Source organism: Streptomyces sp. NPDC046870, from assembly GCF_040704595.1.
Taxonomy (GTDB): Bacteria; Actinomycetota; Actinomycetes; order Streptomycetales; family Streptomycetaceae; genus Streptomyces; species Streptomyces argyrophylli.
This window is the reverse complement of record NZ_JBEYXM010000002.1, coordinates 584,970-700,312: the sequence shown is the minus strand read 5'-3', so window position 1 is coordinate 700,312 and position 115,343 is coordinate 584,970. Positions and strand designations below refer to the sequence as shown.

At 72.6% G+C, this 115,343-nt stretch carries 88 protein-coding genes and 3 pseudogenes (1 of these 91 only partly in view); 66 read left to right on the top strand and 25 right to left on the bottom strand.

From position 1 onward, the window contains the following. From AB0946_RS07580 to AB0946_RS07570, 3 genes are all read left to right on the top strand, one after another. Positions 1–427, top strand: partial view of an alpha/beta hydrolase gene (locus AB0946_RS07580; protein WP_366759656.1) — the 3' portion only. Its footprint begins 833 nt before the window's first position; the window shows 427 of its 1,260 coding nt (coding positions 834–1,260); its start codon lies off the left edge, out of view; its stop codon occupies positions 425–427. After that, positions 393–905 carry a tRNA (adenosine(37)-N6)-threonylcarbamoyltransferase complex ATPase subunit type 1 TsaE gene (gene tsaE / locus AB0946_RS07575; RefSeq protein WP_366759655.1) on the top strand — a complete coding sequence of 171 codons (513 nt, stop codon included), beginning with the start codon at positions 393–395 and terminating at the stop codon, positions 903–905. Before AB0946_RS07580 ends, tsaE begins: the two co-directional genes overlap by 35 nt. 129 nt (positions 906–1,034) lie before the next feature. Then, on the top strand, positions 1,035–1,226 hold the full coding sequence (locus AB0946_RS07570; RefSeq protein WP_366759654.1) for a hypothetical protein: 192 nt from the start codon (positions 1,035–1,037) through the stop codon (positions 1,224–1,226). A gap of 54 nt (positions 1,227–1,280) precedes the next feature. Here the strand turns inward: AB0946_RS07570 and AB0946_RS07565 are convergent, their stop codons facing one another. Further along, entirely contained in the window at positions 1,281–1,835 is a 555-nt protein-coding gene (locus AB0946_RS07565; protein WP_366759653.1) for a hypothetical protein, read from the bottom strand. Between the two features lie 124 nt (positions 1,836–1,959). On the opposite strand from AB0946_RS07565, the gene tsaB reads away from it, so the two are divergent. The 9 genes from tsaB to AB0946_RS07520 all read left to right on the top strand — a co-directional run bounded on the left by tsaB (position 1,960) and on the right by AB0946_RS07520 (position 9,056). After that, complete coding sequence (tsaB, locus tag AB0946_RS07560; protein ID WP_366759652.1) at positions 1,960–2,616, top strand: tRNA (adenosine(37)-N6)-threonylcarbamoyltransferase complex dimerization subunit type 1 TsaB; 657 nt, start codon at positions 1,960–1,962, stop codon at positions 2,614–2,616. Between the two features lie 29 nt (positions 2,617–2,645). Further along, on the top strand, positions 2,646–3,146 hold the full coding sequence (gene rimI, locus AB0946_RS07555) for a ribosomal protein S18-alanine N-acetyltransferase (protein WP_366759827.1): 501 nt from the start codon (positions 2,646–2,648) through the stop codon (positions 3,144–3,146). After that, entirely contained in the window at positions 3,139–4,233 is a 1,095-nt protein-coding gene (gene tsaD, locus AB0946_RS07550; protein ID WP_366759651.1) for a tRNA (adenosine(37)-N6)-threonylcarbamoyltransferase complex transferase subunit TsaD, read from the top strand. Before rimI ends, tsaD begins: the two co-directional genes overlap by 8 nt. Further along, positions 4,230–4,487 (top strand): hypothetical protein, encoded by a 258-nt coding sequence (locus tag AB0946_RS07545; RefSeq protein ID WP_366759650.1) that lies wholly within the window; start codon positions 4,230–4,232, stop codon positions 4,485–4,487. The genes tsaD and AB0946_RS07545 overlap by 4 nt, the downstream gene beginning before the upstream one ends. 297 nt (positions 4,488–4,784) lie before the next feature. Continuing rightward, positions 4,785–5,816, top strand: coding sequence for a LacI family DNA-binding transcriptional regulator (locus tag AB0946_RS07540; protein WP_366759649.1), 1,032 nt, complete (start codon positions 4,785–4,787; stop codon positions 5,814–5,816). A 142-nt stretch (positions 5,817–5,958) separates the two neighbouring features. Beyond that, positions 5,959–7,014: an LCP family protein gene (locus AB0946_RS07535; protein ID WP_366759648.1), complete on the top strand. Its 1,056-nt coding sequence runs from the start codon at positions 5,959–5,961 to the stop codon at positions 7,012–7,014. A gap of 137 nt (positions 7,015–7,151) precedes the next feature. Next, positions 7,152–7,508, top strand: coding sequence for a YciI family protein (locus tag AB0946_RS07530; RefSeq protein ID WP_366759647.1), 357 nt, complete (start codon positions 7,152–7,154; stop codon positions 7,506–7,508). A gap of 43 nt (positions 7,509–7,551) precedes the next feature. Then, a complete protein-coding gene (locus tag AB0946_RS07525) occupies positions 7,552–8,808 on the top strand; it encodes an RNA polymerase sigma factor (protein WP_366759646.1) in 1,257 nt (418 codons plus the stop codon). A 71-nt stretch (positions 8,809–8,879) separates the two neighbouring features. Continuing rightward, positions 8,880–9,056, top strand: coding sequence for a hypothetical protein (locus AB0946_RS07520; RefSeq protein WP_366759645.1), 177 nt, complete (start codon positions 8,880–8,882; stop codon positions 9,054–9,056). A gap of 154 nt (positions 9,057–9,210) precedes the next feature. Here AB0946_RS07520 and AB0946_RS07515 read toward each other — a convergent pair whose 3' ends face one another. Then, positions 9,211–10,377 (bottom strand): class I SAM-dependent methyltransferase, encoded by a 1,167-nt coding sequence (locus AB0946_RS07515; protein ID WP_366759644.1) that lies wholly within the window; start codon positions 10,375–10,377, stop codon positions 9,211–9,213. A 90-nt stretch (positions 10,378–10,467) separates the two neighbouring features. On the opposite strand from AB0946_RS07515, the gene AB0946_RS07510 reads away from it, so the two are divergent. The 4 genes from AB0946_RS07510 to groL all read left to right on the top strand — a co-directional run bounded on the left by AB0946_RS07510 (position 10,468) and on the right by groL (position 14,515). Beyond that, positions 10,468–11,379, top strand: a complete 912-nt coding sequence (locus tag AB0946_RS07510; protein WP_366759643.1) for a polysaccharide deacetylase family protein — start codon at positions 10,468–10,470, stop codon at positions 11,377–11,379. Beyond that, complete coding sequence (locus tag AB0946_RS07505) at positions 11,376–12,188, top strand: polysaccharide deacetylase family protein (protein WP_366759641.1); 813 nt, start codon at positions 11,376–11,378, stop codon at positions 12,186–12,188. Before AB0946_RS07510 ends, AB0946_RS07505 begins: the two co-directional genes overlap by 4 nt. A gap of 274 nt (positions 12,189–12,462) precedes the next feature. Continuing rightward, on the top strand, positions 12,463–12,771 hold the full coding sequence (groES, locus tag AB0946_RS07500) for a co-chaperone GroES (RefSeq protein WP_004955293.1): 309 nt from the start codon (positions 12,463–12,465) through the stop codon (positions 12,769–12,771). A 118-nt stretch (positions 12,772–12,889) separates the two neighbouring features. Continuing rightward, the gene (groL, locus tag AB0946_RS07495) at positions 12,890–14,515 is read left to right on the top strand and encodes a chaperonin GroEL (RefSeq protein WP_366759640.1); all 1,626 of its coding nucleotides are present in this window, start codon (positions 12,890–12,892) and stop codon (positions 14,513–14,515) included. Between the two features lie 118 nt (positions 14,516–14,633). Here groL and AB0946_RS07490 read toward each other — a convergent pair whose 3' ends face one another. The 5 genes from AB0946_RS07490 to AB0946_RS07470 form a co-directional block, all read right to left on the bottom strand. Then, entirely contained in the window at positions 14,634–15,854 is a 1,221-nt protein-coding gene (locus tag AB0946_RS07490; protein WP_366759639.1) for a hypothetical protein, read from the bottom strand. A 42-nt stretch (positions 15,855–15,896) separates the two neighbouring features. Then, positions 15,897–16,424: a DUF3293 domain-containing protein gene (locus AB0946_RS07485; RefSeq protein WP_366759638.1), complete on the bottom strand. Its 528-nt coding sequence runs from the start codon at positions 16,422–16,424 to the stop codon at positions 15,897–15,899. A gap of 142 nt (positions 16,425–16,566) precedes the next feature. Beyond that, positions 16,567–17,274 (bottom strand): ester cyclase, encoded by a 708-nt coding sequence (locus AB0946_RS07480; protein WP_366759637.1) that lies wholly within the window; start codon positions 17,272–17,274, stop codon positions 16,567–16,569. A 72-nt stretch (positions 17,275–17,346) separates the two neighbouring features. Then, positions 17,347–18,120 (bottom strand): SDR family oxidoreductase, encoded by a 774-nt coding sequence (locus AB0946_RS07475; protein WP_366759636.1) that lies wholly within the window; start codon positions 18,118–18,120, stop codon positions 17,347–17,349. A 71-nt stretch (positions 18,121–18,191) separates the two neighbouring features. Next, on the bottom strand, positions 18,192–18,863 hold the full coding sequence (locus AB0946_RS07470) for an MOSC domain-containing protein (RefSeq protein WP_366759634.1): 672 nt from the start codon (positions 18,861–18,863) through the stop codon (positions 18,192–18,194). An 80-nt stretch (positions 18,864–18,943) separates the two neighbouring features. Between AB0946_RS07470 and AB0946_RS07465 the strand changes: the two genes are divergently transcribed. Next, complete coding sequence (locus AB0946_RS07465; protein ID WP_366759633.1) at positions 18,944–19,858, top strand: LysR family transcriptional regulator; 915 nt, start codon at positions 18,944–18,946, stop codon at positions 19,856–19,858. Positions 19,859–20,234: 376 nt separating this feature from the next. Here AB0946_RS07465 and AB0946_RS07460 read toward each other — a convergent pair whose 3' ends face one another. After that, entirely contained in the window at positions 20,235–20,564 is a 330-nt protein-coding gene (locus AB0946_RS07460; protein ID WP_030641276.1) for a WhiB family transcriptional regulator, read from the bottom strand. Positions 20,565–20,945: 381 nt separating this feature from the next. Here AB0946_RS07460 and AB0946_RS07455 point away from each other — a divergent pair, with 381 nt between their 5' ends. The 4 genes from AB0946_RS07455 (at position 20,946) to AB0946_RS07440 (ending at position 25,559) form a co-directional block, all read left to right on the top strand. Beyond that, complete coding sequence (locus tag AB0946_RS07455) at positions 20,946–21,557, top strand: response regulator transcription factor (RefSeq protein ID WP_003948568.1); 612 nt, start codon at positions 20,946–20,948, stop codon at positions 21,555–21,557. 474 nt (positions 21,558–22,031) lie between these two features. After that, positions 22,032–22,619, top strand: a complete 588-nt coding sequence (locus AB0946_RS07450; RefSeq protein WP_030641278.1) for a sigma-70 family RNA polymerase sigma factor — start codon at positions 22,032–22,034, stop codon at positions 22,617–22,619. 165 nt (positions 22,620–22,784) lie between these two features. Further along, positions 22,785–24,293 (top strand): IMP dehydrogenase, encoded by a 1,509-nt coding sequence (guaB, locus tag AB0946_RS07445; protein ID WP_366759632.1) that lies wholly within the window; start codon positions 22,785–22,787, stop codon positions 24,291–24,293. Positions 24,294–24,434: 141 nt separating this feature from the next. Further along, positions 24,435–25,559, top strand: a complete 1,125-nt coding sequence (locus AB0946_RS07440; protein WP_014674429.1) for a GuaB3 family IMP dehydrogenase-related protein — start codon at positions 24,435–24,437, stop codon at positions 25,557–25,559. Positions 25,560–25,667: 108 nt separating this feature from the next. On the opposite strand, the gene AB0946_RS07435 is transcribed toward AB0946_RS07440, so the two are convergent. Continuing rightward, positions 25,668–26,876: a nucleotide sugar dehydrogenase gene (locus AB0946_RS07435; protein ID WP_103812832.1), complete on the bottom strand. Its 1,209-nt coding sequence runs from the start codon at positions 26,874–26,876 to the stop codon at positions 25,668–25,670. A gap of 280 nt (positions 26,877–27,156) precedes the next feature. Between AB0946_RS07435 and AB0946_RS07430 the strand changes: the two genes are divergently transcribed. From AB0946_RS07430 to AB0946_RS07360, 15 genes and pseudogenes are all read left to right on the top strand, one after another. Beyond that, positions 27,157–28,863: a glycerol-3-phosphate dehydrogenase/oxidase gene (locus tag AB0946_RS07430; RefSeq protein ID WP_366759631.1), complete on the top strand. Its 1,707-nt coding sequence runs from the start codon at positions 27,157–27,159 to the stop codon at positions 28,861–28,863. Positions 28,864–29,220: 357 nt separating this feature from the next. Next, positions 29,221–31,266, top strand: coding sequence for a serine/threonine-protein kinase (locus tag AB0946_RS07425; protein WP_366759630.1), 2,046 nt, complete (start codon positions 29,221–29,223; stop codon positions 31,264–31,266). Positions 31,267–31,429: 163 nt separating this feature from the next. Next, complete coding sequence (locus AB0946_RS07420; RefSeq protein ID WP_366759629.1) at positions 31,430–34,528, top strand: protein kinase; 3,099 nt, start codon at positions 31,430–31,432, stop codon at positions 34,526–34,528. A 162-nt stretch (positions 34,529–34,690) separates the two neighbouring features. Then, complete coding sequence (locus tag AB0946_RS07415) at positions 34,691–36,538, top strand: serine/threonine-protein kinase (RefSeq protein WP_366759628.1); 1,848 nt, start codon at positions 34,691–34,693, stop codon at positions 36,536–36,538. A 106-nt stretch (positions 36,539–36,644) separates the two neighbouring features. Then, positions 36,645–38,468, top strand: a complete 1,824-nt coding sequence (locus AB0946_RS07410; RefSeq protein WP_366759627.1) for a protein kinase — start codon at positions 36,645–36,647, stop codon at positions 38,466–38,468. After that, positions 38,465–38,680, top strand: a complete 216-nt coding sequence (locus AB0946_RS07405; protein ID WP_366759626.1) for a hypothetical protein — start codon at positions 38,465–38,467, stop codon at positions 38,678–38,680. The genes AB0946_RS07410 and AB0946_RS07405 overlap by 4 nt, the downstream gene beginning before the upstream one ends. Before the next feature lie 290 nt (positions 38,681–38,970). Beyond that, the gene (locus AB0946_RS07400) at positions 38,971–40,527 is read left to right on the top strand and encodes a hypothetical protein (protein WP_366759625.1); all 1,557 of its coding nucleotides are present in this window, start codon (positions 38,971–38,973) and stop codon (positions 40,525–40,527) included. A 41-nt stretch (positions 40,528–40,568) separates the two neighbouring features. Continuing rightward, positions 40,569–44,168 carry a LamG-like jellyroll fold domain-containing protein gene (locus AB0946_RS07395; RefSeq protein ID WP_366759624.1) on the top strand — a complete coding sequence of 1,200 codons (3,600 nt, stop codon included), beginning with the start codon at positions 40,569–40,571 and terminating at the stop codon, positions 44,166–44,168. Between the two features lie 88 nt (positions 44,169–44,256). Then, positions 44,257–51,198, top strand: a complete 6,942-nt coding sequence (locus AB0946_RS07390) for an RHS repeat-associated core domain-containing protein (RefSeq protein ID WP_366759623.1) — start codon at positions 44,257–44,259, stop codon at positions 51,196–51,198. Positions 51,199–51,238: 40 nt separating this feature from the next. Further along, positions 51,239–51,466 (top strand): hypothetical protein, encoded by a 228-nt coding sequence (locus AB0946_RS07385; RefSeq protein WP_366759622.1) that lies wholly within the window; start codon positions 51,239–51,241, stop codon positions 51,464–51,466. Between the two features lie 580 nt (positions 51,467–52,046). Next, a pseudogene (locus AB0946_RS07380) lies at positions 52,047–52,505 on the top strand (glycosyltransferase); the annotation flags it as partial. Continuing rightward, positions 52,502–53,415 (top strand): annotated as a pseudogene (locus AB0946_RS07375) (MBL fold metallo-hydrolase). The pseudogenes AB0946_RS07380 and AB0946_RS07375, both read left to right, overlap by 4 nt. A gap of 78 nt (positions 53,416–53,493) precedes the next feature. Further along, on the top strand, positions 53,494–54,420 hold the full coding sequence (locus AB0946_RS07370) for a serine/threonine-protein kinase (protein ID WP_366759621.1): 927 nt from the start codon (positions 53,494–53,496) through the stop codon (positions 54,418–54,420). 133 nt (positions 54,421–54,553) lie between these two features. Then, positions 54,554–56,167, top strand: coding sequence for a succinic semialdehyde dehydrogenase (locus AB0946_RS07365; RefSeq protein ID WP_366759620.1), 1,614 nt, complete (start codon positions 54,554–54,556; stop codon positions 56,165–56,167). Positions 56,168–56,238: 71 nt separating this feature from the next. Then, entirely contained in the window at positions 56,239–58,017 is a 1,779-nt protein-coding gene (locus tag AB0946_RS07360) for a GMC family oxidoreductase (protein ID WP_366759619.1), read from the top strand. 580 nt (positions 58,018–58,597) lie between these two features. On the opposite strand, the gene AB0946_RS07355 is transcribed toward AB0946_RS07360, so the two are convergent. Continuing rightward, positions 58,598–58,879, bottom strand: coding sequence for a chorismate mutase (locus AB0946_RS07355; protein ID WP_366759618.1), 282 nt, complete (start codon positions 58,877–58,879; stop codon positions 58,598–58,600). Positions 58,880–59,157: 278 nt separating this feature from the next. On the opposite strand from AB0946_RS07355, the gene guaA reads away from it, so the two are divergent. Continuing rightward, positions 59,158–60,738, top strand: a complete 1,581-nt coding sequence (gene guaA, locus AB0946_RS07350; protein WP_366759617.1) for a glutamine-hydrolyzing GMP synthase — start codon at positions 59,158–59,160, stop codon at positions 60,736–60,738. A 3-nt stretch (positions 60,739–60,741) separates the two neighbouring features. On the opposite strand, the gene AB0946_RS07345 is transcribed toward guaA, so the two are convergent. Continuing rightward, positions 60,742–61,209 carry a pyridoxamine 5'-phosphate oxidase family protein gene (locus tag AB0946_RS07345; RefSeq protein ID WP_366759616.1) on the bottom strand — a complete coding sequence of 156 codons (468 nt, stop codon included), beginning with the start codon at positions 61,207–61,209 and terminating at the stop codon, positions 60,742–60,744. 133 nt (positions 61,210–61,342) lie between these two features. Here AB0946_RS07345 and AB0946_RS07340 point away from each other — a divergent pair, with 133 nt between their 5' ends. The 3 genes from AB0946_RS07340 to AB0946_RS07330 all read left to right on the top strand — a co-directional run bounded on the left by AB0946_RS07340 (position 61,343) and on the right by AB0946_RS07330 (position 64,328). After that, the gene (locus AB0946_RS07340; RefSeq protein ID WP_366759615.1) at positions 61,343–62,137 is read left to right on the top strand and encodes a class II aldolase/adducin family protein; all 795 of its coding nucleotides are present in this window, start codon (positions 61,343–61,345) and stop codon (positions 62,135–62,137) included. Between the two features lie 228 nt (positions 62,138–62,365). Next, positions 62,366–63,646, top strand: coding sequence for a hypothetical protein (locus AB0946_RS07335; protein ID WP_366759614.1), 1,281 nt, complete (start codon positions 62,366–62,368; stop codon positions 63,644–63,646). Between the two features lie 178 nt (positions 63,647–63,824). Then, on the top strand, positions 63,825–64,328 hold the full coding sequence (locus AB0946_RS07330; RefSeq protein ID WP_366759613.1) for a DoxX family protein: 504 nt from the start codon (positions 63,825–63,827) through the stop codon (positions 64,326–64,328). On the opposite strand, the gene AB0946_RS07325 is transcribed toward AB0946_RS07330, so the two are convergent. Beyond that, positions 64,319–64,534, bottom strand: coding sequence for a hypothetical protein (locus AB0946_RS07325; protein WP_366759612.1), 216 nt, complete (start codon positions 64,532–64,534; stop codon positions 64,319–64,321). The two genes, AB0946_RS07330 and AB0946_RS07325, sit on opposite strands and share 10 nt — an antisense overlap. Beyond that, on the bottom strand, positions 64,521–65,963 hold the full coding sequence (locus tag AB0946_RS07320) for a PspC domain-containing protein (protein ID WP_366759611.1): 1,443 nt from the start codon (positions 65,961–65,963) through the stop codon (positions 64,521–64,523). The genes AB0946_RS07325 and AB0946_RS07320 overlap by 14 nt, the downstream gene beginning before the upstream one ends. A gap of 220 nt (positions 65,964–66,183) precedes the next feature. Here AB0946_RS07320 and AB0946_RS07315 point away from each other — a divergent pair, with 220 nt between their 5' ends. Beyond that, a complete protein-coding gene (locus AB0946_RS07315; protein WP_366759610.1) occupies positions 66,184–67,473 on the top strand; it encodes a PspC domain-containing protein in 1,290 nt (429 codons plus the stop codon). Next, positions 67,470–68,213 (top strand): response regulator transcription factor, encoded by a 744-nt coding sequence (locus AB0946_RS07310; RefSeq protein ID WP_366759609.1) that lies wholly within the window; start codon positions 67,470–67,472, stop codon positions 68,211–68,213. The genes AB0946_RS07315 and AB0946_RS07310 overlap by 4 nt, the downstream gene beginning before the upstream one ends. A gap of 38 nt (positions 68,214–68,251) precedes the next feature. Here AB0946_RS07310 and AB0946_RS07305 read toward each other — a convergent pair whose 3' ends face one another. After that, complete coding sequence (locus AB0946_RS07305; protein WP_366759826.1) at positions 68,252–69,313, bottom strand: NlpC/P60 family protein; 1,062 nt, start codon at positions 69,311–69,313, stop codon at positions 68,252–68,254. 522 nt (positions 69,314–69,835) lie between these two features. On the opposite strand from AB0946_RS07305, the gene AB0946_RS07300 reads away from it, so the two are divergent. Continuing rightward, positions 69,836–70,189: a hypothetical protein gene (locus AB0946_RS07300; protein WP_014674457.1), complete on the top strand. Its 354-nt coding sequence runs from the start codon at positions 69,836–69,838 to the stop codon at positions 70,187–70,189. A gap of 79 nt (positions 70,190–70,268) precedes the next feature. Here AB0946_RS07300 and AB0946_RS07295 read toward each other — a convergent pair whose 3' ends face one another. Next, complete coding sequence (locus AB0946_RS07295) at positions 70,269–71,756, bottom strand: C40 family peptidase (protein ID WP_366759608.1); 1,488 nt, start codon at positions 71,754–71,756, stop codon at positions 70,269–70,271. 480 nt (positions 71,757–72,236) lie between these two features. Between AB0946_RS07295 and pcrA the strand changes: the two genes are divergently transcribed. Next, positions 72,237–74,753 (top strand): DNA helicase PcrA, encoded by a 2,517-nt coding sequence (gene pcrA, locus AB0946_RS07290; RefSeq protein ID WP_366759607.1) that lies wholly within the window; start codon positions 72,237–72,239, stop codon positions 74,751–74,753. 49 nt (positions 74,754–74,802) lie between these two features. Here the strand turns inward: pcrA and AB0946_RS07285 are convergent, their stop codons facing one another. Together AB0946_RS07285 and AB0946_RS07280 are read right to left on the bottom strand one after the other, a co-directional pair. After that, complete coding sequence (locus AB0946_RS07285; RefSeq protein WP_366759606.1) at positions 74,803–76,305, bottom strand: M23 family metallopeptidase; 1,503 nt, start codon at positions 76,303–76,305, stop codon at positions 74,803–74,805. Between the two features lie 270 nt (positions 76,306–76,575). Beyond that, entirely contained in the window at positions 76,576–77,427 is an 852-nt protein-coding gene (locus AB0946_RS07280; protein WP_366759605.1) for an alpha/beta fold hydrolase, read from the bottom strand. 221 nt (positions 77,428–77,648) lie between these two features. On the opposite strand from AB0946_RS07280, the gene AB0946_RS07275 reads away from it, so the two are divergent. Then, on the top strand, positions 77,649–78,071 hold the full coding sequence (locus AB0946_RS07275) for a cobalamin B12-binding domain-containing protein (protein WP_171153566.1): 423 nt from the start codon (positions 77,649–77,651) through the stop codon (positions 78,069–78,071). A 620-nt stretch (positions 78,072–78,691) separates the two neighbouring features. Here the strand turns inward: AB0946_RS07275 and AB0946_RS07270 are convergent. Next, on the bottom strand, positions 78,692–80,488 hold the full coding sequence (locus AB0946_RS07270) for a DUF5691 domain-containing protein (RefSeq protein WP_366759604.1): 1,797 nt from the start codon (positions 80,486–80,488) through the stop codon (positions 78,692–78,694). A 59-nt stretch (positions 80,489–80,547) separates the two neighbouring features. Further along, positions 80,548–81,903, bottom strand: coding sequence for an SWIM zinc finger family protein (locus tag AB0946_RS07265; RefSeq protein ID WP_366759603.1), 1,356 nt, complete (start codon positions 81,901–81,903; stop codon positions 80,548–80,550). Between the two features lie 132 nt (positions 81,904–82,035). On the opposite strand from AB0946_RS07265, the gene AB0946_RS07260 reads away from it, so the two are divergent. From AB0946_RS07260 to sucD, 5 genes are all read left to right on the top strand, one after another. Continuing rightward, on the top strand, positions 82,036–83,166 hold the full coding sequence (locus AB0946_RS07260) for an AAA family ATPase (protein ID WP_366759602.1): 1,131 nt from the start codon (positions 82,036–82,038) through the stop codon (positions 83,164–83,166). Next, on the top strand, positions 83,163–85,835 hold the full coding sequence (locus AB0946_RS07255) for a DUF5682 family protein (protein WP_366759601.1): 2,673 nt from the start codon (positions 83,163–83,165) through the stop codon (positions 85,833–85,835). The genes AB0946_RS07260 and AB0946_RS07255 overlap by 4 nt, the downstream gene beginning before the upstream one ends. Positions 85,836–85,840: 5 nt before the next feature. Further along, the gene (locus tag AB0946_RS07250) at positions 85,841–87,028 is read left to right on the top strand and encodes a VWA domain-containing protein (RefSeq protein WP_366759825.1); all 1,188 of its coding nucleotides are present in this window, start codon (positions 85,841–85,843) and stop codon (positions 87,026–87,028) included. Between the two features lie 486 nt (positions 87,029–87,514). After that, complete coding sequence (gene sucC / locus AB0946_RS07245; RefSeq protein ID WP_171153557.1) at positions 87,515–88,693, top strand: ADP-forming succinate--CoA ligase subunit beta; 1,179 nt, start codon at positions 87,515–87,517, stop codon at positions 88,691–88,693. Between the two features lie 26 nt (positions 88,694–88,719). Then, entirely contained in the window at positions 88,720–89,604 is an 885-nt protein-coding gene (gene sucD, locus AB0946_RS07240; RefSeq protein WP_171153555.1) for a succinate--CoA ligase subunit alpha, read from the top strand. Between the two features lie 76 nt (positions 89,605–89,680). Here sucD and AB0946_RS07235 read toward each other — a convergent pair whose 3' ends face one another. Beyond that, a complete protein-coding gene (locus AB0946_RS07235) occupies positions 89,681–90,556 on the bottom strand; it encodes a sigma factor-like helix-turn-helix DNA-binding protein (RefSeq protein WP_366759600.1) in 876 nt (291 codons plus the stop codon). Between the two features lie 96 nt (positions 90,557–90,652). On the opposite strand from AB0946_RS07235, the gene AB0946_RS07230 reads away from it, so the two are divergent. Further along, positions 90,653–92,812: a DUF6350 family protein gene (locus AB0946_RS07230; protein ID WP_366759599.1), complete on the top strand. Its 2,160-nt coding sequence runs from the start codon at positions 90,653–90,655 to the stop codon at positions 92,810–92,812. A gap of 5 nt (positions 92,813–92,817) precedes the next feature. Here the strand turns inward: AB0946_RS07230 and AB0946_RS07225 are convergent, their stop codons facing one another. After that, a complete protein-coding gene (locus AB0946_RS07225; RefSeq protein WP_366759598.1) occupies positions 92,818–93,762 on the bottom strand; it encodes a hypothetical protein in 945 nt (314 codons plus the stop codon). Between the two features lie 295 nt (positions 93,763–94,057). Between AB0946_RS07225 and purN the strand changes: the two genes are divergently transcribed. The 3 genes and pseudogenes from purN to AB0946_RS07210 form a co-directional block, all read left to right on the top strand. Further along, on the top strand, positions 94,058–94,696 hold the full coding sequence (gene purN, locus AB0946_RS07220; RefSeq protein WP_366759597.1) for a phosphoribosylglycinamide formyltransferase: 639 nt from the start codon (positions 94,058–94,060) through the stop codon (positions 94,694–94,696). Beyond that, positions 94,693–96,255, top strand: coding sequence for a bifunctional phosphoribosylaminoimidazolecarboxamide formyltransferase/IMP cyclohydrolase (purH, locus tag AB0946_RS07215; RefSeq protein ID WP_366759595.1), 1,563 nt, complete (start codon positions 94,693–94,695; stop codon positions 96,253–96,255). Before purN ends, purH begins: the two co-directional genes overlap by 4 nt. Positions 96,256–96,372: 117 nt before the next feature. Beyond that, positions 96,373–96,590, top strand: a pseudogene (locus AB0946_RS07210) (hypothetical protein); the annotation flags it as partial. Between the two features lie 99 nt (positions 96,591–96,689). On the opposite strand, the gene AB0946_RS07205 reads toward AB0946_RS07210, so the two are convergent. Then, the gene (locus AB0946_RS07205; RefSeq protein WP_366759594.1) at positions 96,690–97,286 is read right to left on the bottom strand and encodes a hypothetical protein; all 597 of its coding nucleotides are present in this window, start codon (positions 97,284–97,286) and stop codon (positions 96,690–96,692) included. Between the two features lie 236 nt (positions 97,287–97,522). On the opposite strand from AB0946_RS07205, the gene AB0946_RS07200 reads away from it, so the two are divergent. The 6 genes from AB0946_RS07200 (at position 97,523) to AB0946_RS07175 (ending at position 104,063) form a co-directional block, all read left to right on the top strand. Continuing rightward, positions 97,523–98,377 carry a bifunctional methylenetetrahydrofolate dehydrogenase/methenyltetrahydrofolate cyclohydrolase gene (locus AB0946_RS07200; protein WP_171153499.1) on the top strand — a complete coding sequence of 285 codons (855 nt, stop codon included), beginning with the start codon at positions 97,523–97,525 and terminating at the stop codon, positions 98,375–98,377. Continuing rightward, the gene (locus AB0946_RS07195) at positions 98,367–98,840 is read left to right on the top strand and encodes a DUF3017 domain-containing protein (RefSeq protein ID WP_366759592.1); all 474 of its coding nucleotides are present in this window, start codon (positions 98,367–98,369) and stop codon (positions 98,838–98,840) included. The genes AB0946_RS07200 and AB0946_RS07195 overlap by 11 nt, the downstream gene beginning before the upstream one ends. Before the next feature lie 216 nt (positions 98,841–99,056). Next, positions 99,057–100,226, top strand: a complete 1,170-nt coding sequence (locus tag AB0946_RS07190) for a sensor histidine kinase (RefSeq protein WP_366759591.1) — start codon at positions 99,057–99,059, stop codon at positions 100,224–100,226. Positions 100,227–100,260: 34 nt separating this feature from the next. Beyond that, positions 100,261–100,926 carry a response regulator transcription factor gene (locus AB0946_RS07185; protein ID WP_366759589.1) on the top strand — a complete coding sequence of 222 codons (666 nt, stop codon included), beginning with the start codon at positions 100,261–100,263 and terminating at the stop codon, positions 100,924–100,926. Between the two features lie 83 nt (positions 100,927–101,009). After that, positions 101,010–102,704, top strand: a complete 1,695-nt coding sequence (locus tag AB0946_RS07180) for a DUF2690 domain-containing protein (RefSeq protein ID WP_366759588.1) — start codon at positions 101,010–101,012, stop codon at positions 102,702–102,704. Positions 102,705–103,073: 369 nt separating this feature from the next. Then, entirely contained in the window at positions 103,074–104,063 is a 990-nt protein-coding gene (locus AB0946_RS07175) for a malate dehydrogenase (RefSeq protein ID WP_366759587.1), read from the top strand. A 251-nt stretch (positions 104,064–104,314) separates the two neighbouring features. Here the strand turns inward: AB0946_RS07175 and AB0946_RS07170 are convergent, their stop codons facing one another. After that, positions 104,315–105,151 (bottom strand): hypothetical protein, encoded by an 837-nt coding sequence (locus AB0946_RS07170; protein WP_366759586.1) that lies wholly within the window; start codon positions 105,149–105,151, stop codon positions 104,315–104,317. A gap of 190 nt (positions 105,152–105,341) precedes the next feature. Between AB0946_RS07170 and AB0946_RS07165 the strand changes: the two genes are divergently transcribed. The 5 genes from AB0946_RS07165 to AB0946_RS07145 are packed head-to-tail and all read left to right on the top strand — an operon-like array spanning position 105,342 to position 112,513. Continuing rightward, complete coding sequence (locus AB0946_RS07165) at positions 105,342–106,862, top strand: aldehyde dehydrogenase family protein (RefSeq protein ID WP_366759585.1); 1,521 nt, start codon at positions 105,342–105,344, stop codon at positions 106,860–106,862. Between the two features lie 45 nt (positions 106,863–106,907). Continuing rightward, positions 106,908–108,437 carry a GMC oxidoreductase gene (locus AB0946_RS07160; RefSeq protein WP_366759584.1) on the top strand — a complete coding sequence of 510 codons (1,530 nt, stop codon included), beginning with the start codon at positions 106,908–106,910 and terminating at the stop codon, positions 108,435–108,437. Further along, positions 108,434–109,624 carry a glycine betaine/L-proline ABC transporter ATP-binding protein gene (locus AB0946_RS07155; RefSeq protein ID WP_366759582.1) on the top strand — a complete coding sequence of 397 codons (1,191 nt, stop codon included), beginning with the start codon at positions 108,434–108,436 and terminating at the stop codon, positions 109,622–109,624. Before AB0946_RS07160 ends, AB0946_RS07155 begins: the two co-directional genes overlap by 4 nt. Further along, positions 109,624–111,558 (top strand): ABC transporter permease subunit, encoded by a 1,935-nt coding sequence (locus tag AB0946_RS07150; RefSeq protein ID WP_366759581.1) that lies wholly within the window; start codon positions 109,624–109,626, stop codon positions 111,556–111,558. Before AB0946_RS07155 ends, AB0946_RS07150 begins: the two co-directional genes overlap by 1 nt. A 1-nt stretch (position 111,559) precedes the next feature. Beyond that, positions 111,560–112,513, top strand: coding sequence for an ABC transporter substrate-binding protein (locus AB0946_RS07145; RefSeq protein ID WP_366759580.1), 954 nt, complete (start codon positions 111,560–111,562; stop codon positions 112,511–112,513). A gap of 6 nt (positions 112,514–112,519) precedes the next feature. On the opposite strand, the gene AB0946_RS07140 is transcribed toward AB0946_RS07145, so the two are convergent. After that, the gene (locus AB0946_RS07140) at positions 112,520–113,260 is read right to left on the bottom strand and encodes an isocitrate lyase/phosphoenolpyruvate mutase family protein (RefSeq protein WP_366759579.1); all 741 of its coding nucleotides are present in this window, start codon (positions 113,258–113,260) and stop codon (positions 112,520–112,522) included. Beyond that, positions 113,257–113,757 (bottom strand): carboxymuconolactone decarboxylase family protein, encoded by a 501-nt coding sequence (locus AB0946_RS07135; protein ID WP_171153475.1) that lies wholly within the window; start codon positions 113,755–113,757, stop codon positions 113,257–113,259. Before AB0946_RS07135 ends, AB0946_RS07140 begins: the two co-directional genes overlap by 4 nt. Before the next feature lie 46 nt (positions 113,758–113,803). On the opposite strand from AB0946_RS07135, the gene AB0946_RS07130 reads away from it, so the two are divergent. Then, on the top strand, positions 113,804–115,213 hold the full coding sequence (locus tag AB0946_RS07130; RefSeq protein WP_366759578.1) for a PLP-dependent aminotransferase family protein: 1,410 nt from the start codon (positions 113,804–113,806) through the stop codon (positions 115,211–115,213). Positions 115,214–115,343: the final 130 nt, after the last annotated feature.

Here is a 115,343-nt window from a genome sequence, read left to right as displayed (position 1 = left end):
CGCCGACCTGTTCGCCGGGATCATCAAGCGGTACTCGTTCGCGGGCCGGGACGTCGACCCGGCCGTGGAGCGCTTCGCCGAGCGGATGATCGAGTCCACCCCGATCGACGTGGTCGCCGAGTTCTACCCGGCCTTCACCGACCACGACAAGACCGGGGCGCTCGTCTGCTTCCGCGACATGCCGGTGCTCGTGCTGGCCGGCGTCCAGGACCTGGTCACGCCCAGCGAGCACAGCGAGGCCATCGCCGACCTGCTGCCCGACGCCGAGCTGGTGCTCGTGCCGGACGCGGGGCACCTGGTGATGCTGGAGCACCCGGAAGTGGTCACCGACCGCCTCGCCGACCTGCTCACCCGTGCGGGTGCGGTGCCCGCAGGGGCTACCGTAAGTGGCTATGGAAGCACCAGCAGCACCGCACAACCCCGCTGAGACCCAGCTGACCGTCACCTCCCCGGAGCAGATGCGGGAGCTGGGCCGCCGACTGGCCAAGCTGCTGCGCGCGGGCGACCTGGTGATGCTCTCCGGCGAGCTGGGCGCGGGCAAGACCACGCTGACCCGCGGGCTCGGCGAGGGCCTGGGCGTGCGCGGCGCGGTCACCTCGCCGACCTTCGTGATCGCCCGGGTGCACCCGTCCCTCGGCGACGGGCCGCCCCTGGTGCACGTCGACGCCTACCGGCTCTCCGGCGGCCTGGACGAGATGGAGGACCTGGACCTCGACGTCTCGCTGCCCGACTCGGTGATCGTCGTGGAATGGGGCGAGGGCAAGGTCGAGGAGCTGACCGAGGACCGCCTCCAGGTGGTCATCCACCGCGCGGTCGGCGACACCACCGACGAGGTGCGGCACGTGACCGTCACCGGCCTGGGCGAACGCTGGTCCGAGACGGACCTGGACACGCTCTCCGGCTGAGACCGCCGACACGTTCCGACAAGCCGTCGGCAAGATATTGCGCAGGACATCCCGGGCGTGGTCACATGGTACCCAGCCCGTACTTAGGTGTACCTAAGTACGTCCGCCCCCGCAGCTCAGGAGGCGTCCATGCCCACGGTGCAACCGGTGTCCATGCGTGATCTGCTGGCGGCCTGCGCTGCGGCGGACGCGATCTCCAGGCCGCCGCGGCCCGAGCCCCTGGAAGCGGCGCGGGACGAGCAGACGGCCGCCGTCGCCTGGGCGCCCTCCGCCACGCCGTCCCCGCGGCAGCCCGGCGGCGGGTCCGGGCACCGCTGCTAGGGCCCCTCGTCCGGATCATGCCGGGCTCGCGGGGCCTGATCCGAACGAAAGGCCCTAGCGGATCACCACGACCTTCACGCCGATCGTCGCGAAGTTCCACATGGCGTTCCCGTCCACCCGCGTCTCCCGGATGCCGCCCGTCTTCACGCCGGGGTCGGCCGCCGTCCCCTCCGTGCCGCCGTCCACGGGCGCGCTGAACCCGACGGTCACCCCGTCCACGCTGGTGAACCGCACCACGTGCTCGATGGGGACGCTGTCCGTGCCGGTGGCCGTGCTGGAGCGGGACGTGACCCAGTACGTGCCGGCCGGCGGGTCGACGGTGCCCGGCCGCACCGGGAAGGTCCGCTGCACCCGGTTGCCGGGGGTGACCAGCCAGACCCGGTCGTCGTCCACCGAGTACACGACCCGTTCACCCGTTCCGGAGCCGCTCGGCAGGGCGGTCGGGTGGTGCCGGTCCCGGGGCGCCTTGGAGGTGGGCGTCGCGTGCGCCGCCGGCCCCGGGCTCAGGCTCGCCGGGACGGTCGCCTGGGCCCGGTAGGCGAGGAATCCGACCGTTCCCAGCGCCGCCGCGGTGAGGGCGGCCACGATCCCCGAGCTGGTCCCTGCCACCTGCGCCACCTCTGCCTAGTGCCGTCATCCGGTGTAAATGTCGTACTTGGTACAGACCGTAGCAGTCGGTGACCGTCCGTCCCGGACGACCCTGCGGGCGGCGCGGGCGCCGTAGGCTGTTCGCGTGCTCTTGCTCGCTCTGGATACCGCAACACCCGCCGTCACCGTCGCCCTGCACGACGGCACCGACGTCATCGCCTCGTCGAGCCAGGTGGACGCGCGCCGGCACGGAGAGCTGCTGCTGCCGGCCGTCGACCGGGTCCTCACCCGGGCCGGACTGAAGCTGGAGGCCGTCACCGGGATCGTCGTCGGCACCGGGCCCGGCCCCTACACCGGCCTGCGCGTCGGCCTGATGACCGCCGACACCTTCGGTCTCGCGCTCGGCGTCCCCGTGCACGGCCTGTGCACGCTGGACGGCCTCGCCTACGCCGCCGACATCGAGGAGGGCCCCTTCGTGGTGGCGACCGACGCCCGGCGCAAGGAGGTCTACTGGGCCACGTACGCCGACTCCCGGACCCGGCTGACCGGCCCGGCCGTCGACCGCCCGGCCGACATCGCCGAGCGGGTCGCGGGCCTGCCCGCGGTCGGCGCCGGCGCGCTGCTCTACCCGGACACGTTCCCGCGCGCCCACGAGCCCGAGCACGTGTCCGCCGCCGCCCTCGCCTCGCTCGCCGCGGAGAAGCTGGCCGCGGGCGAGGAGCTCACCGCCCCCCGGCCGCTGTACCTGCGCCGGCCGGACGCCCAGGTCCCCAAGAACTACAAGGTGGTCACCCCCAAGTGACACAGCCGGCACCCCCCCGACTGCGCGAGATGCGCTGGTGGGACCTCGACCCGGTCCTGGGGCTCGAACGGGACCTGTTCCCCGAGGACGCCTGGTCCCGGGGCATGTTCTGGTCCGAGCTGGCCCACTCCCGGGGCCCCGAGGCCACCCGCTGCTATCTCGTCGCCGAGTCCGCCGACGGCCGGATCGTCGGGTACGCGGGCCTGGCCGCCGCCGGTGACCTGGCCGACGTGCAGACCATCGCCGTCGCCCGCGACCACCAGGGCACCGGCCTCGGTGCCCGCCTGCTGACCGAGCTGCTGCGCGCGGCGACCGCGTTCGAGTGCCACGAGGTGATGCTCGAATGCCGGGTGGACAACCTCCCCGCGCAGAAGCTCTACGAGCGCTTCGGCTTCACCCCCATCGGCTTCCGGCGCGGCTACTACCAGCCGGGCAACGTCGACGCCCTGGTGATGCGCCTGACCACGGAACCCGGCGGCGGCGCGGCCGCGGGCTCCGCCTCAGTACAAGGAACCGATATCAATGACTGACTCACGCGACGAGCCTCTCGTACTCGGCATCGAGACCTCCTGCGACGAGACCGGCGTCGGCATCGTCCGCGGCACCACCCTGCTGGCGGACGCCGTCGCCTCCAGCGTCGACGAGCACGCCCGCTTCGGCGGTGTCGTGCCGGAGGTGGCGTCCCGGGCGCACCTGGAGGCGATGGTCCCCACCATCGACCGCGCGCTGAAGGAGGCGGGGGTCGGCGCCAAGGACCTGGACGGCATCGCGGTCACCGCGGGCCCCGGTCTCGCGGGCGCCCTGCTCGTCGGCGTCTCGGCGGCCAAGGCGTACGCCTACGCGCTCGGCAAGCCCCTGTACGGCGTCAACCACCTCGCCTCCCACATCTGCGTGGACCAGCTGGAGCACGGCCCGCTGCCCGAGCCGACGATGGCCCTGCTGGTGTCCGGCGGACACTCCTCGCTGCTGCTCTCGACGGACATCACCTCGGACGTCCGGCCGATGGGCTCGACCATCGACGACGCGGCCGGCGAGGCCTTCGACAAGATCGCGCGCGTGCTCGACCTGGGCTTCCCCGGCGGCCCGGTCATCGACCGGTACGCCAAGGAGGGCGACCCGCAGGCCATCGCCTTCCCGCGCGGCCTGACCGGCCCCCGCGACCCGGCGTACGACTTCTCCTTCTCGGGCCTGAAGACCGCCGTGGCCCGCTGGATCGAGGCCAGGCGCGCGGCCGGCGAGGAGGTCCCGGTCCGCGACGTGGCCGCCTCCTTCCAGGAGGCCGTGGTCGACGTGCTGACCCGCAAGGCCGTCCGCGCCTGCAAGGACGAGGGCGTGGACCACCTGATGATCGGCGGCGGTGTGGCGGCCAACTCCCGGCTGCGCGCGCTCGCCCAGGAGCGCTGCGAGGCGGCCGGCATCCGGCTGCGCGTACCGCGCCCCAAGCTGTGCACGGACAACGGCGCGATGGTGGCGGCGCTCGGCGCCGAGATGGTCGCCCGGAACCGGGCCGCGTCCAGCTGGGACCTGTCGGCCGACTCCTCCCTGCCGGTGACCGACCCGCACGTGCCCGGCCACGACCACGTGCACGAGATCAGCAAGGAGAACCTCTACTCGTGACCGTGGCCCTGATGTGGGAGGCCCGGGCCGTCGCGGGCCGGGGCGCGGACCTGCTGGCCTGGGTGCGCGAACAGCCCCTCGCCGGCGAGCCGTTGCGCCGCGAGACCTTCCGCGCGCCGCAGGACCGGGTGCTGGTCGTCACGTGGTGGGACGCGCCGTACGACGCCCCGCTGCCCGAACTGCCGGAGCCGGACCCGGAGTTGGTGACCCGGTCGGTGCACCGGTGGCGGTTCGAGGCAGTGGCCGAGGACTGAGTTGGGGAAACCGCTCCGACTGCGCTATGATCATCACACAGCGAACGGCCGGAACACCGGTACGGACGCAGTGCGTTGGTGGTCCAAGGAAAGACGCCCCGCTTCCTGCGGGGAGATGCAGGTGCAAGGCCTGCCCGGCGCTCCACTCGACACCCCGCCCCCGGGTTCCCGGCGGCGGGGTGTTCGCGTTGTGCGGGGCATGCGCTCGAATGTTTCGCCCGATCATTCGAATGTTCCGGTGGTCCTCGGTGTACCGAGGGCTTCGTCAAGCGGTCCGTCGGGGATACGATCGCGGGCATGAAGCCCTCGAAGCCCGCAGGAACGCAGACGGCGACCCTCGCCGAGATCGCCCGTGAGGCGGGGGTCTCCGCTCCGACTGTTTCGAAGGTCCTCAACGGCCGGGCCGATGTCTCTCCTGCCACCCGCACCCGCGTCGAGGAGCTGCTGCGCGCCTACGGCTACCGGCGCCGCCGTGCCGAGGCCTCCCGCTCTCCGCTGATCGACGTGGTCTTCCACGAGCTGGAGAGCGCCTGGGCGATGGAGGTCATCCGGGGCGTGGAGAACGTCGCCCGGGACGCCGGGCTGAGCGTGGTCCTGTCCGAGTCGGCCGGCCGGCTCACCCCCGGCCGCACCTGGGCCGACCAGGTCGCCGCCCGCCGCCCGCACGGCGTGGTGCTGGTGCTCTCCGAACTCGACGAGTCCCAGCGGGCGCTGCTGACCAGCCGCTCCATCCCGTTCGTGGTGATGGACCCGGCCGGGGACCCGGGGCCCGACGTCCCCTCGATCGGCGCCACCAACTGGCAGGGCGGTCTCGCCGCCACCCGCCACCTGGTGGAACTCGGCCACACCCGGATCGGCGCGATCAGCGGCCCGTCCCGGATGATGTGCAGCCGGGCCCGGGTCGACGGCTACCGGGCCGCCCTGGAGACGGCCGGACTGCCCGTCGACCCCTCCCTCGTCGTGGCCGGCGACTTCCACCACGACGCGGGCTACCGCCTGGGCCTGGAGCTGCTGCGCCGCCCGGACCGGCCCACCGCCGTCTTCGCGGGCAACGACCTCCAGGCGCTCGGCCTGTACGAGGCCGCCCGCGAGCTGGGTCTGCGCGTCCCGGAGGACCTCAGCGTGGTCGGTTTCGACGACCTGCCGGTGGCCCGCTGGGTGGGCCCGCCGCTGACGACCGTCCGGCAGCCGCTCACCGAGATGGCCGAGGCCGCGGCCCGGCTGGTGCTGGAGCTGGGGAGCGAGCGGGAGGAGCGGGCGGCGACCCGGGTGGAGCTGGCGACGAGCCTGGTGGTGCGGTCGAGCACGGACGCGCCTCCGGCCGCGTAGCGGTCCGCGCGGAGGGCCTTGGGTCTTCCGCCGGGCCGTGCCAGGGGGCGTCCGGTGTCGCGTGGATGAGAATTTCACAAGAAAGCCGACTCTGACGGCTTCCGCTAACAGTCCCCTAATAATTCGGACTTATGTTCCTGTCGTGACGCGACACGAGGAGCACGGCGACGCGGGCAGACGGGTGGGCCGGCGGTCGGGAGCGGTGAAGATCGTCGGCCTCGCCGTGGCGGGCACCCTGGTCCTGGGCCTGGCGGCGGCCGGCTGGGCCTACTGGCACCTCGACCGCAACATCACAAGCGTCGACATCGACGGCGCACTCGGCGACGACCGTCCGGCCAGGGCCGTGGTCACCCCGTCCGCGACCGGCCCGGCAGACGCCTCCCCGCTGCCCACCGGCTCCCTCAACATCCTGGTGCTCGGCTCGGACTCGCGCAGCGGCAAGGCCAACCAGGAGCTGGGCGGCGGCGACAGCGGCGGAGCCCGGTCCGACACCGCGATGGTCGTGCACATCGACGCGGGCCGGACGAAGGCCACCGTCGTCAGCGTCCCGCGCGACACCCTCGTCACCCGCCCGTCCTGCCCGCTCACCTCCGGCGGCAGCACGGCACCGGCGTACGGCGCCATGTTCAACAGCGCCTACGCGGTGGGCGGTCCGGTGTGCGCGGTGAAGACCGTCGAGACCCTCACCGGCGTCCGCATGGACCACTACCTGGAGATCGACTTCTCCGGCTTCGCCCAGCTGGTCGACGCGCTCGGCGGGGTCGACGTCACCACCGGCCAGGACATCGACGACGACAAGAGCCACCTGCACCTGAAGGCCGGCACCCACCACCTCGACGGCAAGCAGGCCCTCGCCCTCGCCCGCACCCGGCACGGCATAGGCGACGGCAGCGACCTGGGCCGGATAGGACTCCAGCAGACGCTGGTCAAGGCCCTGCTGGAGCGGATCTCCGGCGCCGGCCTGCTCTCCGACCCCGCCCGGCTGTACCGGGTCGCCGACGCCGTCACCGCCAGCATCACCACCGACACCGGCCTGAACTCCCTGAACGAACTGGTGAGCCTCGGCCGGAGCCTGAAGGGACTGACCGCCGACCGGGTGCGGACGCTCACCATGCCGGTCGTGACGGCGCCCTCCGACCCCAACCGGGTCGTCGCCCGGGAGCCGGCGGCGAAGGACCTCTGGGCCTCCCTGCGCTGAGCCGGTGCCGCCCGGCCGTCGGGGCGGTCGAGAAGATCCCTGAGATTTTTCCGCGAGCGTGTCGATCCGGGTGTCCGCCGTTCGACGCAAGGGTGAGCGGCGGGAACGGACCCGCCGCCGGTACCCGAGGAGTCACCATGCCCCGCTACCTGTCGCTCGTGCGCGTCGACGAGTCCGCCGCCCCCGCCGGGGGCCCCAGCGCGGAGCTGATGCAGCGGATGGGTGAGCTGATCGAGGAGATGACCAAGGCCGGTGTGCTGCTCGACACCGCCGGGCTCACCCCCTCCGCCGAGGCGGCCCGGATCGACTGGAACGGCGAGAAGGCGTCCGTGACCGACGGCCCGTTCACCGAGTCCAAGGAGGTCGTCGGCGGCTACGCGCTCATGCAGTGCAAGGACCGGGCCGAGGCCGTGGAGTGGACGCAGCGCTTCCTGAAGATCCACGGCCCGGAGTGGCGGCTGGCCTGCGAGCTGCGGGAGATCGCCGAGGGCTGAGGCCGTTTGGCCCGCCGCCGTCCAGGGTGTTGCATGGTGGGCTGTGGAGACACAGCCCGCCACGGCGCACGCCATCGAGACCGTCTTCCGCCTGGAGTCGCCCCGGGTGATCGCCGGCGTCGCCCGGATCGTCCGGGACGTCGGCATCGCCGAGGAACTGGCTCAGGACGCACTGGTCGCCGCCCTGGAGCGGTGGCCACGGGACGGGGTGCCGGACAACCCCGGCGCCTGGCTCATGGCCACCGCCCGGCACCGGGCCGTCGACCTGGTCCGGCGCCGCGAGACCTACGCCCGCAAGCTCGCCGAGCTCGGCCGCGACCTGGCCACGGCCGCGCCGTCGTACGACGCACCGGCCGACCCGGACGACATCGACGACGACCTGCTCCGGCTGGTCTTCACCGCCTGCCACCCGGCACTGTCGCCGGAGGCCCGCACCGCGCTCACCCTGCGCCTGCTCGGCGGCCTGACCACGGCCGAGATCGCCCGTGCCTACCTGGTGCCGGAGCCGACGGTCGCCCAGCGGATCGTCCGCGCCAAGCGCACCCTGGCGAAGCGGAACGTCGCCTTCGAGGTGCCGTACGGTCCCGACCGCGAGGCCCGCCTCGGCTCCGTGCTGGACGTCATCTACCTGATCTTCAACGAGGGGTACGCGGCCACCGCCGGCGACGACTGGCTGCGCCCCGGCCTGTGCGAGGACGCGCTGCGGCTGGCCCGGGTGCTGTCCGCGCTGATGCCCGAGGAGCCCGAGGTGCACGGCCTGACCGCGCTGCTGGAGTTCCAGGCGTCGCGCGCCGCCGCCCGCACCGGCCCCGACGGCACACCGGTGCTGCTGGAGGACCAGGACCGCCGCCGCTGGAACCGCATGCTCATCGCGCGTGGCGTCCGCGCCCTCGACCGCGCCGGGGCCACCGCGAGCGGCCCCCCGGGCCCGTACACCCTTCAGGCGGCCATCGCCGCGTGCCACGCGCGCACCTACACCTACGAGGAGACGGACTGGCAGGCCATCGCCACCCTGTACGGCCTGCTGGCCGTCCGCGCGCCGTCCCCGGTGGTCGAGCTGAACCGCGCGGTCGCCGTGTCGATGGCCGACGGCCCGGCGGCGGCCCTGGAGCTGGTGGACGCCGTGTCCGCCGCGCCCTCGCTGCGCGGCTACCACCTGCTGCCCAGTGTCCGCGGTGATCTGCTGGCCCGTCTGGGCCGTGTCGCCGAGGCGCGTGAGGAGTTCCTGCGGGCGGCGGCCCTGACCCACAACGAGCGGGAGCGGCGGTTGCTGCGGGACAGGGCGCACGCGTGCGGCTGAGCGTCAGGCGGGCGGGCGGCCGACCAGCGTCGTCGGCGCCCGGGTGACGCGCGTGAGACAGGCGGTGGCCGGTGGTCTCGGCTTCCGGCGCGGCTCGTCCTCCTGCGCTGCCCAGTGTCCGTGGTGATCTGCTGGCCCGTCTGGGCCGTGTCGCCGAGGCGCGTGAGGAGTTCCTGCGGGCGGCGGCCCTGACCCACAACGAGCGGGAGCGGCGGCTGTTGCGGGACAGGGCGCACGCGTGCGGCTGAGCGTCAGGCGGGCGGGCGGCCGACCAGCGTCGTCGGCGCCCGGGTGACGCGCGTGAGACAGGCGGTGGCCGGTGGTCTCGGCTTCCGGCGCGGCTCGTCCTCTGGCCGGCGGTGGCCCTGACCCGCGACGAGCGGGAGCGGCGGCGGCTGGGCGTCAGCCGAGCGGGTGGCCGATCAGCATCGTCGGCGCCCCGGCGACCCGCGTGAGGAAGACGGTGGCCGCGTTCGGCCCCTGCGGTCGCACCTTCCGGCGCAGCTCCTCCGGTTCGACCGCCGAGCCGCGCTTCTTCACGGTCAGCGTGCCGACCTCGCGCTCCCGCAGCAGGGCCTTGAGCTTCTTGACGTTGAACGGGAGCCGGTCGGTGATCTCGTAACCGGTGGCGTACGGCGTGGGCCGGGCCCGGTCGGCGGTGACGTACGCGATGGTCGGGTCCAGGAGCCCCCCGCCGACCTCCTCGGCCACCTCCGCGACCAGGTGCGCGCGGATCACGGCGCCGTCCGGCTCGTACAGGTACCGCCCCACCGGACGGACCGCGGGATCGGGCAGCCCGCGGCCGAGCAGCGTGCGCGGACCCGGCAGCAGCGTGGCCCGCACCGCGCCCGGCGCCCCGGTCCCGAACCACAGCACCGCCTCCTTCACGTCGCCGCCGTCGGAGACCCACTCGGCCTCGGCCTCGGCCGGGACCACCTCGTGCGGGATCCCCGGGGCGATCTTCAGTGCGGCGCGGGGCGCCCGGAGGGCCGCCTCGATCGCCCAGGACAGCGGCGGCGAGTACGCCTCCGGATCGAAGAGCCGGCCGCGCCCGCCCCGGCGGGCCGGGTCCACGAACACCGCGTCGTACCCGGCGGTGTCCACCTCCGTCACGTCGGCCTCGCGCACCTCGATCAGCCCGGCCAGCCCCAGCGCCTCGGCGTTCGCCCGCGCCACGGCGGCCGTCAGCGGGTCCCGGTCCACGGCCAGCACCCGGATCCCGGCCCGCGCCAGCGCGATGGCGTCCCCGCCGATCCCGCAGCACAGGTCGGCGACGCAGGCCACGCCCAGCTCCTTCAGCCGCCCGGCCCGGTACGCCGCCACGGAGGCCCGCGTCGACTGTTCGACCCCGTTGGGCGTGAAGAACATGCGCCCGGCGTCCTCGGGCCCGAACTTCACCACGGCCCGCTGCCGCAGCCGGGCCTGGCCGAGCGCCGCGGACACCAGCTCGGCCGGGTGGTCGCGGCGCAGCCGGGTGGCCACGGCCAGCTCCCGGGCGGGCTCGGTGTCGCGCACCTCGTCGAGGAGGGCGCGGCCTTCGGGGGTGAGGAGCAGAGCGAGGTCGTTCACCGGGTCATTGTGGGCCAGTCGGTGGATGGTGCGCCTCCGGCGGCGGTGTCGCCCGGGGTCGAGGGCCGGGGCCTGGGAGGATCCGGCACCATGCGAGCAGTAGTACAAAATGACAAAAGTCGGACTCGTTTCCGGCGGCTGGCCCTCGGCGGCGGAGCCGCCACGCTGGCCGCCGCCACCCTGCTCTCCGGCTGCGCCGGACCCGAGTCCGTGCGCACCGCGTCCGGCCACGGCGGCCCCGCCCAGCCCCAGGACCCGGCGGCGCGCCGGGCCGCCGAACACGCCCGGCTGGTCGCCGCCGCCCGGCGCTGGGGGCTGGACCAGGTCCCGCTCACGCCCCCGCCGCCCCCCGCGGCCAAGCCGAGGATCACCGCCCGTGACGGGTTCGAGGTGGACCACCAGGAGGACTGGAACCTGCCCCCCGTCTTCACCACCGTCCCCACCCGGGACAAGGTCGTGTTCCTGACGATCGACGACGGCGCCGAGAAGGACCCGCGCTTCCTCGCCATGATGCGCGAGCTCAAGGTCCCCTACACCGCGTTCCTCAGCGACTACCTGGTCAAGGACGACTACGCCTACTTCCGGAAGATGCGGTCCTACGGCAACACCCTCAACAACCACACCCTGCACCACCCCTACCTGCCGGGCCTGTCCTACGAGGAGCAGAAGGACGAGATCTGCGGCATGCAGGCCGTCATGAAGAAGCAGTTCGGCAAGGCCCCCACCGTCTTCCGTCCCCCCTACGGCAACTACAACCAGGACACCCTGGTCGCCGCCAAGGAATGCGGCATCAGGTACGCGCCGATCTGGAACGAGGAGGTCTTCGTCGACCACTGGGAGTACCGCGAGGACGACAAGCGGCTGCGCCGCGGCGACATCGTCCTCACCCACTTCCGCGGCCGGGACGACTGGGACGGCACGATGGTGGACGACATGCGCCGCTTCCTGGACAAGGTCACGCGCGAGGGCTACGCGGTGGCCCGCCTGGAGGACTACCTGTGAGGCGGGCTCGGGGCCCGGCCGCGGTCCTCGCCGCGGCCCTGCTCCTGACGGGCTGCGCCCAGTCCGTCGACCCCATCGAACGGCTCGGCAAGAAGGCCGCCGAAGGGGTACGCCCGCACGCCGCCGACCCCGACCACCGTTACCGCGCCTGGGGCCTGCCCCGGCCCCTCGCCCGCTCCCCGGTGCACCCGGCCCGCCCGCTCGCCGAGCGCTCCCGGGCCGGTGCCCCGCTCCCCGTGGTCGACCGCGTCCCCACCCGCGACCCGGTCGTCTTCCTCACCTACGACGACGGCGCCGAGCGGGACCCCCGCTTCGTCGACATGGTCCGCGAACTGAGACTCCCGGTGACCCTGTTCCTCACCGACAGCGTCGCCGCCCCCGGCTACCCCCACTTCGCCCGCCTGCGCGCCCTCGGCGCCGGCATCGGGAACCACACCGTCGACCACCGGGCCCCGGCCGGACTGCCGTACGCCGGCCAGCGCGCCGAGATCTGCGGCCAGCAGGACCGCCTCCGTGCCGCCCTCGGCGTCCGCCCCCGGCTCTTCCGCCCGCCCTACGGCTCCTACGACCGCACCACCCTGCGCGCGGCGGCCGACTGCGGCGTCTCCACGCTCGTCCTGTGGCGCGCCGCCCTGACCCCGGCCGGCCTCACCTACACCCACGGCGCCCACCACCTGCGCCCCGGCGACATCGTCCTGGTGGGCCCCGACGAGTCGAGGGGGCCGGCGCTGTGGGAACGGACGGTACGGGTGCTGACGGAGGCCCAGGGGAGAGGGCTGACGGCGGGCTGCCTGGAGGACTACGTGTGAGGTCCGGCCGGTGCGGCGCCGGCGGCGGGTCCGGGGGCGGCGGTGACCCCCGGGACGACGGCCCTCGCGTGGCGAATCCGGCCGACGCGCCGCGGGCAATTGGCACTCCGCTTGACCGAGTGCTAATCGCGGTCATAGTCTCGGCTCTGGCACTCCCCCCTGGAGAGTGCCAGACAAACGCGACGGGCAGGTCCGGCACCCGCGACGACGGATCGACCTGGTCGCCACCTCAGACAGTTAACCCCGTGAGATCTCCGAAGGGGGAGGTCGGATCGTGACGACCGCCAGCTCCAAGGTTGCCATCAAGCCGCTCGAGGACCGCATCGTGGTCCAGCCGCTGGACGCCGAGCAGACCACGGCCTCTGGCCTGGTCATCCCGGACACCGCGAAGGAGAAGCCCCAGGAGGGCGCCGTCCTCGCCGTGGGCCCGGGCCGGTTCGAGAACGGCGAGCGTCTGCCGCTCGACGTCAAGGTCGGCGACGTCGTCCTCTACAGCAAGTACGGCGGCACCGAGGTGAAGTACAACGGCGACGAGTACCTCGTCCTCTCGGCTCGCGACGTCCTCGCGATCATCGAGAAGTAATCACCTCAAGCGACTCTCTGCTTGAAGCTGCGCCCCTGGCCCCCCGCGATCGATATGAAGCCGGGCGCCCGGGGCGCGGCGTTTTCACCCACAGATTTCCGAGAGGGCTCCCGCTGCCATGGCGAAGATCCTGAAGTTCGACGAGGACGCCCGTCGCGCCCTTGAGCGCGGCGTCAACAAGCTTGCCGACACCGTCAAGGTGACGATCGGCCCCAAGGGCCGCAACGTCGTCATCGACAAGAAGTTCGGCGCCCCCACCATCACCAACGACGGTGTCACGATCGCCCGCGAGGTCGAGATCGAGGACCCGTACGAGAACCTCGGCGCGCAGCTGGTGAAGGAGGTGGCGACCAAGACCAACGACATCGCTGGTGACGGCACCACCACCGCCACCGTCCTCGCCCAGGCGCTGGTGCGCGAGGGCCTGAAGAACGTCGCCGCCGGTGCCTCCCCGGCCGCCCTGAAGAAGGGCATCGACGCCGCCGTCAAGGCCGTCTCGGAGGACCTGCTCGCCTCGGCCCGTCCGATCGACGAGAAGTCCGACATCGCCGCCGTCGCCGCGCTGTCCGCCCAGGACCAGCAGGTCGGCGAGCTGATCGCCGAGGCCATGGACAAGGTCGGCAAGGACGGTGTCATCACCGTCGAGGAGTCCAACACCTTCGGCCTGGAGCTGGACTTCACCGAGGGCATGGCCTTCGACAAGGGCTACCTGTCGCCGTACTTCGTGACGGACCAGGAGCGCATGGAGGCCGTCCTGGAGGACCCGTACATCCTCATCAACCAGGGCAAGATCTCCGCCATCGCCGACCTGCTGCCGCTGCTGGAGAAGGTCATCCAGGCCGGCTCCTCCAAGCCGCTGCTGATCATCGCCGAGGACGTCGAGGGCGAGGCCCTGTCGACCCTGGTCGTCAACAAGATCCGCGGCACCTTCAACGCCGTCGCGGTGAAGGCCCCCGGCTTCGGCGACCGCCGCAAGGCGATGCTCCAGGACATGGCCGTCCTCACCGGCGCCACCGTCATCTCCGAGGAGGTCGGCCTCAAGCTCGACCAGGTCGGCACCGACGTGCTCGGCTCCGCCCGCCGCGTCACCGTCACCAAGGACGACACCACGATCGTCGACGGCGCCGGCAAGTCCGAGGACGTGCAGGGCCGCGTCGCCCAGATCAAGGCCGAGATCGAGACCACCGACTCCGACTGGGACCGCGAGAAGCTCCAGGAGCGCCTCGCGAAGCTGGCCGGCGGCGTGTGCGTGATCAAGGTCGGCGCCGCCACCGAGGTGGAGCTGAAGGAGAAGAAGCACCGTCTGGAGGACGCCATCTCCGCGACCCGCGCCGCGGTCGAGGAGGGCATCGTCTCCGGTGGTGGCTCCGCCCTGGTCCACGCCTCCAAGGTGCTCGACGGCAACCTCGACAAGTCCGGCGACGAGGCCACCGGTGTCGCCGTGGTCCGCAACGCCGTGGTCGAGCCGCTGCGCTGGATCGGCGAGAACGCCGGCCAGGAGGGCTACGTCATCGTGTCCAAGGTCAAGGACCTGGACAAGGGGCAGGGCTACAACGCCGCCACCGGCGAGTACGGCGACCTGATCAAGGCCGGCGTCATCGACCCGGTCAAGGTCACCCGCTCCGCCCTGGAGAACGCCGCCTCCATCGCCTCCCTGCTGCTCACGACCGAGACCCTGGTCGTCGAGAAGAAGGAAGAGGAAGAGCCGGCCGCCGCGGGCCACAGCCACGGCCACGCCCACTGAGCGCTGAGCCGAGCCAGGTGCCCGGTGCCCCCTCGGGGGCGCCGGGCACCGTGCGTGTGCGGCGACCGGACGGGCCGGCCGGGATCGGCGCCGCCCCCGTCGTCCCACGCACCCACGGCTACCTGCCCCGCTCGTGCTCACGCACGTAGGTGAAGCCTCGGGGCAGCTCGTGCGGACCGGCCAGACCGGCCCTCGCGTGATCCTCCCGGTAGGCGGCCTTCGCCTCGGGGCCGGCCTCCTTGCCTAGGTGGCCGATGCGCATCAGGTGCCCGGCCACGCGGTGGGCGCTCACGGTGCAGGCCGCGCTCGCGTCGTCGCGAAGGTCCTCACGTTCCGCCACCCGCAGCGTCGGGGCGTAGCACAGCAGCGGAACCGGTGTCTCTCCGCGTCGTGCGGGATGGTGCAGCACGGCCGCCCGGTCGACGCTGCCCTGCTCCCACGTGAGGATCCCGCGGGTGAGGAGTCGCTCGATCGCTCCGCGGATCTTGCTCGCGGCCGGTCGCTCCACCTGGGCGCGTTCGACGGTGTTCCGGATCAGTGCCTCCTGCGGAAGCAGTGCCCGGCCCTTCTCGTCCAGGTATCCGAGTTCGCGCAGCGCGATCAGGACCAGTTCCTCCACCCGGTCCACGCGGGCGTCGAACGCCGCGAGTTCACGGGTCATGATCCTCGGGTCGAAGGCGTAGCGGACCACGGTCCCGCCGAAGACGACGGGCTCGTCCAGCGGGGTGTAGGCCAGGCGCAGCTTCCTCCACGTGTCCCACCGCACCGACACGCGGGTTCCGGGGAGGACGAAGGGCTGCCACGCCAGACCGGTCAGGATCGGCTCGTCACCCGTCAGGTCGAGCCGGACGCCCTTCTGCTCGTCCAGGACCCTGATGCGGTGGCGCCCGCGCAGGAACGTGAGGTCGAGCGGTTCCTGCGGAGCGGCTCGGCCGGCCATCTCGGCCGGTACGGGGCACGTGCCGTGCAGGAGGTGCTCGGCACGCACGTGGAACTTCCAGTCGACCGTGAGACCGGCGTTGACCACCGAGTGGGGCAGCCCACCGTCGAGTTCCTCGACGACGACCTCGGCGAGGTCCTCCGCCTGCGGGGCCGGCGGCCGGCCGGTGCTTCCCCGCGACGGCTGGTCGCTCGCGGCGGCCGGCGCCTCCATACGTCCGTAGCAGCCGTTGCAGTACCGCTCGTCACCGCGTACGGCGACGAGTTTCGCCGTCTTCGTCTGACCGCAGCGCGCGCAGGTGAACGACACGACCGCCGCCAACCGCACGAGCTGTACGTCGCCGCGCTGCGGATAGGTCTTCACGATCTTCTTGCCGAGGAGCCCCCCGCCGACCTTCATCACAGCCAATCCCCCCGGACCTCCCGTCCTGCCGGTCCTGCCTCAGCCGCGGCGGAGCCGGAAGGGATCAGGGTAGATATCCCGACTTGGCCGAGCAAGGCTCTCCCCGAAGACCGCCCATCCGCCGGCCGCCACGGCACCGGTGGCGCAGGCCAGGACACGCCAGTCGCGGGGCGTCCAGGCGAAGACCGCGTCCTGGCCGAAGCGGCGGCCGAGGTCACGCGCCGCGGTGTCGCTCAGGCCGACGACGGCCACGCTCTCCTCGCGGTGCGAGCCGCGTACGTCACCCCCCTGCGCGGGCCACCAGGTCAGCCTCCGTCGCCGGACGTCGTCGAGCAGCAGGCGCTGGGCGCGGGCGTTGGCGTCGGCCGGCGCGGTACGGCCGAGAGGATTCCAGGCGGTGATCACATGAACGGTGGCGCCGCGGGCCGGTGCCGGGAAGCGACCCTCGACCGTGCCCGCAGGACGCGGTTCGACGCGAAGGGCGCGGTCCCCGAAACGGACGTCGACCACTGCCGTGCGATAGAGATCCCAGTTGAGGGGCGTACCGGCTGCGTCACTGGCGTGCACAAGGGCCTCCTGTGGAACGAAGACCCCCTTACCCGCCGTGCAGGGAGATCGGTGCTCGCCCCCACAAGGAAGCGGGGGCCGGACCCGCAAGATCCCATGCAACGCGCTCCGGGGCAAGGGGCTGGTCGCTTCCTACCTGCGTCTACTGCTCCAACGCGTCGAGCGCCCCCAGCTGCTGCATCAGTCCCAGCTGGTCGTGCTGCCACCACAGCTCGGCGATCTTGCCGTCGTCACCGAACCGGAACAGCGTCATCCCGGTCATGGTGACCTGGGTGCCGGTGGGCGCGATGCCCAGGAAATCGCCCTGGTGCGCGGCGTACCAGGTCCACCGCGCGCAGGACCGGTCGCCCTGGCTGAGCACGTCCTCCACCGTGAACGCGAAGTCGAAGGCGCCGCGCCACATCCGGAACTCGGCGCGGACGTTGTCCAGCCCGATGGTGTCCTGCGGGTTCATCGGGTCATGGCTGTGGACGTCCTCGTCCAGCAGGTCGTTGAGCGGCGGCAGTTCACCCTCGGCGCACAGCGCCTCGAAGAACCCGCGCACCATGCCCTCGGGCAGACTCTCGTCCCGTACGACGTCCAGGTCGACGAACGTCGGCATCTCGTCGCACAGCGCCACCAGGCCCCGGAAGATCCGGTCCGTCTCCGGGAGGTTCGAGTTCCGCATCGCGTCCTCGTACGACGGGAACTCCACCACCTCGACGACGTGCGACGCGTCCGACCGGTCCGTGCCGAGCACCGCGTGCGTCGCCGTCCGCTTCCCCTTGGTCTGCTGGACCCAGTCGTCCATGAGCCGGTTCATCTCGTCCAGCCGGCTCGTCCTGCACTCGATGAGCTGTACGAAGGTCATGCGCCGCCTCCGGCCCCCCTGGTCCGGTACCGTCCCGCCCATTTTCCCACCGGGACGGCGGCGCCACCCGCGCTACCGCGGCCCGTACCTGCGCCCCGTCCGGGAGCTGATCCCGCCCATCAGCCCGCGCGGCGCCACCTTCACCAGGCCCATCAGCGCCTTGTACCGGGGGTCGGGAATGGACACCGTCTTGCCGCGCGCGAGGTCGGACAGCGCCGCCGCGACCAGCTTGTCGGCGTCCAGCCACAGCCAGCCCGGGATGTTGTCCGTGCCCATCCCGGCCCGCTGGTGGAACTCGGTGCGCACGAATCCCGGGCACAGCGCCATCAGCCGGACCCCGCTGCCGGCCAGGTCCTTGGCCGCGCCCTGGGTGAACTGCACGACCCACGCCTTGGACGCGCCGTACGTACCGCGCGGGACGAACGCGGCCACCGAGGCGACGTTCACCACCCCGCCCCGGCCGCGCTCGCGCATCGCCCCGGCCGCCGCCGACGTCAGCCGGAGCACCGCCTCGCAGTGCACCTTGAGCATCCGCAGCTCGTCCGCCATCGGTACGTCCAGATAGCGGCCCTTGTTGCCGAAGCCGGCGTTGTTGACCAGCAGGTCGACCGGGTTCTTCCGGTCGCCGAGCCGGTCGGCCACCGCCTCGATGCCCTTGTCCTGCGCCAGGTCGGCGGTCAGCACCTCCACCTCGATGCCGTGCCGGTCGTGCAGTTCGGTCGCCTGCTCGCGCAGCCGCTTGGTGTCCCGCGCGACCAGGACGAGGTCGTGGCCGTCAGCCGCCAGCCGCCGCGCGAACGCGGCACCGATCCCCGCGGTCGATCCCGTAATCAGAGCCGTTGTCATGGCCCAAGCGTAGTGACCCGGACCGACAGCCTCCGCGGTCCGCACGCCGTGCCCGCCGCGCCGCCGGCGGCTTACCGGTCCCCGTGCTCGGCCACGTACTTCCGGGCCTTGGCCAGCGTCTCGGTGTGCAGCGCCGTGCCGGCCGCGAGCAGCCGGGGCAGCAGCTCCCGCTCGGTGGTGACCGCGCGGAACTGCATCGCCGCCGTCACGCCGTGGTCCGGCCGGTGCACGATCTCGACCGGATCGCCCGCCCGGATCTCGCCCGGCTCGATCACCCGGAGGTAGGCGCCCGTTGCGCCCGTCCGCGTGAATCTCCTGGCCCAGCCGCGCTCGCCCAGATGGCCCTGGAACGTGGCGCACGGAATGCGGCCGGAGGTCACCTCCAGCACGACGGTGGGACCGATCCGCCAGCGCTCCCCGATCAGCGCGCCGGAGACGTCCAGACCGTCCGTCGTCAGGTTCTCGCCGAAGCACCCGTGGGCCAGCGGCCTGCCGAGTTCGCGCTCCCAGGCGTCGAGGTCCTCCCGGGCGTACGCGTACACCGCCTGGTCGTCCCCGCCGTGGTAGCGGGTGTCGCACACCGCGTCCCCGGCGAGCCCGCTCGCGCCGACGCCCCTGGGGCCGGGCGCCGCGACGCGCACCGGGCCGTCGGCCGGCTGCTTGTCTATGCCGGTCAGGCCGTCCGGCTGGCTCGTGTAGGGCACCTGCCGGGGCCGGCCCAGATTGACCGAGAGAAGCTTCATCCCGGCACGGTAAGCGATCCGGTCCCAAAGCGTCGACGCATTATCCGGAGTCCCGCCCAAGGCTGCCTTATGCTCGACGGGTGATCGAGGCCCGTCATCTCCGCGTCCTGCGCGCCGTCGCGACCACCGGTTCCTTCTCGGCGGCCGGACGCCGGCTGGGCTGCACCCAGCCCGCCGTCAGCCAGCAGATGAAGGCGCTGGAAGCCTCGGTCGGCACCCCGCTCCTGGTCCGCGCCGGGCGCGAGATGCGCCTCACCCAGGCCGGCGAGGCCCTGGTCAGGCACGCCTCCGGCATCCTCGCCGGGCTCACCGCGGCCGAGGAGGAGGTCGCCGCCATCGCCGGCCTGCGCGCGGGCCGCGTCCGGCTGGTCTCCTTCCCCAGCGGCAGCTCCACCCTGGTCCCCACCGCCCTGGCCGCCCTGCGCGCGGCCCACCCCGGCACCCGCGTCTCGCTGGAGGAGGCCGAACCGCCGAGGTCCGTGGAACTGCTCCGCGAAGGCGACTGCGACCTGGCCCTGGCCTTCCGCTACGAGGGGGCGGCGGTCGCCGAGGACTGGGACGACCTCGTCCTGCGGCCCCTGCTGACGGACCGCCTGGTCGCCCTGGTGCCCGAACGGCACCGGCTCGCGCGCGCGGACACCGTCGCCATCGGCGAGCTGGCCCACGAGCCCTGGATCGCGGGCTGCCCGCGCTGCCGCGGCCAGCTGGTCGAGGTGTGCGAGGGGGCCGGATTCACCCCGCGCATCGACTTCGCCACCGACGACTACCCGGCCGTGGTGGGCCTGGTCGGCGCCGGTCTCGGCGTCGCCGTCCTGCCCCAGCTGGCCGTGGAGTCGGTACGGCCGCGGGGGGTGCGCACGGTACGGCTGGAACCGGCGGTACGGCGGGAGATCGTCGCCCTCACCCTGCCCGACCTGGCCCAGGTGCCGGCCGTGTCGGCCACGCTGGAGCAGCTGGCCCGGGCGGCGCGGGCGGCGGGACGCGGCCACGCCTAGGGCCTCTCGTTTGGCTCATGCCGGGCTCGCGGGGTCTGGCACCGCGCCTCGCCGCGTTGTCGTCGGTTGCCATGGCTCCGCCATGGCGCCCTCCTCCGCCTTGCGATGCACGGCACCAGACCCCGCTCCCTGATCCGGCCTGATCCAAACGAAAGACCCTAGCCGGCGGCGCGGAGGTCACCGGAGAAACAGGGGTCGCGCAGACGCGGGGGTCATGGAGCCGGGGGCACGGAAGACGCGGGGTCGCGGAGCCGGGTGGCACGGAGCCGCGGGGGTCACGGAGAGTGCGGGGGCCGCCCGGACGAGGCACGGGCACGCGCGCGCGTGCCCGGTAAGGAAACGGATGCTTTGCCGATGGTGATGCAGAAACGTTCCTTCAGTGATCCGAAGCGGTGTCGCCGCTGGTGGTAGAGGCTGCCACCAGGCGGTTGCGCGCCCGCCCCATCAACTCCTCACGCTCGTCCTCGGTCAGGCCGCCCCAGACGCCGTACGGCTCGCGCACCGCCAGTGCGTGTGCCGCGCACTCCGCACGGACCGGGCACCTCATGCAGACCTCTTTGGCCGAGTTCTCGCGAGCGCTCCGAGCCGCCCCGCGCTCGCCCTCCGGGTGGAAGAAGAGCGAGCTGTCCACGCCGCGGCAGGCAGCCAGCAGCTGCCAGTCCCACAGGTCCGCGTTCGGTCCGGGAAGGCGGGAGAAATCTGCCATTACGTGACCCCTTGTCGCCGTTCTGGGCGGATACGGTGCCAACGACCGTACATCTCCGGTCTAAGGAGATGAAAATATGACTCATTGCGAATCTAGCCCCGGACACTGCGAAACGGGAAGAAAAAGGGCCGAATGGGGCATAGGTTGTGATGAAAAGTTGTGGGTCCGTCGAGCATGTCTGCACCGTGTCGAAGCCCTCACGTAGAGTGCCGAAGACGGCACGCGGGCCCGTAACTCTTTCGAGTGACCGTCGTTGAGAGTGCGGATGCGGTTGAGAAAACAAGCGCTCGGGCAGGCGTCCGAGACGGTCGACCGCACAGGTGACGATTCCGTACCAGCCTGGAGGCTCAAGGTGACGCGCATCAGCTGCGGAGGGCGGTCATGACATCCGTCCTCGTCTGCGACGACTCCCCGCTTGCCCGAGAAGCGCTCCGCCGCGCGGTCGCGACCGTGCCCGGTGTCGAGCGCGTGACGACGGCGGCCAACGGCGAGGAAGTCCTCCGCCGCTGGGGCGCCGACCGCTCCGACCTCATCCTGATGGACGTGCGCATGCCCGGTCTGGGCGGCGTCGAGACCGTGCGCCGGCTGCTGTCCGCCGACCCGGGCGCGCGCATCATCATGCTCACCGTCGCCGAGGACCTCGACGGAGTGGCCCTCGCGGTCGCCGCCGGTGCCCGGGGATACCTGCACAAGGACGCCTCGCGCGCGGAGCTGCGCGCCACGGTGACCCAGGCGCTGGCCGACCCCACGTGGCGACTCGCCCCGCGCCGGCTGCGCTCGGCGGAGATGGGTGCCGCGCCCACGCTCACCGCGCGTGAGATCCAGGTCCTGGAGGGCATGAGCCACGGCCGCTCCAACGCCGAGATCGGCCGCGAGCTGTTCCTCTCCGAGGACACCGTCAAGACGCACGCCCGGCGCCTGTTCAAGAAGCTCGGCGCCTCGGACCGGGCGCACGCGGTGGCCCTCGGCTTCCGCTGGGGACTGGTCCGCTAGCGAGCGTGGAGCCGGGCGGGCCGCTCGGCGCCGGGGCACGTCCCGGTGCCGTCCGTGCCCGCGGCCCCCGCGCGGGCGGCCCGGCTTGAGCTCCGGTACCCGGGCACTGCCGGTGCGCGGGTTCCGCGGTGGCGTTGCGGGCCGTCATGCCGTGCCGCTGTGCCGTTCGGTGGACGGGGCCGTCCGGGTGATTCCGGCCGTCCCGGTCCACCCTGGTCACCCCCGCTGTCACGGCCGTCCGGGCCCCGCTCCGACGGGCGAACCGTCGTGGCGGCCGGCGGCCCGCCGGACGCGCGCTGCTCGTTTCGGCGCGGATGCCGCATCCTTGGAGGTGTGGAGTCTCTCGGGGACGAGTCGGTCGAGCGGAAGGGGAGGGCGCAGGGAATGAGTGCCGGCGCACCTGCTCATAACGCTTCGGTGCACAACCACGAGCACGATGCGACGGACCGGACGGCCGCAGGGCACCATGGACCGATGCGCGACGACGAGGCGGGCACGGCCCACGGGGCGATCGGTGCGCTCGTGCATCGTGCCGTCGACGGGGACGAGCAGGCCACGCACGATCTGCTCGCCCATGTCCACCCCCTGGCGCTGCGCTACTGCCGCACCCGCCTGTCCCGGCTGCCCGGCGACGCGCGCCACTTCGTGGAGGACCTCGCCCAGGAGGTCTGCGTGGCGGTCCTGCTCGCCCTGCCCCGCTATCGCGACACCGGCCGCCCCTTCGAGGCGTTCGTCTTCGCCATCGCCTCCCACAAGGTCGCCGACCTCCAGCGGGCCGCGATGCGCCACCCGGGATCGACCGCGGTGCCCTCCGACGAGATGCCCGAGCGGCCCGACGACTCCCTCGGCCCCGAGGAGCGCGCGCTGCTCAGCAGCGACGCCGAGTGGGCCAAGAAACTGCTGGCCAACCTCCCCGAGAACCAGCGCGAACTGCTGCTGCTGCGCATCGCCGTGGGCTTGACCGCGGAGGAGACGGGGCAGATGTTGGGAATGTCACCCGGCGCGGTCCGCGTGGCCCAGCACCGGGCCCTGAGCCGCCTGAGGGCGCTCGCCGAACAGTGAACCCCCCTGCGCGCAGCCCCAGGTGGCTCCCGCGCTGAACGGGTACGCCGCCGTTTCCGTACGAACATACGAAGCCCGGAGCGATCCCGTACCGTGGAATTTGCTAGCGACGCTTCCCGTTAGCATGGACATCCGCACCGATCAAGGCCATTTGGGGAAGGTGTCATGACTGCCAACGTCGACGGAGTGCCCGGTAAATTCGCGACACTCGGGCTGACCTACGACGACGTGCTGCTGCTGCCGGGCCCGTCGGACATGGCACCCGACGAGATCGACACCGCCTCGTACGTCTCCAAGAACGTGCGGGTCAACATCCCGCTGCTGTCCGCCGCCATGGACAAGGTGACCGAGTCCCGCATGGCGATCGCGATGGCCCGCCAGGGCGGCGTCGGCGTCCTGCACCGCAACCTCTCCATCGAGGACCAGGCCAACCAGGTCGACCTGGTGAAGCGCTCCGAGTCCGGCATGGTCACCGACCCCATCACCATCCACCCGGACGCCACGCTCGCCGAGGCCGACGCGCTGTGCGCCAAGTTCCGCATCAGCGGCGTGCCGGTCACCGACGGCGACAAGAAGCTCCTCGGCATCGTCACCAACCGTGACATGGCCTTCGAGAGCGACCGCAGCCGCCGCGTGCACGAGGTCATGACCCCGATGCCGCTGGTCACCGGCAAGGTCGGCATCTCCGGCCCCGAGGCCATGGAGCTGCTGCGCAAGCACAAGATCGAGAAGCTGCCGCTGGTCGACGACGAGGGCGTCCTCAAGGGCCTGATCACCGTCAAGGACTTCGTCAAGGCGGAGCAGTACCCGAACGCGGCCAAGGACGCCGAGGGCCGCCTGCTGGTCGGCGCCGCGGTCGGCGTGGCCGGCGACGCCTTCGAGCGCGCCCAGGCCCTGATCGAGGCCGGTGTCGACTTCATCGTCGTGGACACCGCGCACGGCCACTCCCGCCTGGTCGGCGACATGATCGCCAAGATCAAGTCGAACTCCTCCGGCGTCGACGTCATCGGCGGCAACGTCGCCACCCGCGACGGCGCCCAGGCCCTGGTGGACGCGGGCGCCGACGGCATCAAGGTCGGTGTCGGCCCCGGCTCCATCTGCACCACCCGCGTGGTCGCCGGCGTCGGTGTCCCGCAGGTCACCGCGATCTACGAGGCCGCGCTCGCCGCGAAGGAGGCCGGTGTCCCGGTCATCGGCGACGGTGGCCTGCAGTACTCCGGCGACATCGCCAAGGCCCTGGTCGCGGGCGCCGACACGGTGATGCTCGGCTCGCTGCTCGCGGGCTGCGAGGAGTCCCCGGGCGAGCTGCTGTTCATCAACGGCAAGCAGTTCAAGTCGTACCGCGGCATGGGCTCCCTCGGTGCCATGCAGACCCGTGGCGACCGCAAGTCCTTCTCCAAGGACCGTTACTTCCAGGAGGGCGTCGCCTCCGACGAGCAGCTGATCCCCGAGGGCATCGAGGGCCAGGTGCCCTACCGCGGCCCGCTCTCCTCGGTCGTCCACCAGCTGGTCGGCGGTCTGCGCCAGTCGATGTTCTACGTGGGCGGCAAGACCGTGCCCGAGCTCCAGACCAACGGCCGGTTCGTGCGGATCACCTCCGCGGGCCTGAAGGAGAGCCACCCGCACGACATCCAGATGACGGTCGAGGCGCCGAACTACAGCGGCAGGAAGTAGCGGCGGCAGCGGCCGCGGGAAGTGACGTCCACGCGCGCGTGAGGCTCGTGCCACGGCGGTCCCGGAGCATCCGGGGCCGCCGTCGCCGTACCCGTCGGCGATACTGGAAGGCGCTGCAACGCATAGGGAAAGGCCACCAACGTGACTGAGATCGAGATCGGGCGCGGCAAGCGCGGCCGCCGGGCGTACGCCTTCGACGACATCGCCGTCGTCCCCAGCCGCCGTACGCGGGACCCGAAGGAGGTCTCGATCGCCTGGCAGATCGACGCCTACCGTTTCGAGCTGCCGTTCCTGGCCGCCCCCATGGACTCCGTGGTCTCCCCGGCCACCGCGATCCGCATCGGCGAGCTGGGCGGCCTCGGCGTGCTCAACCTGGAAGGGCTGTGGACGCGGTACGAGGACCCGCAGCCGCTGCTGGACGAGATCGCCGAGCTGCCCGCCGAGCAGGCGACCCGCCGGCTCCAGGAGATCTACGCGGCGCCGATCAAGGAGGAGCTGATCGGCGCCCGCATCAAGGAGGTGCGCGACTCCGGCGTGGTCACCGCCGCCGCGCTCTCCCCGCAGCGCACCGCGCAGTTCTCCAAGGCGGTCGTGGACGCGGGCGTGGACATCTTCGTCATCCGGGGTACGACGGTCTCGGCGGAGCACGTGTCGTCCTCGCACGAGCCGCTGAACCTGAAGCAGTTCATCTACGAGCTGGACGTCCCGGTGATCGTCGGCGGCTGCGCCACGTACACGGCGGCCCTGCACCTGATGCGCACCGGTGCCGCGGGCGTCCTCGTCGGCTTCGGCGGCGGCGCCGCGCACACCACGCGCAACGTGCTCGGCATCCAGGTCCCGATGGCCACGGCCGTCGCCGACGTGGCCGCGGCCCGCCGGGACTACATGGACGAGTCCGGCGGCCGGTACGTGCACGTGATCGCGGACGGCGGTGTCGGCTGGTCCGGCGACCTGCCCAAGGCGATCGCCTGCGGCGCCGACGCGGTGATGATGGGCTCCCCGCTGGCCCGGGGCACCGACGCGCCCGGCAAGGGCCACCACTGGGGCATGGAGGCGGTCAACGAGGAGCTGCCCCGCGGCAAGAAGGTCGACCTCGGCACGGTCGGCACGGTCGAGGAGATCCTCACCGGCCCGTCCCACACCCCGGACGGCTCGATGAACTTCTTCGGCGCCCTGCGCCGCGCCATGGCCACCACCGGCTACAGCGAGCTGAAGGAGTTCCAGCGGGTCGAGGTGACGGTGGCGGACAGCCAGCACCGTCGCTAGTCGCCGAAGCGGTCACCACGACGCCGGAAGGGCCGGTCGTCCCCAGCGGACGACCGGCCCTTCCGCATGCCGCCGACCCCCGGCCCCGGCACCCCCGCGCGCCCCCCTTCACAACCGGTGCGCCGCCCCCGTGGGCGTGGCCCCCCGTGTGTCCAGCAGCAGCTGGGCCTTCACCGAGAGGCCCTGCAGGTCGTACGTCCGGTGCTGCTGGAGCAGGATCGTGAGGTCGGCGTCGGCCGCCGCCTCGTACAGGGAGTCGGCGCGCGGCACGGGCCGGTCCAGGACGCTCCACTCGGGCACGTACGGGTCGTGGTAGCTGACGGCCGCGCCCAGCCCCATGAGCCGTACGGCGATCTCCTGGGCCGGGGTGCCCTGCTGGTCGGCGAGGTCGGGCTTGTAGGTGACGCCGAGGAGCAGCACACGGGCCCCGCGCGCGGACTTGCCGTGTTCGTTCAGGAGCGTGGCCGCGCGCTGGACGACGTAGCGGGGCATGCGGCTGTTGACCTGCTGGGCCAGCTCGACCATGCGCAGGGTGCGGGTCGCGTGCCCGGTCAGGTCCAGCGGGACCCCGTGCCCGCCGACGCCCGGACCCGGCCGGAACGCCTGGAAGCCGAAGGGCTTGGTCTCCGCGCACCGGATGACGTCCCACAGGTCGACGCCCAGCTCGTGGCAGAGGACGGCCATCTCGTTGACGAGCGCGATGTTGACGTGCCGGTAGTTGGTCTCCAGCAGCTGCACGGTCTCCGCCTCGCGCAGGCCACGCGCGCGTACCACCTTGTCGGTGAGCCGGCCGTAGAACGCGGCGGCCGACTCGGTGCAGGCGGGGGTGAGACCGCCGATGACCTTGGGGGTGCTCGCGGGGGTGTGGTCGCGGCTGCCGGGGTCGACCCGGCTGGGGGAGTAGGCGAGGTGGAAGTCGCGGCCGGCGCGCAGTCCCGAGCCCTCCTCCAGCAGCGGGCGCAGGAACTCCTCCGTGGTGCCGGGGAGGACGGGCGACTCCAGGATGACCGTGGTGTGCGGGCGCAGCCGCGCGGCCAGGGTGCGGGCGGCCGCCTCGACCTGACCGAGGTCGAGTCCGCCGTCGGCACCGCGCGGGGTGGGCGCGCAGATCACCGCGGTGCGCACCCGGCCGAGCTGGGCGGGGTCGGTGACGGGGCGGAACCCGGCGGAGTGCATCCGGCGCAGCTCCGCCGGGCTGAGTGAGCCGGCCTCGGGGCCGGTGGCATAGCCGACGGTGGGGATACCGGAGGCGACGGCGGCCTGGGCGAGCGGCAGGCCGTAGGGACCGAGTCCGATGACGGCGAGGTCTGCGGGCATGGCGTGGGCCGTCCTTCCAGTAGCCGAAGCGGGACAGGAGCGCAACCGCTGTGGAGAAGACGAGCGAGTGCACTGTCAGACTAGGTACATATATGACCGTTATGCGTGATTGTGTTTGTGTGTCTTCCAAGGGTTGTGCGCAAGTTGTCCACAGGTCGGGATCCCGTGGTGGCTGAAGTCGGCCAGCCCGGTCAGAATTTGGGCAGGAGGAGGGGATGAACCGGGCTTCGCCCACCGGGTGCGGCCGACGCGAGCGAGTCTGCGACAGCGGGAGGCAGCGGTGAGGACAGCGACTCTGGGGCCGGCACAGCGGGCCGGGGCACTGGCGGCGATGGCGGAGCGCGAGCTGGACGTGCTGGTGGTCGGCGGCGGAGTGGTGGGCGCGGGCACCGCGCTGGACGCCGTCACGCGCGGTCTGTCCACCGGCCTGGTCGAGGCCCGCGACTGGGCGTCCGGCACCTCCAGCCGGTCCAGCAAGCTGATACACGGCGGCCTGCGCTATCTGGAGATGCTCGACTTCGCCCTGGTCCGCGAGGCCCTCAAGGAGCGCGGTCTGCTGTTGGAGCGCCTCGCCCCGCACCTGGTCAAGCCGGTCCCGTTCCTCTACCCGCTCCAGCACAAGGGCTGGGAGCGGCTGTACGCGGGCTCGGGCGTCGCCCTGTACGACGCGATGTCGATGGCCCGCGGCCACGGCCGCGGCCTGCCCGTGCACCGCCACCTCACCCGCCGCCACGCCCTGCGCGTGGCCCCCTGCCTGAAGAAGGACGCCCTGGTCGGCGCCCTGCAGTACTACGACGCCCAGATGGACGACGCCCGTTTCGTCGCAAACCTGGTCCGCACGGCCGCGTCCTACGGCGCGAAGGTGGCCAACCGCGCGCGCGTGACCGGGTTCCTGCGCGAGGGGGAGCGGGTCGTCGGCGCCCGGGTGCAGGACGTGGAGGGCGGCGGGGAGTACGAGATCCACGCCCAGCAGGTCGTCAACGCCACCGGTGTGTGGACCGACGACACGCAGGCCATGGTCGGCGAGCGCGGCCGGTTCCACGTCCGCGCCTCCAAGGGCATCCACCTGGTCGTGCCCAAGGACCGCGTCCACTCCACCACCGGACTGATCCTGCGCACCGAGAAGTCCGTCCTGTTCGTCATCCCCTGGGGCCGGCACTGGATCATCGGCACCACCGACACCGACTGGGACCTGGACAAGGCGCACCCGGCCGCGTCCAGCGCCGACATCGACTACCTGCTGGAGCACGTCAACTCGGTGCTGGCCGTGCCGCTCAGCCGAGACGACGTGCAGGGGGTGTACGCGGGGCTGCGCCCGCTGCTGGCCGGCGAGTCCGACGCCACCAGCAAGCTCTCCCGCGAGCACACGGTCGCCCACCCGGTGCCGGGACTGGTGGTCGTGGCGGGCGGGAAGTACACGACGTACCGGGTGATGGCCAAGGACGCCGTCGACGAGGCCGTGCACGGGCTCGACATGCGCGTGGCCGACTGCGTCACGGAGGAGACCCCGCTGCTCGGCGCGGAGGGCTACCAGGCGCTGTGGAACGCGCGAGCGCGGATCGCCGCGCGCACCGGACTGCACGTGGTCCGCGTGGAGCACCTGCTGAACCGGTACGGCTCGCTCGCCGAGGAGGTCCTGGACCTCATCGCCGCCGACCCCACGCTCGGCGAGCCGCTGCACGCCGCCGACGACTACCTGCGCGCCGAGGTGGTGTACGCCGCCTCGCACGAGGGCGCCCGGCACCTGGACGACGTCCTCACCCGCCGCACCCGCATCTCCATCGAGACCTTCGACCGCGGCACCCGCAGTGCCCGCGAGGCGGCCGAGCTGATGGCGCCCGTGCTCGGCTGGGACGAGGACCAGATCGCCCGCGAGGTCGAGCACTACGAGAAGCGCGTGGAGGCGGAGCGGGAGTCCCAGATCCAGCCGGACGACCAGACCGCGGACGCGGCGAGGCTCGGCGCGCCGGACATCGTGCCGCTGTAGCGGCGGCCGACGTTCACTCGAACGAGTGGCCGTTTCCGGGATCTCCGCTCGAATTCCGGCCGTTGTTCCGGGTGAGGGGGGACAACTCGGCCGAAAGTGGGGCGGGTTCGAGGCGGGGGTCGCCGTCGCCGGTGAACAGCGGCATCGGGGGCACCGGTATGGACGGGACTGTCCGAAGCGTCGGCAGTCCGGTTCCTCCCTTCTCACGACCCGTCATCCCGGTAAGCGGAAGACCTGCTTCAGGCGGGCCTCCGGGGTGGCGGGGGCGGGCTCGGGCCAGGAGCACCCTGGGCGTCGGGCACTTGTCGGGTGAGAGACAATGGAGGCTCTGTCAGGGCGGGTTGTATGAGGGGACGCATGTCGGAGGCGGAGCGGGCGGGTACATCTCGTCAGGAGACTCGTCAGGACAAGAACGAGCGGCGTCTCCTCGCGGGGCGGTACCGGCTGGGAGACGTGCTGGGCCGTGGCGGTATGGGCACGGTCTGGCGCGCCGAGGACGAGACCCTGGGCCGGACGGTCGCCGTCAAGGAACTGCGGTTCCCGTCGAACATCGACGAGGAGGAGAAGCGGCGCCTGATCACGCGCACCCTGCGCGAGGCCAAGGCGATCGCCCGGATCCGCAACAACAGCGCGGTGACGGTCTTCGACGTCGTCGACGAGGACGACCGGCCCTGGATCGTCATGGAGCTGGTCGAGGGCAAGTCCCTCGCCGAGGTCATCCGCGAGGACGGCGTGCTGGAGCCGAAGCGCGCCGCCGAGGTGGGCCTCGCCGTCCTCGACGTGCTGCGTTCCGCGCACCGGGAGGGCATCCTGCACCGGGACGTGAAACCGTCCAACGTGCTCATCGCCGAGGACGGCCGGGTCGTGCTCACCGACTTCGGCATCGCGCAGGTCGAGGGCGACCCGTCCATCACCTCCACCGGCATGCTCGTCGGCGCCCCCTCCTACATCTCCCCGGAGCGGGCCCGTGGCCACAAGCCGGGACCGGCGGCCGACCTCTGGTCCCTCGGCGGCCTGCTGTACGCGGCGGTCGAAGGCACCCCGCCCTACGACAAGGGTTCGGCGATCGCCACGCTCACCGCGGTGATGACCGAGCCCCTGGAGGAGCCGAAGAACGCCGGACCGCTGCGGGACGTCATCTACGGCCTGCTGACCAAGGACCCGGCCCAGCGGCTGGACGACGCCGGGGCGCGGGCCATGCTCAACGCCGTGATCCGGGCGCCCGAGCCCAAGCCGCTGGACGCCACGCAGGTGGTCCCGCTGCCCGCCCAGCCCGGTGGGCCCGCGGGCAGACGGGGCGAGGAGGGCGGCGAGAAGCTGCGCGGCGCCCTGCGGTCGGTCCGCAAGGCGGCCGGGGCGGCCACGGCGGCGGCGACCGCGCGGACCAAGAGCGCGAACGAACCGTCCGCGCCGGGGACGGGCGGCGCGGTGGGCGCCGGTGGCGCGGTCGCCGGGGAGACGCGGCCCGGGTTCTCCGCCGGGCCGGGGGGCGTACCCGCCGCGAGGCCGGGCGGCGCGGCGTCCGGTGCCGCCGGCGTGCCGAACTCCAGCACGAACAAGCAGGGTTCCGGCTGGCCCGTGGTGCCGCCGCCGGACCTGGACCTGCCGACCCGGCCGGTGCCGAGGGCCCCGCTGACCGACGTGGTGCCGAAGCGGACGCTGCTGATCATCGCCGTGGTGGTCGTGCTCGCCGTGCTCGGGATCGTGCTGGCCCTCACCCTGGGCGGCGACGACGGCAAGGGTGACAAGAGCGGCGGGGCCGGGGCCGCGGCCAGTCCCGGCGCCTCCGCCAAGCGGGACAAGGGCACGGGCGGCGGCACGGCCACCGGGCCCCGCACGGACGGGGCGACCTCGGCCTCCGCGACCACCGGGCCGACGACGGGCACCGGGGCGAGCCCGTCCGCCGGCTCCGACAGCGGTTCCGGCTCCTCCGCCGACGACTCCTCCGGGTCGAAGGGCGGCGGCAGCGCTCCGGTGGTCTCCACCCGCAAGGGCGGCCAGGGGTACTCGATCGGGCTGCCCAAGGGGTGGAAGTACCAGTCCAGCGGGGCCGCCGGTGACCGCTACACCGGGCCCGGCGGGCAGAAGCTGCTCATCGCCTGGACCGGCACGCCCAAGGACGACCCGGTCGCCGACTGGAAGAGCCAGGAGCGCTACATGGTGCGCTCCCAGTACCACAAGATCCGCATCGAGAAGGTCGACTACCGCAACTGGAACACCGCCGACTGGGAGTTCACCTACGTCGAGGGCGGCACCGGGTACCGCACGATCGACCGGGGGTTCGTGGTGAACGACCACCTCGGTTACGCGCTGATGTACACCGCGAAGGGCGCCGACTGGCACGGCGAACTGCGCAAGGACACCTGGAAGACGTTGACGAAGTCCTTCGAACCCAAGTCATAGGCGCCGTGTGCCGGTTTGGTACGTGAGAATCCGTCATCCTCTCAATGCGGGTTGCCTCCGGCACGTATCGTGAAGGGTCGCGGACCGTACGCGGCCGGACGCGTGTACGAAACGGGTCGCGGGGCGAACGGATGTGACCAACCGGGCGGCCGGGGGAGGCAAAGTGGACGACTACGCGGGTCGGGTGCTCGCCGACCGCTACCGCCTGCCACTGCCGCCGTCCGACGAGTACGAACTCACCGAGACCCGCGCCTTCGACACCTACAGCGGTCAGGAAGTCCTCGTCCGCCAGGTGCCGTTGCCGGAGGTCGTCGAGGCCGAGGTGCTCGACGCGGAGGGGCTGCCCGCCGGGTTCACCGCACGGGAGCGCGCGTCCCGCCGGGCGCCGGAGGCGAGGACCGCCACCCGGCGGCCCGCCGATCCGGCGGTGCGGCGCGCCGTCGAGGCCGCGCAGGCGGCGGCCGGCATCCCCGACCACCCCCGGCTGGACCAGGTCTTCGACGTGTTCGCCGAGGGCGGGTCCCTGTGGATCGTCAGCGAACTGGTGAACGCGCGCCCGCTGGCCGCCCTGCTCGCCGAGAGGCCGCTGACGCCGTACCGGGCGGCCGAGGTCGCCTCCGACGTGCTCATGGCGCTCCGGGTGCTGCACGCCCACGGCTGGGTGCACCGCAACATCACCGTCCGCACGGTCCTCGTCTGCGACGACGGCCGCGTGATGCTGACCGGTCTCGCGGCCGGCGCGGCGGAGGAGGCGCTGAGCGGATACGACCCGGTGCCGGCTCCCGAGGACCAGGACGGCGACACGGGCGAGGGGTTCGGCGCCGAGCCGGGTTCCGTCGGCGGCGCAACCCTGGGCGCCGGCCCCGGCACGGCAGGCGGCGAGGTCGCCGCCGGTGCCGGTGGCCGTAGCGGCGGCGTGGACGCGGGGTCCGCCGGGGACGTCGATCCCGAGGCCGCGCGGCGGGCCGCCATCCAGGCGCGGGCGGCCGGAGGGCTGCCCGCCCCGGGGGCGAACGGCGGCGCCGGCGCGGTGGGCCGGCCGGCTCTGGAGAGCGGTGCCGACATCCGGGCCGCCCGGGCCGGGGCCATCGCCGCGTATCGGGCGGGCGCCCGGGCCGCCGCCCGGGTGCACGAGGCCCAGCAGGGCGAACGCGCGGCCCTGCCGGGCGCGCGGCCACCCGCCGACGACACCGACACCGGCGCGGCACGGCCGTACCCCGGTGAATCCGGCGAGGGCACCGGTACCGGCACCACGGCACCGCCCGGCCGGATAGCGGACCCCTACGGGGTGCGCGGCGCCCCCTGGCACGGCGCCGCACCGCGCCCCGGAACCGGCGGCACACCCCCGGCCCCGGACGGCGGGGCCCACCGACCGGGCCTGCCACCGGCGAACCCCGCCACCGGGCGGGCGTCCGTGCCGGGTCAGGGATACGGGCCGGGGCGGGCCCCGGTGCCGGGCGGGGAGTGGGGCCGGCAGGCGCGGGGGGTGTCCGAGCCCGGCTACGCGGGTGCCACCCCGCCGTACTCCGCACTCGAACCCGCACCCGCCGACGACACCGACACCGGCGCGGCACGGCCGTACCCCGGTGAATCCGGCGAGGGCACCGGTACCGGCACCACGGCACCGCCCGGCCGGATAGCCGACCCCTACGGGGTGCGCGGCGCCCCCTGGCACGGCGCCGCACCGCGCCCCGGAACCGCCGGCACACCCCCGGCCCCGGACGGCGGGGCCCACCGACCGGGCCTGCCACCGGCGAACCCCGCCACCGGGCGGGCGTCCGTGCCGGGTCAGGGATACGGGCCGGGGCGGGCCCCGGTGCCGGGCGGGGAGCGGAGCCGGCAGGCGCGGGGGGTGTCCGAGCCCGGCTACGCGGGTGCCACCCCGCCGTACTCCGCACTCGAACCCGCACCCGCGTCCGGCACCGCCTCCGCGTACGGCGGTGTCCCCACGGCCGGCGCCGGTCACTCCGGGGCGCCGGGCGGTGGCTGGGACCAGCCCGGCGGCGTGCGCCGTGGGCCCGGGACCGCGCTCGCCGCCGAGCGGGCGCGGCAGGTGCGGATGACCGTGGTGGGGCCGGTGACCGAGCGCTGGGCACCGGAGCAGGCCGGGCCCGTGCACGAGAACTGGCAGCTGGCGGCGCCCATCGGCCCGGCCACCGACCTGTGGGCGCTGGGCGCGCTGCTGTTCCGAGCCGTGCAGGGGCACGCGCCGTACCCGGAGGAGTCCACGGCCGAGCTGGTCCAGCTGGTGTGCGCCGAGCCGCCCGCCTTCGCCGAGGAGTGCGGGCCGCTGCGGCCGGTCGTGGAGTCGTTGCTGCGCCAGGATCCCACCGAGCGGCCGGACGTCGAGGAGCTGAGCGGCTGGCTGCGGTCGCTGGTGCGGTCCGCGCCCGAACCGGACGCCGGCACCCATGTCGTCCCCACGCCGCCCGCCGACCCGAGCCGGCTGCCGATCGTCCGGCGCCGTGGCGAGCTGGTGCGCCGGCGGCGCGCCGGGCTGCCCGCGGCCCATCCGCACGGCCGGCACAAGCGGGCCCGGGACGGCGCGGGTTCGCCGCGCAGCCTCGGCCGGACCCTGCTCCTGCTGATCCTGCTCCTGCTGGCCGGTGCGATCGCCTACGCGATGCTCTTCATGCCGAAACAGGGTGAGAGCGGCGCGGCGGGCGGCGACCGTACCGGCGGCGCCGGGCAGACCGGTCCCGCGCCCTCGCACACCCCGCGCCCCTCCGCCGGGCAGAGCGCACCGGGCGGCGACGCCTCCGCCTCCGCGCCCGCGACCGAGACGCAGACGGGCGGGGACCCGGCCGTCCCCGACGGGTTCACCCTGCGCAAGGACCCGGACGGCTTCAAGGTCGCCGTCGCCGAGGGCTGGGCCCGCACCCCGAAGAACGGCAGCGGCCAGGTGGTCTACGCGCACGGGAACTTCGAGCTGATCGTCGTACCGGGACGGGACGGGACGGCCGCGTACGGCAGCGATCCGATGGTCTATCAGCGGGACAAGGAGCGCGAACTCCAGCCGTACCGCGACTCCAGCTGGGCCACGGCCGGCGGGCTGCGGACCATCGAGGTGGGTGGACGGACCATGGCCGAGGGGCAGTTCACCTGGACCGACGGGCAGGGCCGGGACCTGTTCGTGCGGAACATGGCGCTGTTGCTGAACGGCCGCTACCACATCGTCCAGGTGCGCGGTCCGGAGGCGGAGCGGGACGAGGTGACGCGGCTGTACGAGCAGGCTACCGCGACGTATCGCTACACCGGTTGAGCAGCGTGTGTCCGGGGCCGTGCGGTGCCCGTGCGGTTCCCTCTCTCGCGCGGAAATGACCATCGTCACAGTGCGGTTTCCGTGGCACCCCGCTGGTTCCCTGGGGGCAGGCCGGTCCTTAGTCTGACCCTGTCAAGAGCATTGCGGGGCAACGTGAATCAGATGCAGGGCCTGCTCATAGCGGGCCGCTACCGGCTCGCCGACTCCATCGGCAGCGGCGGCATGGGCCGGGTGTGGCGCGCCCACGACGAGGTGCTGCACCGGCAGGTCGCCGTCAAGGAGTTGACCGCCGCGCTCTACGTCTCCGACAGCGACCGGGGCGTGCTGCTCGCCCGGACCAGGGCCGAGGCCCGGGCCGCCGCGCGGATCAACCACTCGGCCGTCGTCACCGTGCACGACGTCCTGGAACACGACGGCCGCCCGTGGATCGTGATGGAGCTGGTCGAGGGCGCCTCGCTGGCCGACACGGTCAAGGAGCGGGGGCGCGTGGAGCCGGCGGAGGCCGCGCGGATCGGGCTGTGGGTGCTGCGGGCGCTGCGCGCCGCGCACTCCGCCGGGGTGCTGCACCGGGACGTCAAGCCCGGCAACGTCCTCCTCGGCGCGGACGGCCGGGTCCTGCTCACCGACTTCGGCATCGCCCAGATCGAGGGCGACACCACCATCACCCGCACCGGGGAGGTCGTCGGCTCGGTCGACTACCTGGCCCCCGAGCGGGTGCGCGGCCACGACCCCGGCCCGGCCTCCGACCTGTGGGCGCTCGGCGCCACGCTGTACACGGCGGTCGAGGGGCGTTCGCCGTTCCGGCGGACCTCACCGCTGAGCACCATGCAGGCGGTCGTCGAGGAGGAGGCGGCCGAGCCGCGCCACGCCGGTGTGCTCACCCCGGTCATCGCCGCGCTGCTGCGCAAGGACCCGGCCCGGCGGCCGGGCGCGGAGGAGGCCGAGCAGATGCTCGCCGAGGCGGCGGAGAACCGCCGGCCGCGCGCCGCGCAGGCGTTCGTCCCGACCCAGGGCTCGGGCTTCCCCACCGCCACCGGACGTCACCAGGGCCCGGGCACGCCCCCGCCCGGCCACGGCGCCGACACGACGGGCGGCGGCTACGGCCCGGGCACGGCGGCCGAGGCCTACGGCTCCGGGACCCCGGCTTCCGGCTACCGTCCGGGCGCCCCGGGCGAGGGCTACGGCGCGAACTCCTCCCAGGGGCACCGCACCGGTGGCCCGACGGCCGCGTACGGATCCGGCCCGGCCGCTACCCCGTACGGTTCCGGCTCCGCCACCTCCCCCTACGGCCCCGCGTCCACCGGGCCCGGACACGACCCGGGTTCCGTCGGCGGGTTCACGGTCCGCGGGCCGGCGTCCGTCCGGCCCCGCCGGCGGCTGCGCACCCTCGCGGTGGTCGTCGCGCTGGCCGCGGTGCTCGGCGGTGCCGGGGCGGTGGCGATCCAGCACTGGGGCGGGCGGGACACCGGCTCCGGCGGCGAGGTGAGCCCGGCGCCCGCCGACAGCGAGACGGCCGGGGCCGACGGCGCGCTTCCCGCCGGCTGGACGACGTACCACGACCCGCTGGGCTTCAGCCTCTCCCTGCCCAAGGGCTGGAAGCGCAAGGTGTACGGCATCCAGGGCGACCTCAAGCAGATCGACTACACGCCCGACGACGGCAAGCACTTCGTCCGCATCGCCATCGACGGCTCACCGGACTTCGCCGACCCCCTCTCCCACCAGCAGGACCTGGAGCAGCAGCTCCAGCGGCTGGTCGACTACCGGCGCGTCACGATGAAGGAGAACGTCTACCGCGACCGCAAGGGCGCCCGGTGGGAGTACACCTGGACCGCGCTGAAGAAGGACCCGCCCTACGTCCCCGGGCCGCGGCACGCGGTCGAGGAGACCTACTTCTCCCGCCAGGGCACCGAGTACGCCCTCTACATGTCCTCGCCGGCCGAGGACTGGGCCACGACCAGCGAGCAGTTCACCTGGGTGCTGCGCGGCTGGCGGCAGCCGGACGAGGGCTGAACCGGCCTCGGCGGTCGCCGAGTCGGCCGAAAATGGCAGGCTGACCGGTGTGTCTTGGCCGGTCGGTGTCCCGGGGGGCACGGGTACCGTGCGGCATGATGGGCCCATGGGGACCGAGGGAGCCGGCTTCCGGCTGATCGCGGGCCGTTACCGCCTGGAGGAACGCGTCGGGCGCGGCGGCATGGGCGTCGTGTGGCGGGCGAGCGACCAGGTGCTGGGCCGTCAGGTGGCGGTCAAGGAACTCCTGCCCGACGACGCGCTCCCGGACGACGACGCGCGCCGCCGCCGGGACCGTACGCTCCGCGAGGCGCGCGCGGTCTGCCAGTTACGCCACCCGCACATCATCGTCGTGCACGACGTGGTGGAGCAGGACGAACGGCCGTACCTCATCATGGAGTTGATCGACGGCGGTTCGCTCGCCGACCGGATCGACCGGCACGGTCCGGTCGACGCCTCCGAGGCCGCGCGGATCGGCATCGCCCTGCTGAGCGCGGTGCGCACCGCGCACGAGGCGGGCGTGCTGCACCGGGACATCAAACCCGCGAACGTGCTGATCGAGTCGGGCACCGACCGGGTCGTCCTCACCGACTTCGGCATCGCGCAGGTCCTGGGCGCCACCACGCTCACCGAGACCGGCTCGTTCGTCGGCTCGCCCGAGTACACCGCGCCGGAGCGGATGTCCGGGCTGCGCACCGGGCCGGAGTCCGATCTGTGGTCGCTGGGCGCGCTGCTGTGCACGGTGCTCAGCGGCGAGTCGCCGTTCCGGCGCGACTCGCTCGGCGGCATCCTGCACGCCGTCGTCTCCGACGACATCCGCCCGCCGGCCGAGGCCGAGCCGCTGCTGCCGGTCGTGCTGGGGCTGCTGGAACGCGACCCGGACCGGCGACTGGGCGCGGCGGACGCCGAGCGGATGCTGTGGACATATCTGGAGACCGGCCGGACGCCGCCCGCGCCGGGCGACCCGGGCCCGGCGGGAGCGCACGGCGGCGGGCTCATCCACCGGATCGGCGGCAGCCTCACGCCCAGGGTCTTCCGCTCGGATCAGGCCGGACCAGGGAGCGGTGCCAGACCCCGCGAGCCCGGCATGACCCAAACGAGAGGCCCTCAGTCCCCGGCACCGTACACGCCGGCGCAGCGGGACCTGCCCCACGGCGGACCGCCGCCGGCCGGCCCGGCCAGGACGCCGCTCGAACCGCCCCCGGCGCGTTCCTCACCGCGCGGCACGCTGGTCGCGGCACTGCTCGTCGCCGCGCTGGCCGGGGCCGGCGTGTCGGCCGCGGCGCTGCTGCTGCACGGGAGCGGGGACGGGGGCGGCGGCTCGCCGGGCGGTACCGCGACGAGCCCGGCGACCCGGACCGGCACGGGAGGCACGACGGTGTCCCCGTCACCGACCCGAAGGGGCACGGGCGGTACGGCCGTCTCCCCGTCGCCGACCGGGACCGCACCGGCACCGCCGCTCAACCCCGGCGCCGGCTCGCGCACCGCGCCCTCCGGTTACCGCACGGCCCGTGACCCGGCCGGCTTCTCCCTCGCGGTACCGGAGGACTTCACCCGCAGCCCCGAGGGCCCACGCGTCTTCTACCTCTCGCCGGGCGGGACCTTCCGGCTGGGCATCCGGGTCGGCGGGCCCCAGCCGGGCGGCCCCGAGGCGGCGATGAACCGCTCCGCCGCCGACGGCCCCTCCACCAACCCCGGGTACCACGACGGACGCGTCATCCGGACCACGCAGCACGGACACCCGGCCGCGCTCTGGGAGTTCACCTGGGACGGCTTCAGCGCGGCGGAGGGCCCGCGCCACACCTACGACCTGTGCTGGGAGGAGAACGGCCGGCTGTACGACGTGTGGGTGTCGGCACCGGTCGGGCAGGTGCGGGAGGCGCGGGAGTACTTCGACGTGGCGGTGGACACGTTCTCGGCCACCGGTGTGTGACCGGCGGCCTCACCGTCCAGGGGGCGAAGCTGACGATCGCCGACCTGGCTCGGAGAGGGAATCCATTGTGCGTCGGCGCGATTACCGAACCCGTGGGCCGCGCCGTTGTGACGCTCGACGCGCAAAAGCAGGAAGTCGAACTGATTAATGCCTGGATGATGCGGCTGTTATGCCATTTGAATTTAAGCAAAAATAGACTTCGTGCGCCATGAACCTACCATGACGCTCCTGTATTCGTCAGGTAAAGATTTGGCGAAACGCCCTGACCAGGCCCGATGGGAGGGCGACTGGTGCCCGTTTTATTCTTGTTGGCTGGGTAATGCTCTCGTCGGCTGGGTTGGGGCACATACAGCAAAGATGACCGCATTATGAGCATCGGCTTGTGTGTGTTCAGGCTTGACGGCGGTCTTGACGATCTTTCCATTGCTCGTATTTAGTTTCCCCTTACGTGATTCATGGGTCTGCCTTACCTGGCGCGCCCTAAAACAACTAGGGGTGGGGTGTGCGTACGCGTGCACGTCTGACGGGAGTACTGGCCGGAGTCGCCGGTATCTTCCTCGCCGCGACAGGTGTCGTGACGTTGGGGTCGCCGGAAGCGGCGGCGGCCACGTGCGTGGGGGGAACGTCCAGTGACTTCAACGGCGACGGAGTGACCGACACGGTCATCGCCGACCCGGACGCGACGGTGAACGGAGTCAGGAACGCCGGACTCGTCCGGGTCGTCCTCGGCGGCGGCAAGGGGGTATCGGAGATCTCCCAGGCGACCAGCGGCATGAACGCGACGCCTGAGCCCAGCGATCACTTCGGCTTCTCGCGCACGTCGTACGACGCCGATGGTGACGGGTGCACAGACCTGGTGGTCGGCACCCCTTACGAGGACGTCCTCCAGAACGGCAAGCAGCTCGTCGACGCCGGGGCGATCTATGTGATCCATGGCACGACGACCGGCATCGGCGCCGGCTCGAAGATCGAGTCGTACACCCAGACACAGCTCGACCCGGCCACCTCCACCGAGGCGTACGACTGGTTCGGCTACACGGTGCGGGCGGGTACGACGGCGAGCAACGCCCCATTCCTGGTGGTCGGCGTGCCCGGTGAGGACGTCGCTGTGGACGGCAAGACATACGTGGATGCCGGCTGCATCGAGTATGTCCAGGGCACGACTGTCGCGACGGTGAACCAGAACCACCCGGGTGTGCCCGGCGTCGTCGAGGCGAACGACCGGTTCGGTTACTCAGTCGCTGGGACCAACCGCTACTTCGCCGTGGGCGTGCCGGGTGAGGCGATCGGCGACCAAGAGTTCGCGGGCGGCGTCACGATCTTCAGCCACACCATCTCCGGCGGTCTGCCCACCCCTCTGGTCGGCATCGACCAGAGCAGCACCGGCATCGTCGGCGACCCCGAGGCAGGCGACGGCTTCGGCACGTCGATCTCCGCGACGAACTACCGGCCGAGCGACCAGACGTACAACTCGGACGTCCTCGTCGCCATCGGGATTCCGGGGGAGGACATCGGGACCACGGCGGACGCGGGCAGCGTCGAGGTGGTGAGGGTCCAGCCATCCGGCGCTGTCACCCCGGTCACGTCCTTCAACGCCGGCACGACGGACGTCGAGGGCGATCCCGCGGCCGGTGACTTCCTGGGACAGCGGTTGACGATCAACAACACCGACACCAGCGTCGTCACGACGAGCGCCAACATCCGGCTCGCGGTCGGTATCCCGGGCAAGGACACCGCCAGCGCGAAGGACGCGGGGGCGATCCAGGTCTTCCGCCCGCTGGACACCGCGGTCGGAGCCAAAGACAGGCTGCTGACCCGGGGCTCGGGTCTGCCGGGTACCGCCACGACACGCGATTACCTCGGTATGGCCCTGACCTCCGGAAGCACGAACCTCTACGTCGGCGTGCCCTACAGCAAGGCCGCCGACTCCCTGAAGGGCGTGCTGTACGTCCTGCCGTGGACGAACGCCGACGGGACCACCAACAGCGGCACTACCACATACCTGCCCGGCTCAGGCGGCCTGCCCGACGCAGGCGAGGCGTTCGGAATGGTCGGATGAGCGACGGTCACGAGATCCCGGGGAGAAGGAACCACCGCACGATGACACTCCGTAGAAGCGGCAGGGGTGTCGCCTCCATAGCACTCGCGGCGCTGTTGGCGACCGGCCTCAGCGCCGTACCGGCCGAGGGCCAGGCCTCTGCGACGGCCGCCGAAGGCACGCATGCGGCGAAAGACACCCCGGCGCTGACCGCGTCCGGCGCGCAGGCCGTGGCCGAGAAGTCCGGCGATCAGGTGGAAATCCTCAGCCTGCGGGACGAGCGCAGCACCACGTACGCCAACCCCGACGGCACGTTCACGACCACCGAGTACGTCCAGCCCGTCCGCACCCGCGTCGACGGGAAGTGGACGGACATCGACACCACGCTGGTCAGGCAGAAGAACGGGTCGTACGCGCCGAGGGCCGCACTGTCCGCGATGGCGTTCTCCGGTGGCGGCGACACGACGTTCGCCGAGATACAGCAGGACGGGCGCTCGCTCTCCTTCGACTGGCCGCACAAGCTGCCCAAGCCGAAGGTCGGCGGTTCGACGGCCACCTATGTCGACGTCCTGCCCGGCGTCGACCTCAAGGTCACCGCGAGCGCCGAAGGCTTCTCTCATGTGCTGGTCGTCAAGAACGCGAAGGCGGCCGCGAATCCCGAACTGGCCGAAGTGCGGCTCCCGGTCGGCACGTCCTCGGTGAAGCTGAAGGAGAGCGGCGACGGCGGTCTCAGAGCCACTGACGCCGGCTCCGGGGGGACCGTCTTCGAGGCTCCGCAGCCGGTGATGTGGGACTCCAGCCACGCGGCCGTGGACGCACCCGCCACCGAGGACGAGAGCACCCAGACCCCCCCGGAGGGCGCCCAAGTCGCCGACGTCGACGTGGACGTCACCGGGGACGGGATGACACTCACCCCCGACAGCGGTCTGCTCACCGACGACGACACGGTCTACCCCGTCTACATCGATCCCGTCGTCAAGACCGCCAACCGCAGCTCTTGGACCATGGTGTCCTCGCACTACTCCAGCACCTCCTTCTGGAAGTTTGACGACGACGAGGGCGTGGGCCTGTGCCCGTCCGACGTGTCCTACCGCTGTTCCAGCTCGTCCGATGTCAAACGGCAGTTCTTCGCCCTCCCGACCGCCACCTTCGAGGGCAAGGGCATCGTCAACGCCGAGTTCGCGGTCACCCAGGTCTTCACCTACAGCTCCAGCGCCCGAGAGGTACAACTGGCACGGGTCAACAGCACCGGTGCAAGCGCGATCAACTCGTCCACCAACTGGTCGAACCAGCCCTCGTCCAAGGAGACGATCGCCACCAAGTCGCCCACGGAGACGGCCGGCTCGTGCACGTCGACCAACCAGAACGTGCGCTTCGGCGTGACCGGCACCATCCAGAAGGCGGCGGACAACGGCTGGGGCACCACCACCTTCCGCCTCAAGGCGGGCAGTGAGTCCGACACGTCGTACTGGAAGAGGTTCTGCGGCAACGCGCACCTCGAGGTGACGTACAACCGCCCGCCGTTGGAGCCGGACCAGAGCGATCTGAGCATGATCCCCGGCGACACGTGCGAGTACGGCCACGCTACGGATCACTACGTGACCGAGCCGCCCACTCTCTACGCCGTCATCAAGGACTACGACCACAACGACACCGGCTCCAACAGCGAGAGCCTGCAGGCTCATTTCAAGGTCTGGTGGACCAGCGGGACCACCGAGGTCGTCCACTACGCGACGACACCGAAGAAGACCACCACGGGTACCGGTCAGACCGGTCAGGCCACGTTCAGGTACACCGTGGGCGACGACATCTCCGGCGACGGCGAGCCTGGCTTCACCATCCCGCAGAACACCACCATCGCCTGGGCGGTCCAGGGCTACGACCAGAGCGACTACGGTGCCTGGTCCACCGACGGCGACCAGACCCGTTGCGAGTTCATCTACGACAACTCCAAGCCCAAGTCCGCCGTCATCACATCGACGGACTACCCGGCCGACGACACTTGGCACGCGGGCGTCGGGGACTACGGCTCCTTCACCATGGACTCTCCGTCCCCCGACGTGACGGCGTATTCGTACTACTTCACCGGCCCGCGGGCCGACAACACGAAGAAGAAGCTGACTCCCGCCACGGTCGGCGGACCGGTGACCCTTCGCTGGATGCCACCGAGCGAGGGCTCCTACACCCTGCACGTGACCGCGATCGACGGCGCGGGCAACCCGCAGAAGACCCCTACTGCGTACGTCTTCCTGGTCAGCGACGGCCGAGCACCCGTGGCCGGCTGGACGCTCGGCGACGCCAAGGGCGCCACGAAGGCGGCCGGCAGCAGCGGCGCGCCCGACGCCACCGCCGGTACCGGGGTGACGTTCGGCGCCGGGGGCCCGCTCGGCTCGACCGACACCGCAGCCTCCTTTGACGGCAGCGAGAACGCCTACCTCGACGCGGGCGCGCCCGCTGTCGACACCGGCAAGACCTTCTCGGTGAGCGCCTGGGTGATGCTGCCCACGCTGCCCACGCAGAACATGACCGTGGTCAGCCAGGACGGCACGGCCCAGCCAGGCTTCGAACTCGGCTACGACGTCGACTCCGCCTCCTGGACCTTCCGCATTCCCCTCAGCGACATGGAGTCACTGGGCAGCTGGAAGGTCTCGGGTGCGGCAGCCGTCCCCGGCAGCTGGACTCACCTCATCGGTGTGTACGACGCCGAGCTCGGCAAGATGATGCTGTACGTCAACGGAATACTCGTCGCCGATGACGTCCAGGCCCGCCATACCGTCTGGAGCGCGACCGGTGCTCTGCAGATCGGTCGCAAGCTCTCCCCCGGTGGCTACGTCAACCCCCTCAAGGGCAGCGTCGCCGACGTCAAGCTTCATGACCGGGTCATCCCGCCCACCGAGGGACAGGAGCTCGGCGGCATCAGACCCCACCAGCTCGCCTACTGGCAGCTGGATCAGGCGGCGGCCGGAATCTCACCGGAGACGAACGGCGGTGCTGGGCTCACCCTTGGCGGCGGCGCCTCCATCTACGTACCGGACGACTCCTGCGACCCCGCATCGGACCCGGACTGTGTCCCGCCCGCGGCACCCCTGTGGGGCGACGGGAACTTGGTCCTCAACGGCAGCAACGCGTACGCCGCCAGGGCCGGTGCCGGACCGCTCTCCGCGCAGGACAGCTTCACTCTGACCGCCCGAGCCCGGCTCATCTCGGCGAACCCGACCGCGGACGAGACGGTGCTGTCGCTGGCCGGTGCCAACGGCAGCGCGATCAAAGTCAGGTACCAGGTCTCAAGCGCCCGCTGGCAGTTGGTGGTGACCAGCGCGGACTCCGCGTCCCCGGTGACTACGACGTTGCTGGACAACGCCGATCCGCCCAGCTCGGAGGGCGACGGCGACCACTTGGCGCTGGTCTACAACGCGGTTTTCGGTGACGTCCTGCTGTACGTCAACGGCACCGCGGTGGCCGACGCTTCCTGGGACAACACCTGGGACTTCAGTACGACGAGCCTCCAGGTCGGCCGTGCGCTGACCGGGACGACGGCACGTGAGTACTTCTCCGGCGCCGTCGACGAGGTGCGCATGTACCAGGGTCCGTTGGACGCCTCAATGGTGACGACCGTCGCGGTCCTCCCGGGCGGCGCGAGCATCGACGAGACCTCGGCGTAACCGTCCCGATGCACGGGCGGGTGGCAACGGTGCCGCCCGCCCGTCTCATCATGCGCACCTTTTTCCCTCCTCATCCAAAGGAGAATTCATGTCCTCGCCTGCCTGGTTCCGGTCGATCAGACCGGCCTGGCGAAGCGGCCGAAAGCGGACTGCGCTTGTCCTCGGACTGGCCCTGTCCATAGGGCTGCTTCCGAGTTACGCGCCCGAGGCCTTGGCCCACGACGGCCTGACCAAGCCGAAGACCCAGACAAGTCTCGACAAGCCGGTTCGCGGTAGGAACGCCACCGCCGAGACCTTCAAGAAGACGGACCAGGCCCGGAAGGCCGCGGTCCGAAAGACTCACCCGGCGCACTGGCCCAAGGCTGGCAGCGCCCGGCTCGACCTCTCCGGCAAGGCGGCCCAGGCCAAGGGGCTGCCGCTGACGGCGAAGGCGGCCGGCGGCAAGAAGGGCGCCGGTTCCGTTCGCGTCGAGGTCCTCGGTCGCAAGGCCACCCAGGCCGCGGGCGTGGACGGGGTCCTGTTCACCGTCGCCCGCGCCGACGGGACCATCGCCAAGGGCCCCGCCCAGGTCACACTGGACTACTCGGGCTTCGCCGACGCGTTCGGTGGTGGCTACGCCTCTCGGCTCCGGCTCGCCCAGTACCCGGCGTGCGTCCTGACCACCCCGCAGAAGAAGTCCTGCTCCACGCCGACGTACCTGAAGAGCAGCAACGACCAGGCGAAGCAGACGGTCACGGCGACCGTTCAGGCGGCAGGCGACACCACCGGGCCGTCCACCCAGCTGATCGAAGCGGGCTCCACCGGCTCAACAGCCGCGGCCACAGTCGTGGCAGCCACCGCGGGCAGCAGTGGTGACGGCGGCGACTACAAGGCGACCAGCCTCTCTCCGTCCTCGCAGTGGGGCGTCGACACCAGCTCGGGCGCGTTCACCTGGTCGTACCCGATGAACGCCCCGCCGGTCCCCGGCGGCCTGCAGCCGACGATCGGGCTCAGCTACAACTCACAGTCCATCGACGGACAGACGGCAACCACAAACAACCAGGGCTCGTGGATCGGCCAGGGCTTCTCATACGACCCCGGCTACATCGAGCGCAGCTACAAGCCCTGCGCCGACGACGGCCACGCCGACACCAACGGCGACGAGTGCTGGGCGTTCGACAACGCCACGCTCTCCCTCACCGGCGGCAGCTCCGGTCAGCTCGTCAAGGACGACACCACCGGCCAGTGGCGGATCAGCGCCGACGACAACTCCAAGGTCGAGCATCTGACCGGTACCACCAACGGTGACGACAACGGCGAGTACTGGCGGATAACCACCTCCGACGGCACGCAGTACTACTTCGGCCGCAACCGGCTGCCGGGCTACGCGAGCGGCAACGAGGAGACCAACTCCACGTGGACCGTTCCGGTCTACGGCGACGACTCGGGTGAGCCCTGCTACAACGCCACCTTCGCCAGCGCCTACTGCACGCAGGCCTGGCGGTGGAACCTCGACTACGTCGTCGACCCGCACGGCAACGCCATGTCGTACTTCTACGGCACCGAGACGAACTACTACACCCAGGGCCTGAAAACCACGGAGAACGGAAAACCGTACATCCGCGGGGGCTACCTCAAGCGCGTCGACTACGGTCAGCGCGACGGCAACGTGTACTCCACCAAGCCGGCCGCCCAGGTCGTCTTCAGCACCGCCGAACGCTGCGTCGGCTCCCTGACGGACTGCTCTACCGGCGCGCTCACCGACACCACGGCAGCCGACTGGCCGGACGTCCCCTGGGACCAGAACTGCAAGTCCGGCACCAAGTGCCCTGGCCAGAACTCGCCGACCTTCTGGACCCGCAAGAAGCTCACGAAGGTCACCACCCAGATCCGCACCGGTGACGCTACCTACTCACCGGTCGACGAGTGGAGCCTCACCCACGTCTTCACCGACAACGGCGACGGCTCCAAGTCGCTGTGGCTGAGCAAGATCGACCACACCGGCAAGACCGGCACCGACACCTCGGTGCCGTCCATCGAGCTGTACGGCACCCAGCTGCCCAACCGCGTGGACGAGACGGGCGACAACCTCCAGCCGTTCTACCGCTTCCGCCTGTCGGGCGTGAAGAACGAGTCGGGCGGCGCGCTCAGCGTCAACTACGCCGACAAGGAGTGCACGACCAGCAACGTCCCGGCTGAGGACTCCTCCACCAAGCGCTGCTTCCCGGTCAAGTGGAACCCGCCGGGTGTCGCAGACCCGATCACGGACTGGTTCCACAAGTACGTGGTCGGCTCGGTCATCCAGACCGACCTGACCGGCCAGAACCCCGACCAGGTCACCTCTTACACATACCTCGGCGACGCCGGCTGGCGGAAGGCACCGGCCGACGGCATCACCAAGACCGAGGACCGCACCTGGAGCGACTGGCGCGGCTACGGCAGGGTGCAGGTCGTCACCTCCGCCGGCACCAACGACCCCTCCAACACCAAGACCGAGCACGTCTTCTTCCGGGGTCTCGATGGGGATGTCGACAAGGACGGTCGGACCCGCTCGGCGACGGTCACCGATTCCAACGGCGTCTCCTACGAGGACACCGAATGGAAGGCCGGCCAGGAACTGGAGACGATCACCTACAACGGTTCCGCCGTCACGGTGAAGTCGGTGACCGTGCCGTGGACCGCGGTGACCGCGACCGAGACCCACGACTGGGGCACACGCAAGGCCCGTTACGTCGCCACCGGTTCGACGGACACGTACACCGCGCTGACGGTCGGCGGCTGGCGCCACACCGCGTCCGCGACGACGTACGACAGCGCGACCGGCCGCGAGGTCAAAGTCGCCGACTACGGCGAGACCGGCGTCGCTGACAACCAGTGCACCCGCACCGAGTACGCGGACAGCGCGAGCGCGCACATCTACTCGCTCGTCTCACGCGTGGAGACGCTGGGCGTCGACTGCGCCACCACCCCCGACCGCTCCAAGGACGTCATCTCCGACGACCTGACCTACTACGACGGTTCGACGACACTGGGCGCCGCCCCGACCAAGGGCGACATCACCATGACCAAGCGGCTGTCGGCGCACGACGGCACCACGGCCACGTACCAGACGACCGCTTCGACCACGTACGACGGCTACGGACGTCCGCTGGTGGTGAAGGACGCGGACACCGTCTCGTCCTCGACGAAGTACACCTCCTCGACGGCGTACACGGACACCTACGGCCTGGCGACCAAGTCGACTGTCACCAACGTCCTCGGCTGGACCACCTCGACGGAGTACGCGCCCCAGTGGGGTCTGCCGACGTCGAAGACCGACGAGAACGGCAAGCGGGCCGACCTCGCCTACGACGGCCTTGGCCGTCTGGTCTCGGTCTGGCTACCGGACCGCCCCAAGGCGAACGGCTTTACCCCCTCTCTCAAGTACGAGTACCTGCTCCGCGGGGACGCCGGCCCGACCGCCGTCCACACGCAGAAGATCCAGGCGGACGGTTCGACGTACGGCAGTGAGTGGGCCCTGTACGACGGCTGGCTCAGGCCACGCCAGGAACAGACCGAGGGCCCCGGCGGCGGTCGTATGGTCGCCGACACCCTGTACGACGGCTCCGGTCGGGTGGTGAAGGTCAACGACACCTACTACACCTCCGGTGCCCCGTCCGCCACGCTCTTCCAGCCGGTCAACGCCGACCTCGATGGGCAGACGGTCACGGAGTACGACGGCGCGGGCCGCACCACGGCGACCATCGTGAACGTCCAGGGCAGCGAGAAGTACCGCACGACGTACGCGTACGGCGGCGACCGCGTCACCACGACCCCGCCCAAGGGTGGCATCAAGACGACGGCCGTGTCTGACGCCCGTGACCGTACGACGACCCAGATCCAGTCCCCGGCCGACAGCGCCGCGGTCACCACGTCCTACGGCTACAACGCGGCCGGTCAGCTGACGAAGGTCACGGACACCAAGGGGAACATCTGGTCATACACCTACGACCAGATGGGCCGCAAGAAGACCGCAACCGACCCCGACACCGGCTCGGCCTCCTACACCTACGACGCCATGGACCGGCAGACCTCGGTCACGCTCAACGGCGACAAGACGTCCACGGTCTACGACGACCTGGGCCGCGCGGTCTCGACCTGGCAGGGCGACGCGACCACCGGCACCAAGCTCTCGGTGACCAAGTACGACACGGCCGCCAAGGGCGAGCTGTACGGCGTCTACACGTACAAGGACGGCGCGGTCTACTCGTCGGTGACCTATCCGGTCCTCGACTCGGACAACGACTACAAGCCGACCTCGACCATGTACTACCTGTCCAAGACGGCCGAGCCGCAGCTGGGCGGCACCTACGAGTACACGAACCAGTACAACCGGGACGGCACGCTCCAGGGCCAGGGCCTGCCGGCGGCAGGTGACCTGACCGCCGAGGCGCTGTCATACGTCTATGACGGTCTGCAGCGTCCAACCGGCCTGAACACGTCGCTCGCGGGCGGCAGTTACGTCACCGACGCGTCGTACTCGCCCACCTCGAACCTGGAGCAGCTGGAGCTGTCGACGGGTGTGTCGGGTGCGCCGAAGACGTGGATCACGAACTCCTTCGAGGCGGGCACCGACCGGCTGACCAACTCGCGGGTGGACGTGGAAGGCGCGGCGAAGGTCGCGTACGACGCGAACTACACCTACGACGACGCCGGCGACATCCTCTCCATCGCGGACACGCCGACCGGCGGCACGAGCGACGTGCAGTGCTTCGCGTACGACGGTCTCGGACGCCTGTCGTCGTCCTGGACGTCCTCGGTAGCGTCCAATGACGCCAAGGGCACGGGCAGCACGGACACCTCCTGCACGTCGGGCGCCTCGTCCTCGACGGTGGGCGGAGTCTCCCCCTACTGGACCGACTACGGCTACGACTCGATCGGCAACCGCACGAGCGAGGTCCGGCACGGCCTGAACGGTGCGGCGACCTCCAGCCGGACGTACACGTACGGCAAGGGGTCGGGCCCGAACGGCACGGACTCCGGCCCGCACACGGTGTCGTCGATCGTCCAGAAGACGGACGCGACAGCCACCACGCCGGAGGTCACCTCCCAGAACAGCTACCAGTACGACATCTCGGGCAACACCACCAAGCGCGTCCTGGACGGCGACACCCAGTCGCTGGGCTGGGACAAGCAGGGTGAGTTGACCACGGTCACGAACGCCGACAACTCGGTGACGACGTACAAGTACGACGCCGCGGGCTCGCGTATCCTCCGGGACACCCCGACCGAGAAGACGTTCTACCTGCCGGGCATGGAACTGCACCTGGACAAGTCCACGTCCAAGGTGACGGCCACGCGCTACTACAGCTTCGGTGACACCACGGTCGCGATGCGGGAGGCGGACGGCGTCCACTTCCTGGCCTCGGACCACCAGGGCACGGCGGAACTGGCGGTCGACGCGAAGACCGGTGCGACGACCCGCCGCCGCTCGGACCCGTTCGGCAACACGCGGGACGAGTCCTCGTCCTCCGGGTCGGCCTGGGTCAACGACAAGGGCTTCGTCGGCGGCACCGTCCAGGCATCCACGGGTCTGATCACCCTCGGTGCCCGTGAGTACGACGCCGACACGGGCCGCTTCATCTCGGCCGACCCGATCGTCGACTACACCGACCCGCAGCAGATCAACGGCTACGCGTACGCCAACAACAGCCCCGTGTCGAACAACGACGCGTCGGGCCTGCGGCTGGCGAACTGCGTGGGCGGCTGGAACGAGTGCGGGCCCGGGCCGTCCAAGCACCGGGGCGCGTACACGGACGACCCCGACGGCCACCCGATGAGCCGTTCGGGCGGCCACACGACGTACACGCCGGCCCAGGCCGAGGCGGACGTCGCCAAGATCGATGAGGACCTGGCCAAGCAGAAGGCGATCGCGATCGCCAAGGAACTCGGCAAGATCGCCGCCGACGAACTGGGCATCACGGACGCGCTCGACTGCTTCACGACGGGCGCCCTCGGCGCCTGCGGCAACACCGCGCTCAACGTCGTCTCCTCCTTCATGGGAGGCGGCCCGCTCGCCAAGCTCGCCAAGAAGTACCTCCTCCGCTGGGACAAGGCGGCGGCCCTGGCAGACCGCATCTGGGGCCTCGGCAAGAAGCTGATGTCCTCGTTCAACGACTGGCGCAAGAGCCGCAAGGAGGCCAACCGGCTGGCTGACATAGCGGCCTCGTGCACCAAGAAATCGAACAGCTTCACACCGGGGACTCTGGTGCTGATGGCCGACGGCTCGACGAAGAAGATCGAGGACGTCAAGATCGGCGACAAGGTCCGGGCCACCGACCCGAAGACGGGGAAGACCAAGACCGAGACCGTCACCGCCGAGATCAAGGGCACCGGACTCAAGCACCTGGTCAAGGTCACCGTCGACATCGACGGTGAAAAGGGCTCCAGGACGGCGTCGGTGACCGCGACCGACGGACACCCGTTCTGGGTCCCCGAACTGCACGCCTGGCTGCGCGCGACCGACCTGAAGGCCGGCGAGTGGCTGCGCACTAGCGCGGGAACGCGGGTGCAGATCACCGCGGTCGACCGCTGGACAGTACTGACGACCACGGTGCACAACCTCACGGTCAGTGAACTGCACACGTACTATGTGCTGGCGGGGGCTGCGCCGGTACTCGTTCACAATTGCAATGAGTCGATGGACTTCGTGCATGGAACGAGCTCTGCCCATGCCGACAACATTGAGGCGAATGGGCTCAGTGGTGATGCGGCTCGCGCGAACTCGAGTGGCGGATCTGTTGGGCAGCCAGGGAATCTGTTCACGTATCGGGTGAGTCCCGGGGATTCGGACACTCTCAGCGCTGCTGCGACATTCGGTGGAAGTCGCACCGCTTCCGGAGATCGTCCAGCCATTCTTATCTTCCGTATGTGTAAGTGCACGTACGATCGATTGACGGCAGAGGGTCATATAACTACACGGGTCACTGACGAGGTGAGCGGGAGGGTCGAGCACATCTTCGGCCCAGGAGCGCTGCCGTACCTGCAACAAATCTATCGCAGGAACCTGTGAGTGCCGTGTGGCCCTGAAGGTGATAGGTGGTGACGTTCGCATGGTCGATCCCGCAGAGTACGACAAGGATATTCCTCGCGTTCAAGAGCACTTGCGTAAATTCGAACGCGCCTTTGGGAAGGTCCGCGGGACCCACAAGGGACGCTCGGTGGACGAAATTCGGCAGGCCCTCCTGGATGAATTCGAATCTGAGGGGTTGATCGTGTGGAGCGAGGTTGCAGATGACGCGGCTCGCCGCATTGCTGAAGAGCAGGCGGATGAGGCGTAAGGTCTCCCGCGCGTAGGCTGCATCGGCTTCGTCGCGTTGTGCCAGCAAACCTGAGGCCCTGCAGGTTGTGATTGGTGAGGCTCAAGGGGAGCTTGACGGCAGTAGTTGACGGCAACGGCGGCGGACACCTGCGTGTCCGCCGCCGTTGCCGTACATATATCAGGGATGGTCGAGGACGCGGCCGGCGCGTGGCAGTAGAGTCCCGCTGCACCGAAACCAGGCAGCGGCAAGGCATGTTGACGGCAGTAGCGACGGCAACACCCACGAATTTCCCCGCACGACCACGGACACCAGCGGAACGCAAATCAACTGCTGACCTGCGAAGAAGCAGGTAGAGGGGTGCCACGTAGCACACGTACTATGTGCTGGCGGGGGCCACGCCGCTGCTTGTACACAATTGCAATCCAAGCGTCGACGACCTGTATGACAATGCCATGAAGGCTTTCCGAAAACCGGGAGGCGATCATCAGGCTTCTCGTTCCTATCAGAAGCACACCAAGGCGACGGGTTGCGACGATTCAACGCTCCTTCCGTTGAACTCTGGTAATGATCGGAAGGATATGTCCGAGTATCTGGTAGGGCCGAAAAGTCCCGGCTGCGGGCCCGCATCCACGAGTTGGGGCTCTCCAACAGCACCCTGCTGATGGGGCAGGTCGCCCCCGTCACACCCGAGTTCGGCAACGGTTCGATCTTCGTGCTGCCCTCCGCGCGGGAGGCGTTCGGCAACGTCGTCGTGGAGGCGATGGCGGCCGGGCTGCCCGTCGTCAGCACCGACGCCGACCACGGGCCGCGCAACATCCTCACCGACGGCGAGGACGGCCTGATCGTTCCGCGCGATGACGCGGACGCGATGGCCGAGGCGATCCTGCGGCTGGTGCGGGATGACGGACTGCGCCGGACGATGGCCCAGAACGCCGTCCGCAACGCCGAGCGGTTTCACGAGACGGGCAGCCGGGAGCGATTCGAGGCCATTCTGGAGCTGGCCTTCGCCCGCAAGGCGCTGCCCCGGCACGGGCGGGCTCTTACTGTCTCGGTATGAACGATGACAGTAAGACCGAAGACCACGTGCAGAGTTTTCTGATCGGTGACGTCGAGGTGCTGCGCGTCGTCGAGTGGCAGGGGCCGTACGTGCCCGCCGCCGACCTGGTACCGGGGTGCGGGCCGGAGGCGTGGCAGGCCCATGCGGCGCAGCTCGTCCCGGACCACCGGGAGGCGGACGGGGACCGGGCGGTGGTGGCGCTCCAGGCCTGGGTGCTGCGTACCGGCGGCCGGACCGTGCTGGTCGACACCGGGGTCGGCAACGGCCGGGAACGCCCCGGTAATCCGCTCTTCCACCGGCGGCAGGGCGACTTCCTGGGCCGGCTGGAGCGGGCGGGCGTCCGGCAGGCGGACGTCGACGTCGTGATCAACACGCATCTGCACGTCGACCACGTCGGCTGACACGCTGGACGCCGGCGGTGCATGGGTGCCGTCCTCCCCGGGCGCCCGTCACCTGCTCCCGGCCGCCGACGACCACCACTTTGGCCCGGCGGGCGGCTACGCAGGCGGCACGCGGCCCGTGGGCCGGCTGGTCTATGAGGACAGCGTCGCGCCCGCGCACCGGGCCGGGCAGGCGGTGGTCTGGGAGGACACCTATCGGATCGACGAGCAACTCGTGCTGGAGGCCCCCCGGGCACACGCCGGGCTCAGCCGTCCTGTGGGCCGAGTCGCGCGGCGAGCGGGCGGTGTTCACCGGCGACCTGCTGCACAGTCCGGTGCAAATCCTGCGGCCCGAGTGCAGCAGCTGCTTCCGCCTCGATCCGGGGGAGGCGGCGCAAATCCGCCAGCGGGTACTGCAACGGGCGGCCAAGGAGCGGGCGTTGGTGGTCCCGGCGCACTTCGGCGGGGCCGGGGCGGTGGAGGTGCGCGAGGGCGCGTACGGCTTCAGCCTCGGCCGGAGGGCCGGGTGACCGGCCGTCCCCGTTCCCGGGTCCCGTTTCCGGCCTCCCGCTTCGACAACGGCATGGTGCACACGGTACTCATGTGACATGACCGAAGACGGCGAACACCCGCCCGACGCACGTCTGATCGGCGGTCGTTACCGGCTGACCGGACGCCTCGGCTCCGGGCCGTCCGGGACCGTGTGGCGCGCCCGGGACGAACAGGGGGAGGCGCTGGTCGCCGTCAAGGAACCCCTCCTGCCCGGCGACCCGGCCGCCGACGAGGACAGCCGGCGCATCGCGCACCGGCTCCACCACGAGGCCCGCGCCGCCACCCGGGTGCGGCACCCCTCGGCCGTGACGGTGTACGACGTCGTCACCGAGGACGGCGTCCCCTGGATCGTCATGGAGCTGGTGGCCGGCGAGTCCCTGCGGGAGGTGCTGGGCCGCGGCCCGCTCCCCGTCGAGGAGGCCGCGCGTGTCGGGCTCGCCGTGCTGGGCGCGCTGCGCGCCGCCCACGCCGTCGGGATCGTGCACCGGGACCTCAAACCGGCCAATGTGCTGCTGGAGACCGGGACCGGGCGGGTCGTCCTCACCGACTTCGGCATCGGCGACGGGCACGTGGAGGACGCGCCCGCCGGTTTCGTCGCACCCGAGCGGGCGGCGGGGCCCGGCGCAGGACCGGCCTCCGACCTGTGGTCCCTGGGCGCGCTGCTCCGCGCCACCCTGGGCGACACGGACCCCGGCCCGCTGGGCCCGCTGCTGGACCGGCTGCACGCCGTGGAGCCGGCGGCCCGGCCGGACGCGGCGGAGGCCGAGGCCGCACTCCGCGACTGCCTGGGGCTCCCCGCCGTGCCGGAACCGGCGCGGGAACCCCGCCAGCCGGCCGCCGCCCAGGCGCCCGAGCCCGAGCCGGCCCCCGAGCCCGCCCAGGCACCCGGGCCCACGCCGGCCCCCGAGCCCGAGCCGGCGCCCCGCCGCACCCCCCTCACCGCCCTCGGACTCCTCCTCGCGAGAAGGAGCGAGGTCGACTGATCGTGCGGTGCAGTGCCCCAACGCCCTGATCAGCGCATTCGCTGCCAGTGATCACTGGCGGTGTGTGAGCAGTCGGTGAATCCGCGTTACCGACGGGTACACAAAGCCTCCGCCGCGGCATACCCTGCGCGTCATGACGGACACGCAGGCCCCGGACACCGCCGGTACCAATCCGCTCGCGCCCGCGCCCGAAGGCGCCCGCACCGCCGCCGACGTGGTCACGCCGGAGTTGGTGGCCCAGCTCACCAAGGGCGTTGCCGGCTCCGGCCGCACCGCCAACCACACCCCGTTCACCGGCGAGAAACTGGCCGACCTGCCCGAGTCCACCCCGGAGGACGTCGGCAAGGCCTTCGAGGCGGCCCGCGCCGCCCAGGCCGTGTGGGCGAAGGTCCCGGTCCGGCAGCGGGCGGCCGTCCTGCTCCGCTTCCACGACCTGCTGCTGGAGCGGCAGGCGGAGGTCCTCGACCTGGTCCAGCTGGAGACCGGCAAGGCCCGTCTGCACGCGCACGAGGAGGTGCAGGCCGTCGCCGTCGCGGCCCGCCACTACGGCCGCCGGGCCGCCGCGTACCTGAAGCCCAAGCGGCACGCGGGTGCCGTGCCGACGCTGACCAAGGTCACCGAACTGCGTCACCCGCGCGGGGTCGTGGGCCAGATCGCCCCCTGGAACTACCCGCTGGAGCTGTCCGTCGGCGACGCCCTGCCCGCCTTCGCCGCAGGCAACGCCGTCGTGATGAAGCCGGACACCGAGACCTGCCTCACCGCGCTGTGGGCCCGTGACCTGCTCATCGAGGCCGGTCTGCCCGAAGGCGTCTTCCAGGTGGTCCTCGGCGAGGGCCCGGTCGTCGGCCCGGAGCTGGTCAAGCGCGCCGACTACGTCTCCTTCACCGGCTCCACCCGCACCGGCCGCGAGGTCGCCGTCGGCGCCGCCTCCCGGCTGGTCGGCGTCTCCCTCGAACTCGGCGGCAAGAACGCCATGCTGGTGCTGGAGGACGCCGACATCGAGAAGGCCGCCGCCGGAGCCGTGCGCGCCTGCTTCTCCTCCGCCGGCCAGCTGTGCATCTCCATCGAGCGGCTGTACGTCCACGAGTCCGTCGCCGACGCCTTCCTGGAGCGGTTCGCGGCCCGCACCCGGGCCATGCGGCTCGGCAACTCCCTCGCCTACGGCGCCGACATGGGCTCGCTGGTCGGCGAACGCCAGCTGGAGACCGTCCGCCGGCACGTCGAGGAGGCCGTCGCCAAGGGCGCGAAGGTGATCGCCGGCGGAGTGGCCCGCCCCGACGTCGGCCCCTACTTCTTCGAGCCCACCATCCTCGACGGCGTCGAGAGCTCCATGGCCGTCTGCGAGGAGGAGACCTTCGGCCCGGTCGTCTCGGTCTACCGGTTCAAGAGCGACGACGAGGCCGTCGAACGCGCCAACGCCACGCCGTACGGCCTGAACGCCTCCGTGTGGACGACCAACGCCCGCCGCGGCCGGGACGTGGCCGCCCGCCTGCGCACCGGCACGGTCAACGTCAACGAGGGCTACGCCCCGGCCTACGGCAGCGTCCAGTCCCCGATGGGCGGCATGAAGGACTCCGGCCTGGGCCGCCGCCACGGCTCCGAGGGCATCCTCAAGTACACGGAGGCCCAGACCGTCGCCCAGCAGCGACTGCTGCCGATGGCGCCCTCGCTGGGGATGGACGACGAGTCCTACGCCCGCTTCATGAGCACGAGCCTGAAGCTGATGAAGGCATTCCGGTTCCGCTGACCGACCCGGGGACGCGCGGAGCCGCGCCCGGCCACGAACGACCCGCAGCCGCAACCCGACGAGGAGTACACGTGCCGCAAGACGCCTACGACTACGACGTCCTGATCGTCGGCTCCGGCTTCGGCGGCTCGGTGTCCGCCCTCCGGCTCACCGAGAAGGGGTACAAGGTCGGGGTGCTGGAAGCCGGACGCCGCTTCACCCGCGCCACGCTGCCGAAGAACTCCTGGGACCTGAGGAACTACCTCTGGGCCCCGAGGCTCGGCATGTTCGGCATCCAGCGCATCCACCTGCTGGGCAATGTGATGGTGCTGGCCGGCGCGGGCGTCGGCGGCGGCTCCCTCAACTACGCCAACACCCTCTACGTGCCGCCGCAGCCCTTCTTCGAGGACCCCCAGTGGCGGCACATCACCGACTGGCAGGAGGAGCTGAAGCCGTACTACGACCAGGCCCGGCGCATGCTCGGCGTGCGGCTCAACCCCACCATGACCCCCTCCGACGTCCACCTGAAGGCGGCGGCCGAGCGGATGGGCGTCGGCGACACCTTCCACCTCGCCCCGGTGGGCGTGTTCTTCGGCGACGGCGAGGACGCCGACGGCAAGGCGAGGGCCCGGCCCGGCGAGCAGGTGAACGACCCGTACTTCGGCGGGGCCGGACCCGACCGCAGGGCCTGCACCGAGTGCGGCGAGTGCATGACCGGCTGCCGGCACGGCGCGAAGAACACCCTCAACGAGAACTACCTGTACCTCGCCGAGAAGGCCGGCGCGGTCGTGCACCCCATGACGACGGTCGTGTCGGTCACGGACGACTCCCGCGGCGGCTACGCGGTGGCGACCCTGCCGACGGACCGGAAGAAGAAGGGCGAGGGCCGGCTCTTCACCGCCCGCAAGGTCGTCCTCGCGGCCGGCACCTACGGCACCCAGACCCTGTTGCACCGCATGAAGGCCGGCGGTCAGCTGCCGTACCTGTCCCCCCGGCTCGGCGACCTGACCCGCACCAACTCCGAGGCCCTGGTCGGCGCCCAGACCGACAACCGGCGCTACCGCAGGGCCACCGGCGCGCCGCGTGCCGACTTCACGCGGGGCGTCGCCATCACGTCCTCGATCCACCCCGACGAGAACACCCACATCGAACCCGTCCGCTACGGCAAGGGCTCCAACTCGATGGGCGGCCTGTCCATCCTCCAGGTGCCCTACGCCGAGGGCTCCTCGCGCGTCCTCGCCTGGCTGGCGAACGCGGCCCGGCACCCGATGCTGGTCGCCCGTTCCCTGTCCAACCGGCGCTGGTCGGAGCGGACCATCATCGGCCTGGTCATGCAGTCCCTGGACAACTCGCTGACCACGTACCTGAAGCCCGGCGGCGTCGGCAAGGGCCTGCTCACCGCGCGGCAGGGGCACGGCGCGCCCAACCCCAAGCAGATCAGGGCCGCGACCGAGGCCGCCTCCGCGCTCGCCGCCGAGATCAACGGCTTCCCCGGCAGCAACGTCGGCGAGCTGATGGGCACCCCGCTCACCGCGCACTTCCTCGGCGGCTGCCCCATCGGCGACTCACCGGAGACGGGCGTGATCGACCCGTACCACCGGCTCTACGGCCACCCCGGCATCTCGGTCGTGGACGGCGCCGCGGTCTCGGCGAACCTGGGGGTGAACCCCTCGCTGACGATCACCGCGCAGGCCGAGCGGGCGATGTCGTTCTGGCCGAACAAGGGCGAGGAGGACCCGCGGCCGGCGGCCGGAGCGGCGTACGAGCGGCTGAAGCCGGTGGAGCCGCAGGCCCCGGTGGTGCCGGCGGACGCGTTCGGCGCGCTGCGGCTGCCGTTCCTCGGGATGCCGGCGGTACCGCCGAAGAAGTGACCGGGCGGGTGTCCGCCGGACCGGACCGAACGGCACAGAGGGACCTGCATCCCCCTCCGAAGGCAGGTCCCTCTCACCGTTTTCTTGATCCGCAGGTTTGATCGGCGGAAAGCGTGAAGGGTTGCTCCGGAGACCGGGGATTCTCATGTGATCCGAGTCACATTAGGGGTGGGGGCGCGACGTGCGGGCATAACGAAGGGCCCCGCGGGACGGAGAGGCCGCGGGGCCCTTCTTCCAGTCAGCACCGGCGTCAGGGCAGCGCCGGTGCCGGGGAGCGGCGCCGGGGGTCGCGCCGCTGGTCCCTGTGCCCTGTGGCCTGTCTGCGGTTGTCGGGTTCCGCCGGCCGGCCCCGGGCGTCCCCGGAGCCGGCCGTTCTCTGGGTGACCGGGCTGCTGTCCCCTGCCGTCCGGTCACTTCCCGGAGCGAGGTCCCACGGCGTACGGCACGACCCGTACGCCTCATCGCTCCAGCGAGCCACGCGTGGTTCTTTCGGGCCCGCCCCTGGCTGGCACGGACACCCCCCTCAACGAAGCGGTGCGCGGGCCGGTCACGCGCCGTACGGGTGAGAGCGGCACCGAACTCAGATACGACCCCGGCTCAGCTCGAGCAGCGTCATGGCGAGGGCGGTGCCCGGCTTGCCGAGCGCGTCCCGGTAGCGGGCGAGGATCTCCATCTCGCGGGACAGGTGCACCCGCCGCCCGCCGGAGGCGATGCGGGTCTGCTGGACGACGGCGGAGACGGCCATTCGCTCCTGCACGAGCCCGATGATCCGGTCGTCGAGCGCGTCGATGCGGTCACGGGCGTCGGCGATGATCGCCTCCGGCGTGGCGTCCTGTGCGGTCTCCGGTGCGGTGGTGGTCATGTCGGGCTCCTCGCTGGGATGAGTGCCCCGGAACGACACGGCCCGGAGAAACGACAGGCGCCCCGGGCCTTGTCGGCCCGGGGCGCCTGGGAAGTGCTTGGCGTCAGCTCAAGCAGCACGACCATGGCAGCCGGCGGGCCGGGTGCCATAGGTAAAGACGAAGGTCGAGTGCTCGCGCATACGGCCAGTATGCCACGGCGGCTTCCCTCGAAAGGTCCCCCGGCCGCCCCGTTAGAATCGGAAGCACAGACCCCCGCCCGACCACCAGAAGGCACCCCGTGTCATCAGCGACCCAGTCTGCCGCCACCCCCGACACCGTCCTGGTCGTCGACTTCGGCGCGCAGTACGCCCAGCTCATCGCCCGACGCGTCCGCGAGGCGCGGGTCTACAGCGAGATCGTGCCGAGCACCATGCCGGTCGCCGAGATACTCGCCAAGAACCCCGCGGCGATCATCCTCTCCGGCGGCCCCTCGTCCGTGTACGAGGAGGGCGCCCCCACCCTCGACCGCGAGATCTTCGAGGCCGGCGTCCCCGTCTTCGGCATGTGCTACGGCTTCCAGCTCATGGCGCAGGCCCTCGGCGGCACGGTCGACAACACCGGCGCCCGCGAGTACGGCCGTACCGACCTGCACGTCTCCAAGAACTCCTCCACCCTCTTCGAGGGCACCCCGGCCGAGCAGCACGTGTGGATGTCCCACGGCGACGCCTGCTCCGCCGCCCCCGAGGGATTCGCGGTCACCGCCTCCACGGACGTCGTCCCGGTCGCCGCGTTCGAGAACGACGACAAGAAGCTCTACGGCGTCCAGTACCACCCCGAGGTCATGCACTCCACGCACGGCCAGCAGGTGCTGGAGCACTTCCTGTACCGCGGTGCCGGCCTGGAGCCGAACTGGACCACCGGCAACGTGATCGAGGAGCAGGTCGAGGCCATCCGCGAGCTGGTCGGCGACAAGCGCGCGATCTGCGGCCTGTCCGGCGGTGTGGACTCCGCCGTCGCCGCCGCCCTCGTCCAGAAGGCCATCGGCTCCCAGCTGACCTGCGTGTACGTCGACCACGGCCTGATGCGCAAGGGCGAGACCGAGCAGGTCGAGAAGGACTTCGTCGCGGCCACCGGCGTCCAGCTGAAGGTCGTCGACGCCGAGGAGCGCTTCCTCAAGGCGCTCGCCGGGGTCAGCGACCCCGAGGAGAAGCGGAAGATCATCGGCCGGGAGTTCATCCGCGTCTTCGAGCAGGCGCAGGCCGAGATCATCGCCGACGAGGGCCCGGCCGTGGAGTTCCTGGTACAGGGCACCCTCTACCCGGACGTGGTGGAGTCCGGCGGCGGCACCGGCACCGCGAACATCAAGTCGCACCACAACGTCGGCGGCCTGCCCGAGGACCTCGAGTTCAAGCTGATCGAGCCGCTGCGCAAGCTGTTCAAGGACGAGGTCCGCATGGTCGGCCAGGAGCTGGGCCTGCCGGAGGAGATCGTCCAGCGCCAGCCCTTCCCGGGCCCGGGCCTCGGCATCCGCATCGTCGGCGAGGTCACCAAGGAGCGGCTCGACCTGCTGCGCGAGGCCGACGCCATCGCCCGCGAGGAACTGACCGCGGCCGGCCTGGACCGTGACATCTGGCAGTGCCCGGTGGTCCTGCTCGCCGACGTCCGCAGCGTGGGCGTCCAGGGCGACGGCCGCACCTACGGCCACCCGATCGTCCTGCGCCCGGTCTCCTCCGAGGACGCGATGACGGCCGACTGGTCACGGCTGCCCTACGACGTGCTGGCGAAGATCTCCACCCGCATCACCAACGAGGTCCGTGACGTCAACCGGGTCGTCCTCGACGTGACGAGCAAGCCGCCGGGCACGATCGAGTGGGAGTAGGCCCTACGCACGCTTCAGCGTGCGCAGGGACTCACCGGGCTTCCAGACCTGGGTGACCAGATACGTGTCGTCCTCGACGCAGGTCCGTACGACCTCCGTCAGCTCGGTGCGGAAGAGGTGGAACGGCTGCGGCGGTTCCACCTCTTTCACGTACGCGGCCCTGGCCCCGCCGTCCTCGACCTCGTACGCCCGTCCTCCGATCCGGATGTCGCCGCCGCCCATGTCCGTGCCCGCGCCCGGATTGGCCTGGAGGGCGAACCGGGGGTCGCGGCGCAGGTCGAGGGCTTTCACCGAGCCCGGCATCATGCCGAGCCACAGCTCCCCGCCCAGGAAGCGGACCTCGATCCCACTGGTGCGGGGCGAGCCGTCCTTGCGGAGGGTCGCGAGGACATGGTGGCGGTGGGCGCCGAAGCGCTCCTCGGCGGTCCGTGCCAGCTCGGGTACGGCGGTACTGAAGGCTGCCCAGTTCATGCGAGCCAGTCTCACCGGCAATCCCGACACCTCCTGTCGGGTTTGCGCGGCATCTTCACAACACGGCTCTGCCCTTTCACGCCGGCCGGCGGTACCTTCCGGCCCGTACCGCAACCCCCGTACGGGAGGATCCATGCACGGGCCCAACCCGCCCCTGCCGTTGCCCACCGACCGGCTGCAGTTCGCCATGCCGCCGATGCACGTCTCTCCCGAGGACGAGCGCCGGCACCGCAAGGAGCGGCTCGCGGGCGCCCTGCGGATCTTCGGGCGGGCCGGCTTCGAGGACGGGGTGTCGGGGCACATCACGGCCCGGGACCCCGAATTCACCGACTGCTTCTGGGTCAACCCCTTCGGGATGCCGTTCCGGCACGTCACCGTCGGCGATCTCGTCCTCGTCAACCAGGACGGGCAGGTCGTCGAGGGCCGCTACCACGTCAACCAGGCCGCGTTCACCGTGCACGCCCAGGTGCACGCCGCCCGCCCCGACGTCGTCGCCGTCGCCCACTGCCACTCCGTGCACGGCCGCGCCCTCGCCGCCCTCGGTGACCTGATCGACCCCATCACCCAGGAGAGCTGCGCCTTCTACGAGGACCTCGCCCTGTACGACGCCTACACCGGCGTCACCGTGGACGCCGAGGAGGGCCGCCGGATCGCCGCCGCGCTCGGCTCCCGCAAGGCCCTGGTGCTGCGCAACCACGGGCTGCTCACCGTCGGCGACTCGGTCGACGCGGCGGCCTGGTGGTTCCTGTCCCTGGACCGGTCCTGCCAGGTGCAGCTGCTGGCCAGGGCGGCGGGCCGCCCCGTGCTCATCGACCACAAACTCGCCGTCGCCACCCGCGAACAGCTCGGCGGCGACCTCGTGGCCTGGATCAACTACCAGCCCTTGTGGCAGGACATCAGCCGCAGCGAACCGGACCTGCTCGACTGACGCAGGGATCGCCCGGCCGGCGTACCGGGGCGGTGTGGTGCGCGGGTGATCCGCCGGCGGGTCAACACGGCGGTGCCGGCTTCACCCCTGGTGACCCGGCCCCGGTGCGCCACGGGGCCCGGCGTAGGGCACAATTCGCTTCCGACACTGGGGAGTTGCCCGGCCGTCGTGCCCGCCACGGGTGCCGCCGGCCGGATCGGCAGGTCGCGGGGAAGGCGGGCGGCGGGCGTGGCGGTGCAGGAGGCGAGAGGGCACACGGATGCCGACGGCGTCCACGAGGGCGGCTGCACCTGCGGGGACTGCCCGCACGGCGCCCGGGAGGGACACCGGCGGGCCGTCGCCGCGTTCCTGCGCCGGCGCGACGAGTTCGCCGCCGGCCGGGGACTGCCGGCGGCCGTGGCCCACTCGGCCTCCGCGTCCCGCCAGTGGGTCTCCGAGGAACTGACCGAACGGGCCGAGGCCGTCGCCGAACAGAGCCGGGCCGAGGGCGCGGCCCGGCTCGCCCGGCTGTGGCTGCGGACGGTGTACGCGGTCTGGGGCGCGGTCACCGCGTTGCTGCTGGCGGAGGCGCTCACCGCGATCGGCGCGGGCTGGACCGGCGCCCGCACCGCGGCCCTGGTCGCCGCGCTCGCCGTCGCCGCCGCGCTCACCGCCGCCTGCTTCCTCCACCGCGCGCGCGGCGGAGCGCTCGCACCGGTGATCGGCGAGGACAACCGTCTCTCCACCTCCCGCTCCGTCGCCGCCGGCTGGGTCCTGTTCGTCGCGTACGCCGTCCTGTTGCTCGCCGCCCGCCTGGCCGCCGCCTCCGACCACGCCGGACGCGACGCGCTGCTCTCCGGCCTCGACCTGGCACGCGGCGCGGGCGTGGTCACCGTCCTCGCCGTGGTGTGCGGCGTCGCCGTCCTGGTCCGCCGGGTGGTGGGCCTGCGCATCCTCGCCCAGCGGCTGCAGAAGGTGCCCGCCCACCGTCCGCGCGCCGCCGACCTGCTCACCGACGACTCCGGCCGGGGCGCCTTCACCGACATCCAGTACGTCGCCATCAGCGCCGTCGCCCTGCTGTTCGCCGCCGTGCGACTGGCCCGCCGCCCCGACCAGCTGCCCGACCTGCCCTGGGGCCTGGGCGTGATCGTGCTGATCTCGGCCGCGACCTACCTGGCCGGCAAGTACGCCGAGGGCGGCCGGCCGGTCATCCTCTCGGTGGTCCGCGCCCGCGAACCCGGTGACCTCGACGGCCCGATCCGCACCGGCGACGACATCGAGATCCGCGGCAGCGGCTTCGTCCCGCCCGGCGCCCAGGGCGCCGACCGGCTCTCCCGCATGGTCGTCCGCATCGGCGCGGTCGACGTGCACGTGCCCCTGGTCCCGGTCACGGGCGGCTTCCGCAACCCCACGGACACCGTCCTGACCGTGCCCGTACCGGCCGAGGTGGAGCCCGGCGCGGTGGAGGTGCAGGTGGTGACCGCGGCCGGCGTGGCGACCAACCGGTGCGTCGTCCAGGTGACGGAGTGAGCGCCCCGGCACCGACCGGTTTTCGTCCGCGCGGGGCTCGCGTGCCGGCACCCGAAATCCGGAAAATGGTTCAGGAAAGGATTGAACGGGCTCCCTTTGTCATACGTATGGTCACGTGAGGGGTGCTTCGGCGGGCGAGAGGCGGCGGGCAGCGATGACTCACGGGATGCGTACGGACATGCACACCACTCGGTTGGACGGCCACCGCACCTGGCGGGAGACCGCCGGCCACTACGCCCTGCTGCCACTGCGGGTCTTCCTGGGCATCACCTTCGTCTACGCCGGCCTGGACAAGCTGACCGACAGCGCGTTCCTGAAGTCCGGCGGCACCGGCTCCATCGGCGAGACCATGCGCGCGGCCCGCGGCTCCGCCGCCATCCCGGCCCTGGTCGACCTGGCCCTGAAGAGCCCGGTCGGCTTCGGCTACGCCATGGCCCTCGGTGAACTGGCCGTCGGCATCGGCGTCCTGATCGGCCTGTTCGGCCGGCTGGCCGCACTCGGCGGCGCGCTGATCTCCCTCAGCCTCTGGCTGACGGTGAGCTGGGCGACCACCCCCTACTACTACGGCAACGACCTCGCCTATCTGATGGCCTGGCTCCCCCTGGTCCTCGCCGGCACCCCCTACCTCTCCGTCGACGCCGCCTGGCGGGCCCGCCGCCGAAGGACCGGCGGCTACCGCTGACCGCCCTCGGCGCGGCCCCGTCTGCGGATCCCCCGGGTCAGCGCCGCCGTGGCGCCGGCCAGACACAGCCCGCCCACGACCAGCGGGACGACCGCGAACCACGGTGTCTCCCACAGACCGCCCGCGTCTCCCGCGAAGGCCACGGCGGTGGCGGTCAGAAACAGCCCGGCGACCAGCTTCCCCGGCTGGAACTCATGACGCAGCACGGCTGACCTCCACCTGTCCCACTCCGACGCCGAGCGTCAGATCCAGCGTGCCGCCCTTCCCGGCACCCATGGCCGGCGCCAGCGTCACCTCCTGGTGCCTGCCAGGCCGCACGTCCACGTCCTTCCCGCTGTCCCCGGGCAGCCGGATGTCGCCCACCCCCACATCGATGTTCAGCCGCACCGCCGCGTCCGCCGGCACGATCACCTTCAGCTGTCCCGCGCCCACTCGGGCGTCCGTCGCGACCGTCTGCCCCCTGGCCGGGTGCACCCGGGTCAGGTCCAGGGTGCCCCGCCCCGTGCCGAGGTCGTACCCGGACCGCATCTGGGCCGCCGCCACCGGCTTCCAGGACGTCTCCCGCCAGTGGGTGGTGATGTCCCGGGGCAGCGCCGCCGCCCCCGCGAGCAGCCCCGCCGTGACCAGCGCCAGGAACACCGTGCCGGCCCCGGTGCGGCCCAGGAACGCGCTGAGCGCGACGCCCAGCCCGAACACCGCGAGCGCGCACGCCAGTCCCGTCTGCAGGCTGGTGCCCAGCGGGTGCGTGTCCCAGCCGAGCCCGGTGCCCAGGCCGCCCGCCAGCAGGGCGAGCAGGAACACCCAGCCGCCGATCCAGCGTGGGCCGCGCGGTCTCGGGGGCGCGGCGTGCGGTGTCCGTATCGCCCCCGGGTGCGTCCAGGAGGTGGGTATGCCGACGTCCACGACCGAGGTCAGATCGCGCTCACGGGCGTCACCCGGCCCCCACAGATAGCCGGTGCCGCCGACGTGGGTGCCGTCCTTGACGATCGGGTCCCGCCACCAGGAGGGATAGGTGGCGACGACCGGCGGTGCCTGGGCTTCCGGCGGCGCGTCGGCCGCGGCCTGCGCGGCCAGGGGGTCGGGGTCGGGGGCCCCACGCCGCCGCGACCAGTACCCGGCGCCGGCGAGCAGCAACGAGAGCACCGTGGCGAACGCCAGCACCCCGCCGTTCCTGAGCATCGTCAGGAAGATCCCGCAGCCGACCAGGGCGAACAGCACGGCGGCCAGCGCCTGGCCGTCCACCCGGCCCGTGAAGAGCTTGCGCAGCTCGTTCTCCTCCTCGTCCTCGTACGGCACCAGGAGCCAGACGAAGCCGTAGAAGATGAGGCCCAGACCGCCCGTCGCGGAGAGCACGGCCAGCGTGATCCGGAAGATGACGGGATCCATGTCGGTCTGCCGGCCGAGTCCCGCGCACACGCCCGCGATCATCTTGTGCCGGCGGTCGCGCCGGAACCGGTCTGGCACCTCGGCGCCCTCCTTCCGTTCCGGCTCGTGCGTGGGGGAGTGCGGGCCGGCGCCGGTCGCGCCCGTCCCGTCCGTCGCGGCGGGCGCGGCATCCGTCGGCCCGGTGCCCGGGGCCGGGCGCGGGCCGGGGCCGGGTCCCGGACCCGTCGCGGCGTGCTCGTGATCCGTCATGTGTCCATGGTGACGGCCGGGCCGTCGCGGCGGCAGTCGGGACGACCCTGGGCCAACCCTGAAATCGGCCCTGAGACGGGACGGGGACGCGTTCGAGCGGCACCGGCCGCCGCCCAACACCCGCCGAACCGGCCACCCGGACTGCCCCGGCGGAAGATCAGGGGCGTCTCGGGGACCGACCCTGATGCTCCCTCGCGCCGCCCGTGTGACCATCGTTGGCATGCCGGAAGCCGCAAGCCTGCCACTCGACGACCCGCGGCCCCCGCGCAAGCTCTACCGCAGCAGCGACGGACGCTGGCTCGGCGGAGTGGCGCGGGGCCTCGCCGGGCATCTCGGGCTGCCCGTCGTGTGGGTGCGGCTCGTCTTCGTCGGCCTGTTCATGGCCGACGGACTCGGAGCGCTGCTGTACGCCGCGTTCTGGTTCTTCGTGCCGCTCGGCATCGGCGGCGTCGGCGACCAGAAGCCGTCGCTGGTGGGCACGGAGACCTCGCCGGACGGCCGCCGCAAACTGGTGGCCCGCAAGCCGGACCGGGGACAGATCGTCGCGCTGCTCCTCATGGTCATCGTGTCCGTGGTCTTCGTGGGCAGCGTGAACCTGGGCAGCGCCACCAAGGCGTACCTGGTGCCCGCCGTGCTCGTCGCCGCCGGTGTCGCCCTGGTCTGGCGCCAGGCGGACAACGCCCGCCGGGCCCGCTGGGCCGAGGCGGGCCGCCGGCGCCGCACCCTCACCCTGCTCCGCGCGGCCGGCGGCGTCCTGCTCGTCACGGCCGGTGTCTCCGCCATCTTCGTCCTGCAGGGCTCGACCGCCCACCTCGGCGCCGTCCTCCAGGCCGCGCTCGCCGTCCTCGTCGGCATCACCCTGCTCGCCGGCCCCTACCTGGTCCGCATGACCCAGGATCTGTCCGAGGAGCGCCTGATGCGCATCCGCGCCCAGGAACGCGCTGAAGTCGCCGCCCATGTCCACGACTCCGTGCTGCACACCCTCACCCTGATCCAGCGCAACGCCGACAACGCGGGCGAGGTGCGCCGACTCGCCCGCGCCCAGGAGCGCGACCTGCGCACCTGGCTCTACAAGCCGGAGGGCACCGGCAAGGACGAGGCCGACGAACCGGACACGGTCGCCGAGGCCGTGCGCCGTAACGCAGCCGAGGTGGAGGACAAGCACGGCGTGCCCATCGAGGTCGTGATAGTCGGCGACTGCCCGCTCGACGAGAAGACCGGTGCGCAGATGCAGGCCGCGCGCGAAGCGATGGTGAACGCCGCCAAGTACGGTGGCGAGGGCGGTGCCGTACAGGTCTACGCCGAAGTCGAGGGAAAGACGGTCTTCGTGTCCGTGCGGGACCGCGGCCCCGGCTTCGACCTCGACGCGATACCCGCCGACCGGATGGGTGTCAGAGAATCGATCATCGGCCGCATGGAGCGCAACGGCGGCACGGCCCGGCTGCGGGCGGTGCCGGACGGCGGCACCGAGGTCGAGCTGGAGATGGAGAGGGCGGAGAAGACGTCATGAGCGACGCGACCGAGGCGAACGGCACGGCGGGGGCGGCGGAGCCGGCCGAGACCGACCGGGCCGGCGGCGGCGCGGGCGGGCGGCACGTACGGGTGGTGCTGGTGGACGACCACCGCATGTTCCGTACCGGCGTCCAGGCCGAGATCGGCCAGACCGCCGAGACCGGGGTCGAGGTGGTCGGCGAGGCCGCGGACGTCGACCAGGCGGTCGCGGTCATCACCGCCACCCGGCCCGAGGTGGTCCTGCTCGACGTCCACCTGCCGGGCGGCGGCGGGGTCGAAGTGCTGCGCCGGTGCGCCGCGTTGACGGCGGACGCCGAGCGGCCGGTCCGCTTCCTCGCGCTGTCCGTGTCGGACGCGGCGGAGGACGTGATCGGGGTGATCCGCGGCGGCGCCCGCGGCTATGTCACCAAGACCATCACCGGCACCGACCTGGTCGACTCGATCTTCCGCGTCCAGGAGGGCGACGCCGTCTTCTCCCCGCGGCTGGCCGGATTCGTCCTGGACGCCTTCGCCTCCACCGACGCCCCGCCGGTGGACGAGGACCTGGACCGCCTCACCCAGCGGGAACGCGAGGTGCTGCGCCTGATCGCCCGGGGCTACGCCTACAAGGAGATCGCCAAGCAGCTGTTCATCTCCGTTAAGACGGTCGAGTCCCACGTCTCGGCGGTCCTGCGCAAGCTCCAGCTGTCCAACCGGCACGAACTGACCCGCTGGGCGACCGCGCGCCGGCTGGTCTGACCCCCTACGGGCCCCCGGGGCAGGCCCGCCGCCAGCCCTCACTCCACCCTTGCCGCCCCGGCGAACGGCATCTGGTCGATCGGGGCGAGACGGACCGGTGCGGACGGGTTGGGGGCGTGGATCATCTGCCCGCCGCCCACATAGATGCCGACGTGACTGATCCCGGAGTAGAAGAACACCAGGTCGCCCGGCTGGAGTTCGGAGCGGGAGACCCGCCGGCCCGCGTTGATCTGTGCGTAGGTGGTGCGGGGCAGGGAGATGCCGGCGGAGCGGTAGGCGGCCTGCACCAGACCGGAGCAGTCGAAGGCGTTCGGTCCGGTGGCGCCCCACACATAGGGGCTGCCGAGCTTGCTGTAGGCGTAGGCGACGGCCACCGCCGCGTGGGAGGTCGGAGCGGCGGACCCGGGTCGCTCCAGCGGCTGCCGCGCGCCGGTGCCCGACCGGGAGGCACGGGCGCTCGTGCCGTCGGCACCGGTGATCTCGGTCCGCTGCGGCGGAGTCAGCCGTGCCAGCAGCCGCCGGGCCTCGTCCAGCTTGCCGGTGACGGTCCTCTTCTGCCGTCTCAGCTCCGCCTGCCGCGACCGCAGCGACCTCACCTCGACGCGCGCGGCGCCGCGTAACCGCTCGATCTCCCGCAACTGCTGACGCACCCGGGAGACCGCGGCGGCCTGCCGGTCACCGGCCCGCTCCGCGAACGCGGCTCCGTCCAGATACCGGTCGGGATCGCTGGAGAGGGCCAGTTGCCAGGCCGGGTCGATGCCACCGTCCCGGTACTGCGCCGCCGCGATCGACCCCAGCGCCTCCCGTGCCGCGTTGAGCCTCGTCTGCTTGCGGGCGGTCTCGTCCTGCAGCGCGCTCAGCCGCCGCTGGCCGGCGTCCGCCTCCTCCTTCGCCCCGTTGTACTTCTCGGTGGCGGCCTCGGCCTCCCGGTACAGCGTCTCCACCTTGGCCTTCACCTGCGCCGGCGTCAGCTGTGGTTCGGCGTGCCCCGTCCCGTCGAAGGCGGTCGCGGTGGCCGCGCCCGCCAGGGCGAGAGTGGCGGCCGTCCGGACCGTATGACCGCTGAGCGGGCGCTGCGGGCGCTTGCGGTGCGCTGCCACCTGGACCGTCACGTCCTTCCGTACGACTCACACGACCGAGGGGTCGGCAGCCCCGCGGCGGCCCGCACGGAGGGGAGGGCCGCCGCCGGGCCTTTCCCGGCGGTGGCGGCCGACCGCCGCCCCTGGTCCGGGCGGCGGTGGGGCCGGTCACCTGGGGGAGGACGCTAGGCCGGACGGTGACGAGCAGGTAACGCGGTGTACGGAACTGGTTCGGACGGACCGGGGTGTGACCGTATGTGACCGTGTCGGCCCGCTGGAGTCGTCAGCTTTACGGAGCGTGCTGATCGAAGAGCGGAAAGGGGGACTGCCGGTGGCTGTGAGGTGCTATGGGGCGCATATATGCGAGATCGCACGGGGCCGGGCCGTCGGATCGCCGCGTTCGTGGGCGGGCGCGGTGACAGAGGGTCGCCGGGGCGGTGACGGGGGCCCCGGCTCGGGAAGGAGCCTGAGGAGGGCTGGGGCCCGGTGGTGGGTGGGCCCGGTGGTGGGTGGGGCGGAGGGGGCTGGTTAGGCTCCGGCTCCATGGACGTACTCATCCATCTCTTCGTCGGCCTGCACATCATCGGCATCGCCGCGCTGCTCGGCGGTTTCCTCACCCAGATGAAGGCGATGGGCCAGGGCACGGCCCGGTTCGTGCCCGGGATGCTGCACGGCGCGCTGACCATGCTGGTCACCGGCGTGGCCCTGGTGGGCCTGAACCAGGCCGACGACCACCACGTCAACAACATCAAGATCGGCGTGAAGCTCGCCCTGCTGATCGTGATCCTCGGCCTGGTCTATGTGAAGCGCGACGAGGAACGGATCGACAAGGGCCTCTTCGGGCTGGTCGGCCTGCTGACGACGGCCAACATCTTCATCGCCGTCCTGTGGACCTGATCGCCGTTCTCTGGACCTGACCGCCGTCCACGAGGCTTGATCGCGGTCCTTCGGACGCGAGCCTCGGCGCGCCTCCGAGTCAGCCCGGCCGCACCACGCTGTGGACGGCCGCCTCGATGCCGGAGACCGGTTCCTCGCGGACGTACGCGCCCGGCCTGGGGGCGTGGATCATCATGCCGTCGCCTGTGCAGAGTCCGACGTGGCCGGAATCGTCGTCGAAGAAGACCAGGTCGCCGGGGCGGGCCTCGGCCGGTGCGACCGGGGTGCCGACGTGGGCCTGCTCGTGCGCGGTCCGCGGGAGGGTGACACCGGCGGACTTCCAGGCCGCCTGCGTGAGCCCCGCGCAGTCGTAGGACCCGGGACCTGCGGCGCCCCACACGCACGGCTTACCGACCTGGGCACGAGCGAAGGCGATGGCCTTCCTGGCCTTGGTGGCGTAGGTGCCGGAAGCGGCCGCTGGGGCCGGGGTGGCGGTGGGGGAGGCGATGGCAGCCGTGGCCGGGGAGGGCGCAGCTGGAGCAGCCGCGACCGCGGTGGCGGTGGCGGGCGTGGCAGTGGTCGGTGTCGTCCGCTGGGACAGCAGCACACGCGCGTGGGCGAGCTTTTTCTGGACGGTCGCCTTGGCCGCCCTCGGGCCGCTCACAGCCACCTCCGCCGGGCGGCCCGCCGTGTCCACGAGGGGCGCGGGAACGGCCGTGTCCCCTACGGGACGGGCACCGATCGTGCCGCGCTGGGCCGGGACCGTGCCGCGCTGGGCCGGGACCGTGCCGCGCTGGGCCGGGACCGTGCCGCGCTGGGCCGGGATCATGGCCCGCTGGGGCGGCACGGTGCCGTCCTGCGCGGGAAGCACGGCCTGCCCGGCCGGAACGGTGCCGCCCTGGTCCCGCATCTCGGCCCGTCCGGTGACGGGAGCGCTGTTCTGGCCGGGGATCACGGCCCGCTGTCCGGCGCGGCCCCGGTGCTGGGCACGGCGGGCGACCTCGTCCCGGAGCCGCTGGAGGTTGTCGGCGGGGCGTCGTGAGACCGCGGCCGGCTCGACCGGCTCGCCTCCCTCGGCCCGCTTGGACCACCCGGCCCGTGCAGCCCGCCCGGCCCCGGCCCGTCCGGCCCACCCGGCGCCACGTCCGGCCCGCCTGGTGTCCTGATCGACGCTGCCGGCGCCCCGGCCCTCCCACTCCGTTCCCCGGTCGGCACTCCCGGTACCGGGCTCGGTCCACCCGCCTCCTTGCCCGGTCCACCCGGTCCCCTGTCCGGCCTGTCCGGCCCACCCGGCCTCCCGGCCGGCACCCGCGACCCGCGAGTCGGCGTCCCGCGCGGCCCTCCGGCCGCCCCGGCCCCCGTCGTGTGCCGCGACCGGCGTCTCCGCCGCCGATTCCGCTCGGCGGTAGAAGTCGTCGATCTTGCGTTCGATCTCCTCCTGGCTCGGCCGGCCCGGGGCGGGCGAGGGCATGGCCCCGGCCGTCTGGGACAGCACGGCCACGGAGGTGAGGGCGGCGGTGGCGAGGGCGGGTGTGCGGGCGCCCTCTCCCTGGATTCCGCCGGGGCGCGGCTTGCGGTGCGACGCCAAGGGAGGCGACTCCTTCCGTACGGCCGCCTGCCGGGGTCAGCGGTGGGGGGTCCCAGGCCTTCCCTCGGAGGGAGGGTTCGGGCGGTGCTCGGAAGGGTTGCCCTACGGCGTCGTCCCGGGCGGGAGTCGGCCGATTCACCCCAGGATCGGTGGGTCCCCGGCTCCGGGCACCGTGCGGGGGCGCGCCGGATTCGGCGGAGGCCGCGCGGCCCGGCGACGTTCGCCGGAGGGGGGTCGTGCGGCCTGACGGAAACCTAGCCAACTCGTGTGTCTTCTGTGAAGGTTGGTGTGCGGTTTGTCCGATACATTTCCGTGACCTTTGCCCTGGGGGCGTAGAGGTTCACGTGCGTGTGACCAGGCGCTTCCGATGCGTGAGCGGTCGGCGCTCCCGGTCCTGGCGAAGATCAACCGGCTTCGGGGGCCGCCATGTTCCGGGGACCGCGACCGGTTGTCGGTGGGGCGCCCTAGACTCGTAGAGCGATGAGCAGCCTCTTTGACGACAGCTTCCTGGCGAACCTCCAGCCCCCCCGTGGGCGCGAGGAGGAACCTCCGCCGCCGCCCGAGGACGATCACGCTCCGGAGCCGCTTCCGGACGATCTGTTCGGCGGGAAGTTCGACATGCCGCCGGACCGATGGGTCTCCCCCGACTCGAGCGGAGCCGAGAGCGGAGGCGGCTACTACCGCGACGGCGCCCCGCGCCCCGTTCTCGACGCGGCGGCGCTGCTGGAGGGGCTGAACGAGAACCAGCGCGCCGCGGTCGTGCACGCCGGCTCCCCGCTGCTCATCGTCGCCGGCGCCGGCTCGGGCAAGACCCGCGTGCTGACCCACCGCATCGCCTACCTGCTCGCCGAGCGGAACGTCCACCCGGGCCAGATCCTCGCGATCACCTTCACCAACAAGGCCGCGGGGGAGATGAAGGAGCGCGTCGAGCAGCTCGTCGGCCCGCGTGCGAACGCGATGTGGGTGATGACCTTCCACAGCGCCTGCGTGCGCATCCTGCGGCGCGAGAGCAAGAAGCTCGGCTTCACCTCGTCGTTCTCGATCTACGACGCCGCCGACAGCAAGCGTCTGATGGCCCTGGTCTGCCGCGATCTGGAGCTCGACCCCAAGCGCTTCCCGCCGAAGTCGTTCAGCGCCAAGATCAGCAACCTGAAGAACGAGCTGATCGACGAGGAGGACTTCGCCGCCCAGGCCACCGACGGCTTCGAGAAGACCCTGGCGCAGGCCTACGCCCTGTACCAGTCGCGGCTGCGCGAGGCGAACGCGCTGGACTTCGACGACCTGATCATGACGACGGTCAACCTGCTGCGCGCCTTCCCCGACGTCGCCGAGCACTACCGCCGCCGCTTCCGGCACGTCCTGGTGGACGAGTACCAGGACACCAACCACGCCCAGTACGCGCTCGTCCGGGAGCTCGTCGGCACCGGGGAACACGACGAGGACACCCCGCCCGGCGAGCACGACGTCCCGCCCGCCGAACTCTGCGTCGTGGGCGACGCGGACCAGTCGATCTACGCCTTCCGGGGTGCGACGATCCGCAACATCCTCCAGTTCGAGGAGGACTACCCGGACGCGACGACGATCCTGCTGGAGCAGAACTACCGCTCCACGCAGACCATCCTGTCCGCCGCCAACGCGGTCATCGAGCGCAACGAGTCCCGCCGCCCGAAGAACCTGTGGACCAACGCCGGTCAGGGTGCCCGGATCGTCGGCTACGTCGCCGACACCGAGCACGACGAGGCCCAGTTCGTGGCCGAGGAGATAGACCGCCTGGTCGACGCGGGCCACGCGCGCGCGGGAGACGTCGCCGTCTTCTACCGCACCAACGCCCAGTCCCGTGTCTTCGAAGAGATCTTCATCCGCGTCGGCCTGCCCTACAAGGTCGTCGGCGGAGTCCGCTTCTACGAGCGCAAGGAGGTCCGGGACGTCCTCGCCTACCTGCGGGTCCTCGCCAACCCCGAGGACGCGGTGCCGCTGCGCCGCATCCTCAACGTGCCCAAGCGGGGCATCGGCGAGCGCGCGGAGGCGATGGTCGACGCCCTCGCCCAGCGCGAGAAGATCAGCTTCCCGCAGGCCCTGAAGCGCGTGGACGAGGCGTACGGCATGGCCGCGCGCTCCACCAACGCGGTCAAGCGGTTCAACACGCTGATGGAGGACCTGCGGACGATCGTCGAGTCCGGCGCCGGACCGGCCACCGTGCTGGAGGCCGTCCTGGAACGCACCGGCTACCTGGCCGAGTTGCAGGCCTCCACCGATCCGCAGGACGAGACCCGGATCGAGAACCTCCAGGAACTCGCGGCCGTGGCCCTGGAGTTCGAGCAGGAGCGGGGCGAGGGGGAGCAGGCAACCCTGGCCGAGTTCCTGGAGCAGGTCGCCCTGGTCGCCGACTCCGACCAGATCCCGGACGAGGAGGACGGCGACGGCGTCATCACGCTGATGACCCTGCACACCGCCAAGGGCCTGGAGTTCCCGGTCGTGTTCCTGACCGGCATGGAGGACGGCGTCTTCCCGCACATGCGCGCCCTCGGCGAGACCAAGGAGCTGGAGGAGGAGCGGCGCCTGGCGTACGTCGGCATCACGCGCGCACGGGAGCGGCTCTACCTCACGCGGTCGGCGATGCGCAGCGCCTGGGGCCAGCCGTCGTACAACCCGCCCTCCCGTTTCCTGGAGGAGATCCCGCCCGCCCACGTGGAGTGGAAGCGGACCGGCGCGGCGGCGCCCGTGGGCTCCGGGCCGGCGTCCGGGATCGCCGCCTCGCTGTCCTCGACCCGTTCACGCTCCTCGGCGTCGGGCGCGTCCGGGTTCGCCACGCGGCGCACGTCGGAGAAGCCGGTGGTCGCGCTGGCGGTGGGGGACCGGGTCACGCACGACCAGTTCGGGCTCGGCACGGTCGTCGCCGTGAAGGGGACGGGCTCGAACGCGGAGGCGACGATCGACTTCGGCGACGACAAGCCGAAGCGGCTGCTGCTGCGGTACGCGCCGGTGGAGAAACTGTAGAAGGCCGAGAAAGCCGGAAGGGCCCCGCTGAGGAGCGGGGCCCTGGTGTCTAGGTGGGATCCAGCCCGTGGCTGCGCAGCCACGGCAGTGGGTCTATGGCCGGCCCGCCCGCCGGCCGCACCTCGAAATGCAGGTGCGGACCGGTGGAGTTGCCGGAGTTGCCGGAGTGGCCGACCGGCTGGCCGGCCTTGACGCTCGTACCGGAGGCGACGCTGTAGCTGGAGAGGTGGCAGTACCAGGTCTCCGTGCCGTCCTTCGCCGTCACGATCAGCATGTTGCCGTAGGCGCTGTTCCACTTGGTGGTGACGGTGCCGTCGGTGGCGGCCATGACCGTCGTGCCGTAGGAGACCGGGAAGTCGATACCGGTGTGCACCGACATCCAGTTGATGCCCGCCTGGCCGAAGTAGGCGCTGAGTCCGTGCTGCGCGACCGGCAGCGCGAACTTGGGGCGCAGCCGCTCCTTGAGCGCGGCCTCCGCGGCAGCCTTCTTCTTCTCCAGCTCCTGCTGCGCCTTGAGGTCGATCCGCTCCTGGGTACGGCTCGCCCGGTCGGCGAAGTCGTCGGCGCCCGCGGAGAGCGTCTTGAGCTGGCTGTCCAGTTTGCTGTTGGCGACGGACGGCTTGACCGGCTGGGCGTCCGAGGCGGTGGTGGCGGTGTCCTTGGAGTCGTCGGTCAGCGCGCCGACCGAGGCGGCGGCGATCCCGGCCACCCCCATCACACAGGCCGACGGCACGGCGACGGTCAGCAGCGCGGAGCGCTTGGCGGGCGTGCGGCGCCGGGAGCGCGCCCCGCCGCGCGAGCCCGCGCGGGTCGCCGGTGCCGGGGCGGCCTCTTCCTGGCCGTCCAGCAGGCCGGTCACGGCGGGCAGTTCGCCGGTGGAGTCCGGCTCGCCGTCGGCGGTGGGCTGTTCGTCGAAGTCGGTGTCCTCGTACGGCATCTGCTCGAAGGCCGCGGCCGCCTGCGGGTCGCCGACCGCCTCGAAGGTGGCGGTGGCCTGCTGATCGAACGGTTCGCCGCCCGGCTCGGACTGCGCCGGCACGCTCTGCCCCGCGGAGTTCCACTGTGTGGCGTCGTATGCGCCCGTGTCGAAGCTCTGGGTGCCCCACTCCCACTGCTGGGTGGGGTCGGCGCCGCCGGACGAGTCCGGCTGCGACCAGGCGCCGGCGTCCCACTGGCCGCTGACGTCGTTCCCGGTGGGCTGCCCGGGGATGGCCCAGGCGGTGCTGTCGTGGACACCGGAGTCATAGGCGGCGTAGTGCTGCGCGGCGTACGGGTCGTAGGCCGGGGTCTGGGCGGTGCCGGTCTGCCAGTGCGTGGTGTCGTACGCGCCGGTGGCCTGCTCGCTGCCCGGCAGGCTGCCGAAGAGCGGGTCGGTGTGGAAGGCCGTGGCGTTCCCGGGGTCACCGGCGAAATGGGTGGCGTCGTAACCGCCGTACGTGGTGAGGTCGTCGTAGGGAGCTTCCTGTGCCCCGTACGGCGCGTAGTGCGCGGTGGAGGCGTCGGAAGCCGGGGCCGGGGTGGTCATGGTCCCCGACGGGTGACGGTCGTTCACCAACTTCTCTTTCGCCTCGACAACAGGGGCTGCCAGAGCAGTGCGGCGACTGTACCCGGCGGTACCTGGGCGCGACAATCTTCGGCCTGTTTCGGGTGGGCCGGAAACGGGCATTCGGCTGTGTTTCGGGGCTCCAGGACCCGACCTTGGCTTTGTGTTCGAAGAACGTTCGAGGTCGAGTGGCGAAGTACGGGCTGTGTGTCGGTGATGCGCCGGCTGTGCGCGGGCTCCACGCCCCGGCCGCGACCGGGGCCGGGGCCGGGGCCGGGCTCAGGCCACCGTCAGGCCGTCGGCGGCCCGGTCCCCGGGGTCGGGGGCGTCCAGGGCCTCGCGTATCCCCGCCGCCACGGCGGGGTGCACCGGCAGGGCGAGGTGGCCGATACCGGTCACCCGGACGTTCTGCGCGTCCAGGTCCGGGTGCTCCAGGCAGGCCGTCTCCAGCGGGTCCATCAGCGAGTCCAGGTCGCTCCAGAAGCTCACGAAGCGGGTCCGGCAGCCGGGGGCGGGCCGGGCCAGCTCCTCGATGACCGCGGAACCCGGCCGCATCTGCCGCACGATCGGGTGGGCGTCCGCCAGCGGCGCGACCCTGGTCCCCGAGTGCGGGGTGCCGAGGGTGACCAGCGTGCGTACCCGCAGGTCACCGCCCAGGCACTGGGTGTAGTAGCGCGCTATCAGACCCCCGAGGCTGTGCCCGACGATGTCGACCCGGGCACTGCCGGTGCGCTCGCAGATCTCCTCGATGTGCCGTCCGAGCAGCTCGGCCGCGATGCGGATGTCGCAGGTCAGCGGCGAGTAGTTGAGTGATACCACCCGGTGCCTGCCGTGCTGGGCGAGGGTGCGGCGGAGCAGGACGAACACCGAACGGTTGTCGATGAAGCCGTGCAGCAGGACCACCGGTGGCGCGGGGCGGACCGGCAGCCGCGCGGTGCCGTCCGTGGCGGGCAGGGCGCCGGAGCACCGCTCCTGGATCAGGCCGGTCGGATACAGCAGGAGGTGACCCGCCAGGATCGCCGCCTCCAAGGCCGTCGCCCGCAGCAGCGTCATGGACAGTCCGGCCAGTCTGCCGGGCCACATACGGCGGCAGAGCGGGAGGAAGAGCGGCAAAACCCCGGTGACCTTCATGGGCACCTCCTGTCGGCACGCCGGGGGACGGCTCGACCCCCGTGTGCCCTCATGTCCCACCATGTGATTTCCCCCTCGCCGCGCACCGTAAAACTGCCGCCTGCGGGATGCTGGAGATAACGTTCGTTCACTTCGCGACGGTGGCGGAACGCGCCAAAAGTGCGGTACTTGTCGATACGGACGGAAGCGATCGCTTCCGTGGTCGCTTGATGGAGGCAGTGATGGGTGTGGCAGCCGGTCCGATCCGCGTGGTGGTCGCCAAGCCGGGGCTCGACGGCCACGATCGTGGGGCCAAGGTCATCGCGCGGGCCCTGCGCGACGCCGGTATGGAGGTCATCTACACCGGGCTCCACCAGACACCGGAGCAGATCGTCGACACCGCGATCCAGGAGGACGCCGACGCGATCGGCCTGTCCATCCTCTCGGGCGCCCACAACACGCTGTTCGCGGCGGTCATCGACCTGCTCAAGGAGCGGGAGGCCGAGGACATCCTCGTCTTCGGCGGCGGCATCATCCCCGACGAGGACATCCCGCCGCTGAAGGAGAAGGGCGTCGCGGAGATCTTCACCCCCGGGGCGACGACCGCGTCGATCGTGGAGTGGGTCCGCGAGAACGTCCGCCAGCCGGCGGCGTCGGGCGGCTGAGCGGCTGCCTCCGGCGGTTCGGCGGCTGTTTCCGCGCGCCGCGGTTGTTTCCGGGGGTGCGCGGCTGGTCTGCCCCCGTCGGGGAGGCGGCTGTCCGGACCGCGGACCGTTACGCGGCTGCTCCGGGCGGTTCCGCGCTGCTCTCGGCCGTTGCGCGGCTGTCCCTCGTGAAGCCGGGCGCTAGGCGAGCCCCGAACGGGTTCCGAGGCTGCGCCGGGTGGTTCTTCGGCTGCTTGCGGGCGGTGGACGGCTGTCTCCTGCCGTCATGCGGCTGTTCCCCGTCCAGTCCGTCATGAGGCTGCTCTCCGAGGCCGTGCGCGGCGGTTCCGCGGCTGCTCCGGGCCGTTCTGCGCTGCTCTTGGCCGTTGCGCGGCTGTCCCTCGTGAGCCCGGCGCTAGGCGGGTTGCGAAGGGGTTCGGAGGGTGCGCCGGGCCGTTCTGCGGTTTCTTGCGGGCGGTGGACGGCTCGTTCCGGCCGCCGTGCGGCTCCCCCCGGCCAGCCCGTCACCAGGCTGCTCTCCGAGGCCGTGCGCGGCGGTTCCGCGGCTGCCTACGCACGGTAGCCGGCTCTCTTCGGCCGTCGCGCGGTCGCCGCCGGTGGCTGGGTGGTTTCTTCGGGGGTCACGCGGCTGCCTCCCGTGGTGGCGAAAGTGTCTCCGGTGGTGGCGTGGCCGGGGCGGGCGGGGACAGTTCCCGGGCCATCGCCGCCCGCAGCCGCAGGGTCGTGACCAAGCGCTGGAAGGCCTCCGCCCAGTACCCGCCGGACCCCGGTGCGGCGTCCTCCCGCTCGTCGGGCACCGCCAGCAGCGCCTCCAGCCGGACCGCCTCCGCCGGGTCCAGGCAGCGCTCCGCCAGTCCCATCACCCCGCTGAAGCTCCACGGGTAACTGCCCGCGTCCCGGGCGATGTTCAGGGCGTCCACGACCGCCTGGCCCAGCGGGGGAGCCCAGGGCACGGCGCACACCCCGAGCAGCTGGAACGCCTCCGACAAGCCGTGCGTGGCGATGAACCCGGCGACCCACACGGCCCGTTCCTCCGGATCCAGCGCGGCCAGCAGCTTCGCCCGCTCCGCCAGGGACACCGCGCCCGGCCCACCCGCCTCGGGTGCCGAGGGCGAGCCGAGGAGCGCCCTCGACCACCCGGCGTCCCGCTGCCGGACGGCCGCCCGGCACCAGGCCGCGTGCAGCTCACCCTGCCAGCCGTCCGCCACCGGCAGCGCCACGATCTCCTGAGGCGTGCGCCCGCCCAGCCGCCCCGACCACGTGCCGAGCGGGGCGGCCTCCACCAACTGGCCCAGCCACCACGACCGTTCCCCCCGTCCCGCGGGCGGTGCGGCCACGACACCGTCCCGTTCCATGGCCGCGTCGCATTCGAGCGGCGCCTCCACCGCGATCGTCGGCACGTTCCCCGTACGGTCCAGGGCCACGCACGCCGAGGCCCGTACGGCCATCCGCGCGGCGAGCGCCGAGCCCGGCAGCGCCGACAGCAGGTCCGCCGCCGTCGCCCGGACATTGCGGCTGCGGTCGCCCAACGCCTGCTCCAGGAACGGCTCGTCCGCGTCCGAAAGGCCCGTACGCAGCGAGTCGAGGAACATCAGCCGGTCCTCCGCACGCTCCGCCGTCCACGTCGACGCCAGCAGGTCGCGGCCCAGCGCGGGCGTGCGGACGCGCAGGGCGCCCAGCAGTGCCGCCCGCTCCGCGAACAGCCCCTCCTGCCACAACCGGCGTACCGCCTCGGCGTCCGCCGGATCGGGCAGCGCGGCGCCGCCGCCGGGGGCCGCGCGCAGGGCGAACCGCCAGTCCGGGTTCAGCCGGGCCAGCCACAGCGCGCGCGGGCCGGCGAAGGCCAGCGCCGCCGGACGCAGGTCCGTGCGGCCCCGGGCCGCGTCCAGCAGCGCGGGCAGCAGCTGCGGGGGCGCGGCGTACCCGTGCGCGTTGGCCGCCGCGAGCCACTGGGGGAGCAGCTCCATGAGGTCCGGGGAACTGCCCCGCCGGCCGCCGGCCGCGCCACCGGACCGGTCGGCCATCAGGGTGGCGAGTCTGCGGGCCGCCGGTGCGGGCAGGGCGGGGCGTGGATCGGCGGGCGCCGGACCGGGCCGCCGCGCCGCCCGCGCGGGCCGCAGTCCGGCACGCCGCCGTACGGTCGCCACGGCCGCCGCGTCGAGCAGTGCCACCGGTGCCGGACGACCCGGTACGACGTGCGCCGGGGCACGCCGGTCGGTACCGAGGAGCGCGGTGGTGACGAGGTCCTCCCAGGAGGGCTCCGGGTCCGGCTCCCGGGCCGCCGGAGCCTGTGAGGGGTTCGCGGAGGAGTCGGCCGGGGGGTGCCCGGCGGTCGCCGAACTCCCCCGGGAGCCCGCAGGATCGCCCGCGTCCCCGTCGGCCCGTGCCCCGCCGCCGGGCGGTGTCCCGTTCATCACGTTCCTTTCCCCTCCCTCTTCCCTTTCGTCTTCTTCCGTTCCGCGTTCGCCCGCCGGGGTCAGCACAGCGGCACCGCCTCCCCCTCTCCCTCCGCCCACGCCGTGAGCGGGGTGAAGCCACGGTGGCCGCACTCGCCGAAGACCCTGACGGGGGCGCCGCCGGACAGGGCGACCAGCCGCCACAGTCCGGGCCGGGAGCGGGCGGCCCGGGTCACCGGCAGGGCCGTGTCCGTGTCGGCGTCGGCCAGTTGCCATCCGTCGCCGTCCGGGACCGGCGTCACCCGGTCCAGGGTCACGGGGACCGCGTCCAGCCACGGGTCGTCGCGCAGTGCCTCGCCGTACCGGGACGCCGCCTCGGCCGTCGACACGCCCGGCGGCCGGAACGCGGCCGGGGCCGGCGGGGCGAACCGCTCGCCCAGAGCGGCCCGGGACCGGCCGGAGCCCGGGTACGCCGTCAGCTCCGCCTCCAGGGCGAGGCCCACCGGCAGCGACAGCTCCGGCGCCCGGCCCGCCGCGCCGTAGGACAGCAGCAGCCGGGTGCCGCCGGACTCCGCGCCGTGCAGCCATATCCGGCGCGTCGTCAGTTTCGGGTCCACGGTGTCGTACTGGGCGAGGACCAGCCAGCGGTCGCGCACCGGCGGACCGTCCGGCGTGGCGGGCAGGCCGAGCCGGGAGCGGACCGTGGCCGCGAGGCCGTCCGGCAGCCGGTCGCGGTGCAGCCAGCCCTGGTCGAGCAGATGCAGCAGCGCGCACTCCTCCAGCAGCCGCGCCGGCCAGCCCGGGCCGGACGCCGGGATCGCCCCCAGTTCCCGGACGCGCGCGGCCAGTCCCGGTGCCTGCGCGTCGACCATGCGGGCCGCCGTCTCGTCCCACAGGCCGTACCCCGCGTGTTCGGCCGCGGCCAGGCCGCCGCGCAGCAGGTCGGCCAGGCGCTGCTCCAGTTCGCTCGCGCCCGCCGTGACCCGCTCGGCCCGGCGTTCGGCCCGCCGCCGGGCCGCCTCCGGATCGGCGGGCCCGGCGGCCGGACCCGCCCCGGCCCGCGCCCGTCCGGTCCCGGCACGTCCGCGCCGGCCCGCGAGCCACTGCCCGGCCCACTCCGGCGGGCGCGCGGCGGCCGGCACCGCGCCGTCGTCACCCGCCCACAGCAGAAGCAGTCCGAGCGCGTGCTTGCACGGGAACTTACGGCTCGGGCAACCGCACGTGTACGCCGGCCCGGCCGCGTCGGCCAGGTCCACCACCGTCTGGTACGGCCTGCTGCCGCTGCCCTTGCACAGCCCCCACACCGCCCCCTCTCCGCTCCCCGTCCCGGACCACGGCCCGGCCACGGCGAGTTTGCTCCCGGCCTTGCGTGACGCGGCGTCAGGCGCCAGTGCCAGCACCTGGTCCGCGGTCCAGCGCACCCCCTGCTCAGTCATGTCACCGACGGTAGGTCCCGCCACTGACAATCGGTCCGACGAGCACGTATCCGCTGGTCAGAGCGATTGTCAGTGGCGTGGTGCACGGTGGATGCCAGATCCGAACCGGCCGAGCTGGAGGGGGCCTCAGCCATGTCTGTGTCCGTGGAACCGACGACCGCCGCACCCGACCGCGACGAGACCGCGCAGGCGTTGCGACCGCACGCCGAGCACGCCTTCGCGGCCGAACTCGCCGCGCTCGCCGCCCAGGACGACCGCCCGCGCCCGGCCCGCTGGAAGCTGTCGCCGTGGGCGGTGGCGACGTACCTGCTCGGCGGCACGCTGCCGGACGGCACGGTGATCACACCCAAGTACGTGGGCCCGCGCCGCATCGTGGAGGTCGCCGTCACCACGCTCGCCACCGACCGCGCCCTGCTCCTGCTCGGCGTGCCCGGCACCGCCAAGACCTGGGTGTCGGAACACCTGGCAGCCGCCGTGAGCGGTGACTCCACGCTGCTGGTGCAGGGCACGGCCGGCACCCCGGAGGAGGCGATCCGGTACGGCTGGAACTACGCGCAGCTCCTCGCGCACGGTCCGAGCCGCGACGCGCTCGTGCCCAGCCCCGTCATGCGCGCCATGGCCGAGGGCATGACCGCCCGGGTGGAGGAGCTGACCCGCATCCCGGCCGACGTGCAGGACACGCTGATCACGATCCTGTCCGAGAAGACCCTGCCCATCCCCGAACTGGGCGAAGAGGTCCAGGCGGTCCGCGGCTTCAACCTCATCGCCACCGCCAACGACCGCGACCGCGGGGTCAACGACCTCTCCAGCGCCCTGCGCCGCCGCTTCAACACCGTGGTGCTGCCGCTGCCGGAGAGCGCCGACGCCGAGGTCGACATCGTCACCCGCCGGGTCGAGCAGCTCGGCCGCTCCCTCGACCTGCCGGCCGCGCCCGACGGCATCGAGGAGATCCGCCGGGTCGTCACCGTCTTCCGCGAGCTGCGCGACGGCGTCACCGCCGACGGCCGCACGAAGCTGAAGTCGCCCAGCGGCACGCTGTCCACGGCGGAGGCCATCTCCGTCGTCACGAACGGCCTGGCGCTCGCCACCCACTTCGGCGACGGCGTGCTGCGGGCGGGAGACGTCGCCGCGGGCATCCTCGGCGCCGTCGTCCGCGACCCGGCGGCCGACCGGGTCGTCTGGCAGGAGTACCTGGAGACGGTCGTGCGCGAGCGCGAGGGCTGGACCGACTTCTACCGCGCCTGCCGGGAAGTGAGCGCATGACCGGCACCGGCGGGAGCACGGCGTACGCCGGCGGGCCGCTGCTGCTCGGGGTGCGCCACCACGGCCCCGGATCCGCGCGCGCGGTGCGGGCCGCGCTGCAAGCCGCGCGGCCGGCCGCCGTGCTGATCGAGGGGCCGCCCGAGGCCGACGCGCTGATCCCGCTGGCCGCCGACCCGGGCCTGCGGCCCCCGGTCGCCCTGCTCGCCCACGCCGTGGACGAGCCCGGATGCTCGGCCTTCTGGCCGTTCGCCGAGTTCAGCCCCGAGTGGGTGGCGCTGCGGTGGGCCCTCGACGAGGGCGTCCCGGCCCGTTTCATCGACCTGCCCGCCACGCACACGCTGGCATGGCAGAAGGAAGCGGACGAGTCCGGCGACGGCACCGAAGAGCCCGGACCCGATCCCGCTCCCCGTCCCGGTCACGGTGACCAGGTCCGCGTCGATCCGCTCGCCGTGCTCGCCGAGGCGGCCGGGTACGACGACCCCGAGCGCTGGTGGGAGGACGTCGTCGAGCACCGGGGGCCGGGCGCCCGCGACCCCTTCGCGCCGTTCGCGGCGGTGGCGGAGGCCATGGGAGCGCTGCGCGAGCGGTACGGCGCGGGCGGGCGCCCGCGGGACCTCGTCCGCGAGGCACACATGCGGCTCAGGCTGCGGGACGCGCGCAAGGAGTTCGGGGACGCGGTGGCCGTGGTCTGCGGGGCCTGGCACGTGCCCGCGCTGCGCGAGCGGACCACCGTCACCGCCGACCGGGCGCTGCTCAAGGGTCTGCCCAGGACCAGGGCCGACCTGACCTGGGTGCCGTGGACGCACCGCAGGCTGGCCCGGTCCGGCGGTTACGGCGCCGGCATCGACTCGCCCGGCTGGTACGGCCACCTGTTCCACGCGCCCGACCGGCCGGTCGAGCGGTGGCTGACGAAGGTGGCCCGGCTGCTGCGCGAGGAGGACCGGATCGTGTCCTCCGCGCACGTCATCGAGGCCGTACGGCTCGCGGAGACCCTGGCCGCGCTGCGGGGCCGTCCGCTGCCCGGTCTGGGCGAGACCACCGACGCGGTGCGGGCGGTGCTGTGCGACGGCTCGGACGTGCCGCTGGCGCTGGTGCACGACCGGCTGGTGGTCGGGGACGTCCTGGGCGAGGTCCCGGAGTCGGCGCCCGCGGTGCCGTTGCAGCGCGACCTGGCCCGGCAGCAGCGGTCGCTGCGGCTGAAGCCCGAGGCGCTGGAGCGCGAGCTGGAGCTGGACCTGCGCGGGGACACCGACGCCGGCCGCAGCAGGCTGCTGCACCGGCTGCGGCTGCTCGGCGTGGGCTGGGGCGAACCGGTCCGGTCCCGGGGGAGCACGGGCACGTTCCGGGAGACCTGGCGGCTGCGGTGGGAACCCGAGCTGTCGGTACGGGTCGCCGAGGCGGGCGTGTGGGGGACGACCGTCCACGCGGCGGCGCGGGCCAGGGCGGAGGCGGACGCGACGGGGGCGCGAGCGCTCGCCGACGTGACCGCGCTCGCCGAACAGTGCCTGCTGGCGGGACTGCCCGACGCGCTGCCCGTGGTCATGCGGGTGCTCGCCGACCGGGCGGCCCTGGACACCGACGTCGGCCACCTCGCCCAGGCCCTGCCCGCCCTGGTCCGCTCGTTGCGCTACGGCGACGTGCGCGGCACCGACACCGGCGCGCTGGCCGAGGTCGCGGCGGGCCTCGCCGAACGCGTCTTCGTCGGCCTGCCCCCGGCCTGCGTCGCACTCGACACGGACGCGGCGGAGGAGATGCGCGGCCATGTGGACGCCGTGCACACGGCGGTGGGACTCCTTTCGGAGAGCCTGACCGGGGCGCCCCCGGGGGAGGCCGACGGGGGCGCCGATGTGCTCGCGGGGACGGCCGCGAGCGGGACAGGCGAGGGCACCGGTGTGCCCGCGGGGACGGCTGGTGACGGCGCCCACGCGTCCGCGGGCGTGGGCGGGGTTGACGCCGGTGCGGCTGCGGTGACGGAGGGTGATGCCGCCGCTGACCGTGCCGGAGGCGCCGGTGCGGCCGCGGGCGTGGTCGGCGGAGCCGGGGGCGGCGGGCTGCGGGGGCGCTGGCGGGCCGTGTTGCGGGTGCTGTCCCTGCGGGACACCGTGCCCGGGGTCATCCGGGGCCGGGCGGTGCGGCTGTTGCTGGACGACGGGGCGCTGGCGTCCGGGGAGGCGGCCCGGCTGATGGGGCTCGCGCTGTCGCCGGGCACCCCTCCCGCCGTGGCCGCCGCCTGGGTCGAGGGCTTCGCCGGCGGTGGCGGCCTGCTGCTCGTGCACGACGAGCGGTTGCTCGCCCTGCTGGACACCTGGCTGACGGGGGTTCCGGCGGACGCCTTCACGGACGTGCTGCCGCTGCTGCGGCGCACCTTCGCGGCGTACGAGCCGGGCGTGCGCAGAACCCTCGGCGAACTGGTCCGGCGCGGTCCCGCGGGCCGGACCGGCGGGACGGGCGCCCAGGGAGCCGGTCTCCCCGGCTTCGCCGCCGAACCGGACACCGGACGTGCCGACGCCGTCCTCCCGGTACTGCGGCTGCTGCTCGGCCTGGACGCGCACCTCGACACGGTGCCCGCCCCGGCGCACACGCCTCCACCCGGCGCGGCCCGCGAGGCGCTACGCACCACTGCACCCGGTTCCACGCACGACGACTGCCTCACGGGGGTGGGCACATGACGGACATGACAGGCAGTGCTGTGACGTCGGGGAACGAGGGCGCGGGCGACCCCTCGCGGGAGCGGCTGCGGCGGTGGCGGCTCGTGCTCGGCGGGGAGCAGGCCGACGGCACCGGGTACGCGCTGTCCGGGCGGGACGCGGCGATGGACGGCACGCTGGCCGCCCTCTACGGCAGGGGCGACAAGCCGCAGGCGGGCCGGGACCGGTCGGCGGGGCTCGGTGCCTCGGCGCCGTCCGTGGCGCGCTGGCTAGGGGATGTCCGCCGTTACTTCCCGTCCTCCGTCGTCCAGGTGATGCAGCGCGACGCCATCGACCGCCTGGGCCTCGCCTCCCTGCTGCTGGAGCCGGAGATGCTGGAGGCGGTGGAGGCGGACGTGCACCTGGTCGGCACGCTGCTCTCGCTGCACAAGGCGATGCCGGAGACGACCCGGGAGACGGCCCGCGCGGTCGTGCGCAAGGTGGTGGAGGACCTGGAGAAGCGGCTCGCCACCCGTACCCGGGCCACCCTCACCGGCGCCCTGGACCGCAGTGCCCGCGTCACCCGCCCGCGCCACCACGACATCGACTGGAACCGCACCGTCGCGGCCAACCTGAAGCACTATCTGCCCGAGTACCGCACGGTCGTGCCGGAGCGGCTGGTCGGCTACGGGCGGGCCGCGCGGTCGGTGAAGAAGGAGGTCGTGCTCTGCATCGACCAGTCCGGGTCGATGGCGTCGTCCGTGGTGTACGCGTCGGTGTTCGGCGCGGTCCTCGCGTCGATGCGGTCGATCAGCACCCGGCTGGTCGTCTTCGACACGGCGGTCGTCGACCTCACCGACCAGCTGGACGACCCCGTCGACGTCCTCTTCGGCACGCAGCTCGGCGGCGGTACCGACATCAACCGGGCGCTCGCCTACTGCCAGGCGCAGATCACCCGGCCGGCCGAGACCGTCGTCGTGCTGATCAGCGATCTCTTCGAGGGCGGCATCCGCCAGGAGATGCTCAAGCGGGTCGCGGCGATGAAGGCGTCGGGGACGCAGTTCGTGGCGCTGCTCGCGCTGTCGGACGAGGGGGCGCCCGCGTACGACCGCGACCACGCGGCGGCGCTCGCCGCGCTCGGCGCACCGGCCTTCGCCTGCACGCCCGACCTGTTCCCCGAGGTGATGGCCGCCGCGCTGGAGAAGCGGCCCTTGCCGATACCGGAGACGGCGTGACACCGGGCGGCGTGACACCGGGCCGGAAGGGGCACCCGGTATGCGGAGTGGGTGGCGCGCACAGCTCCGCGGGGTGGCCGGCCCGGGTGGTCGAAAGCCGTCGGCTCGTCCGGGCGGAGCCCCGCGGACGGGGGTGCGTGGTCCCCATTGGGGTGGGGATCAAGCGCCCCGGCCCCGGGTCGCCCCGGGGCCGCCAGGGGGTCTCACCGGGTCAACCCCAGCCCGGTGAGGCCTCGCGGAACGCCCGTACCGCACCCGGAGGCGGCACTCTGTGCCAGGTAAACCGGCATCATGTGACAGGTATCACCGCTCAGGTGTGACCCGCGATTTAGAGGGCCCCCGCAAGCAGCGATAACCTGCGAGACGGACATGCCGCGCGCTCGGACACCGTGTGCGCTTCCCTAGTGACAGCGGACGTCACGTTGCCCTTCGCGGCACGCCCACGCATCCAACGAACCGCGAGATCACTGATAGGGACGGAAGCGCGTGGACCTGTTCGAGTACCAGGCGAGGGACCTCTTCGCCAAGCACGATGTACCGGTGCTGGCCGGTGAAGTCATCGACACGCCTGAGGCGGCGCGCGAGATCACCGAGCGGCTCGGCGGCAAGTCCGTCGTCAAGGCGCAGGTGAAGGTCGGTGGTCGCGGCAAGGCCGGCGGCGTCAAGCTGGCCGCCTCCCCGGACGAGGCCGTCGCCCGTGCGACGGACATCCTCGGCATGGACATCAAGGGCCACACGGTCCACAAGGTCATGATCGCCGAGACCGCTCCGGAGATCGTCGAGGAGTACTACGTCTCCTTCCTCCTCGACCGTGCCAACCGCACCTTCCTGTCCATCGCCTCCGTCGAGGGCGGCATGGAGATCGAGGAGGTGGCGGCCACCCGCCCGGAGGCCGTCGCCAAGACCCCGATCGACCCGATCGACGGTGTGGACGAGGCCAAGGCCCGCGAGATCGTCGAGGCCGCCAAGTTCCCGGCCGAGGTCGCGGACAAGGTCGTCAACGTCCTGGTCAAGCTGTGGGACACCTTCATCAAGTCGGACGCCCTCCTCGTCGAGGTCAACCCGCTCGCGAAGGTCGCCTCCGGCGAGGTCCTCGCGCTCGACGGCAAGGTGTCGCTCGACGACAACGCCGAGTTCCGTCACCCCGAGTACGAGGCGCTCCACGACAAGGCCGCGGCCAACCCGCTCGAGGCCGCCGCCAAGGAGAAGAACCTCAACTACGTCAAGCTCGACGGCGAGGTCGGCATCATCGGCAACGGCGCCGGTCTCGTCATGAGCACCCTGGACGTCGTCGCGTACGCCGGTGAGAAGCACGGTGGCGTCAAGCCCGCCAACTTCCTGGACATCGGCGGTGGCGCCTCCGCCCAGGTGATGGCGAACGGCCTGGAGATCATCCTGGGCGACCCGGACGTCAAGTCCGTCTTCGTGAACGTCTTCGGTGGCATCACCGCCTGCGACGAGGTCGCCAACGGCATCGTGCAGGCCCTGAAGCTCCTGGAGGACCGCGGCGAGAAGGTCGAGAAGCCGCTCGTCGTCCGCCTCGACGGCAACAACGCCGAGCTGGGCCGGAAGATCCTCACGGACGCCAACCACCCGCTGGTGCAGCGCGTCGACACCATGGACGGCGCGGCCGACAAGGCCGCCGAGCTGGCCGCCGCCAAGTAAGCACGAGGACGAGGACTCAAACCACCATGGCTATCTGGCTCAACAAGGACAGCAAGGTCATCGTCCAGGGCATGACCGGCGCCACCGGCATGAAGCACACCAAGCTCATGCTCGGTGACGGCACGAACGTCGTGGGCGGCGTGAACCCGCGCAAGGCGGGTCAGACCGTGGACTTCGACGGCACCGAGGTACCCGTCTTCGGCACCGTCAAGGAGGCCATCGAGAAGACCGGCGCCGACGTCTCCGTCATCTTCGTGCCGGAGAAGTTCACCAAGGACGCGGTCGTCGAGGCCATCGACGCCGAGATCCCGCTGGCCGTCGTGATCACCGAGGGCATCGCCGTGCACGACACGGCCGCCTTCTGGGCGTACGCCGGCAAGAAGGGCAACAAGACCCGCATCATCGGCCCGAACTGCCCCGGCATCATCACCCCGGGTCAGTCGAACGTCGGCATCATCCCGGGCGACATCACCAAGCCGGGCCGCATCGGCCTGGTGTCGAAGTCCGGCACGCTGACGTACCAGATGATGTACGAGCTGCGGGACATCGGCTTCTCCACCGCCGTCGGCATCGGTGGCGACCCGATCATCGGCACCACGCACATCGACGCCCTGGCCGCGTTCCAGGACGACCCCGACACCGACCTGATCGTGATGATCGGTGAGATCGGCGGCGACGCCGAGGAGCGCGCGGCCGCGTTCATCAAGGAGAACGTGACCAAGCCGGTCGTCGGCTACGTCGCGGGCTTCACCGCGCCCGAGGGCAAGACCATGGGCCACGCCGGCGCCATCGTCTCCGGTTCGTCCGGTACCGCCCAGGCGAAGAAGGAGGCCCTGGAGGCCGCGGGCGTCAAGGTCGGCAAGACCCCGACCGAGACGGCGAAGCTGGCCCGGGAGATCCTGAGCGCCTGAGTTTCCCCTCGCAGACCGGCAGGCCCGTTCCCCCGTCCGGGGGCGGGCCTGCCGGCGTTTGCCGGAGCGTCACCGCTCACTTCGGCTCCGGCGCCAGTCTCTCCGGTCCACTCGCCTCCGACCGGTGGAGCTTCGTGCGCAGTTGCTGCTCCTGCCGGGAGAGCGGGCCCAGCCCGGCAGGCGGGGGGACGCCCTGCACCGCCTGGGCGGGTGCGACGGGGGCCTCGTAGCGCGTCGGCGCGGTGCGGAGCGTGAGCGTGGTCGCGCCGATGATCGTCACGGTGAAGGCGATGGCCGCGCGGGTCCAGAAGACGTTCCGCCGTTCGGAGCCGGTGCGTACCGTCGTCGACTGCTCCGCGCGCAGCCGCTCCCTGGTGGCCAGTTCGAGCATGCGACGGTGCAGCTTTTCCGGATCGGCCAGTTCCGGCAACAGTGCGGCCACCGCCTCCCGGGCGTGGACCAGCCGGTTCGCGGCGGCCGGTGTGCTCGCCTCCGTCTCCGCCGCGGTCTCCGGGAGGTCGAGGCCCACACCGTCGTACAGCACGAGCGTGCGCCGGTACGTCGCCGGCAGCCGGAGCAGGGCGTTCAGCAGGGCTTGGTCGGCCGGATCGGCGGGCGGGGGTTCCGGTGAGCGGTAGCGGGGGCGGAAGCGGTGCCAGGGGGAGAGCGCGCAGTCGTACGCGACCGCCCGTACCCAGCCGGCCGGGTCACGGTCCCGGGCCACCTCGGGCCAGCGCTGCCAGGCCAGCTGGAAGGCCCGCTCCACGGATTCGCGGGCCAGCTCCCGGCGCCCGGTGAGCAGATAGGTCTGGCGCACGAGGGCGGGAGCGCAGAAGGCGTACAGCGCGTCGAAGGCCTGAGCGGGGGTCAGCGAAGGGGCCTGTCCGGCCGTCAGGCGCGCTCCAGCCGCACGGTTCTGAGGGGCCGTCGGCTCGGGACTCTGTGTCGTCACGATGCACCCTTCTGTACGAAAAAGAACATAAACGTATATTGAGCGACACTTCGGAGGTTCGCCTGTTACGACGGGAAAGCGCGTGTCGTTGGGAGCATGGCGAGCGTGATCCAGATGACCGTTCGCCGCTCCTCGGCGTCACCCCTGGCCAACCGGATGCGCGACCGCTCACCCGGACTCGGCGCGAGCCTGCTGGGCGGTGCCGTCGCGGCCGGACTGGGCCTCGCCTCGTTCGCCGTGCTCGTGATGATGCTGTGGGTCAGCTCGCCCTATCCCGACGACGGACCGGACGGCGCGCTGCACATCGCCGCCGCCCTGTGGCTGCTGGCGCACGGGGTGGAACTGACCCGCACCGGCACCCTCTCCGGCGCGCCCATGCCCGTCGGCGTCACCCCGCTGCTGCTGCTCGCCCTGCCGCTGTGGCTGCTGTACCGGGCGGCGCGGGACGCCACCGACGCGCCCGCCGAACCGGACGGCCCGCCGCCGGTGCGGGCGCGTACGGCCTGGACGGGTGTGGTCCTCGGCTACCTGGGTGTCGGCACCGCCGCGGCCCTGTACTGCTGTCGGGGTGAACTGCGCCCGGAGTGGTTCTGGGTGACGGTGTGTCTGCCGCTGGTCGCGGCGTGCGCGGCCGGTGCCGGAGTGTGGTCGGCGTACGGCCGCCCGCGCGAGCCGGTGCTGCGCGCCCTGGTGGTGGTGCCGGGGCCGGTGCGGCGGCTGGTGTTCGGCACGGACGAGTGGGCGCGGCTGAGCGCGGCCGTACGCGCCGCCGGTGCCGCGACGACGGTGCTGTTCGGGGGCGGCGCGCTGCTGGTCGGGGTGTCACTGGTGTGGCACGGCGAGCCGGCGCGGGCCTCCTTCGTGCAGCTGACGGGGGGCTGGACGGGACGGTTCGCCGTACTGCTGCTCGCCTTCACGCTGGTCCCCAACGCGGCGGTCTGGGCCGCCTCCTACGCGCTCGGCCCCGGCTTCCTCCTCGGCGCCGGACACCTGGTCAACCCCCTCGCCTCCGACCCGGCCCCGCTGCTGCCGCCGTTCCCGCTGCTGGCCGCTGTCCCGGAGCCGGGCGCCGGTACGCCGGGGAACTGGGCGGCGGGGGTGGTGCCGGCGGTGGCCGGGATGACGGCGGGGTGGTTCGTGGCGCGGGCGGCCGTGCACCGGCCGGAGGCCGGGGTACCGGCGCGGGCCCGCTGGTCGGCCGGCCGTACCGGCGGGGTGGTGCTGCTGACGGCAGTGGTCTGCGCGGCGGCCCTCGCCCTGCTCGCCGCGCTGGCGGGCGGTTCCCTGGGCGTCGCCGCGCTGTCCCGCCTCGGCCCGCCGTGGTGGCGGACCGGGGGTGCGGCCGGGGCCTGGACGCTGGTGTTCGCGCTGCCGGTGGCCCTGACCGCCCGGGCCTGGCGGCTGCGCACCTGGCCGCGTCGCCACGACGGCGCCCCGGCCTCCGTGGCGGCGGCCACGGCCCCGAAGGGGGCGCAGGGCGGCAAGGCGGCGGTGACACCGGCGGCCGGGGCGAAGGGCGGTGCCGGGCCGGTGACGCCGGCGGTCGCGGGGAAGGGCGACGTGGGAGCCGTGGTGCCGACGGCCGCGGCGAAGGCGGGGCAGACGGAGGAAGGGGCGGAGCCGGGGGCCGGGGAAGACGCCGGGGCGGCGCCGACCACGGGCCGGGGCACGGCCGGGGCGGCCGGGCACGGCGAGGCCCGGCCGGTCCTGGCCGACGGCGGTACCGGGAGCGGGGACACGGCGGGCAGGCTCACGGTGCGGGGCCGGGGCGGCAAGGGCGGCAGGGCGGGTACGGCCGCTCGGGCGGGGGCGGTGGCCACTGCGACCGGGGTGGAGGAGGAGGACCGGTACGAGGTCCTCCCCGCCGACGACGCGTTCCCGACCTCGTACCCGGCTCAGGCCCCGAGTCCGGTGCCGGGTCCGGTCGCCGAGCCGTTCGGCGCGGGCTGGCACGACGACGGTGCCCGTGCCTCCCGCTGGGCGGCCCTGAAGCAGGCGGCGGAAACTCCGGAGAAGGCGAGCGAGAGCGCTCGCGAGGCGATGCGTGAGAACGCCCTCGAGGGCCCCGCCCCCGACACCGCACCCCGGCCGCGCACGGAGTCACATGCCGGGACGCGCCCCGGGACAGACCCTGGCGCGCACGCCGAGCCCCGGCCGGAACCGGACGCCGGCCGGCGCCCCGAGTCCGGCCCCGACGCGAGCCCCGGCCTCGGCCCGGACCCGGGCCCCGCCCCTCGGCCGGGCTCCTCCGGGTGAGCGGCTCAGCTGTTCTGCGTGCCCAGCACTCCCCGCAGCTCACGGGGCAGCAGGGTGTCGCAGGACTGCTTGGCCTCGTGGGTGAGGGCGTCGTTGACGCAGGTGTAGTAGTCGCGGTAGACGAGCTGGACGGTGAAGGTGGAGGCCACCAGGACCAGCGCCAGACCCGCCGTGACCAGGCCGCTGACGGCCGCCGTCGTCTGCGGCCGGCCGGGCTGGGCGGCAGGGCCGCCGGGGGCCGCCGGGGCGTCCGGGGACGGCCGGCGCGGCTTGGCGCGCAGGGCGCTGATGCCCCAGTACAGGGCGAGCGCGCCCAGCAGCAGGGCTACGTAGGGCCAGCTGAACAGGGCGAAGAAGACCGACCACATGCCGGAGAGCAGGGCGTACCGCGCGCGGCGCTGGGCCGGGTCCGTCGGGTCCCAGCGCATGCCGGGGCCGGCCGGGCCGCCGGGGCCGCCCTGCGGACCGCCGCCCGGACGTTCGCCGAAGCCGCCGGGCGAGCGGCCGGGCTGCCGGTCGCTCCACTGACCGCCCCAGGGAGCGTGGCCACCGGGCCCCTGACCGGGAGCCTGTCCCGGACCCTGACCGCCCTGTCCGGACCCCGGGTCACCCGGGCCATGATCCTGACCCTGGCCGTGTCCGTGCCCCGTGCCGGACGGGTCCCCGTGATGACGAGGCCGCCACGGCTGGTCCGCAGCGCCCTCCGGCGGCGGCGCGAACGGATTGTCGTCCTGCCGGTCCCCACCCGACCCGGAACCACCATGTCCGGAGCCGCCCTGGCCGGAACCGTGCCCCGCGCCTCCCTGCCCGGTGCCCCCTTGGCCGGAACCACCTCGCGGCGACTCCGTGGGCGGCGATGTCGGGCGCTCCCGCAGCAGTGCGGCGCCACGCTCGCCCCCCTGGGCCGGGCGCGGCGGGAACGTGAGGAGTCGCAGGCTGCGATCGGGCATCAAAAGAGCGTCTTCCCCTAGGTGACTACGGCTGTCCGGCATGAGCTTCCACCCCGTGAACGCACCGCACGACGACCCGGTTCCCGAGGCTGCTCCTTCGTGACTCGCTGCGAACGCTACCGTCCGGCCGCACACCCGTCCCGAGGGCCCCTTCCCGAGTGCCGGTATCGTTGCTGGCGGTCGGCCGCTTCGTAGACTTCCCCGTATCGGGGGGCGTGAAGCATTCGTACGACTGTACAAACCAGCCGTACGGATCCGGCCGTACACGGATCGCAACCCCAGAAAGGGCCCCATCGTGGCCGCCACCTCCGCCGGCCCGGCAGTCAAGCGCCTCGTCGTGCTGGTCTCCGGCTCCGGCACCAATCTGCAGGCGCTGCTGGACGAGATCGCCGCCGTCGGCGCCGAGGCGTACGGCGCCCGGGTCGTGGCCGTCGGCGCGGACCGCGCCGGCATCGAGGGGCTGGCCCGCGCCGAACGCGCCGGCATCCCCACCTTCGTGTGCAGGGTCAAGGACCACGGCTCCCGCGAGGAGTGGGACGCCGCCCTCGCCGAGGCGGTGGCCGCCCACCGGCCCGACCTCGTCGTCTCCGCCGGGTTCATGAAGATCGTCGGCAAGGAGTTCCTCGCGCGGTTCGGCGGGCGGTTCGTGAACACCCACCCGGCCCTGCTGCCCAGTTTTCCGGGGGCCCACGGCGTCCGTGACGCGCTCGCGTACGGCGCCCGGGTCACCGGCTGCACCGTCCACTTCGTCGACGACGGCGTCGACACCGGCCCGATCATCGCCCAGGGCGTGGTCGAGATCCGGGACGAGGACGACGAGAGCGCGCTGCACGAGCGCATCAAGGAAGTCGAGCGAAGGCTGCTCGTCGAGGTCGTGGGGCGGCTCGCCCGCAACGGCTATCGCATCGAGGGACGAAAGGTAGTTATCCAGTGACCGCCGAGAGCAACAAGCGGGCCATCCGTCGCGCGCTCGTCAGCGTCTATGACAAGACCGGCCTGGAGGAGCTGGCCCGCGGGCTGCACGAGGCCGGTGTGGAGCTGGTCTCCACCGGGTCGACGGCCGGGCGGATCGCCGCCGCCGGCGTCCCCGTCACCAAGGTCGAGGAGCTGACCGGCTTCCCCGAGTGCCTGGACGGCCGGGTGAAGACCCTGCACCCGAAGGTGCACGCCGGCATCCTCGCCGACCTGCGGCTGGACAGCCACCGCGAGCAGCTGGCCGAGCTGGGCGTGGAGCCGTTCGACCTGGTCGTCGTCAACCTCTACCCGTTCCGCGAGACGGTCGCCTCCGGCGCCTCGGACGACGAGTGCGTCGAACAGATCGACATCGGCGGCCCGTCCATGGTCCGCGCCGCCGCCAAGAACCACCCGTCGGTGGCCGTGGTCACCAGCCCGGAGCGGTACGCCGACGTCCTCGCCGCGGTGAAGGACGGCGGCTTCGACCTGGCCGCCCGCAAGCGGCTGGCCGCCGAGGCGTTCCGGCACACCGCCGAGTACGACATCGCCGTCTCCTCCTGGTTCGCCTCCTCCTACGCGCCCGCGGACGACTCGCGCTTCCCGGACTTCATCGCCTCCAGCCTGGAGCGCGCGCACACCCTGCGCTACGGCGAGAACCCGCACCAGCCCGCCGCCCTCTACACCTCCGGCGAGGGCGGGCTCGCGGCGGCCGAGCAGCTGCACGGCAAGGAGATGTCGTACAACAACTACACGGACACGGACGCCGCCCGCCGTGCCGCGTACGACCACGCCGAGCCCTGTGTCGCGATCATCAAGCACGCCAACCCGTGCGGCATCGCCATCGGCGCGGACGTCGCCGAGGCGCACCGCAAGGCGCACGCCTGCGACCCGCTGTCCGCGTTCGGCGGCGTCATCGCCGTGAACCGGCCGGTCAGCAAGGAGATGGCCGAGCAGGTCGCGGAGATCTTCACCGAGGTCATCGTGGCGCCGGACTACGAGGAGGGCGCGCTGGAGGCCCTCACCAAGAAGAAGAACATCCGCGTGCTGCGCTGCGCCGACGGCCCGGCGCAGCCGGTCGAGGTCAAGCCGATCGACGGCGGCGCCCTCCTCCAGGTCGCCGACCGGCTCCAGGCCGAGGGCGACGACCCGGCCCACTGGACGCTGGCCTCCGGCGAGGCCCTGGACGCGGACGAGCTGGCCCAGCTCGCGTTCGCGTGGAAGGCGTGCCGTGCGGTGAAGTCCAACGCGATCCTGCTGGCGAAGGACGGCGCCTCGGTCGGCGTCGGCATGGGCCAGGTCAACCGCGTCGACTCCTGCAAGCTGGCCGTCGAGCGGGCCGGCGAGGAGCGGGCCCGGGGTGCCTACGCCGCCTCCGACGCCTTCTTCCCCTTCCCGGACGGTCCGCAGATCCTCATCGACGCCGGTGTCCGGGCGATCGTCCAGCCGGGCGGTTCGATCCGTGACGAGCAGGTCGTGGAGGCCGCCAAGAAGGCGGGCGTGACCATGTACTTCACCGGCACGCGCCACTTCTTCCACTGAGCCGCACCCGCTGACCCCGCCGAGTCCCGCCCGTCCCCGACGGGCGGGACTCGGCCGTATCCGGACGCCACCCGCCCGGCACGACCCCGGCCGCCCGCCACAACGGTCGGCACGGCCGTCGACGTCCGGCTGCCGCCGAACTTCACCGACGAGGGCCTGCGCGCCGTCCTCGCCGCGCGCCGGCGGAACCCGGACCTGCCGGTGCTGCTGCTCTCCCCGTACGTCGAGCCGCTCTACGCCCGCACATCGGCAACATCTTCACCAAGCTCGGTCTGCTCCCGACCGACGGCGACAACCGCCGCGTGCTGGCCGTCCTCGCCTACCTGGACCAGTGAGCGGCCGTACCGGTGCGCCCGGCGGGCCGGGAACGACACCGGGCCGCACCCCGTCCGGGCGGACGGAACGCGGCCCTGGTGTGTCGGACGCGGCGCGGCTCAGTACTGCGGACGGTTGAACCAGGAGCCGCCGGCCTTGTTGGCGCAGAACACGATGATGAGGATGCTCAGCACCAGGCTGATCAGCGCGAGGAAGTTGCCGCCCAGCAGGTTCACCAGGCTGATCAGGGTGACCACCGAGCCGTAGACGATCGCCGAGACGCGGACGCCACCGCGTCCGCCCGCGAACTTGACGGCGGTGAAGATCGCCCAGAAGGCGAAGGCCAGCACGATGACGCCGAAGACGATCAACACGCCCACGCCGATGCTGGCGGCCTTGTCGGCGTCCGTCGACGAGATGCTGCTGTCCGACGAGATGGCGTCACGGATCCGGTCGGCGAACATGGCGCTGCCCACGAGCAGCAGCAGACCGCCGAGCGCCTGGCAGACGCCCAGGATCCAGAGGAAGACGCGCGCGGCCTTCACCCCGCCCGGCATCTGCGCGGGCCCGGCCGGGTAGCCGTAGCCGGGCTGCTGGAACCCGGGGGCCGCCGGGTAGCCGTAACCGGGCTGCTGCTGCGGGTAGCCGTAGCCGCCCTGCTGGCCCTGCTGGCCCTGCGGCGGACCGTAGGGGTTGTTGGGATCGCCAAAGCTCATGGCGGTCTTCCTCCGTCTGCTCAAGTGCGGGGACGACGCGCGGCACGGTTCGGAGGAAGTTCTACAGATGCGGTCCGTCCCCCCGGTACTGCCCGCGGCACTGTCCGGTCATCGTTCTTTAACAGGCTCTTACTTGTCCAGCCGGAGGCGTCAGGTGTTGTGCAAGTGCAACATCACTGATCATGCCGTGACACCCGGATTGGAACCGGGGCCGGGTCATCCGCGAGGATGGGACCATGACCGCCCAGATTCTCGATGGCAAGGCCACCGCAGCCGAGATCAAGTCCGATCTGACCGCCCGCGTGGCGGCGCTGAAGGAGAAGGGCGTCACGCCCGGCCTCGGCACGATCCTGGTCGGGGACGACCCCGGCAGCCAGAAGTACGTCGCCGGCAAGCACCGCGACTGCGCCCAGGTGGGCATCGCCTCCATCCAGCGCGAACTGCCCGCCACCGCCACCCAGGAGGAGATCGAGGCGGTCGTCCGCGAGCTGAACGAGGACCCGGCCTGCACCGGCTACATCGTCCAGCTGCCGCTGCCCAAGGGCATCGACGAGAACCGCGTCCTGGAGCTGATGGACCCGGCCAAGGACGCCGACGGCCTGCACCCGATGAACCTCGGCCGCCTCGTCCTGAACGAGCCGGCCCCGCTGCCCTGCACCCCCAACGGCATCCTCACCCTGCTCCGCCGTCACGGCGTGGAGATCAAGGGTGCCGAGGTCGTGGTCGTCGGCCGCGGTGTCACCATCGGCCGCCCGATGCCGCTGCTGCTCACCCGGCGCAGCGAGAACGCCACCGTCACCCAGTGCCACACCGGCACCCGCGACCTCTCCGCGCACCTGAAGCGGGCCGACATCATCATCGCCGCGGCCGGCTCCCCGCACCTGATCCGCGCCGAGGACGTCAAGCCGGGCGCGGCCGTCCTGGACGTCGGCGTCTCCCGCAACGCCGAGGGCAGGATCGTCGGCGACGTCCACCCGGACGTGACCGAGGTGGCCGGCTGGATCTCCCCGAACCCCGGCGGCGTCGGCCCGATGACCCGGGCCCTGCTGCTGGTCAACGTGGTCGAGGCGGCGGAGCGCAGTGCCGGCTGAGGACACCCGCGGGCCCGCCGAGCCGACCGTGCGCGACGCGATCAGCGCCCCCGACGCCGAGGGGCGCCCGCGCCGCGTCACCCGCCGCTTCCCGCTGTTCACCAGGGACACCGCCCGCCCCGAGGGCGGCGGCCGGGCCGCGCCCGGCGACGCCCCGGCGCCCGCCCGGCAGTGGCCCCTGCTCGTCGTGCTGTCGGCGGTGGCGCTCGGCCTGCTGCTGACCGCGCTCGACGTGTTCCGCTACGGCACCCTGCTGATCGGCGCCGGCCTGCTGGCCGGGGCCGTCATGCGCTGGATGCTGCCCGGCGTCGGCATGCTCGCCGTCCGCTCCCGCTTCACGGACATCGCCACCTACGGCGTCCTCGGCCTGGCCATCGTGCTGCTCGCGATGATGGCCCAGCCCCACCCATGGCTGCAGATCCCGTTCCTCAAGGACATCCTGCACTTCACACTCGACAAGTAGCGCGCACGGTACGGCGGTGGCCCGCGTCTCCCCCGGGGACGCGGGCCACCGCCGTCTTCCCCGGGCCCGACGCTACGGCCGTCCGCCGCACACCGCCTCCGCCTCCGGGCCGAACCGCCGCACCGCCCGTGGGGGTACGACGGCCGGGAGCTGCAACTTCCGCGGTACCGCGCGTGGTTGACTCCCGGGTCCGGCCGTGCGGGTTACCCTGCGGCGATGCGCCCGAGGACCCCCCGCCCGCTCGTCGTGGACACGTTGATCGCGGTGGCCATGGCCGTGGTGGCCGTCCTGGTCGGGCAGGAGTCCCGGTCGCAGGGATGGCTGGAACTCGACGCCCGCGCCTACGCCCTCGTCGCCCTCGCCCACCTCCCGGTCGCCCTGCGCGGCCGTCACCCCCTCGCCGTCTTCGCGGTCGTCGAGACCGCCGCGACCTGCTACATCAGCCTCGGCTACTGGCCGGTGGTGTGCACCTTCGGCGCCATGCTCGCCCTGTACACCGTGGCCTCCGTCCGCCCGCCGTGCACCGCCCTGGCCTGCGCCGCCTGCGCCTCCGCGGTCTGGGTCTACGCCGGCCTGGTCAGCCACAGCCCCTCCATGCCGTCCGTGGTCGGCCAGGCCCTGCTCTACAGCTCGGTGCTCGTCTGGTTCGGCTATCTGGCCCGCCGCAGCGCCGAACTCACCCTGCGGCTGCGCGCCGAACACGCCGAGCGGGCCCGCCGCGCGGTCGCCGAGGAACGCGGCCGGATCGCCCGCGAACTGCACGACGTCGTCGCCCACCACATGTCGGTCATCTCCGTGCAGGCGGGCCTCGCCCGGTTCGTCTTCGACTCCGACCCCGCCAAGGCACGCGGCGCGCTCGGCACCATAGCCGACACCAGCCGCGAGGCCCTGGACGAGCTGCGCCGCATGCTCCAGGTGCTGCGCGAGGAGGACCCCGAGGCCCCGCAGCGGGCCCCCATGCCCACCCTGGCCCGGCTCGGCGAACTCGTGGACCGGGTCCGGTCCGGCGGCCTGCCCGTGGACCTCCGGGTCGAGGGCACCGCCCGCCCGCTGCCGCCCGGTGTCGAACTGTGCGCCTACCGCGTCGTCCAGGAAGCCCTCACCAACGCCCTCAAACACGCCGGTCCCGCACACGCGCGCGTGGAACTCGGGTACGGGGCCCACGAGCTGACCGTCCGCGTCACCGACGACGGCGAGGGGGCAGATCCGGACAGAATGCCCACAGGTGGCGGTCACGGCTTGATTGGGATGCGGGAGCGGGCCACGCTCTACGGCGGGACGATCAGTGTCGGCCCACGCACCGAGGGCGGCTACGAGGTCCGGCTGACCCTGCCGACCTCGGCCGCCGAACGCGACCGCGGGGGTGCGCGGGAGGCGGAGCGTTAGGGACGGGACACGGCCGGGGGGACGACCGTACGGAATGACCAGAGTGCTCGTCGTGGACGACCAGTTCCTCATCCGGGCCGGACTCGTCGGCCTGCTCGACGCCGCGCCCGGCTTCGAGGTCGTGGGCGAGGCGGGGGACGGCGAGCAGGCCGTACGGCTCGCCGCCGAGACCCGTCCCGACGTCGTCCTCATGGACATCCGGATGCCCGGCGTCAACGGGATCGAGGCCACCGAACGCATCCTCGCCGAGGCCACCGACCGGCCGCCCCGGGTGCTGGTGCTGACCACCTTCGACCTCGACGAGTACGTGTACGGCGCACTGCGCGCCGGTGCCTCCGGTTTCCTGCTGAAGGACTCCGGTCCCGAGCGGCTGCTGGCGGCGGTCACGGCGGTCGACGGCGGCGACGCCCTGTTCGCCCCCAGCGTCACCCGGCGCCTGGTGGAGGCCTTCGCCCGCCAGCAGGCGCCCGCCGACACCGCGCCGCCGCCCGACCTGGGCGTGCTCACCTCCCGCGAGGTGGAGGTCCTCAGACTCACCGCCCGTGGCCTGTCCAACCTGGAGATCGCCGACCGCCTCTTCATCAGCGAGGCCACTGTCAAGACCCACCTCAACCGCACCATGACCAAGCTCGATCTCGGCAGCCGGGCGCAGGCGGTGGTGCTGGCGTACGAGACGGGACTGGTCACCCCTGGCGGCTGACCGCCGCCCTGGCATCCTTTTGGTCAGCGCGTACCGCGCGACCTGCAAGGAAGACGGGGGAAGAGGGGAAGAGGGGGTAGGCGATGCCTCGGTGGAAAGCCCTGCCGGACGATCTGGACCCGCAGATGAGGGAGTTCACCGTCCGGTTGCGGCAACTGGCCGACCGCGGTGGCCTGAACACGGCGGCCCTGGCCGACCGCACGGGCTACGGCAGGACGTCCTGGGAGCGCTATCTGGGCGGCCGGCTCCTCGCCCCGAAGGGCGCGGTCATCGCCCTCGCCGAGGCCACGGGCACCGACCCCGGCCCCCTGACCACCCTGTGGGAACGGGCCGAACGCTCCTGGACCCGAGCGGAGTCGAACGACGACCACACGCTCCAGGCCATCGACATCACCGACTCCCGGGCGGCCCTGGGCGACCTGGCCCATCCGGCGAAGAACACGGCACCCGTACCCGGAGCGAAGCCGACGGTTCCGAGGGGCGGCACCGGGGGGCGTGACGGAGCGGCCGGGAGCCGGGCCGCGGGGGCCGCTGGTGGTGCCGCTTCGAGCACGTCCACAGGCGCGTCCGGGGGACCGGACGGCCGGAAGGGCGCCGGTGCGGGTGAGGGCGGTGGCCTCGCGGCCGCACGGGCGATCGCCGGTCCCGCCGGTGTCCCGCCGAAGATCCCGGCCCAGCCGACCGCCTCGCAGGCCGACGGCATCCGCGACGGCGCGGCGGACGGTACGGGGACCGGCGGAGCCGGGGGCGGCGGCGACGGCTCGGCCACGGCGGGGGAGAGCGGCCGGGGCACAACGCCGGACGCCGGCGCGAAAACCGGTGACGGTACCGGCACCGCGTCCGGCGCCGATTCCCGTGCCGCGTCCCCCGCCGACGCCGGCGCCGCGTCCCGTACCGCGTCCGGCGCTGACGACCCGCCCGTCAGGAACTCCTGGGGGGTGGCCGGTTACCGGGGTCCGTCGAAGGCGAGTGTCCGCCCGGGCGCCCGGCCCGGCCCGGCACAGACCCCGCCCTCCTCGCCCCCGACCCCGGACACGCCCGCCCGGACCCCGGGCCTCCCGGCCGGAGCGCCGGGCGCGTCGGCCCTGTTCCCGGACGCCGCCGGCGGAGGCCCGCACACCTCCCTCTGGCCGCCGGGCCTCACCGTCGGAACCCCGGCCGTGTCTCCCGGCACCCCGGGCCGCGCCACCGGAACCCCGACCACCGCCCTCCGTACCCCGGCCGCCATCACCGGCACCCCGGGCATCCCCGGCGGAGCCGCCGGAGGCCGGCGGTGGTCCGCGCACCGGCAGCAGGTGGTGATGTTCTTCGCGGGACTCCTCGGGGTCGGTGTGCTCATCGCCGGGTTCCTCTTCGTCACCCGGTGGGACGGGGACGGGAACGCGGACGCGGGTGCCCGTACGTCACCCTCCCCGTCCGCCCCCGCACGGCCGAGCCCGCCCCCCGGCGTGAAGTGCGTCGGCGCCTCCTGCACCGGCAAGGACGCGGAGGCCATGGGGTGCAGCGGTGACCTGGTGAGCACCGCGAAGACCGCCACCGTCGGCACCACCACCCTGGAGGTCCGCTACAGCAAGGTGTGCGGCACGGCCTGGGGCCGGATCACCAGCGGCGCACCGGGCGACACCGTACGGGTGACCGTGGGCAAGGTCCGCCAGACGGGCGACATCACCGCCGCGGGGGACACCATCGGCTACACCCCGATGGTCGCCGTGCACGACCCGGCACAGGCCACGGCCTGCACCACGCTCGCCTCGGGCGAGACCGGCTGCACCGGCTAGCCGCTGCGGCCGGGGACGGCGGGCGGAGGAAACGGAAGGGGAATTTCCGGAGGCGGCGCATATCCGGCCGGATCCTGGGCACGCGACCGGTGTTCCCCCCACGGGAGTCCGGCACGCCGGCACCCCCACCGGCGGCCGTCTCCGTCCTCCCCTCTCCCGGACGGACGGCCGCCGCTTCGTACCCCCGCGCACCGCGCCCGGCAGGTGATACATCCCCCTGATCCCCTTGTGGGGTGAGCCACACAGCCCCGGACATCTCACCTGCCGGATGCGCGATAGCCTGACCGCTGGATCTCTCTTGACGCCAAGAGATCGATCATCCGCCCGGGGCAGGGACGCCCCACCGCCAGCTGTCATACGGAGAACGCCATGACCCGCACTCCCGTGAACGTCACCGTCACCGGCGCGGCCGGCCAGATCGGTTACGCCCTGCTCTTCCGCATCGCCTCGGGCCAGCTGCTCGGCGCGGACGTGCCGGTCCGCCTGCGCCTCCTGGAGATCACCCCGGCCCTGAAGGCCGCCGAGGGCACGGCGATGGAGCTGGACGACTGCGCCTTCCCGCTGCTGCAGGGCATCGACATCACCGACGACCCGAACGTCGCGTTCGACGGCGCCAACGTGGCCCTGCTGGTGGGTGCCCGCCCGCGTACCAAGGGCATGGAGCGCGGTGACCTGCTGGAGGCCAACGGCGGCATCTTCAAGCCGCAGGGCAAGGCCATCAACGACCACGCGGCGGACGACATCAGGGTCCTGGTCGTCGGCAACCCGGCCAACACCAACGCGCTCATCGCGCAGGCCGCAGCCCCGGACGTCCCGGCCGAGCGCTTCACCGCGATGACCCGCCTGGACCACAACCGCGCCCTGACCCAGCTGGCGAAGAAGACGGGCAGCAGCGTCTCCGACATCAAGCGGCTCACCATCTGGGGCAACCACTCCGCCACCCAGTACCCGGACATCTTCCACGCCACGGTCGCTGGCAAGAACGCCGCCGAGGTCGTGGGCGACGAGAAGTGGCTGGCCGAGGAGTTCATCCCGACCGTCGCCAAGCGCGGTGCGGCGATCATCGAGGCCCGTGGCGCGTCCTCCGCCGCCTCCGCCGCCAACGCCGCGATCGACCACGTCCACACCTGGGTCAACGGCACCGCCGAGGGCGACTGGACCTCCATGGGCATCCCGTCGGACGGCTCCTACGGCGTCCCGGAGGGCCTGATCTCCTCCTTCCCGGTCACCTGCAAGGACGGCAAGTACGAGATCGTCCAGGGCCTGGACGTCAACGAGTTCTCCCGCGCCCGCATCGACGCCTCCGTCAAGGAGCTCGAGGAGGAGCGCGAGGCGGTCCGCGGCCTCGGCCTCATCTGATCCGACGTGGTGTGACCCGGCGCCGGTGCGCTATAGTTGATCACGCACCGGCCGCCGGAAAACCCGGCACCGGGTGATGCGTTGGTGGTCCAAGGAAAGACGCCCCGCTTCCTGCGGGGAAATGCAGGTGCAAGGCCTGCCCGGCGCTCCATGTACGAGGTCCCCTTCCGCGGTGGCGGAGGGGGACCTCGTTCGTTGTGCGCCTCCTCGTTCTCCCGCGCGACCGCGCACGGGAACTGACGCCCCGTCGGTCAGGTGTGCTCCAGTTCGTGCTGGAGTTCGGAGATGTCCACGGACTGCGCCGGGGCCGGGGTGGCCGACGGGACCGGCTCGTCGTAGCCCGTGAAGGTCAGGTCCTCGTCGGTGCCGGCGCCCTGGTGCGTGGCCCGGACCAGGCGGTGCGGGCCGGCCGAGGTGACGTAGAGGGTGATCTTGCTCCCGTCGTGCTCGGCGCCGGTCAGCGGGATGACCTTCGCGCCGCCGATCCTCGTCTCCCTGCCCTTGGTCAGCGCGGTGTGCGGGGAGGAGCCGGCGGCGGCCTCCTTCTGGAAGGCGGTCAGGTCGCAGGTGCCGGACATGCCCCGGAGCACGTCCTCGTGCGTGGAGCCGTGCAGATAGCGGTTCCTCAGGCGCGCGACCACGGCGTCGCCCCGGTGGTCCGGCAGCTGCGCCTTCCAGAACGCGGTGTCCGGCTTCATCCACACCTGGTCGCCCCGCTTGACCAGGACGACGCTGCCGCCGTCGTCGCCCATGACCAGCTTGCCCACGCAGTTGCCGCCGCGGTCGAGCGTCAGCTCCAGCGAGGCCGGGGCGCTCCGGTCGTCGCGGGCACGGTGATCCGTGAACCTGACGTGCACGGAGTGCGCCCTGAGCAGATTGCCGCGGGCCTCCTCCGCCAGGGCGCGGGCACCGGGGCCGTCGCCGGCGGGGGAGTCCTGGGCGCCGGAACCGGAACGTGCCGTGGCCGGCGGAGCGGGTGCCGTGGCGGCCGTGGCGGACGCTGCGGGAGCCGTACCCGGCAGCGCGAGCGGGGTCAGCAGGGCCGCGGTGATGCTTGCCCCCGCACAGAGTCGCGATCGATGAGCCATCGCGCCACCTTCCGACGCCCCTCCTCACCCTACGTTTGTCGCTTTTCAGCCGCATTTTCAGTGACGCAGCACACTTTCGGCCACCGATTGCGCATGCGACGCACGGGCCCCGGGCAGGCGGCGACGGTCCCCAGCCGAGACGGCCCCGTCACGCAGGGGCACGGATCAAAAACGGAAGGCAGCACCGATCATGGCGGACAGAACGGAACGAGACGCCCGCGCGACGATCCACGCGGGCGGCGAGTGGCTGGCGGCGATCTCCGGCGCGACCCGGGAGATCCTCGACCCCGCGGACGCCCGGCCGTTCGCCGTGGTCGCCGAGGGCGACGAGAAGGACACCGAACGCGCGGTGGCCGCCGCCCGGCACGCCTTCGACCGGGGGCCCTGGCCGCGCACCCCGGTCGCCGAGCGCGCCGCCCTGCTGCGCCGCGTCGCCGACCTGCTGGTGCGCGACCGCGAGGAACTCGGCCTGCTGGAGAGCCGGGACGCGGGCAAGACCGTCGAGGAGGGCCGCGTCGACATCGACTGTGTCGCCGACGCCTTCCGCTACTTCGCCGACCTGGTCGCCGCCGAGGCCCCGGGCCGGGTCGTCGACGCGGGCTCGCCCGACATCCACAGCGTGGTCGTCCACGAACCGGTCGGCGTCTGTGCGCTGATCACCCCCTGGAACTACCCGCTCCTCCAGGCCAGCTGGAAGGTCGCCCCGGCGCTCGCCGCCGGCAACACCTTCGTGATCAAGCCCAGCGAGATCACCCCGATGACCACCATCGCGCTGATCGAGCTGCTGGCCGAGGCCGGCCTGCCCGCGGGCGTCGCCAATCTCGTCACCGGCCCCGGCCACACGGTCGGCGCCCGGCTCGCCGAGCACCCCGACGTCGACCTGGTCTCCTTCACCGGCGGCCTGGTCAGCGGCACCAAGGTCGCCCAGGCCGCCGCGCTGACCGTCAAGAAGGTCGCCCTGGAACTCGGCGGCAAGAACCCCAACGTGGTCTTCGCCGACGCCTGCGCCACCGAGGAGGGCTTCGACACCGCCGTCGACCAGGCCCTCAACGCGGCCTTCATCCACAGCGGCCAGGTCTGCTCGGCCGGCGCCCGCCTCATCGTGGAGGAGCCGGTCGGCGAGCGCTTCGTCGCCGAACTCGCCCGCCGCGCCGCGAGGATCCGCCTGGGCCGCGGCACCGAGGAGGGCGTCGAGTGCGGCCCGCTCGTCTCCGAGCAGCAGCGCGCCAAGGTCGAGGCGTACGTCGCCTCCGCGCTCGAGGAGGGCGCCGTACTGCGCTGCGGCGGCAAGCGGCCGGAGCCGTCGCCGCAGCGCCCCGAGGGCGGCTACTTCTACGAGCCGACCGTCCTCGACGCCTGCCACCGCGAGATGCGGGTCGTCCGGGAGGAGGTCTTCGGTCCGGTCCTCACCGTCGAGACCTTCCGCACCGAGGAAGAGGCCGTCCGTCTCGCCAACGACACCGAGTACGGCCTCGCGGGCGCCGTCTGGACCTCCGACGCCGGCCGGGCCCGCAGGGTCGCCGCCCGGCTGCGCCACGGCACCGTCTGGATCAACGACTTCCACCCCTACCTGCCGCAGGCGGAGTGGGGCGGCTTCGGCAGGAGCGGCACCGGCCGCGAGCTGGGGCCCGCCGGCCTCGCCGAGTACCGCGAGACCAAGCACGTCTACCAGAACCTCGGGCCCAAGCCGGTGCGCTGGTTCGCCGGCTGAGCCCCGTCCCGCGAGCAGTACGTCCCCACCTGGAGCAGCACCCCCATGTCCCACACCACCCACGTCTACGACTACGTCGTCATCGGCGGCGGCACGGCGGGCTCCGTCATCGCCTCCCGTCTCACCGAGAACCCCGACGTCACCGTCGCCGTCATCGAGGGCGGCCCGAGCGACGTCGGCCGCGACGACGTCCTCACCCTGCGCCGCTGGATGGGCCTGCTCGGCGGCGAACTCGACTACGACTACCCGACGGTGGAACAGCCCCGCGGCAACTCCCACATCCGGCACAGCCGCGCCCGCGTCCTCGGCGGCTGCTCCTCGCACAACACCCTCATCTCGTTCAAGCCCCTGCCCTCCGACTGGGACGAGTGGGAGGAGGCCGGCGCCAAGGGCTGGGGCGCCGTCCCCATGGAGGCCTACTTCGCCCGCCTCAAGAACAACATCGTCTCCGTCGACGAGAAGGACCGGAACGCCATCGCCCGCGACTTCGTCGACGCGGCCCGGTCGGCGCTCGGGGTACCCCGCGTCGAGGGCTTCAACCGCGCGCCGTTCACCGAGGGCGTCGGCTTCTTCGACCTCGCCTACCACCCCGAGACCAACAAGCGCTCCTCGGCGTCGGTGGCGTACCTGCACCCGGTGATGGACGAACGCCCCAACCTCCGCATCTTCCTGGAGACCTGGGCGTACCGGCTGGAGCTGGACGGCACCCGCGCCGAGGGCGTCCACGTGCGCACCAAGGACGGCGAGGAACTGCTGGTCCGCGCCCGCGAGGAGGTCGTCCTGTGCGCGGGCGCCGTCGACTCCCCGCGCCTGCTGCTCCACTCGGGCATCGGCCCCGCCGAGGACCTCGAAGCGCTCGGCATCCCCGTCGTCCACGACCTGCCGGGCGTCGGCGAGAACCTGCTCGACCACCCCGAGTCGGTCATCGTCTGGGAGACCCACGGCCCGATCCCGGAGAACTCCGCGATGGACTCCGACGCGGGCCTGTTCGTCCGCCGCGACCCCGCGCACGCGGGTCCGGACCTGATGTTCCACTTCTACCAGATCCCGTTCACCGACAACCCGGAGCGCCTCGGCTACGAACGCCCGCGGTACGGCGTCTCGATGACCCCGAACATCCCCAAGCCGAAGAGCCGCGGCCGCCTCTACCTGACCAGCGCCGACCCCGCCGTCAAGCCGGCGCTCGACTTCCGCTACTTCACCGACGAGGACGACTACGACGCGCGGACCCTCGTCGACGGCATCCGCATCGCCCGTGAGATCGCCAGGACCGAGCCGCTGGCCGGCTGGCTCAAGCGCGAGGTCTGCCCCGGCCCCGGGATCCTCGGCGACGCCGAGCTGAGCGAGTACGCCCGCAAGGTCGCGCACACCGTCTACCACCCGGCCGGCACCTGCAGGATGGGCGCCGCCGACGACGAACTCGCCGTCGTCGACCCCGAGCTGAGGATCCGGGGCCTCGAAGGCATTCGCATCGCCGACGCGTCCGTCTTCCCGACCATGACCGCCGTGAACCCGATGATCGGGGTGCTCATGGTCGGGGAGAAGGCCGTCGACCTGATCGGAGGTGACCGATGAGTCTCACCGTCCCCACCCGCAAGCCGCCCACCACGACCGAGTCCGTCTTCTCGGTGTCCGGACTGTGGAAGGTGTTCGGCCCCAGGCCCGAGCGCGTCCCCGAGGACCCGGAACTCGCCACACTGACCCCCGCCGAACTCCGCTCCCGCACCGGCTGCACGGCCGCCGTCCGGAACGTCTCCTTCGACGTCCGCAAGGGCGAGGTCTTCGTCGTGATGGGCCTGTCCGGCTCCGGCAAGTCCACCCTCGTCCGCTGTCTGACCCGCCTGATCGAGCCGACGGCGGGCACGATCGCCATCGACGGCGAGGACGTCCGCGCGATGGACAAGGCCCGTCTGCGCGAGCTGCGCCGGCACCGGGCCGCGATGGTCTTCCAGCACTTCGGCCTCCTCCCGCACCGCACGGTCCTCGACAACGTCGCCTACGGCCTGGAGATCCAGGGCGTAGGCAAGTCCGAACGCCGCGAGCGCGCCGCCGAGTTCGTCGCCAAGGTCGGCCTCGAAGGCATGGAGAAGCGCCGCCCCGGCCAGCTCTCCGGCGGCCAACGCCAGCGGGTGGGCCTCGCCCGGGCGCTGGCGGTGGACCCCGAGGTGCTGCTCTTCGACGAACCGTTCAGCGCCCTGGACCCCCTCATCCGGCGCGACATGCAGGACGAGGTGACCCGCCTGCACCGCGAGGAGGGCCGCACGATGGTCTTCATCACCCACGACCTCACCGAGGCCCTCAAACTCGGCGACCGCATCGCCCTGATGCGCGACGGCCAGGTGGTCCAGCTGGGCACCCCCGAGGAGATCGTCGGCGACCCGGCCGACGACTACGTCCGCGAGTTCGTCCGGGACGTGCCGCGCGAACAGGTGATGACGGCCCGCCGGGCCATGCGGCCGCTCTCCTCGGACGACACGGAGACCGGCCCGGCGATCCGCCCGGAGGCCACCGTCGCGGAGGCCATCGAGGCGGTGGCCCGGGCCGGCGAACCGGCCCGCGTGATGGACAAGGGCCGCTGCCTCGGCGTCGTGGACCCCGAGCAGCTGCTCGGCGTGGTGGCGGGCGTGGACGCCGTGGCGGCAGGTGACGCGGCCGCCGGCGGTCGTGCCGCCAGGACGGCGTCCGTCCCGCAGAAGGCGGCACCCCGCCGGCGCGGGCGAGCGCCCCAGCCCCCGGCCAGCACCGCCCCGGAGGCCGTCTGATGGCAACGCTCACCGTCCCGACCTCCGGCACGGGCAAACCCCGCGTCCTCAGAAGCCGGGCCGCGGGCAAGCTCTTCCTGCTCGCCCTCCTCACCGCGGTCCTCCTGCCGCTCCTCGACCGCTGGGGCAACGGCACCTGGCCGCACGCCCTGACCGTCCACCTCGACAAACCCCTCACCACCGCCAGCGACTGGGTCATCGACAACCGGGACAGCCACCCCCTGTTCCTGTACTTCTTCGGCTACGTCAGCAACGCCGTCATCTGGGCCGTACGAGCCGTCTACCTCACCCTCCTCGCCGCCGGCTGGGCAGGTGTGACGGTCTTCGGCGCGCTGATCGCCTGGCGCGTCGCCGGTGCCCGCCTGGCCGCCGGCACGGCCGTCGCCTTCCTCGCCTGCGGCGCCCTCGGCATGTGGGTCCCGACCATGCAGACCCTCGCGCTGATGGTCGTGGCGGTCCTCGCCTCCGTCGTCGTCGGCGCGCTCCTCGGTCTCGCCGCCGGCCTCTCCGACCGCCTGGACCGCGCCCTGCGCCCGGTCCTGGACACCATGCAGGTGCTCCCGGCCTTCGCCTACCTCCTCCCCGTCGTCCTGGTCTTCGGCATCGGCGTCCCCGCGGCCGTCCTCGCCACCGTCGTCTACGCCGCCCCGCCGATGGCCCGCCTCACCGCGCTCGGCCTGCGCGGTGCCGACCCCGAAGTCCTGGAGGCCGTGGAGTCGCTCGGCGCGACCCGTCGCCAGCGGCTGCTGACCGCCCGCATCCCGCTGGCCCGCAAGGAACTCCTCCTCGGCCTCAACCAGACGATCATGATGGCGCTGTCCATGGCCGTGATCGCCGCCGTCATCGGCGCCGGCGGCCTCGGCGACCGCGTCTACCAGGCCCTCGCCTCGGTCGACGTCGGCGCCGCCCTCGCGGCCGGCATCCCGATCGTGCTGCTCGCGGTGGTCCTGGACCGCGTGACCGCCGCCGCCGGGGACGGCACGACCCGCCCCCGCACGATCGGCTGGCCGTACGCCCTCGCCGTCACCGTGGCCGTCGCCCTCGCCACCCGGCTCCTCGGCGCGCAGGACTGGCCCGGCGGCTGGACCCTGGGCATCGCCGAGCCGGTCAACCGGGCCGTCGACTGGATGACCGCCCACCTGTACTCCGGTGTCCCGGTCGTCGGCGGCACCGCCGACTGGGCGGGCCACTTCACCACCTGGGTCCTGGACCCCGTACGCGACGGCCTGCAATGGCTGCCCTGGTGGTCGGTGCTGCTCGTCGTCGCCGCCCTGGCCTGGCTGATCGGCACCTGGCGCACCGCGCTGACCGCCGTCCTCGCCATGGCCGCGATCGGTGTCCTCGGCGTGTGGGAGCCGTCGCTCGACACCCTCTCCCAGGTGCTGGCCGCCGTCGCCGTCACCCTCGTCCTGGGCTTCGCGACCGGCATCGCCGCCGCCCGCAGCGACCGCGTCGAACGCGCCCTGCGCCCGGTCCTGGACGTCTTCCAGACCATGCCGCAGTTCGTGTACCTGATCCCGGTGGTCGCCCTGTTCGGCGTGGGCCGCGCCCCCGCCGTCGCCGCGGCCGTCGTCTACGCCCTGCCGGCCGTCGTGCGGATCACCGCGCAGGGCCTGCGCCAGGTCGACCAGGCCGCGCTGGAGTCGGCGCGCTCGCTGGGCGCGACCGGCCGCCAGCAGCTGTGGCAGGTCCAGCTCCCGCTGGCCCGGCGCGCGCTGCTGCTCGCCGTCAACCAGGGCGTGGTGCTGGTCCTCGCCGTCGTCATCATCGGCGGCCTGGTCGGCGGCGGCGCCCTCGGCTACGACGTCGCCTTCGGCCTCGCCCAGGGCGACCTGGCGACCGGTCTGGTCGCCGGCGCCGCCATCGTCTGCCTGGGCCTGATGCTGGACCGGGTGACCCAGCCGACCGAGCGGCGCGCGAAGAAGGGAGCCTGACATGCGACGTCGTACGACCGCCCTGGTGGGTTCGCTCGTGCTGCTGGCCGCGACCGGCTGCGGTGCCGCCGACATGACCAAACAGGCCTCGCCCTTCGCGAACGCCCGGGGCGCGAAGTCGGTCACCCTGTCCGTGCAGTCCTGGGTGGGCGCGCAGTCCAACGTGGCCGTCGCCGAGTACCTCCTCCGGCACGAGCTCGGCTACCGCGTGGACACCGTCCAGGTCGACGAGGTGCCCGCCTGGGACGCGCTCAGCCAGGGCCGGGTCGACGCCCTCCTGGAGGACTGGGGCCACCCGGACCAGGAGAAACGGTACGTCCAGGACAAGAAGACGATCGCGCGCGGCGGCGACCTCGGGGTGACCGGGCACATCGGCTGGTTCGTGCCGACGTACCTCGCCAAGCAGCACCCCGACATCACCGACTGGCGGAACCTGAACAAGTACGCCTCGCTCTTCCGCACCGCGGAGAGCGGCGGCAAGGGCCAGCTGATGGACGGCTCCCCGTCCTACGTCACCAACGACAAGGCGCTGGTGAAGAACCTGAAGCTGGACTACCAGGTGGTCTTCGCCGGTTCCGAGGCGGCCCAGATCACCCAGATGAAGCAGTTCGCCAAGGAGAAGAAGCCCTTCCTGACCTACTGGTACTCGCCCCAGTGGCTGTTCGAGAAGGTGCCGATGACGGAGGTGAAGCTGCCGCCGTACAAGGAGGGCTGCGACGCGGACGCGGCCAAGGTGGCCTGCTCCTACCCGCACACCCCGCTCCAGAAGTACCTCAACGCCGACTTCGCGCGGTCCGGCGGGAAGGCCGCGGCCTTCCTGAAGAAGTTCCGGTGGACCACCAAGGACCAGAACGAGGTCTCCCTGATGATCGCCGAACAGAAGCTGGACCCGCAGGAGGCGGCGAGGAAGTGGGTGGACGGCCACCCCGCCGTGTGGAAGAAGTGGCTGTCCTGACCGGCGTCAGGCCGGCAGGCCGGCGGCGGTCTCCCGCAGCGCGTCGCCGGCCCGCCGCTGGAGCGCCGGGCCGAAGGTGATCCGGGTGGCCCCGAGTCCGCCGAGCACGGCGGGCGCGGGGCCGTCCCCGTCCAGCCCGGCCAGCACGTTCAGCGGGCCCTCGATCCCGGCCCGCAGCAGGGGCAGTGCGTCCACGGGGGCGAGGATCGGGTACACGCAGTCCGCGCCCGCCGCGACGTACGCCGCGGCCCGCTCGACGGCCCGTTCCACATCGCCGTCGCCGCGGACGAAGGTGTCCACGCGGGCGTTCACGAACAGCCGGCCGGCGGCCGCTTCCCGGACCTCGGCGAGGAACCCGGCGTGCTCGTGCGGGTCCTTGAGGACGCCCTGCTCGCAGTCCTCCAGGTTGCAGCCGACGGCCCCCGCCTCCAGCAGCCGCTCCACCAGCTCCCGCGCGCCGAGCCCGTACCCCGCCTCGACGTCCGCCGACACCGGCACGTCCACGGCCCGCGTGATCCGCGCGATGGCCGCGAACATCTCGTCGGCCGGGGTGGCCCCGTCCGCGTACCCGAGGGACGCGGCGATCGCGGCACTCGGGGTGGCCAGCGCCGGGAACCCGGCCGCCTCCAGCACCCGCGCGCTCGCCGCGTCCCACGGCCCGGGCAGCACCAGCGGGTCCCCGGGGGCGCGCCCCCGGTGGAGCGCGCGGAACCGCTCGGCCTTGTCCCGCGCCGGGCCAGGGCTCACCCGTGCTGGCCGGGCTGGTAGTGGCCCGGGGTCATCCGGAAGGTCACGCCGAACCGGTTCCAGGCGTTGATCACCGTGATCGCGGCGACCAACTGGGCCAGTTCGGCCCCTTCGAAGTGCTCGGCGGCCCGCTCGTACACCTCCTCCGGCACGAAGCCGTCCGTCAGCACGGTGACGGCCTCGGTCAGCTCGATCGCGGCCAGCTCCTTCTCGGTGTAGAAGTGCCGGGACTCCTGCCAGGCGCTGAGCTGTACGACCCGCTCGACGCTCTCACCGGCGGCGAGGGCGTCCTTGGTGTGCATGTCCAGGCAGAAGGCGCAGTGGTTCAGCTGCGAGGCGCGGATCTTCACCAGCTCGTACAGCTTGGGGTCCAGGCCCCGCTTCGCGACGCTGTCCAGGCGGACCATGGCCTTGTAGACGTCGGGGGCGTGCTCGGTCCAGGGCAGGCGCGGGGCTTCTTCGGCGGCGTAGGTGACGGTTTCCTGTGCAGTGGTCATGCCTCGACCCTAGGAGTGAGGCAGCCCAGGAGTATGGTCCATTTCCATGGCGGAATCGTGGGCCACTCTGGGCGTCGACCTGCACCTCGAACCGACCGGCTCGGGGGGCCTGCGCCGGGGTCTGACCGACGCCCTGCGCGACGCGGTCCGCTCCGGCCGGCTCGCCCCGGGCACCCGGCTGCCGTCCTCCCGCTCCCTCGCCGCCGACCTCGGCATCGCCCGCAACACCGTCGCCGAGGCCTACGCCGACCTGGTCGCGGAGGGCTGGCTCACGGCCCGCCAGGGCTCCGGCACCCGAGTGGCGCCCGGCACCCGCACCCCCTCCGCTCCCGCACGTCCCGCCGGCGCCACCCCGGCGACCTCACACCGCGCCCCCACCCGTCCGCTCCACGACCTCGCCCCCGGCATCCCCGACCTCGCCTCCTTCCCGCGCACCGAGTGGCTGAAGGCCACCCGCCGGGCCCTGGCCACGGCCCCCTTCCACGCCCTCGGCTACGGCGACCCGCGCGGCCGCCCCGAACTGCGCACCGCCCTCGCCGGCTACCTCGCCCGGGCCCGCGGGGTGCGCACCGACCCCGACGCGATCCTGGTCACCGCGGGCTTCTCGCACGCCCTGACCCTCCTCGGCACGGTCCTGCGGGCCCGCGGGGTGCGCACGGTGGCCGTGGAGTCGTACGGCCTGGACGTCCACTGGGCGCTGCTGCGCGGCGCGGGCATGGCCACGCCCGCGCTGCCGTACGACGCGCTGGGCACCGATCCCGTCGTGCCGCAGACCGCCGGCGCGGTGCTGCTGACCCCGGCGCACCAGTTCCCGATGGGCACGGCCCTGCATCCCGACCGGCGGGCCGCCGTGGTCGCCTGGGCCCGGCGCACCGGCGGACTGGTCCTGGAGGACGACTACGACGGCGAGTTCCGCTACGACCGCCAGCCCGTCGGCGCCCTCCAGGGGCTCGCCCCCGACCAGGTCGTCTACCTCGGCACGGCCAGCAAGTCCCTCGCGCCCGGACTGCGGCTGGGCTGGATGGTGCTCCCGCCGGCCCTCGCCGCGGAGGTGGCCCGGGCCAAGGGCCAGGCCGACTCCGTCGGAGTCCTGGAACAGCTCACCCTCGCGGAGTTCCTCACCTCCGGCGCGTACGACCGCCACGTCCGCTCCTCCCGCCTGCGCTACCGGCGCCGCCGCGACGCCCTCGCCACCGCCGTCACCGAGCGGGCACCGGAGGTGGAGGTCACCGGGATCGCGGCCGGCCTGCACGCGGTCCTGCGGCTCCCGCCCGGCACGGAGGAGTCGGTGGTCCAGGCGGCGGCATGGCAGGGCCTGGCCCTGCACGGCCTGACCTACCACCGCCACCCCGAGGCCGTCACCGAGCACCTGGACGCCCTGGTCGTGGGCTACGGCACCCCGCCGGACAGCGCCTGGGCCGGAGCGCTGGAGGCACTGTGCCGGGTACTGCCTTGAGAAGGGCCGGGCGAGACAGGGGCGCGGGGAACCGCGCGCTCAGCCACATGTGCGCCACGCCCGCCGGACGGACCGTACCCCCGCCCCCTGAGGCGCACGGCACCTGTTCCGCCGGTGCCTGACCGGACGG

Excerpts from the sequence above, each read along its gene's own strand:
- tsaE (WP_366759655.1), top strand. The coding sequence starts at position 393 with ATGGAAGCACCAGCAGCACCGCACAACCCCGCTGAGACCCAGCTGACC.
- AB0946_RS07570 (WP_366759654.1), top strand. The coding sequence starts at position 1,035 with ATGCCCACGGTGCAACCGGTGTCCATGCGTGATCTGCTGGCGGCCTGC.
- rimI (WP_366759827.1), top strand. The coding sequence starts at position 2,646 with ATGCGCTGGTGGGACCTCGACCCGGTCCTGGGGCTCGAACGGGACCTG.
- tsaD (WP_366759651.1), top strand. The coding sequence starts at position 3,139 with ATGACTGACTCACGCGACGAGCCTCTCGTACTCGGCATCGAGACCTCC.
- AB0946_RS07540 (WP_366759649.1), top strand. The coding sequence starts at position 4,785 with ATGAAGCCCTCGAAGCCCGCAGGAACGCAGACGGCGACCCTCGCCGAG.
- AB0946_RS07530 (WP_366759647.1), top strand. The coding sequence starts at position 7,152 with ATGCCCCGCTACCTGTCGCTCGTGCGCGTCGACGAGTCCGCCGCCCCC.
- AB0946_RS07510 (WP_366759643.1), top strand. The coding sequence starts at position 10,468 with ATGCGAGCAGTAGTACAAAATGACAAAAGTCGGACTCGTTTCCGGCGG.
- groL (WP_366759640.1), top strand. The coding sequence starts at position 12,890 with ATGGCGAAGATCCTGAAGTTCGACGAGGACGCCCGTCGCGCCCTTGAG.
- AB0946_RS07490 (WP_366759639.1), bottom strand. The coding sequence starts at position 15,854 with ATGAAGGTCGGCGGGGGGCTCCTCGGCAAGAAGATCGTGAAGACCTAT.
- AB0946_RS07480 (WP_366759637.1), bottom strand. The coding sequence starts at position 17,274 with ATGACCTTCGTACAGCTCATCGAGTGCAGGACGAGCCGGCTGGACGAG.
- AB0946_RS07475 (WP_366759636.1), bottom strand. The coding sequence starts at position 18,120 with ATGACAACGGCTCTGATTACGGGATCGACCGCGGGGATCGGTGCCGCG.
- AB0946_RS07470 (WP_366759634.1), bottom strand. The coding sequence starts at position 18,863 with ATGAAGCTTCTCTCGGTCAATCTGGGCCGGCCCCGGCAGGTGCCCTAC.
- AB0946_RS07460 (WP_030641276.1), bottom strand. The coding sequence starts at position 20,564 with ATGGCAGATTTCTCCCGCCTTCCCGGACCGAACGCGGACCTGTGGGAC.
- AB0946_RS07455 (WP_003948568.1), top strand. The coding sequence starts at position 20,946 with ATGACATCCGTCCTCGTCTGCGACGACTCCCCGCTTGCCCGAGAAGCG.
- AB0946_RS07450 (WP_030641278.1), top strand. The coding sequence starts at position 22,032 with ATGCGCGACGACGAGGCGGGCACGGCCCACGGGGCGATCGGTGCGCTC.
- guaB (WP_366759632.1), top strand. The coding sequence starts at position 22,785 with ATGACTGCCAACGTCGACGGAGTGCCCGGTAAATTCGCGACACTCGGG.
- AB0946_RS07435 (WP_103812832.1), bottom strand. The coding sequence starts at position 26,876 with ATGCCCGCAGACCTCGCCGTCATCGGACTCGGTCCCTACGGCCTGCCG.
- AB0946_RS07425 (WP_366759630.1), top strand. The coding sequence starts at position 29,221 with ATGTCGGAGGCGGAGCGGGCGGGTACATCTCGTCAGGAGACTCGTCAG.
- AB0946_RS07415 (WP_366759628.1), top strand. The coding sequence starts at position 34,691 with ATGCAGGGCCTGCTCATAGCGGGCCGCTACCGGCTCGCCGACTCCATC.
- AB0946_RS07410 (WP_366759627.1), top strand. The coding sequence starts at position 36,645 with ATGGGGACCGAGGGAGCCGGCTTCCGGCTGATCGCGGGCCGTTACCGC.
- AB0946_RS07395 (WP_366759624.1), top strand. The coding sequence starts at position 40,569 with ATGACACTCCGTAGAAGCGGCAGGGGTGTCGCCTCCATAGCACTCGCG.
- AB0946_RS07390 (WP_366759623.1), top strand. The coding sequence starts at position 44,257 with ATGTCCTCGCCTGCCTGGTTCCGGTCGATCAGACCGGCCTGGCGAAGC.
- AB0946_RS07385 (WP_366759622.1), top strand. The coding sequence starts at position 51,239 with ATGGTCGATCCCGCAGAGTACGACAAGGATATTCCTCGCGTTCAAGAG.
- AB0946_RS07370 (WP_366759621.1), top strand. The coding sequence starts at position 53,494 with ATGACCGAAGACGGCGAACACCCGCCCGACGCACGTCTGATCGGCGGT.
- AB0946_RS07365 (WP_366759620.1), top strand. The coding sequence starts at position 54,554 with ATGACGGACACGCAGGCCCCGGACACCGCCGGTACCAATCCGCTCGCG.
- AB0946_RS07355 (WP_366759618.1), bottom strand. The coding sequence starts at position 58,879 with ATGACCACCACCGCACCGGAGACCGCACAGGACGCCACGCCGGAGGCG.
- AB0946_RS07345 (WP_366759616.1), bottom strand. The coding sequence starts at position 61,209 with ATGAACTGGGCAGCCTTCAGTACCGCCGTACCCGAGCTGGCACGGACC.
- AB0946_RS07340 (WP_366759615.1), top strand. The coding sequence starts at position 61,343 with ATGCACGGGCCCAACCCGCCCCTGCCGTTGCCCACCGACCGGCTGCAG.
- AB0946_RS07330 (WP_366759613.1), top strand. The coding sequence starts at position 63,825 with ATGCACACCACTCGGTTGGACGGCCACCGCACCTGGCGGGAGACCGCC.
- AB0946_RS07320 (WP_366759611.1), bottom strand. The coding sequence starts at position 65,963 with ATGACGGATCACGAGCACGCCGCGACGGGTCCGGGACCCGGCCCCGGC.
- AB0946_RS07315 (WP_366759610.1), top strand. The coding sequence starts at position 66,184 with ATGCCGGAAGCCGCAAGCCTGCCACTCGACGACCCGCGGCCCCCGCGC.
- AB0946_RS07310 (WP_366759609.1), top strand. The coding sequence starts at position 67,470 with ATGAGCGACGCGACCGAGGCGAACGGCACGGCGGGGGCGGCGGAGCCG.
- AB0946_RS07300 (WP_014674457.1), top strand. The coding sequence starts at position 69,836 with ATGGACGTACTCATCCATCTCTTCGTCGGCCTGCACATCATCGGCATC.
- pcrA (WP_366759607.1), top strand. The coding sequence starts at position 72,237 with ATGAGCAGCCTCTTTGACGACAGCTTCCTGGCGAACCTCCAGCCCCCC.
- AB0946_RS07280 (WP_366759605.1), bottom strand. The coding sequence starts at position 77,427 with ATGAAGGTCACCGGGGTTTTGCCGCTCTTCCTCCCGCTCTGCCGCCGT.
- AB0946_RS07275 (WP_171153566.1), top strand. The coding sequence starts at position 77,649 with ATGGGTGTGGCAGCCGGTCCGATCCGCGTGGTGGTCGCCAAGCCGGGG.
- AB0946_RS07265 (WP_366759603.1), bottom strand. The coding sequence starts at position 81,903 with ATGACTGAGCAGGGGGTGCGCTGGACCGCGGACCAGGTGCTGGCACTG.
- AB0946_RS07260 (WP_366759602.1), top strand. The coding sequence starts at position 82,036 with ATGTCTGTGTCCGTGGAACCGACGACCGCCGCACCCGACCGCGACGAG.
- AB0946_RS07255 (WP_366759601.1), top strand. The coding sequence starts at position 83,163 with ATGACCGGCACCGGCGGGAGCACGGCGTACGCCGGCGGGCCGCTGCTG.
- AB0946_RS07250 (WP_366759825.1), top strand. The coding sequence starts at position 85,841 with ATGACAGGCAGTGCTGTGACGTCGGGGAACGAGGGCGCGGGCGACCCC.
- sucD (WP_171153555.1), top strand. The coding sequence starts at position 88,720 with ATGGCTATCTGGCTCAACAAGGACAGCAAGGTCATCGTCCAGGGCATG.
- AB0946_RS07230 (WP_366759599.1), top strand. The coding sequence starts at position 90,653 with ATGGCGAGCGTGATCCAGATGACCGTTCGCCGCTCCTCGGCGTCACCC.
- AB0946_RS07225 (WP_366759598.1), bottom strand. The coding sequence starts at position 93,762 with ATGCCCGATCGCAGCCTGCGACTCCTCACGTTCCCGCCGCGCCCGGCC.
- AB0946_RS07205 (WP_366759594.1), bottom strand. The coding sequence starts at position 97,286 with ATGAGCTTTGGCGATCCCAACAACCCCTACGGTCCGCCGCAGGGCCAG.
- AB0946_RS07200 (WP_171153499.1), top strand. The coding sequence starts at position 97,523 with ATGACCGCCCAGATTCTCGATGGCAAGGCCACCGCAGCCGAGATCAAG.
- AB0946_RS07190 (WP_366759591.1), top strand. The coding sequence starts at position 99,057 with ATGCGCCCGAGGACCCCCCGCCCGCTCGTCGTGGACACGTTGATCGCG.
- AB0946_RS07185 (WP_366759589.1), top strand. The coding sequence starts at position 100,261 with ATGACCAGAGTGCTCGTCGTGGACGACCAGTTCCTCATCCGGGCCGGA.
- AB0946_RS07180 (WP_366759588.1), top strand. The coding sequence starts at position 101,010 with ATGCCTCGGTGGAAAGCCCTGCCGGACGATCTGGACCCGCAGATGAGG.
- AB0946_RS07175 (WP_366759587.1), top strand. The coding sequence starts at position 103,074 with ATGACCCGCACTCCCGTGAACGTCACCGTCACCGGCGCGGCCGGCCAG.
- AB0946_RS07170 (WP_366759586.1), bottom strand. The coding sequence starts at position 105,151 with ATGGCTCATCGATCGCGACTCTGTGCGGGGGCAAGCATCACCGCGGCC.
- AB0946_RS07165 (WP_366759585.1), top strand. The coding sequence starts at position 105,342 with ATGGCGGACAGAACGGAACGAGACGCCCGCGCGACGATCCACGCGGGC.
- AB0946_RS07160 (WP_366759584.1), top strand. The coding sequence starts at position 106,908 with ATGTCCCACACCACCCACGTCTACGACTACGTCGTCATCGGCGGCGGC.
- AB0946_RS07155 (WP_366759582.1), top strand. The coding sequence starts at position 108,434 with ATGAGTCTCACCGTCCCCACCCGCAAGCCGCCCACCACGACCGAGTCC.
- AB0946_RS07150 (WP_366759581.1), top strand. The coding sequence starts at position 109,624 with ATGGCAACGCTCACCGTCCCGACCTCCGGCACGGGCAAACCCCGCGTC.
- AB0946_RS07145 (WP_366759580.1), top strand. The coding sequence starts at position 111,560 with ATGCGACGTCGTACGACCGCCCTGGTGGGTTCGCTCGTGCTGCTGGCC.
- AB0946_RS07135 (WP_171153475.1), bottom strand. The coding sequence starts at position 113,757 with ATGACCACTGCACAGGAAACCGTCACCTACGCCGCCGAAGAAGCCCCG.
- AB0946_RS07130 (WP_366759578.1), top strand. The coding sequence starts at position 113,804 with ATGGCGGAATCGTGGGCCACTCTGGGCGTCGACCTGCACCTCGAACCG.